Annotated in this window: 101 protein-coding genes (2 of these 101 running past the window's edge); 55 read left to right on the top strand and 46 right to left on the bottom strand. The window is 71.7% G+C overall.

Going from position 1 to position 114,330, the window contains the following annotated elements:
• The 3 genes from D1J63_RS13100 to D1J63_RS13090 all read right to left on the bottom strand — a co-directional run.
• Positions 1–105: the start of a PadR family transcriptional regulator gene (locus tag D1J63_RS13100; RefSeq protein WP_007444371.1), read on the bottom strand. The gene continues 420 nt to the left of window position 1, outside the view; only the first 105 of its 525 coding nucleotides appear in the window; the start codon lies at positions 103–105; the stop codon falls past the left edge of the window.
• A 264-nt stretch (positions 106–369) separates the two neighbouring features.
• Entirely contained in the window at positions 370–648 is a 279-nt protein-coding gene (locus D1J63_RS13095) for a hypothetical protein (RefSeq protein WP_125629014.1), read from the bottom strand.
• Positions 645–1,583 carry an SPFH domain-containing protein gene (locus D1J63_RS13090; RefSeq protein WP_125629013.1) on the bottom strand — a complete coding sequence of 313 codons (939 nt, stop codon included), beginning with the start codon at positions 1,581–1,583 and terminating at the stop codon, positions 645–647. Before D1J63_RS13090 ends, D1J63_RS13095 begins: the two co-directional genes overlap by 4 nt.
• A 259-nt stretch (positions 1,584–1,842) precedes the next feature.
• On the opposite strand from D1J63_RS13090, the gene D1J63_RS13085 reads away from it, so the two are divergent.
• Complete coding sequence (locus tag D1J63_RS13085; RefSeq protein ID WP_164712824.1) at positions 1,843–4,179, top strand: transglycosylase domain-containing protein; 2,337 nt, start codon at positions 1,843–1,845, stop codon at positions 4,177–4,179.
• An 84-nt stretch (positions 4,180–4,263) separates the two neighbouring features.
• On the opposite strand, the gene D1J63_RS13080 is transcribed toward D1J63_RS13085, so the two are convergent.
• The 5 genes from D1J63_RS13080 to D1J63_RS13060 form a co-directional block, all read right to left on the bottom strand.
• Positions 4,264–6,525, bottom strand: coding sequence for a SpoIIE family protein phosphatase (locus D1J63_RS13080; RefSeq protein ID WP_125629012.1), 2,262 nt, complete (start codon positions 6,523–6,525; stop codon positions 4,264–4,266).
• Between the two features lie 297 nt (positions 6,526–6,822).
• Complete coding sequence (locus D1J63_RS13075; protein ID WP_102932294.1) at positions 6,823–7,536, bottom strand: DUF402 domain-containing protein; 714 nt, start codon at positions 7,534–7,536, stop codon at positions 6,823–6,825.
• An 88-nt stretch (positions 7,537–7,624) separates the two neighbouring features.
• Entirely contained in the window at positions 7,625–9,010 is a 1,386-nt protein-coding gene (locus tag D1J63_RS13070; RefSeq protein WP_125629011.1) for a class II fumarate hydratase, read from the bottom strand.
• Positions 9,011–9,119: 109 nt separating this feature from the next.
• The gene (locus D1J63_RS13065) at positions 9,120–10,526 is read right to left on the bottom strand and encodes a M28 family peptidase (protein WP_125629010.1); all 1,407 of its coding nucleotides are present in this window, start codon (positions 10,524–10,526) and stop codon (positions 9,120–9,122) included.
• Positions 10,527–10,836: 310 nt separating this feature from the next.
• Positions 10,837–12,504: a fumarate hydratase gene (locus D1J63_RS13060; RefSeq protein WP_061442749.1), complete on the bottom strand. Its 1,668-nt coding sequence runs from the start codon at positions 12,502–12,504 to the stop codon at positions 10,837–10,839.
• A gap of 246 nt (positions 12,505–12,750) precedes the next feature.
• Between D1J63_RS13060 and D1J63_RS13055 the strand changes: the two genes are divergently transcribed.
• Positions 12,751–13,431, top strand: coding sequence for a DUF1707 domain-containing protein (locus D1J63_RS13055; protein ID WP_102932290.1), 681 nt, complete (start codon positions 12,751–12,753; stop codon positions 13,429–13,431).
• Between the two features lie 105 nt (positions 13,432–13,536).
• Positions 13,537–13,914, top strand: coding sequence for a WhiB family transcriptional regulator (locus tag D1J63_RS13050; protein WP_109033218.1), 378 nt, complete (start codon positions 13,537–13,539; stop codon positions 13,912–13,914).
• Positions 13,915–14,417: 503 nt separating this feature from the next.
• Here D1J63_RS13050 and glpX read toward each other — a convergent pair.
• A complete protein-coding gene (gene glpX, locus D1J63_RS13045; RefSeq protein ID WP_125629009.1) occupies positions 14,418–15,449 on the bottom strand; it encodes a class II fructose-bisphosphatase in 1,032 nt (343 codons plus the stop codon).
• 126 nt (positions 15,450–15,575) lie between these two features.
• Here glpX and D1J63_RS13040 point away from each other — a divergent pair, with 126 nt between their 5' ends.
• Positions 15,576–16,112, top strand: a complete 537-nt coding sequence (locus D1J63_RS13040; RefSeq protein ID WP_125629008.1) for a DUF4245 domain-containing protein — start codon at positions 15,576–15,578, stop codon at positions 16,110–16,112.
• Positions 16,113–16,210: 98 nt separating this feature from the next.
• On the opposite strand, the gene D1J63_RS13035 is transcribed toward D1J63_RS13040, so the two are convergent.
• The gene (locus D1J63_RS13035) at positions 16,211–16,801 is read right to left on the bottom strand and encodes a malonic semialdehyde reductase (protein ID WP_125629007.1); all 591 of its coding nucleotides are present in this window, start codon (positions 16,799–16,801) and stop codon (positions 16,211–16,213) included.
• 236 nt (positions 16,802–17,037) lie between these two features.
• Between D1J63_RS13035 and D1J63_RS13030 the strand changes: the two genes are divergently transcribed.
• On the top strand, positions 17,038–17,259 hold the full coding sequence (locus D1J63_RS13030) for a DUF4287 domain-containing protein (RefSeq protein ID WP_102932287.1): 222 nt from the start codon (positions 17,038–17,040) through the stop codon (positions 17,257–17,259).
• 59 nt (positions 17,260–17,318) lie between these two features.
• Here D1J63_RS13030 and D1J63_RS13025 read toward each other — a convergent pair whose 3' ends face one another.
• From D1J63_RS13025 to D1J63_RS13015, 3 genes are all read right to left on the bottom strand, one after another.
• Positions 17,319–17,573, bottom strand: a complete 255-nt coding sequence (locus D1J63_RS13025) for an exodeoxyribonuclease VII small subunit (RefSeq protein ID WP_102932286.1) — start codon at positions 17,571–17,573, stop codon at positions 17,319–17,321.
• Positions 17,574–17,582: 9 nt separating this feature from the next.
• Positions 17,583–18,791: an exodeoxyribonuclease VII large subunit gene (gene xseA / locus D1J63_RS13020; protein ID WP_125629006.1), complete on the bottom strand. Its 1,209-nt coding sequence runs from the start codon at positions 18,789–18,791 to the stop codon at positions 17,583–17,585.
• An 80-nt stretch (positions 18,792–18,871) separates the two neighbouring features.
• Entirely contained in the window at positions 18,872–20,278 is a 1,407-nt protein-coding gene (locus tag D1J63_RS13015) for an APC family permease (RefSeq protein WP_125629005.1), read from the bottom strand.
• Positions 20,279–20,382: 104 nt separating this feature from the next.
• Between D1J63_RS13015 and D1J63_RS13010 the strand changes: the two genes are divergently transcribed.
• Together D1J63_RS13010 and ppgK are read left to right on the top strand one after the other, a co-directional pair.
• Positions 20,383–21,408: a 4-hydroxy-3-methylbut-2-enyl diphosphate reductase gene (locus D1J63_RS13010; protein WP_102932284.1), complete on the top strand. Its 1,026-nt coding sequence runs from the start codon at positions 20,383–20,385 to the stop codon at positions 21,406–21,408.
• Between the two features lie 29 nt (positions 21,409–21,437).
• Positions 21,438–22,178, top strand: coding sequence for a polyphosphate--glucose phosphotransferase (gene ppgK / locus D1J63_RS13005; protein ID WP_102932283.1), 741 nt, complete (start codon positions 21,438–21,440; stop codon positions 22,176–22,178).
• Positions 22,179–22,214: 36 nt separating this feature from the next.
• Here the strand turns inward: ppgK and D1J63_RS13000 are convergent, their stop codons facing one another.
• Positions 22,215–22,817 carry a DUF6542 domain-containing protein gene (locus D1J63_RS13000; RefSeq protein WP_125629004.1) on the bottom strand — a complete coding sequence of 201 codons (603 nt, stop codon included), beginning with the start codon at positions 22,815–22,817 and terminating at the stop codon, positions 22,215–22,217.
• A gap of 194 nt (positions 22,818–23,011) precedes the next feature.
• Here D1J63_RS13000 and ychF point away from each other — a divergent pair, with 194 nt between their 5' ends.
• On the top strand, positions 23,012–24,100 hold the full coding sequence (gene ychF / locus D1J63_RS12995) for a redox-regulated ATPase YchF (RefSeq protein ID WP_125629003.1): 1,089 nt from the start codon (positions 23,012–23,014) through the stop codon (positions 24,098–24,100).
• A gap of 30 nt (positions 24,101–24,130) precedes the next feature.
• On the opposite strand, the gene D1J63_RS12990 is transcribed toward ychF, so the two are convergent.
• Complete coding sequence (locus D1J63_RS12990) at positions 24,131–26,959, bottom strand: LuxR family transcriptional regulator (protein WP_125629002.1); 2,829 nt, start codon at positions 26,957–26,959, stop codon at positions 24,131–24,133.
• A gap of 191 nt (positions 26,960–27,150) precedes the next feature.
• Between D1J63_RS12990 and D1J63_RS12985 the strand changes: the two genes are divergently transcribed.
• The 3 genes from D1J63_RS12985 to D1J63_RS12975 all read left to right on the top strand — a co-directional run bounded on the left by D1J63_RS12985 (position 27,151) and on the right by D1J63_RS12975 (position 30,469).
• Positions 27,151–28,071 (top strand): MBL fold metallo-hydrolase, encoded by a 921-nt coding sequence (locus tag D1J63_RS12985; RefSeq protein ID WP_125635428.1) that lies wholly within the window; start codon positions 27,151–27,153, stop codon positions 28,069–28,071.
• 107 nt (positions 28,072–28,178) lie between these two features.
• A complete protein-coding gene (locus D1J63_RS12980; RefSeq protein ID WP_125629001.1) occupies positions 28,179–29,729 on the top strand; it encodes a carboxylesterase family protein in 1,551 nt (516 codons plus the stop codon).
• A gap of 116 nt (positions 29,730–29,845) precedes the next feature.
• Entirely contained in the window at positions 29,846–30,469 is a 624-nt protein-coding gene (locus D1J63_RS12975; RefSeq protein ID WP_197925010.1) for a class I SAM-dependent methyltransferase, read from the top strand.
• Positions 30,470–30,662: 193 nt separating this feature from the next.
• On the opposite strand, the gene D1J63_RS12970 is transcribed toward D1J63_RS12975, so the two are convergent.
• Positions 30,663–31,958: a M14 family zinc carboxypeptidase gene (locus D1J63_RS12970; RefSeq protein WP_125628999.1), complete on the bottom strand. Its 1,296-nt coding sequence runs from the start codon at positions 31,956–31,958 to the stop codon at positions 30,663–30,665.
• A 282-nt stretch (positions 31,959–32,240) separates the two neighbouring features.
• Between D1J63_RS12970 and D1J63_RS12965 the strand changes: the two genes are divergently transcribed.
• Positions 32,241–33,545 carry a ThiF family adenylyltransferase gene (locus D1J63_RS12965; protein ID WP_241235554.1) on the top strand — a complete coding sequence of 435 codons (1,305 nt, stop codon included), beginning with the start codon at positions 32,241–32,243 and terminating at the stop codon, positions 33,543–33,545.
• Positions 33,542–34,792: a hypothetical protein gene (locus tag D1J63_RS12960; RefSeq protein ID WP_125628998.1), complete on the top strand. Its 1,251-nt coding sequence runs from the start codon at positions 33,542–33,544 to the stop codon at positions 34,790–34,792. The genes D1J63_RS12965 and D1J63_RS12960 overlap by 4 nt, the downstream gene beginning before the upstream one ends.
• Positions 34,793–34,822: 30 nt before the next feature.
• Here D1J63_RS12960 and D1J63_RS12955 read toward each other — a convergent pair whose 3' ends face one another.
• Both D1J63_RS12955 and D1J63_RS12950 read right to left on the bottom strand, forming a co-directional pair.
• Positions 34,823–35,311: a DUF664 domain-containing protein gene (locus D1J63_RS12955; protein WP_125628997.1), complete on the bottom strand. Its 489-nt coding sequence runs from the start codon at positions 35,309–35,311 to the stop codon at positions 34,823–34,825.
• Between the two features lie 31 nt (positions 35,312–35,342).
• Positions 35,343–35,969: a methyltransferase domain-containing protein gene (locus tag D1J63_RS12950; protein ID WP_125628996.1), complete on the bottom strand. Its 627-nt coding sequence runs from the start codon at positions 35,967–35,969 to the stop codon at positions 35,343–35,345.
• Between the two features lie 113 nt (positions 35,970–36,082).
• On the opposite strand from D1J63_RS12950, the gene D1J63_RS12945 reads away from it, so the two are divergent.
• Positions 36,083–36,670 (top strand): XRE family transcriptional regulator, encoded by a 588-nt coding sequence (locus tag D1J63_RS12945; protein ID WP_125628995.1) that lies wholly within the window; start codon positions 36,083–36,085, stop codon positions 36,668–36,670.
• Between the two features lie 8 nt (positions 36,671–36,678).
• Here the strand turns inward: D1J63_RS12945 and D1J63_RS12940 are convergent, their stop codons facing one another.
• On the bottom strand, positions 36,679–37,593 hold the full coding sequence (locus D1J63_RS12940; RefSeq protein ID WP_176153944.1) for a LysR substrate-binding domain-containing protein: 915 nt from the start codon (positions 37,591–37,593) through the stop codon (positions 36,679–36,681).
• Between the two features lie 91 nt (positions 37,594–37,684).
• Here D1J63_RS12940 and D1J63_RS12935 point away from each other — a divergent pair, with 91 nt between their 5' ends.
• Positions 37,685–38,515, top strand: a complete 831-nt coding sequence (locus D1J63_RS12935; protein WP_125628993.1) for an oxidoreductase — start codon at positions 37,685–37,687, stop codon at positions 38,513–38,515.
• A gap of 33 nt (positions 38,516–38,548) precedes the next feature.
• Here the strand turns inward: D1J63_RS12935 and D1J63_RS12930 are convergent, their stop codons facing one another.
• Positions 38,549–40,693 carry a PQQ-binding-like beta-propeller repeat protein gene (locus D1J63_RS12930; RefSeq protein ID WP_125628992.1) on the bottom strand — a complete coding sequence of 715 codons (2,145 nt, stop codon included), beginning with the start codon at positions 40,691–40,693 and terminating at the stop codon, positions 38,549–38,551.
• A 213-nt stretch (positions 40,694–40,906) separates the two neighbouring features.
• On the opposite strand from D1J63_RS12930, the gene D1J63_RS12925 reads away from it, so the two are divergent.
• From D1J63_RS12925 to D1J63_RS12890, 8 genes are all read left to right on the top strand, one after another.
• Positions 40,907–41,248 (top strand): YrdB family protein, encoded by a 342-nt coding sequence (locus tag D1J63_RS12925; RefSeq protein WP_125628991.1) that lies wholly within the window; start codon positions 40,907–40,909, stop codon positions 41,246–41,248.
• A gap of 229 nt (positions 41,249–41,477) precedes the next feature.
• Positions 41,478–42,512, top strand: coding sequence for a DUF4190 domain-containing protein (locus D1J63_RS12920; protein WP_241235553.1), 1,035 nt, complete (start codon positions 41,478–41,480; stop codon positions 42,510–42,512).
• Between the two features lie 147 nt (positions 42,513–42,659).
• Positions 42,660–43,412: a GntR family transcriptional regulator gene (locus D1J63_RS12915; protein ID WP_102930880.1), complete on the top strand. Its 753-nt coding sequence runs from the start codon at positions 42,660–42,662 to the stop codon at positions 43,410–43,412.
• Between the two features lie 402 nt (positions 43,413–43,814).
• On the top strand, positions 43,815–44,006 hold the full coding sequence (locus D1J63_RS12910; RefSeq protein ID WP_125628989.1) for an SPOR domain-containing protein: 192 nt from the start codon (positions 43,815–43,817) through the stop codon (positions 44,004–44,006).
• A 48-nt stretch (positions 44,007–44,054) separates the two neighbouring features.
• Entirely contained in the window at positions 44,055–44,489 is a 435-nt protein-coding gene (locus D1J63_RS12905) for a (deoxy)nucleoside triphosphate pyrophosphohydrolase (RefSeq protein WP_102930878.1), read from the top strand.
• Positions 44,490–44,549: 60 nt separating this feature from the next.
• Complete coding sequence (locus D1J63_RS12900) at positions 44,550–44,960, top strand: ATP-binding protein (RefSeq protein WP_180989098.1); 411 nt, start codon at positions 44,550–44,552, stop codon at positions 44,958–44,960.
• A 299-nt stretch (positions 44,961–45,259) separates the two neighbouring features.
• Positions 45,260–47,908 (top strand): SpoIIE family protein phosphatase, encoded by a 2,649-nt coding sequence (locus D1J63_RS12895; RefSeq protein WP_102930876.1) that lies wholly within the window; start codon positions 45,260–45,262, stop codon positions 47,906–47,908.
• A 242-nt stretch (positions 47,909–48,150) separates the two neighbouring features.
• The gene (locus D1J63_RS12890; RefSeq protein WP_241235552.1) at positions 48,151–49,320 is read left to right on the top strand and encodes a glycoside hydrolase family 18 protein; all 1,170 of its coding nucleotides are present in this window, start codon (positions 48,151–48,153) and stop codon (positions 49,318–49,320) included.
• Here the strand turns inward: D1J63_RS12890 and D1J63_RS12885 are convergent.
• The 4 genes from D1J63_RS12885 to D1J63_RS12870 are packed head-to-tail and all read right to left on the bottom strand — an operon-like array spanning position 49,317 to position 53,194.
• Positions 49,317–50,096, bottom strand: a complete 780-nt coding sequence (locus D1J63_RS12885; RefSeq protein WP_125628988.1) for a succinate dehydrogenase/fumarate reductase iron-sulfur subunit — start codon at positions 50,094–50,096, stop codon at positions 49,317–49,319. The genes D1J63_RS12890 and D1J63_RS12885 overlap by 4 nt on opposite strands.
• On the bottom strand, positions 50,093–52,042 hold the full coding sequence (locus D1J63_RS12880) for a fumarate reductase/succinate dehydrogenase flavoprotein subunit (RefSeq protein WP_102930874.1): 1,950 nt from the start codon (positions 52,040–52,042) through the stop codon (positions 50,093–50,095). The genes D1J63_RS12885 and D1J63_RS12880 overlap by 4 nt, the downstream gene beginning before the upstream one ends.
• Positions 52,042–52,875, bottom strand: a complete 834-nt coding sequence (locus D1J63_RS12875; protein ID WP_125628987.1) for a hypothetical protein — start codon at positions 52,873–52,875, stop codon at positions 52,042–52,044. The genes D1J63_RS12880 and D1J63_RS12875 overlap by 1 nt, the downstream gene beginning before the upstream one ends.
• Before the next feature lie 28 nt (positions 52,876–52,903).
• Positions 52,904–53,194: a hypothetical protein gene (locus tag D1J63_RS12870; RefSeq protein ID WP_061442720.1), complete on the bottom strand. Its 291-nt coding sequence runs from the start codon at positions 53,192–53,194 to the stop codon at positions 52,904–52,906.
• 327 nt (positions 53,195–53,521) lie between these two features.
• On the opposite strand from D1J63_RS12870, the gene D1J63_RS12860 reads away from it, so the two are divergent.
• On the top strand, positions 53,522–55,810 hold the full coding sequence (locus tag D1J63_RS12860; RefSeq protein WP_125628985.1) for an ABC transporter substrate-binding protein: 2,289 nt from the start codon (positions 53,522–53,524) through the stop codon (positions 55,808–55,810).
• A gap of 7 nt (positions 55,811–55,817) precedes the next feature.
• Here the strand turns inward: D1J63_RS12860 and D1J63_RS12855 are convergent, their stop codons facing one another.
• The gene (locus tag D1J63_RS12855; protein ID WP_125628984.1) at positions 55,818–57,446 is read right to left on the bottom strand and encodes an IS200/IS605 family element transposase accessory protein TnpB; all 1,629 of its coding nucleotides are present in this window, start codon (positions 57,444–57,446) and stop codon (positions 55,818–55,820) included.
• 314 nt (positions 57,447–57,760) lie between these two features.
• Here D1J63_RS12855 and typA point away from each other — a divergent pair, with 314 nt between their 5' ends.
• The 6 genes from typA (at position 57,761) to D1J63_RS12825 (ending at position 66,598) form a co-directional block, all read left to right on the top strand.
• A complete protein-coding gene (gene typA / locus D1J63_RS12850) occupies positions 57,761–59,677 on the top strand; it encodes a translational GTPase TypA (RefSeq protein WP_125628983.1) in 1,917 nt (638 codons plus the stop codon).
• 710 nt (positions 59,678–60,387) lie between these two features.
• A complete protein-coding gene (locus D1J63_RS12845; RefSeq protein ID WP_240798670.1) occupies positions 60,388–61,404 on the top strand; it encodes an ABC transporter permease in 1,017 nt (338 codons plus the stop codon).
• A 101-nt stretch (positions 61,405–61,505) separates the two neighbouring features.
• Positions 61,506–63,317 (top strand): ABC transporter substrate-binding protein, encoded by a 1,812-nt coding sequence (locus D1J63_RS12840; RefSeq protein ID WP_125628982.1) that lies wholly within the window; start codon positions 61,506–61,508, stop codon positions 63,315–63,317.
• A gap of 104 nt (positions 63,318–63,421) precedes the next feature.
• Entirely contained in the window at positions 63,422–64,399 is a 978-nt protein-coding gene (locus tag D1J63_RS12835) for an ABC transporter permease (protein WP_125628981.1), read from the top strand.
• Positions 64,400–64,408: 9 nt separating this feature from the next.
• A complete protein-coding gene (locus D1J63_RS12830; RefSeq protein ID WP_125628980.1) occupies positions 64,409–65,470 on the top strand; it encodes an ABC transporter ATP-binding protein in 1,062 nt (353 codons plus the stop codon).
• A gap of 12 nt (positions 65,471–65,482) precedes the next feature.
• Entirely contained in the window at positions 65,483–66,598 is a 1,116-nt protein-coding gene (locus tag D1J63_RS12825) for an oligopeptide/dipeptide ABC transporter ATP-binding protein (protein WP_125628979.1), read from the top strand.
• 140 nt (positions 66,599–66,738) lie between these two features.
• Here the strand turns inward: D1J63_RS12825 and D1J63_RS12820 are convergent, their stop codons facing one another.
• From D1J63_RS12820 to D1J63_RS12800, 5 genes are all read right to left on the bottom strand, one after another.
• Positions 66,739–67,779: a dipeptide ABC transporter ATP-binding protein gene (locus D1J63_RS12820; RefSeq protein ID WP_125628978.1), complete on the bottom strand. Its 1,041-nt coding sequence runs from the start codon at positions 67,777–67,779 to the stop codon at positions 66,739–66,741.
• Between the two features lie 26 nt (positions 67,780–67,805).
• Complete coding sequence (locus D1J63_RS12815; protein ID WP_102930863.1) at positions 67,806–68,843, bottom strand: ABC transporter ATP-binding protein; 1,038 nt, start codon at positions 68,841–68,843, stop codon at positions 67,806–67,808.
• A gap of 73 nt (positions 68,844–68,916) precedes the next feature.
• Entirely contained in the window at positions 68,917–69,897 is a 981-nt protein-coding gene (locus tag D1J63_RS12810) for an ABC transporter permease (RefSeq protein ID WP_125628977.1), read from the bottom strand.
• A 105-nt stretch (positions 69,898–70,002) separates the two neighbouring features.
• A complete protein-coding gene (locus D1J63_RS12805; RefSeq protein WP_125628976.1) occupies positions 70,003–71,766 on the bottom strand; it encodes an ABC transporter substrate-binding protein in 1,764 nt (587 codons plus the stop codon).
• A 78-nt stretch (positions 71,767–71,844) separates the two neighbouring features.
• Positions 71,845–72,873 carry an ABC transporter permease gene (locus tag D1J63_RS12800; RefSeq protein ID WP_232249590.1) on the bottom strand — a complete coding sequence of 343 codons (1,029 nt, stop codon included), beginning with the start codon at positions 72,871–72,873 and terminating at the stop codon, positions 71,845–71,847.
• Positions 72,874–73,387: 514 nt separating this feature from the next.
• Between D1J63_RS12800 and D1J63_RS12795 the strand changes: the two genes are divergently transcribed.
• Genes D1J63_RS12795 through D1J63_RS12775 form a run of 5 tightly spaced genes read left to right on the top strand, consistent with a single transcriptional unit; the run spans position 73,388 to position 79,035 of the window.
• Positions 73,388–75,022, top strand: a complete 1,635-nt coding sequence (locus D1J63_RS12795) for an ABC transporter substrate-binding protein (protein ID WP_125628975.1) — start codon at positions 73,388–73,390, stop codon at positions 75,020–75,022.
• 13 nt (positions 75,023–75,035) lie between these two features.
• Complete coding sequence (locus D1J63_RS12790; RefSeq protein WP_061442707.1) at positions 75,036–75,959, top strand: ABC transporter permease; 924 nt, start codon at positions 75,036–75,038, stop codon at positions 75,957–75,959.
• Positions 75,952–76,932 carry an ABC transporter permease gene (locus tag D1J63_RS12785; protein WP_164712822.1) on the top strand — a complete coding sequence of 327 codons (981 nt, stop codon included), beginning with the start codon at positions 75,952–75,954 and terminating at the stop codon, positions 76,930–76,932. The genes D1J63_RS12790 and D1J63_RS12785 overlap by 8 nt, the downstream gene beginning before the upstream one ends.
• An 8-nt stretch (positions 76,933–76,940) precedes the next feature.
• Positions 76,941–77,924, top strand: a complete 984-nt coding sequence (locus tag D1J63_RS12780; protein WP_125628974.1) for an ABC transporter ATP-binding protein — start codon at positions 76,941–76,943, stop codon at positions 77,922–77,924.
• Entirely contained in the window at positions 77,917–79,035 is a 1,119-nt protein-coding gene (locus tag D1J63_RS12775) for a dipeptide ABC transporter ATP-binding protein (protein ID WP_232249591.1), read from the top strand. Before D1J63_RS12780 ends, D1J63_RS12775 begins: the two co-directional genes overlap by 8 nt.
• 1 nt (position 79,036) lies before the next feature.
• On the opposite strand, the gene D1J63_RS12770 is transcribed toward D1J63_RS12775, so the two are convergent.
• Positions 79,037–81,160 carry a prolyl oligopeptidase family serine peptidase gene (locus D1J63_RS12770; RefSeq protein WP_125628973.1) on the bottom strand — a complete coding sequence of 708 codons (2,124 nt, stop codon included), beginning with the start codon at positions 81,158–81,160 and terminating at the stop codon, positions 79,037–79,039.
• A 187-nt stretch (positions 81,161–81,347) separates the two neighbouring features.
• On the opposite strand from D1J63_RS12770, the gene D1J63_RS12765 reads away from it, so the two are divergent.
• Positions 81,348–81,542: a hypothetical protein gene (locus D1J63_RS12765; RefSeq protein ID WP_030145837.1), complete on the top strand. Its 195-nt coding sequence runs from the start codon at positions 81,348–81,350 to the stop codon at positions 81,540–81,542.
• Here the strand turns inward: D1J63_RS12765 and D1J63_RS12760 are convergent.
• Complete coding sequence (locus D1J63_RS12760) at positions 81,532–81,738, bottom strand: DUF397 domain-containing protein (protein ID WP_125628972.1); 207 nt, start codon at positions 81,736–81,738, stop codon at positions 81,532–81,534. The genes D1J63_RS12765 and D1J63_RS12760 overlap by 11 nt on opposite strands.
• Entirely contained in the window at positions 81,735–82,598 is an 864-nt protein-coding gene (locus D1J63_RS12755; RefSeq protein ID WP_125628971.1) for a helix-turn-helix transcriptional regulator, read from the bottom strand. The genes D1J63_RS12760 and D1J63_RS12755 overlap by 4 nt, the downstream gene beginning before the upstream one ends.
• Before the next feature lie 150 nt (positions 82,599–82,748).
• On the opposite strand from D1J63_RS12755, the gene mshB reads away from it, so the two are divergent.
• The 3 genes from mshB (at position 82,749) to D1J63_RS12740 (ending at position 86,490) form a co-directional block, all read left to right on the top strand.
• Positions 82,749–83,636: an N-acetyl-1-D-myo-inositol-2-amino-2-deoxy-alpha-D-glucopyranoside deacetylase gene (mshB, locus tag D1J63_RS12750; RefSeq protein ID WP_125628970.1), complete on the top strand. Its 888-nt coding sequence runs from the start codon at positions 82,749–82,751 to the stop codon at positions 83,634–83,636.
• A complete protein-coding gene (locus tag D1J63_RS12745; protein ID WP_125628969.1) occupies positions 83,633–84,055 on the top strand; it encodes a DUF6113 family protein in 423 nt (140 codons plus the stop codon). Before mshB ends, D1J63_RS12745 begins: the two co-directional genes overlap by 4 nt.
• 155 nt (positions 84,056–84,210) lie before the next feature.
• On the top strand, positions 84,211–86,490 hold the full coding sequence (locus D1J63_RS12740) for a hypothetical protein (protein WP_125628968.1): 2,280 nt from the start codon (positions 84,211–84,213) through the stop codon (positions 86,488–86,490).
• Positions 86,491–86,675: 185 nt separating this feature from the next.
• Here D1J63_RS12740 and D1J63_RS12735 read toward each other — a convergent pair whose 3' ends face one another.
• On the bottom strand, positions 86,676–87,548 hold the full coding sequence (locus tag D1J63_RS12735) for a transglutaminase-like domain-containing protein (RefSeq protein WP_125628967.1): 873 nt from the start codon (positions 87,546–87,548) through the stop codon (positions 86,676–86,678).
• 66 nt (positions 87,549–87,614) lie between these two features.
• Positions 87,615–88,643, bottom strand: coding sequence for a GNAT family N-acetyltransferase (locus tag D1J63_RS12730; RefSeq protein ID WP_125628966.1), 1,029 nt, complete (start codon positions 88,641–88,643; stop codon positions 87,615–87,617).
• 140 nt (positions 88,644–88,783) lie between these two features.
• Between D1J63_RS12730 and fdxA the strand changes: the two genes are divergently transcribed.
• On the top strand, positions 88,784–89,104 hold the full coding sequence (fdxA, locus tag D1J63_RS12725; RefSeq protein ID WP_003973842.1) for a ferredoxin: 321 nt from the start codon (positions 88,784–88,786) through the stop codon (positions 89,102–89,104).
• A 122-nt stretch (positions 89,105–89,226) separates the two neighbouring features.
• The gene (locus tag D1J63_RS12720) at positions 89,227–90,324 is read left to right on the top strand and encodes a bifunctional succinyldiaminopimelate transaminase/glutamate-prephenate aminotransferase (RefSeq protein ID WP_125628965.1); all 1,098 of its coding nucleotides are present in this window, start codon (positions 89,227–89,229) and stop codon (positions 90,322–90,324) included.
• Positions 90,325–90,555: 231 nt separating this feature from the next.
• Here D1J63_RS12720 and D1J63_RS12715 read toward each other — a convergent pair whose 3' ends face one another.
• Complete coding sequence (locus tag D1J63_RS12715; RefSeq protein ID WP_102931443.1) at positions 90,556–90,987, bottom strand: ATP-binding protein; 432 nt, start codon at positions 90,985–90,987, stop codon at positions 90,556–90,558.
• A gap of 331 nt (positions 90,988–91,318) precedes the next feature.
• Complete coding sequence (locus D1J63_RS12710) at positions 91,319–92,299, bottom strand: heavy metal transporter (protein WP_125628964.1); 981 nt, start codon at positions 92,297–92,299, stop codon at positions 91,319–91,321.
• 83 nt (positions 92,300–92,382) lie between these two features.
• On the opposite strand from D1J63_RS12710, the gene dapE reads away from it, so the two are divergent.
• Both dapE and D1J63_RS12700 read left to right on the top strand, forming a co-directional pair.
• On the top strand, positions 92,383–93,462 hold the full coding sequence (gene dapE / locus D1J63_RS12705) for a succinyl-diaminopimelate desuccinylase (RefSeq protein ID WP_125628963.1): 1,080 nt from the start codon (positions 92,383–92,385) through the stop codon (positions 93,460–93,462).
• Between the two features lie 117 nt (positions 93,463–93,579).
• Positions 93,580–94,338 carry a TIGR00730 family Rossman fold protein gene (locus D1J63_RS12700; protein ID WP_102931440.1) on the top strand — a complete coding sequence of 253 codons (759 nt, stop codon included), beginning with the start codon at positions 93,580–93,582 and terminating at the stop codon, positions 94,336–94,338.
• Positions 94,339–94,378: 40 nt separating this feature from the next.
• Here D1J63_RS12700 and folP read toward each other — a convergent pair whose 3' ends face one another.
• The gene (gene folP / locus D1J63_RS12695; RefSeq protein ID WP_164713174.1) at positions 94,379–95,251 is read right to left on the bottom strand and encodes a dihydropteroate synthase; all 873 of its coding nucleotides are present in this window, start codon (positions 95,249–95,251) and stop codon (positions 94,379–94,381) included.
• Between the two features lie 191 nt (positions 95,252–95,442).
• Here folP and D1J63_RS12690 point away from each other — a divergent pair, with 191 nt between their 5' ends.
• Both D1J63_RS12690 and D1J63_RS12685 read left to right on the top strand, forming a co-directional pair.
• Positions 95,443–95,802 carry a DivIVA domain-containing protein gene (locus tag D1J63_RS12690; RefSeq protein WP_108989523.1) on the top strand — a complete coding sequence of 120 codons (360 nt, stop codon included), beginning with the start codon at positions 95,443–95,445 and terminating at the stop codon, positions 95,800–95,802.
• Positions 95,799–96,383 (top strand): DNA-3-methyladenine glycosylase I, encoded by a 585-nt coding sequence (locus D1J63_RS12685; RefSeq protein WP_125628961.1) that lies wholly within the window; start codon positions 95,799–95,801, stop codon positions 96,381–96,383. Before D1J63_RS12690 ends, D1J63_RS12685 begins: the two co-directional genes overlap by 4 nt.
• 571 nt (positions 96,384–96,954) lie before the next feature.
• Here the strand turns inward: D1J63_RS12685 and D1J63_RS12680 are convergent.
• Positions 96,955–97,758, bottom strand: a complete 804-nt coding sequence (locus D1J63_RS12680; protein ID WP_125628960.1) for an enoyl-CoA hydratase-related protein — start codon at positions 97,756–97,758, stop codon at positions 96,955–96,957.
• A 370-nt stretch (positions 97,759–98,128) separates the two neighbouring features.
• On the opposite strand from D1J63_RS12680, the gene D1J63_RS12675 reads away from it, so the two are divergent.
• On the top strand, positions 98,129–98,296 hold the full coding sequence (locus D1J63_RS12675) for a DUF3117 domain-containing protein (protein WP_003966491.1): 168 nt from the start codon (positions 98,129–98,131) through the stop codon (positions 98,294–98,296).
• Between the two features lie 117 nt (positions 98,297–98,413).
• On the opposite strand, the gene D1J63_RS12670 is transcribed toward D1J63_RS12675, so the two are convergent.
• On the bottom strand, positions 98,414–99,112 hold the full coding sequence (locus tag D1J63_RS12670) for an O-methyltransferase (protein WP_078884611.1): 699 nt from the start codon (positions 99,110–99,112) through the stop codon (positions 98,414–98,416).
• A gap of 261 nt (positions 99,113–99,373) precedes the next feature.
• On the opposite strand from D1J63_RS12670, the gene sigE reads away from it, so the two are divergent.
• From sigE to D1J63_RS12645, 5 genes are all read left to right on the top strand, one after another.
• Complete coding sequence (sigE, locus tag D1J63_RS12665; RefSeq protein WP_241235551.1) at positions 99,374–100,084, top strand: RNA polymerase sigma factor SigE; 711 nt, start codon at positions 99,374–99,376, stop codon at positions 100,082–100,084.
• On the top strand, positions 100,081–101,073 hold the full coding sequence (locus tag D1J63_RS12660) for a zf-HC2 domain-containing protein (RefSeq protein WP_125628958.1): 993 nt from the start codon (positions 100,081–100,083) through the stop codon (positions 101,071–101,073). Before sigE ends, D1J63_RS12660 begins: the two co-directional genes overlap by 4 nt.
• A gap of 94 nt (positions 101,074–101,167) precedes the next feature.
• On the top strand, positions 101,168–103,333 hold the full coding sequence (locus D1J63_RS12655; RefSeq protein ID WP_206436767.1) for a trypsin-like peptidase domain-containing protein: 2,166 nt from the start codon (positions 101,168–101,170) through the stop codon (positions 103,331–103,333).
• 147 nt (positions 103,334–103,480) lie between these two features.
• Positions 103,481–103,954, top strand: coding sequence for a sec-independent translocase (locus tag D1J63_RS12650; protein WP_125628957.1), 474 nt, complete (start codon positions 103,481–103,483; stop codon positions 103,952–103,954).
• 254 nt (positions 103,955–104,208) lie between these two features.
• Positions 104,209–104,880, top strand: a complete 672-nt coding sequence (locus tag D1J63_RS12645) for a hypothetical protein (protein WP_102931366.1) — start codon at positions 104,209–104,211, stop codon at positions 104,878–104,880.
• Positions 104,881–104,964: 84 nt separating this feature from the next.
• Here D1J63_RS12645 and D1J63_RS12640 read toward each other — a convergent pair whose 3' ends face one another.
• From D1J63_RS12640 to D1J63_RS12630, 3 genes are read right to left on the bottom strand one after another with little or no spacing between them, the layout of a single operon-like run.
• Entirely contained in the window at positions 104,965–106,098 is a 1,134-nt protein-coding gene (locus D1J63_RS12640) for an Mrp/NBP35 family ATP-binding protein (RefSeq protein WP_102931367.1), read from the bottom strand.
• Positions 106,099–106,142: 44 nt separating this feature from the next.
• A complete protein-coding gene (locus D1J63_RS12635) occupies positions 106,143–106,742 on the bottom strand; it encodes a DUF1003 domain-containing protein (protein ID WP_164712821.1) in 600 nt (199 codons plus the stop codon).
• On the bottom strand, positions 106,732–108,033 hold the full coding sequence (locus D1J63_RS12630) for a CBS domain-containing protein (RefSeq protein ID WP_102931368.1): 1,302 nt from the start codon (positions 108,031–108,033) through the stop codon (positions 106,732–106,734). The genes D1J63_RS12635 and D1J63_RS12630 overlap by 11 nt, the downstream gene beginning before the upstream one ends.
• Before the next feature lie 262 nt (positions 108,034–108,295).
• Between D1J63_RS12630 and D1J63_RS12625 the strand changes: the two genes are divergently transcribed.
• Positions 108,296–109,033, top strand: a complete 738-nt coding sequence (locus D1J63_RS12625) for a hypothetical protein (protein ID WP_164712820.1) — start codon at positions 108,296–108,298, stop codon at positions 109,031–109,033.
• A gap of 49 nt (positions 109,034–109,082) precedes the next feature.
• Here the strand turns inward: D1J63_RS12625 and D1J63_RS12620 are convergent, their stop codons facing one another.
• Together D1J63_RS12620 and D1J63_RS12615 are read right to left on the bottom strand one after the other, a co-directional pair.
• Positions 109,083–109,595 carry a hypothetical protein gene (locus D1J63_RS12620; RefSeq protein ID WP_125628955.1) on the bottom strand — a complete coding sequence of 171 codons (513 nt, stop codon included), beginning with the start codon at positions 109,593–109,595 and terminating at the stop codon, positions 109,083–109,085.
• Between the two features lie 40 nt (positions 109,596–109,635).
• Positions 109,636–110,751, bottom strand: coding sequence for a magnesium and cobalt transport protein CorA (locus tag D1J63_RS12615; protein ID WP_102931371.1), 1,116 nt, complete (start codon positions 110,749–110,751; stop codon positions 109,636–109,638).
• Positions 110,752–111,273: 522 nt separating this feature from the next.
• Between D1J63_RS12615 and D1J63_RS12610 the strand changes: the two genes are divergently transcribed.
• Entirely contained in the window at positions 111,274–111,870 is a 597-nt protein-coding gene (locus D1J63_RS12610) for a suppressor of fused domain protein (RefSeq protein WP_125628954.1), read from the top strand.
• Positions 111,871–111,923: 53 nt separating this feature from the next.
• Here the strand turns inward: D1J63_RS12610 and D1J63_RS12605 are convergent, their stop codons facing one another.
• On the bottom strand, positions 111,924–113,147 hold the full coding sequence (locus D1J63_RS12605; protein ID WP_125628953.1) for an MFS transporter: 1,224 nt from the start codon (positions 113,145–113,147) through the stop codon (positions 111,924–111,926).
• Between the two features lie 153 nt (positions 113,148–113,300).
• Here D1J63_RS12605 and D1J63_RS12600 point away from each other — a divergent pair, with 153 nt between their 5' ends.
• Positions 113,301–113,951, top strand: coding sequence for a DUF6758 family protein (locus D1J63_RS12600; protein WP_102931374.1), 651 nt, complete (start codon positions 113,301–113,303; stop codon positions 113,949–113,951).
• 303 nt (positions 113,952–114,254) lie between these two features.
• Positions 114,255–114,330, top strand: partial view of a PHP domain-containing protein gene (locus D1J63_RS12595; protein ID WP_102931375.1) — the beginning only. 782 nt of this gene lie beyond the right edge of the window; 76 of the gene's 858 nt are visible here — the first part of the coding sequence; its start codon is at positions 114,255–114,257; its stop codon lies off the right edge, out of view.

Below are 114,330 nucleotides of genomic sequence, written 5' to 3'. Positions count from 1 at the left end.
GAGCGGCCGGTCGTGACCGAACTTCTCGTCGAAGGCGCGCTTGAGGTCGTAGCCGTGGCGCGGCCCGGACTCCAGGAGCCCCAGGAGGGTGTGACCGATGGACATGCGGAGCACTCTACACACGGTGTATACGCCTCGTGTATACGCACGGTGCAGAGGTCGTGGCGGCGGGTACGGGCAGGGTGCGGGAGCGCAGGTCGGGGCCGATTGTCACGGTTCCGCTACGACGGAGGGCCGCGTCCGGCGCCGACGGTGTTCGGGCTCTGAGGGGGGCCACGTCCGGCGTCGACGGTGCTCCGTTACGCCGGAGGCCGGGCCCGGCACCGACGGTGTTCCGTTACGTCGCAGGCGGGGCCCCGAGTCGTACGGTCAGGACGGTGGCGTGGCCCCCGGGCCGCCGTTCTTCGGCGGGCGGCCCCGGCGCGGCAGCGGTCCGGTGTCGCCGGGCAGCCGACCGGCCTCCGCCAGCGCCCTGCGGAGCAGGAACTCGATCTGGGCGTTGGTCGAGCGCAGTTCGTCGCCCGCCCACCGGGCCAGCGCCTCGTACACCTGCGGGTCCAGCCGCAGCAGCACCTGCTTGCGCTGCTGCGGCCGACGCTTCGGAGCCTGGCCCCGGGGCGCCTCGGAGTCCTCGGACGGGGTCGTCACTGGTAGAGCGTCCCCGTGTTCAGGACCGGCTGGGCGGCGCGGTCCCCGCAGAGCACGACCATCAGGTTGGAGACCATCGCCGCCTTGCGTTCGTCGTCCAGCTCCACGATGTCCTGCTCGCTGATCCGGGCGAGCGCCGCCTCGACCATGCCGACCGCGCCGTCCACGATCTGCCGCCGCGCCGCGACCACCGCGCCGGCCTGCTGCCGCTGGAGCATCGCCGAGGCGATCTCCGGCGCGTACGCGAGGTGCGTGAAGCGGGACTCGATGATCTGCACCCCGGCCGCCTCCACGCGCGCGTGCAGCTCGACGGCGAGCTTCTCGGTGATCTCCTCGGCGTTGCCGCGCAGCGAGAGGCCGTCCTCGTCGTGGGCGTCGTAGGGGTACTCGATGGCGATGTGCCGCACGGCCGCCTCGGTCTGGGTGGAGACGAACTCGACGTAGTCGTCCACCTCGAAGGTGGCCTGCGCGGTGTCCTCCACCCGCCACACCACGACCGCCGCCAGCTCGATCGGGTTGCCGTAGGCGTCGTTGACCTTCAGGACGGCCGTCTCGTGGTTGCGCACACGCGTCGAGATCTTGGTGCGGGAGGTGAAGGGGTTGACCCAGCGCAGACCGTCCTGCCGGATCGTCCCCCGGTACCGCCCGAAGAGCTGGACCACGCGGGCCTCGCCCGGCGCCACCATGTTCAGCCCGCACATCGCGAGGAAGGCCGCCAGGGCGATCAGGATGCCCCCGACGATCAGCGCGGCCTTCCCGCCGGTCGAGTCGACCGCCGTGGCGGTCGCGATCAGACCGGCGCCGACGAGCAGTCCCACCAGCCCGAGCAGCAGCGCGAAGCCGCCGCCGATGCTGTGGGCCTGGATCTCGCGGACGCGTGGTGCCGGCATCTCGGGCACATCGGCGGTGACCTGCGGGGCATCGTGCGTGGACATGGGTGGTCCCCCGTTCTTTCGTTGTACTCGCTCTGCTTACTAAGTGATATCACTTTACCCGCGAATCACAACCCTGAACCCCTCTCGTACGTCGGTTCCTATGGAGCGGGTGCTGATTCTCACGTCCGTACAAGGCTGGATCGGTTGCCCTTTGTCATATCTCCCGGTGTTAGCTTTCTGAGCTGACCTGAGCGACGAACCTGTGTGACACGTGAGCGAGACGTGCCCACAGATGACCGAAGCGGAGCGGATCGGACCCATGGGGCGAGCGGAAGAGAGAAAAGCGCGACAGCGCGGTGGACGCCGCGCGGCGCCGAAACGCCGCCGTTCGTCGGGCGCGGCCAGGACCGCGGGCGGTGCCGCGGGCGGTAAGAGCCGCATACGCCGGCTGTTCACCTGGAAGAAGATCCTGGGTACCTTCTTCGGCCTCTGCCTGCTGGGCATGGGCGCCTTCATCGTGCTGTACATGATGATCGACATCCCCGAGGGCAACCCCGAGGCGGAGCTGCAGAGCAACGTCTACAAGTACAGCGACGGCAGCATCATGGCCCGCACCGGCGAGCGCAACCGCGAGATCGTCGACCTCGCCAAGATCCCCAAGGACGTCCAGCGCACCTTTGTCGCCGCCGAGAACAAGACCTTCTACAACGACGCCGGCGTCGACCTCAAGGGCACCGCGCGCGGCGTGCTCAACACCCTGTCCGGCAAGGGCGCGCAGGGCGGTTCGACGATCACCCAGCAGTACGTCAAGAACTACTACCTGACCCAGGAACAGACGGTTTCGCGCAAGCTCAAGGAGCTGGTCATCTCCTTGAAGCTGGACCGGGAGAAGTCCAAGGAATACATCCTGGCCGGCTACATCAACACCAGTTACTACGGCCGCGGCGCGTACGGTATCCAGGCCGCCGCCCAGGCCTACTACCGCGTCGACGCCGAGGACCTGACGGTGGAACAGGGCGCGTACCTCGCGGCCCTGCTCCAGGCGCCGAACCAGTACGACTGGGCGATCGCGAGCGAGACCGGCAAGAAGCTCGTCCAGGAGCGCTGGAACTACGTCCTGGACAACATGGTCGAGCAGAAGTGGCTGAACGCGGGCGAGCGGAAGGGCATGACGTTCCCGCAGCCCAAGGAGCCCAAGGCCGCCGCCGGGATGGACGGCCAGACCGGTTACCTGGTGGACGCGGCCAACTTCGCGCTCAAGGAGCAGCTCGTCGCCCAGGGCGCGGCCGAGGACATGGAGCAGGCCAAGGCCCTGGTGGACCTCGGCGGGTACACCGTCACCCTGAACATCGACAAGAAGAAGCAGGCCGCGCTGGAGAAGGCGGTCAAGGAGAAGCTCACCAGCAAGCTGGACCCCGACAAGCGCAAGGTCGACGCGGACGTCCAGGCGGGCGCCGTCTCCGTCGACCCGAAGACGGGCTCCGTCGTGGCGATGTACGGCGGCGTGAACTACCTGAAGCACTTCACCAACAACGCCACCCGCGACGACTACCAGCCCGCCTCGACCTTCAAGCCGGTGATCCTCGCCGCCGCCGTGGACCAGGACGCCGAGACCCAGGACGGCGTGCCGATCACGGCCAACACCCTCTACGACGGCGACAGCAAGCGCCCCGTGGTGGACGACGGCAAGGAGGTCGGCTTCGCCCCGCCCAACGAGAACGACGTCGACTACGGCGAGATCGATGTCCAGGAGGCGATGAACCAGTCGGTCAACTCCGTCTTCGCGCAGATGGGCGTCGACGTCGGCATGAGCGAGGTGATGAAGGTCGCCGCCGACCTCGGTATGAACACCGAGGGCGACGACCCGGTGCCCGCGCAGACCCTGGGCAGTATGGGCGCCAGCCCCCTGGAGATGGCCGGCGTCTACGCCACCCTGGACAACCACGGCAAGAAGGTCACCCCCGCGATCGTCAAGTCGGTCGAGCACAAGGACCGCAAGATCGAGATGCCCGACCCCATCGGTGACCGGGTCATCAGCCGGGAGGCCGCGGACACGGTCACCTCCGTCCTCACCGGCGTGGTCAACGACGGTACGGCCAAGACGTCCGTCCGGGAGAACCCGCTGCGCGACGGCCAGAAGGTGGCCGGCAAGACCGGTACGTCCGACAACAACAAGTCGGCCTGGTTCACCGGCTTCACACCCAACCTGGTCACCTCCGTCGGCCTCTTCGGCGAGGACTCGAAGACCCACGCCCAGGTCCCGATGTACAAGGCGGCCGGCGTCGACTACCGCGTCAACGGCGGTGGCCCCCCGGCGGAGATCTGGGCCGCGTACACCTTCGGTGTCATGGAGAAGGTCACCAAGTTCGACCTGGAGACCAAGCAGGGCGCCGCGGTGAAGCCCAGCAAGTCGCCGACGACCTCCCAGTCGCCGAGCGAATCGCCGTCCGAGGAGGAGACGACCCAGGCGCCGCCCCCGTCCGACGACCCGACGACCGAGGCGCCCCCGTCGGACGACCCGACGACCGAGGAGCCGCCCGAGTCCCCGACTCAGTCGCCGTCGAACAGCGCGTCCAGCGGTGAGACACCGCCGGACGGCGGCGGGTCCACCGAATCGGGGGACCCGGAGTTCCCCGGCGGGGACTGGGTGCCGTAGACCGGCGGAGGTCGCCAAGACGCGTGAAGGGGCGCCCGGTGCTCACCGGGCGCCCCTTCACGCGCGTGACTTCTCGACCGTGGGTCAGCCGCGGTTCAGCTCGAACCACACCACCTTGCCGGTGCTCAGCCGGGTCGCGCCCCAGCGGCGGGCGAGCCGGTTCACCAGGTACAGCCCGCGCCCGCCCTCGTCGGTCGCCCGCGCCTGCCGCAGCCGGGGCAGCTGCGGCACGTCGTCGCCGACCTCGCAGCGCAGCACGTCCGTGCGCAACAACCGCAGGGTGACCGGTTTCGAGGCGTACCGCACCGCGTTGGTCACCACCTCGCTGACGAGCAGCTCCACGGCGTCCGTCAGGTCCTCCATGCCCCAGCGGGCGAGCGCCCGACGGGCCAGGCGGCGGGCCTTGCCGGGGGCCGCGTCCTCCGGGTCCAGGAACCAGTACGACACGTCGCTGGGCGCGATGCCGTCGAAGCGGGCGGCGAGCAGCGCGATGTCGTCGTCCCGGTCGCCCGGGCCGAGCATGTCCAGCACCTCGTCGCACAGGGCTTCCAGGGGCGGCGGATGGTCGGGGCCGGTCAGCTGCGCGGTCGCCGCGAGGCGCTCCCGCAGCTGCTCTATGCCGGTCCACACGTCCCGCAGCCGGGACTCGACCAGCCCGTCGGTGTACAGGAGCAGGGTCGCGCCGGCCGGGGCGTCCAGCTCCACGGCCTCGAAGTCCACGCCGCCCACCCCGATCGGGGCGCCGGCCGGGACGCGCAGCACCTCGGCCTCGCCGCCCAGGTGCAGCAGGACGGGCGGCGGGTGGCCGGCGTTGGCGACGGTGATGCGGTGCGCGACCGGGTCGTACACGGCGTACAGGCAGGTCGCCATGCGGTCGGTGCCCAGGCGCTGGGCCTGCTCGTCCAGGTGGTGCAGCACCTCCTGCGGCGGCAGGTCGAGCCCGGCCAGGGTCTGTGCCGTGGTCCGCAGCTGGCCCATGATGGCCGCCGACGTCATGGAGTGGCCCATGACGTCCCCGACGACCAGCGCGACCCGGCTGCCGGGCAGCGGGATGGCGTCGTACCAGTCGCCGCCCACCCGCGCGGTCTCGGCCGCCGGGAGGTAGCGGGAGGCCAGCCGGACGCCGGTGCAGCGCGGCAGGTTCTCCGGGAGCATCGTGCGCTGCAGCTCGTCGGCGATGTACGCCTCGCGCCCGTACAGCACCGCCTTGTCGATGCCCAGCGCGCTGTGCGTGGCGAGTTGCGCGGCCACCAGCAGGTCGTCGGCCTCGAAGGCGATGCGCTCGGGGCCGCGCAGGAACAGTGCGGCGCCGATCACCCGGCGTCGGCCGCGCAACGGCGCGAGGATGGCCCGGCGGCCGTCGGGCAGGGCGAAGTCGCGCTCCTCCCCGAGCAGTTCCGGCAGCGCGGCGGAGGCGGAGGGGGTGTCCGTGAAGACCGGGCGCACCCCGCGCAGCACCTCGGCCAGCGCGCTGCCCGGCCGTACCTCGCACAGCTCCGCGCCGACCGTCTCCAGCTCCGAGGGCTCCGGCTGGGCCGCCGGCGTGAAGCCGCCCTCGGTGTCCCGCTCGGCCGGTATGCGGTCGGTGCGCCGCAGCCGCAGCACCAGGGGACCGGTGGGGCGCTCGTCGCCGACCGGCAGCGGCTCGCGCAGATAGACGAGGATGGCGTCCGCGAACGTGGGCACGGTGGCCCGGCACAGCCCCATCACGATCTCGTCGAGGTCCATGCCCCGGGCGATCCGCCGGGTCGCGGCGCCCACGAACCGCAGCCGGTCCCCGTCCCGCCGCATGGGTGTGGGCTGCCCGGGCGCGGTGGGCTGACCGGTTCGCCGGTCCGGCTCCGGCGCCCCGCCGCGCCGGCCCGCGGTGCCGGACGGCGACCGCACCGGACCGGCCTGCCGCCCGCCGTCCGAGGTCGCCTCACCCGAGCCCACGTCACCCGGGGGCACGTCACCCCGGGTCACGTGGCCCGAGTCCGTATCCCCCGAGGCCACGTCGCCCGAGGTCGCGGCGCATGCCGACGGCAGGTCGCCCGACCGCGCGCCGGCCGCCCTCCGCTCACCGTCGGGCTGCCCGCCGTCCGGCTGGACCGGGACACCCTCGGACCCGGGCCGCGGACGATGCCCGTCGGCCTCGGCAGCCTGCTCGGCGCCCGGCTGGGAGTGCTCGAAGGTCCCCGGGGCGTCCGCGCCCGCGCCGGGCGGCGTCTGCCCGGCGTGCCCCTGGGCCGGTAACGCCGACCCGGAGGGCCCCGGCGGTACGGGGGTACGCAGGAGCGCCCCGCGGGGGTCCGTGGGGTCGGCGCCCGTCGAGGGGCGGTCGAAGGATGTCGGGTGCTCCGTCACGCGTGTCGAATCCATCCGTCCGGGACTGCGCGCGGCGCGTGCAGTTCGTCCCGCAGAAATCCCGATACCCGCAAACCGGGCCCAAGGAACGGGATTCCCGCGTGGTCAGAGGCAGTTCCTGTGCCACCGGCGGACCGTCTGCGGCCCGTCGGCGTGTTGCCCTCGTACCCCTCGCTCACGTCCTGCCGCCCCTCGGTGACGATCGGTCAGGCCCAGCGCACACTGTGCCGGTTGCCGCTGCCGCGGTCATTGCGGAGGACGATCCTACGTTTGCCGCCGGGGGGCACATCAAGGGTCTCATGAGGACGCGTGCGCGGGCGTGCGATCCCAGTCCCCCGGCAGGGAAGGTACCGGCCACGCCGGATCGGGCCGCCAGTCCTCCCAGCCGTCGGCGAACGGGGACCCCCAGGCCCGGATCTCCGCGACCGCGGCCCGGCCCGCCCGGCGCACCCGCTCGGCCTGCGCCGGATCCATCAGCCGGTCCCGCTGGGCCTGCGCGAACTCGTCCTCGTCCCGCCAGTGCCAGGTGCGGTCCGGGTGGACGGAGATGTCCAGAAAGTGGTCCTCGGAGTCGACCCCGCCCTCCCAACGGGTCAGCGGCTCCTCCAGGTTCACGTACCAGTTCTTGAACCGCCAGCCAGGATCCCAGAACAGCCACACCGACCAGGCCTCGCCCGGCCGCGCCAGCTTCAGCACCCCCGTGCCGAACCACCGGTCGCGCTGCACGGTGCGCGGCTTGGTGTAGCGCGAGGACAGCGGTTCCAGGTGCACGGGCGTGCCGTCCGCGAGGACCGGTTTCACACACTCGGTGCCGGGTGCCAGCCACACGGCGAGCAGTTCGGCGTCGTCCCGTACGACGGTGACGGGGCGCGCGATGTGCACGTGCGGGCCGCCGTTCTCCCGGTACCGCCACAGGATGTGACTGCCGGGTGCCCAGTAGTCCGCCGGGCCCGCCGGGCCGTCCGTTCCCGGCCCCGTCGTCGCCGCGCTCACCGCTTCACCGTCTGCCATGGACAGATATTAGGTGCCATGGCCAATCGACGCGCCGAAGATCGCGAGAGCGCACGCCGGCGTGCGCCCCCCCGGTCGCCGGCCCTCCTCACGGACGGGTCATCCGCAGCACGTCGAGCGCCTCGTCCAGCTGCTCGCCGGTCAGGTCGCCGCGTTCGACGTACCCGCCCTCCAGCACCACCTGGCGGATCGTCTTCCGCTCCGCCAGCGCCTTCTTGGCGACCTTGGCGGCCTCCTCGTACCCGATGTACTTGTTGAGCGGGGTGACGACGGAGGGGGACGACTCGGCGTACTCGCGAGCCCGCTCCCGGTGCGCGACGATCCCGTCCACCGTCCGGTCGGCGAGCAGCCGGGAGACGTTGGCCAGCAGCCGCACCGACTCCAGCACGTTCTTGGCGATGACCGGCAGCATCACGTTCAGCTCGAAATTGCCGGCCGCGCCCGCCGCGGCGACCGTGGCGTCGTTGCCGGTGACCTGGGCGGCGACCATGAGGACCGCCTCGGGGATCACCGGGTTGACCTTGCCGGGCATGATGGACGAGCCCGGCTGGAGGTCGGGGAGCGCGATCTCGGCGAGCCCGGTGCGCGGCCCGGACGCCATCCAGCGCAGGTCGTTGGCGATCTTAGTCAGCCCGACGCCGATGGTCCGCAGCTGCCCGCTGGTCTCCACGATGCCGTCCCGGGCGCCCTGCGCCTCGAAGTGGTCGCGCGCCTCGGTCAGTGGCAGCCCCGTCGCGCGGGCCACCTCGGCGATGACGGCGGCGGAGAAGCCGGGCGGGGTGTTGATGCCGGTGCCGACCGCGGTACCGCCCAGCGGCAGCTCGGCGAGGCGGGGGAGCGACGCCTCCAGCCGCTCGATGCCGTACCGCACCTGCGCCGCGTACCCGCCGAACTCCTGGCCCAGCGTGACGGGCGTGGCGTCCATGAGGTGCGTACGCCCGGACTTCACCACGTCGGCGAACTCCTCCGCCTTGCGCTCCAGGGCGCCGGCGAGGTGGTCGAGGGCCGGGATCAGGTCGCGGGTGACGGCGGCGGTGGCGGCGATGTGGATCGAGGAGGGGAAGACGTCGTTGGACGACTGGGAGGCGTTGACGTGGTCGTTGGGGTGCACGTCCCGGCCGAGCCGCTCGGTGGCCAGGGTGGCGAGGACCTCGTTCGTGTTCATGTTGGACGAGGTGCCGGACCCGGTCTGGAACACGTCCACGGGGAAGTGCTCGTCCCACTTCCCCTCGGCGACCTCCGCGGCCGCCTCCCGGATCGCGCCGGCGACGTCCTCGTCGAGCACGCCCAGCTCGGCGTTGACCTTCGCCGCAGCGCCCTTGATCCGCGCGAGCGCCTCGATGTGCGCGCGCTCGATGCGCTGCCCGGAGACGGGGAAGTTCTCGACGGCACGCTGGGTCTGCGCGCGCCACTTGGCGTGGGCGGGGACGCGGACCTCGCCCATGGAGTCGTGCTCGATGCGGTAGTCGCTCATGACGGGTACAGCGTGCGGGGCGGGGTGGATGTTCCTGGACCGGGCCGAACGGGTGCCGGGTCACGCCGTGACCCGGCATCACGCCGTGACCCGGCACCCGCCCGGCGGGTCAGCCTTCCAGGAGGCTCACGTCGTCCAGGACGAAGCTGGTCTGCAGACTGCCGTCCTCGCTGCCGGTGAAGCTAAGGGCCACCTGCCGGCCGGCGTACGCGCCGAGGTCGACCGTGCGCTGCACATAGCCGCTCCGGGCGTCGGCGTTGGACAGCGTGGCGAGCGTGGTGCCGTCGGCCTTCACCCTGAAGGTGTCGTACGCCGTCGACCCCGACTCGTCGGTGTCGATGTGCAGCCAGTACGTCAGCCGGGTGCACCCGGCCGGCACGGTCACCGTCTGGCCGACCGACTCGGTGTGCGTGGAACCGTATCCGGCGAGCCACGAGAAGCGGGTCCCGGAGTGCGCCGCCTGGCCCGCGTGGGCGCCGATCGTGCCGGTGTCCCCGGTCCACGGCGAACTGCCGTTCTCGAAACCGCCGTTGACGACCTGGTCGGTGTCGCAGCCGCCGCCCCCGTCGTCGCCGGTGCCCACGGCACGCTGCCAGATGGTGTACGCGATGCCGTCCGACGCCCGGTCCAGGCCGGTGGTGTTGATGTTGTCGAGGCCGTCGCACGACCGGTGGTAGCACGGGTCGTACGAGGACCCGGCGGTGCCGCCCCACTTGGCGGCCTGCGCGGAGGTCTTGCGGGCACTGGCGCCCATCGCGTAACCCGAGGTCGGGATGCCGTACTGCTCGAAGGAGTAGTCGTCGCTGCGCCCGGCGCCCTCGGTGTTCTCCTCGGGCTGCAGGCCCAGCGAGTCCCAGTACGCCTTCATCGGCGCGGCGGCGGCCGAGGTGACGTGGTTGATGAAGTAGCCGCCGTTGGTGGAGGCGACCATGTCGAAGTTGTAGTACGCCGTGATGGCGGACCGCTGCGCCGGGGAGAGCGAGCGGACGTAGAAGTCGGAGCCGTTGAGGCCCTGTTCCTCGTCGGTCCACCAGGCGAAGCGGACCCGGCCCTTCATCGTCGGGTTCTGCTGCGCCAGCGTCAGGGCGTTCTCCAGGAGCGCGGCGGAGCCCGAGCCGTTGTCGTTCATGCCGGGGCCCGCCGAGACGCTGTCGAGGTGGGCGCCGAACATGGACACGTTGCCCGCGTCGCCGTGCGGCCACTCGGCGATCAGGTTGGGCCCGGCGCCGCTGCTGCAGCCGGAGGTGCACGGCTGCTCGGTGACGGTGTATCCGGCCGCCTGCAGCTTGCCCTTCACGTAGGCGACGGAGTCGCGGTATCCCTGGCCGGTCGAGCGGCGGGTGCCGCCGTTGCGTCCGGCTATGGAGTTCAGCTCGGTCAGGTGCGCCTTCACCTTCGTCACGTCGATGTCGGGTGACTGGGCGGTGGGCGCGGAGTCGGCGGCGACGGCGGGGAGTGTGCCGAGGCCCAGCACGACGGCGAGGGACAGGCTCGCCACGGCGAATCTTCGTTTCACCTTCGGTCCTCCAGAAGTGGCTGAGGGGTGGCCACGCAGCACATGTGCACATGGCGTGTACATGTCGGAGCGGCGAAAGACTCACAGCGGGAGGAGGGACAGTCAATGGAACGGACGCCCGGGAGGGCAGGTTGTCCGAAAACAGAACGCGCTGTTCGCTCTGCGGACGGCGGGCGAGGGCCGGAGCAGCCCGCGGAGGGTGGAGGGCGGAGGGCACGCGAAAGGCCGGCCCGGACGGATCCGGACCGGCCTGCTGCCGTGGCGCGTTACGTGTGACGCGTTACGTGTGGCGCGTGACGCGTGACGCGGGTTACGCGAGCCCCGGCCCCCGGACGGGGATCGTCGTGAAGGTCGGCGCGGGCGCCGGGTCCTGGAAGAAGTCGTTGCCCTTGTCGTCCACCACGATGAACGCCGGGAAGTCCTCGACCTCGATCTTCCAGACCGCCTCCATGCCGAGCTCCTCGTACTCGACGACCTCGACCTTCTTGATGCAGTCCTGCGCGAGCCGCGCCGCCGGACCGCCGATCGAGCCCAGGTAGAAGCCGCCGTGCGTGTCGCAGGCGTCGGTGACCTGCTTGCTCCGGTTGCCCTTGGCCAGCATCACCTTCGAGCCGCCCGCCGCCTGGAACTGCTCGACGTAGGAGTCCATGCGCCCGGCGGTGGTCGGACCGAAGGACCCGGAGGCGTACCCCTCGGGCGTCTTGGCCGGACCCGCGTAGTACACCGGGTGGTCCTTCAGGTACTGCGGCATCTCCTCGCCCGCGTCCAGCCGCTCCTTGATCTTGGCGTGCGCGATGTCGCGGGCCACGACCAGCGGGCCGGTCAGCGACAGCCGGGTCTTGACCGGGTGCTTCGTCAGCTCGGCCAGGATGTCGTCCATGGGCTGGTTGAGGTCGACCTTCACGACGTCGCCGTCGGCGTCGAGGTGCTCGTCCGTGGTCTCCGGCAGGAACCGCGCCGGGTCGGTCTCCAACTGCTCCAGGAAGACGCCCTCGGCGGTGATCTTCGCGACCGCCTGCCGGTCGGCGGAGCAGGACACGGCGATGGCGACCGGGCAGGACGCCCCGTGCCGGGGCAGGCGCACCACGCGCACGTCGTGGCAGAAGTACTTGCCGCCGAACTGCGCGCCGATGCCGATCTTCTGGGTCAGCTCGAAGACCTTCTCCTCCAGCTCCTTGTCCCGGAAGCCGTGCCCGAGCTCCGAGCCCTCGGCCGGGATCTCGTCCAGGTAGTGCGCGGAGGCGTACTTGGCGGTCTTCAGCGCGTACTCGGCGGACGTGCCGCCGACGACGATCGCCAGGTGGTACGGCGGGCAGGCGGCCGTGCCCAGCGAGCGGATCTTCTCCTCCAGGAACTTCATCATGGAGGACTCGTTCAGGACGGCCTTCGTCTCCTGGTAGAGGAAGGACTTGTTGGCCGAGCCGCCGCCCTTCGCCATGAACAGGAACTTGTAGGCGCCGCCGTCGGTGGCGTACAGCTCGATCTGGGCCGGGAGGTTGGAGCCGGTGTTCTTCTCCTCCCACATGGTGAGCGGAGCCATCTGGGAGTAGCGCAGGTTCAGGTTCTTGTAGGCGTCGTAGATGCCCCGGCTCAGGGCCTCCTCGTCGCCGCCCGCGGTGAGCACGTTCTGGCCGCGCTTGCCCATGACGATCGCCGTGCCGGTGTCCTGGCACATGGGCAGCACGCCCGCCGCCGCGATGTTCGCGTTCTTCAGCAGGTCCAGGGCGACGAACTTGTCGTTGCCGGACGCCTCCGGGTCGTCGATGATGCGGCGCAGCTGCGCCAGGTGGGCGGGGCGCAGGTAGTGCTGGATGTCGTGAATGGCCTCCTCGGCCAGCTTGCGCAGCGCCTCCGGCTCCACCTTGAGGAAGGTCCGCCCGTCGGCCTCGAAGGTGGAGACGCCCTCGGCGGTCACCAGCCGGTACGGAGTGGTGTCCTCACCCTGGGGGAGCAGATCGGTGTACGCGAACTCAGGCATCTCGCCCATTCCTCACTAGACATCACGCGCGGCTGGACTTCGCTGGATCTCCGGCGGATCCCTCGGCGCTTCTCCCAGCAACGACGGCTGGCCTCCATTGGCAGCGCCAACCAGCGTAAAACCTGCCCGGGACGCCAAGCCTGTGAGGTAAGGCTCAGTTGGCCGTTTCCGGGTGGTGACGGCAGGGTGCGACAAGGTTGTCCACAGGGCTGGTCGCGATCTATCGCGTTTCGGTACGCTACGGCCGTGGACCTTCAGAAGCACGCCCCCGCCGCACCGCGTACCTCCGAGCTGCGCGCCTCGGACGCCGACCGCGACCGCGTGGCCGACATGCTGCGCGAAGCCCTCGCCGAGGGGCGGCTCACCGCCGACGAGCACGCGGAGCGCGTCGAGGGCGTGCTGGCCGCCAAGACCGTCGGCGAGCTGGACGTCTTCGTGCGGGACCTGCCCGCCGCCCACCGCGGCCGGGACACCGCCGCCCCGGCCCCCCACCGCCCCACCGCCGGCGCCATCCCGGCCGAGCCCGACGAGAACGTGGTGGCGGTCTTCAGTAGCGCCGTCCGCAAGGGCCGCTGGCGGGCCAACCGCCGCGTCCACGCCTACGCGGTCTTCGGCAGCGTCGAGATAGACCTCAGCGAGGCGGTCTTCGAGTACCAGCAGGTCGTCATCAAGGCGTTCTCGGTCTTCGGCAGCGTCGACGTGCGCGTCCCGGAGAACGTCTCGGTGCGCGGCGCTGGCGGCAGCGTCCTCGGCAGCTTCGAGGTCCACACCCACGACTCCGACGAGGCCGAGGCCCCCGTGATCTACGTGGACGGCTGGTCCGTGCTCGGCAGCGTCGACGTGCGGCCCAAGCGGGGCAAGATCGTCGCGGACATCCTGGACCGGGTGCACCGCCGGGTCGAGAAGGGCTTGCGCAAGCACCTGTAGCGCGGCCCCGGCAGCGGTTGGGAACCCAGTGCATAGGCACGCGTACAACGGGTAAGCCTTGACGCATCGTCTCTCGCTAGCGAAGCCGTCGTCAGGAGTAGACCCGTGCTGCAACCGCCGCATTCGTCCCTGCAGGTAGCTGCCGTTCCGGCCCAGCGGGGGCCCGTGCGGGACAGGGACCAAGACGCTCCCTGGCACACCGAGGCGGTGTGCCGGCGCGACGAGGCCGGACTGTTCTTCGCCCCCTCCAAGGAACCGACCGCCGCCCGGCTCTCCCGGGAGGAGGCCGCCAAGCGCGTCTGCGCGCGCTGCCCGGTCATGGTCGAGTGCCGCGAGCACGCCCTCCTGCAACCCGAGCCCTACGGCGTCTGGGGCGGCCTCACCGCCGCCGAACGCCGCGTCGTCCTGGCCCGGCGCCGCCGCCGCGACGTGGAACTCAAGAACGCCGCCCGCACGACGGGCCGCATAGCCGCGGCCGGCTGAAGCCCCGGCCAAACGAAAGGGCACCCTCTCCGCACAGAGGGTGCCCTTTCAACCCGGAAAACGCTTCACGCCGGGCCCACGGCACTTCCTGCCCGAGCCCGACCGGCGGTCACTTCCCGCGCCGGGCATGGCAGCCCACCCAGGGGCGCGGGGCTGTGCCTGATCTGCGGCTCCGCCGCGCGGGCGCGACCGGGGGCCACTTTTCCGCGCCGGGCATGGCAGCCCAACCAGGGGCGCGGGGCTGTGCCTGATCTGCGGCTCCGCCGCGCGGGCGCGACCGGGGGCCACTTTTCCGCGCCGGGCATGGCAGCCCACCCAGGGGCGCGGGGCTGTGCCTGATCTGCGGCTCCGCCGCGCGGGCGCGACCAACGGACACGTCCCGGCGCCGGGGACTGCCTCCCACCCAAGGGGCGCGGGGAACTGCGCGACCAGCCACAACGGCGCCGCACCCGCCACCCGACAGGCACCCCCAACTCAATGGGCGCCCCGCGAAACCGACGGAGTCACTTCGCCCGGTCGAAATCAATCGCGCTGTACGCCCGCAGCTTGCTCAGCCGGTGCTCGGAGTCGATCCGCCGCACCGTCCCCGACTTGGACCGCATCACGATCGAGTCGGTCGTGGCCGTCTCCGACCGGTACCGCACCCCGCGCAGCAGCTCCCCGTCGGTGATGCCGGTGGCGACGAAGAAGACGTTGTCCCCGGAGACCAGGTCGTCGGTGGTCAGCACCCGGTCCAGGTCGTGCCCGGCGTCCACGGCCCGCTGCCGCTCCTCGTCGTCCTTGGGCCACAGCTTGCCCTGGATGGTCCCGCCCAGGCACTTCACGGCGCAGGCCGAGATGATGCCCTCCGGCGTGCCCCCGATGCCGAGCAGCAGGTCGATGCCGGTGCCCTCGCGCAGGGCCAGGATGGAGCCGGCCACGTCGCCGTCGGAGATCAGCTTGATCCGCGCGCCCGTCTCCCGGACCTCCTTGATGAGCCCCTTGTGCCGGGGCCGGTCGAGGATGACGACGGTGACGTCCTCGGGCGTGCGGCGCTTGGCCTTGGCGATCCGGCGGATGTTCACCGCCACGGGCGCGTTGATGTCGACGAAGTCGGCGGCCTCGGGGCCCGTGACCAGCTTGTCCATGTAGAAGACCGCGGACGGGTCGAACATCGACCCGCGCTCGGCGGCGGCCAGCACGGCGATCGCGTTGGTCATGCCGTTGGCGGTCAGCGTGGTGCCGTCGATCGGGTCGACGGCGATGTCGACCTCCGCCCCGGTGCCGTCGCCGACCCGCTCCCCGTTGAAGAGCATCGGCGCCTCGTCCTTCTCGCCCTCGCCGATGACGACGACGCCGTTCATCGAGACGGTGTGGACGAGGGTGCGCATGGCGCGCACCGCGGCACCGTCGGCGCCGTTCTTGTCACCGCGCCCTACCCAGCGGCCCGCGGCCATCGCCGCGGCCTCGGTGACCCGCACGAGTTCCATGGCGAGGTTGCGGTCGGGAGCCTCCGAGGGGACGTCCAGCTCGGAGGGCAGATGATGCTCGGTCATCGGAACGCACCTTTCTGATACGACGACGGCCGGATGAGGGTATGGCCACGACTCTATCGTCAGTCCGACAAAATGAGCAGGGGACCCCACGTATGAGCACATGGGGGACCTGCGACGATAGGACGCGTGGCAGGTACGAAAGGCAAGCAGAAGACGGCCCGGGACATGGTGCTCTCCCTGGGGGTCATCCTTCTCGCGGGACTGGTCATGTGGCTCTTCATCCCGCACGACGACGACGGCGGGCCGGACATCAAGCGGGTGGACTACACGGTCGAGCTGACCACCGCGCGCCGCGCCGCGCCGTATCCGGTGGCGGCGCCCGAGGGGCTGGCCAAGGAGTGGAAGCCGACCTCCGTGCGCTACCGCGGCGCCGAGGACAACGCCTGGCACCTGGGCTACCGCGCCCCCGACGGGGAGTACGTGGCGGTCGAGCAGTCGACGGGCGAGCCGGCCGAGTTCATCGAGGAGGCCAGCCAGGGCGGGCGGAAGACCGGGACCACCGAGGAGATCGGCGGTCGGACGTGGACCCGTTACACCGGCGGCCGGTACGAGGCACTGGTGCTTCAGGACACCGACGGCGTCAAGGGCGCGACGACGGTCGTGGCCGGCACCGGGTCGTTCGAGCAGCTGGGCCGGATGGCGGCGGCGCTGAAGCTGGCCTGACCCGGCGCCGTACCCGCGCGGTCTCCTCGCGGGAGCCCTCGCGCACACGACGAAGCCCCCGGTGGTGCGCACCGGGGGCTTCGTGATGCTCGTCGGTCTCAGACCGTGGTGACGACCTGGTCGTAGGCCAGGCGCGGAGAGCGCGGGAACCAGGCGTCCGGGCCGGGACGGCCGATGTTGACGACCATCAGCGGGGTGTGGTCGTCGTCCAGGAACTCCTTGCGCACGCCCTCGAAGTCGAGGCCCGTCATCGGGCCGGCGGCCAGCCCGGCGGCACGGACGCCGACGATGAAGTACGCGGCCTGCATGGCGGCGTTCAGGGCGGCGGCGCCCTCACGCACCGGGCGCTCGCTGAAGAACGCGTCCTTGGCCTGCGGGAAGTGCGGGAAGAGCTGCGGCAGCTCCTCGTGGAACTCGTTGTCCGCCGACAGGATCGCGACCAGCGGGGCGGCGGCCGTCTTGGGCTGGTTGCCCTCGGCCATGTGCTGCACCAGGCGCTCGCGGGCCTCGGGGGAGCGGACCAGCGTGATGCGCAGCGGCGACTGGTTGAAGGCGGTCGGGCCGTACTTGACCAGGTCGTAGATCGCCTGCACCTGCTCGTCGGTCACCGGCTCGTCGGTGAAGGTGTTCGCGGTGCGGGCCTCGCGGAACAGCAGGTCCTGGGCGGCGGGGTCAAGAACGAGAGACATACGTGATCTTCCTTGCGGGGTGCGTCGGCTCCGTGTGACGTGGGGGCCGGAGCCGTTGACGACGACGACACTACGGCAAAGAAGTTCAACCTTCAACCAAAGCGGGACTGCGGTGATCCGCTTCACAACATCACCCCCATAGTGGTGTGGATCACAATCGCCGAGCGATCGTTTTCCCGGCCGCCGACGGTCCTTTACGGCAGTGGACCGTCGCCGAACCCAGGGAGATCACCGACATGAGCAGCAGCACCGTGAAGGGCCCCGCCTCCTACTTCCCGTCCATCGAGAAGAAGTACGGCCGCCCGATCGCGGAGTGGAAGGACCTCATCCGGTCCTCGCCGCTCACCAAGCACATGGAACTGGTCACCTGGCTCAAGACCGAGCACGGACTGGGCCACGGGCACGCCAACGCGCTCGTCGCCCACACGCTCGCCGAGGACACGGCGCGGGAGGGCTAACGGAGGAGAGGCCGCGGAGGGCGAGTGACGAGGGCCCGGAAGAGGGCCGGAGAGTGCGGCTAGGAGGCCGCGTCCTCGTCCTCCGGGCCCGCCTCCTCCTCGGCCAGGGCCGCGTCCAGGCGGGCCCGGGCGCCGTCCAGCCGACGCCGGCAGACCTTCGCCAGCTCCTCGCCCCGCTCCCACAGGGCGAGGGACTCCTCCAGCGTCGTGCCGCCGGCCTCCAGCCGCCTGACGACCTCGATCAGCTCGTCCCGCGCCTGCTCGTACCCGAGCGCCTCGGACATCGCCGTCGGCTGCTCCACCTCGCTGGTCATCCACCCACCCTATGCGTCGACTCGTACGGAGAAATCGCCCTCGGACACGCGGGCGCGCAGCGTCTCGCCGGGCTCCACCTCGCCGGGGTCGCGGACCGCGTGGCCGTCGGCCCGCTGCAGTACGGCGTACCCGCGCTTGAGGGTCGCGGCGGGGGAGAGGGCCACCACGCGCGCGTGCGTGTGCGTCAGCTCGGAGTCGGCCCGGTCGAGGTGGTGGCGCAGGGCGCGGCGGCCCCGCTCCAGCAGGGCCGTCACCTGCTCGGCCCGCTCCTCGATCATCCGGTGCGGATCCTGTATCGACGGGCGGGCCAGCGCGTGCGCCAGCCCCCGCTCCTCACGGTCGACGAACGCCGCCACACACCGCCGGGCGCGGTCGCGCAGCAGCCGTACCCGCTCGTACTCCTCGCCGACGTCCGGCACCACCTTCTTGGCGGCGTCGGTCGGGGTGGAGGCGCGCAGGTCGGCGACCAGGTCGAGCAGCGGGCTGTCCGGCTCGTGGCCGATCGCCGAGACGACCGGCGTACGGCAGGCGGCGACCGCCCGCACCAGCTGCTCGTCGGAGAACGGCAGCAGATCCTCCACGCTGCCGCCGCCTCGCGCGACGACGATCACGTCCACGTCGTCCAGCGCGTCCAGCTCCTTCACCGCCTGCACCACCTGCGGCACCGCGTGCACGCCCTGCACCGGGACGTTGCGCACCTCGAAGCGGACGGCGGGCCAGCGGTGCCGGGCGTTCTCCAGGACGTCCCGCTCCGCGGCCGACGCCCGCCCGCACACCAGGCCGATCAACTGCGGCAGGAACGGCAGCGGCTTCTTGCGCTCCGGCGCGAACAGACCCTCACGCGCGAGCGCCTTCTTCAGCTGCTCCAGCCGGGCCAGCAGCTCCCCGACGCCCACCGGCTTGATCTCGGCCGCCCGCAGCGACAGCTGCCCGCGCGGCGCATACCACTCCGGCTTGGCCTGCACGACCACCCGCGCACCCTCGCCGACCACGTCCGCCACGGCGTCGAACACCTGCCGGTAGCAGGTGACGCTCACGGAGATGTCGTACGACGGGTCGCGCAGCGTCAGGAACACCACACCGGCGCCCGGCCGCCGCGACAGCTGCGTGATCTGCCCCTCGACCCACACCGCGCCGAGCCGGTCGATCCAGCCCCCGATCAGCCGGGACACCTCGCCCACGGGCAGCGGGCTTTCGGGAGTCGAGTTGGCAGCCATGCGCCCGAGCGTAACGGCCGGGTCCGACAATCAGGCCCTTCGTACCCGTCCCCGCCACCCGTCGCCCGGCGACTCCGGTGTCACACCCCCGCCGCCTCCGCGTCCCTGCGCCCCCTCCACTGCACCGCCAGCACCACCAGGCCCACCGCCAGCCAGATCGCCCCGACCACCTGCGCGGTCCCGGACGCCTCCACGATCACCGCGATCGTGATCGCCGCGCCCAGCACCGGCACCAGCAGATGCCGCCACCAGCTCACCGCACCGCCCCCGCCGCGCCGGATCACGAACCAGCCCACCACGCTCGCGTGCAGCAGCGTGAACGCGGTCAGCGCGCCGACGTCGACCACCGAGACGAGGTGGTCGAGACCGTCGTCCCGGCGCGCCGCCCACACCGCCGCCGCCATCGTGATCACGGCCGACACCAGCAGGGCCACCCGCGGCACCCCGGAGTCCGTCCGCGACAGCACCCCCGGCAGCCGCCGGTCGCGGCCCATCGCGAACAGCAGCCGCCCGGCCGCCGCCTGCCCGGCCAGCGCCGCGAACGCCGCGCCGATCGCCTTGCTCACCGCCACCAGGTCGTGCAGCCAGGTGCCCACCGACGCGTCCACGGCGTCGTAGAACGCCGAGCCCTGCCGCTCCGGCTCCGCCGCCAGCTGGGCCGACGACACCGGTTCGAGCAGCGCCACCAGGTATGTCTGCGCCACGAACAGCACACCGGCCAGCGCCAGGCAGAACAGCAGCGCCCGCGCGACCTTCGCCGAACCGCCGGTGACCTCCTCCGCGAAGGTGGCGATCGCGTCGAAGCCCAGGTACGACAGCACCGCCACCGACACCGCCCCGACCACCGCCGACAGCGCGAACGCCCCCTGCGTGCCGTCCCCGGACAGCGGCGACAGCCAGTCGCGCTCGGCCCCGTCCTGCGCCAGCACCACGATCGCGGTGACCACGAAGACGACCAGTACGACGATCTCCATGGCGAGCACCAGAAAGCCCACCCGGGCCGCCGTCCGCACGCCCCACAGGTTGAGCAGCGTCGTCACGACCACCGCGATCGCCGTCCACACCCACCGCGACACCTCGGGGACCAGCGCCTCCATCGCGATGCCGGAGAACAGGTACGCCACCGCCGGGATGAGGACGTAGTCCAGCATCGCCATCCACCCGGCGATGAACCCGGCCCCGTTTCCGAGCCCCGCGCGCGCGTAGGCGAACACCGAACCCGCCTGGGGGACCACCCGCACCATCTGCGCGTAGCTGAATGCGGTGAACGCCATCGCGATCGTGGCGACGACGTAGACGAGGGCCACCGCACCGTGCGACTTGGCGTCCAGCGTGCCGAACACACCGACCGGCGCCATGGGCGCGATGAACAGCAGTCCGTAGACGACCAGGTCCCTGAAGCCCAGACTGCGCCTCAGCTGGTGTTCCGCACCGGCCCCCGGGCCGGCCGTCGTGCCGTTGTGTCCAGTCTGTCCGTTCTGCGACATCGTTCCTCCGCCAGCGCCTCGGACTCCGTCTCCAAACGTTCCCGCCAGTCTCCCCGGCAACGCCGCGCCGCCGCGATCTTTGACCCGCCGAACGCGGCCTTACGATGGGTGCCATGACTGCTTCGCCTGGCCGCCGTGTCCTGCTCGCCGCCCCCCGTGGCTACTGCGCGGGTGTGGACCGCGCCGTGATCGCCGTCGAGAAAGCCCTGGAGCAGTACGGGGCTCCGGTGTACGTCCGGCACGAGATCGTCCACAACAAGTACGTCGTGCAGACCCTGGAGAAGAAGGGCGCGATCTTCGTCGAGCGGACGGAGGAGGTCCCCCCGGGGAACATCGTGATGTTCTCCGCGCACGGCGTGGCCCCCGTCGTCCACGAGGAGGCCGAGCGCGGGAAGCTCGCCACCATCGACGCCACCTGCCCGCTCGTCACCAAGGTCCACAAGGAAGCGGTCCGCTTCGCGAACGACGACTACGACATCCTGCTGATCGGCCACGAGGGCCACGAGGAGGTCATCGGCACCTCCGGCGAGGCCCCCGACCACATCCAGCTCGTCGACGGCCCCGAGGACGTGGCGAAGGTCGAGGTCCGCGACCCGTCGAAGGTCGTCTGGCTCTCCCAGACCACGCTCTCCGTCGACGAGACCATGGAGACCGTCGACGCGCTCAAGGACAAGTTCCCGCAGCTGATCTCCCCGCCGAGCGACGACATCTGCTACGCCACGCAGAACCGTCAGCTCGCGGTCAAGCAGATGGGTGCCGAGGCCGAGCTGGTGATCGTCGTCGGCTCCCGCAACTCCTCCAACTCCAAGCGTCTCGTCGAGGTCGCCAAGCAGGCCGGCTCCCGCGAGGCGTACCTGGTGGACTTCGCCGACGAGATCGACGAGGCCTGGCTGGAGGGCGTCACCACGGTCGGCGTCACCTCCGGCGCGTCCGTCCCGGACGTCCTGGTCGAGCAGGTCCTGGAGTGGCTCTCGCAGCGCGGCTTCGAGGACGTGGAGATCGTCAAGGCCGCCGAGGAGTCGATCACCTTCTCCCTGCCCAAGGAGCTCCGCCGCGACCTGCGCGAGGAGGCGGCGTCCCTGGTGGCGGAGCGGGGCGGCTCCGGTGCCGCGGGTACCGCGGGAGCGTGACTGTCAGTCGTCCGTCGTAACGTAGGGCCATGCAGATCTTCGGCGTGGACATCGGCGGATCCGGGATCAAGGGCGCCCCTGTGGACCTCGACAGGGGCGACCTCGCCCAGGAGCGCTGCAAGGTGCTGACCCCGCACCCGGCGACCCCGGACGGCGTGGCCGACGGAGTCCGGCAGGTCGTCGAGCACTTCGGCTGGACCGGGCGGGTCGGCCTCACCTTCCCCGGCGTCGTGACGGGCGGAGCGACGGTGCGCACCGCGGCCAACGTCGACAAGAGCTGGGTCGACACCGACGCCCGCGCCCTGTTCAGCGAGCGGCTGGGCGGGCTGGACGTGACGGTGGTCAACGACGCGGACGCGGCGGGCGTCGCCGAGATGCACTTCGGGGCCGGCCGCGGCCGCAAGGGCACGGTCGTCCTGCTCACCTTCGGCACCGGCATCGGCAGCGCGGTGTTCACCGACGGCGTCCTCGTCCCCAACACGGAGCTCGGCCATCTGGAGCTGGACGGTCACGACGCGGAGAAGCGCGCCTCCAGCAAGGTCAAGGACGACCACGACATGTCGTGGGAGCACTGGGCCCACCGCGTCCAGAAGTACCTCGCGCACGTCGAGATGCTCTTCTCGCCGGAGCTGTTCATCATCGGCGGCGGCGTCAGCCGCAAGTCCCACAAGTTCCTGCCCCGCATCGAGGGCATCCGGGCGGAGATGGTCCCCGCCCAGCTGCAGAACAACGCGGGGATCGTGGGCGCGGCGATGCACGCGGCGGGCTGAGCGCCGGCCCGGGTCGGCGGGCGAGCGCGGGGAGGCTCAGGCCGGGGGCCGGTTCCGGGCGGCGGCCCGTCGCCGCACCAGCCGGATCCGGCGGACGATGACGGCCGACCCGGCGATCAGCGTCCCGCCGTAGAGCCAGCCGGCCTCCGTGGCCAGGGCCGTCACGAGCCCCATCAGCCGCCCGCCGAGACCGTCCCCGCTCTCGGCCACGGGCACCAGCCCCACGGCGAAGGCGATCGGCACGACCACGGGCGCGGTCAGCAGGTCGCCCCGGCGCACCCAGAGCGCGGTGAGCAGGCTCACCGGCACGAACAACACGCCGTACATGGTCAGGGACGCCCCGAACAGCAGCTCGTCCAGGAACCCCAGCAAGGTCATCACGGCCGCGCAGAACAGACCGCTGCCCAGCCCCGTCAGCCGCGGATTGGGCATCCCGCGCACGGCACGCACCACCCGGGCCACCGGCGAACCGGGCGGTCCCGAAGCCGGCCGCGCCGGTGCCGGTCGCTGGCGCACCGGCCGCCCGACCCGCCCCGCCGCAGGCTGTGCGGCAGCGGCACCGCCCCGCCCCTGGGAGGGCAGCGGCGCCCGGTTTCGTCGCGGTCCGTACTGCGCAGGTCGCGTCCTGTATTGCTCCACTGGACCAACTTAGGTCGGTTTATGTGCCGAATAGCCCGACAGACACGCCGTCGGGTGTGCCTTGGCCAAGCGTTCGACTCCGCGCGGGTCCGGTACGGCACACCCCGTAGACTGGTGGATCGGCCCATGCCTGGCCTGCCCCACCGGCCCCATCCCACCCATCCCTCCGCATCTCACGTACGGGAAGTCGCAACGTGTCGCTCACGATCGGAATCGTCGGTCTGCCGAATGTCGGCAAGTCGACCCTGTTCAACGCCCTGACCAAGAACGACGTGCTCGCGGCCAACTACCCGTTCGCCACGATCGAGCCCAACGTCGGCGTCGTGGGCGTCCCGGACCCCCGGCTGGCGAAACTGGCCGAGATCTTCTCCTCCGAGAAGATCCTCCCGGCCACGGTCGACTTCGTCGACATCGCGGGCATCGTGCGCGGCGCGAGCGAGGGCGAGGGCCTGGGCAACAAGTTCCTGGCCAACATCCGCGAGTCCGACGCGATCTGCCAGGTCATCCGCGCCTTCAAGGACGAGAACGTCGTGCACGTCGACGGCAAGGTCTCGCCGAAGGACGACATCGAGACGATCAACACCGAGCTGATCCTCGCCGACCTCCAGACCATCGAGAAGGTCCTCCCGCGCCTCCAGAAGGAGTCCCGGATCAAGAAGGACATTCAGCCCAAGGTCAAGGCGGTCGAGGAGGCCAAGGAGATCCTGGAGAAGGGCGACACCCTCTTCTCCCAGGGCATCCTCCAGGGCACCGAGCGGGCGGAACTCCTCCACGACCTGCACCTCCTCACGACGAAGCCCTTCCTCTACGTCTTCAACGTCGACGAGGACGAGCTGACCGACGACGAGTTCAAGAACGAGCAGCGCGCCCTGGTCGCCCCCGCCGAGGCGATCTTCCTCAACGCCAAGCTGGAGGCCGACCTCGCCGAGCTGGACGAGGACGAGGCCCTCGAACTCCTCCAGTCCGTCGGCCAGGACGAGCCCGGCCTCGCCACCCTCGCCCACGTCGGCTTCCGCACCCTGGGCCTGCAGACCTACCTGACGGCCGGCCCCAAGGAATCGCGCGCCTGGACCATCAAGAAGGGCGCCACCGCCCCCGAGGCCGCCGGTGTCATCCACACCGACTTCCAGAAGGGCTTCATCAAGGCCGAGGTCATCTCCTTCGACGACCTGGTCGCCACGGGCTCGGTCACGGAGGCCCGCGCCAAGGGCAAGGCCCGCATGGAGGGCAAGGACTACGTCATGCAGGACGGGGACGTGGTGGAGTTCCGCTTCAACGTCTGAGCGCGGGCTCCGGGTCTTCCTCTGGCTCCCTCAAGTGGCTGGGTGCGGCGCGTGCCACTGCGCTGGTACGGGGTCCGGCAGGGTGTTGTCGACCACGTCGCGCAGTTGGGTGCGGGCGGTGATGCCGAGCTTGGGGAAGACGCGGTAGAGGTGGGAGCCGACCGTGCGGGGGGAGAGGTACAGCTTCTCCCCGATCTCGCGGTTCGTCAGGCCGCGGGCCGCGAGCCGGACGATCTGCTGCTGTTGCGGGGTGAGTCGGGTGAGCGCGCCGGGTGCGACGCTGTTCGCCTCGATGCCGGCGGCCCGGAGTTCCGCCTCCGCGCGTTCGATCCACGGGCGGGCGCCGAGCCGGCGGAACGTGTCGAGGGCTCCGGTCAGCAGCGGGCGGGCCTCCGCGATACGGCGTCGGCGGCGCAGCCACTCCCCGTAGTCCAGCCGGGTCTGTGCCCGCTCGAAGGGCCACTGCTCGCCCGCTTCGTCCGCCAGCGCCGCCCGGAAGTGCCGTTCCGCGTGCTCCGGTTCGGCGAGCAGGGCGCGGCTCCGTTCGACCAGCGCGGAGGCGCGCGCCGACAGGCCGGTGCCCGGGCGCCGTGCCGAGCGCTCCACCAGGACCGCGGCGGATTCGCGCCGGTCCCGGCGGACGGCCGCCGCGGCGAGTTCGGCCAGGACGGTCGGGGAGACGTGGTAGTGGACCGGGTCGCCGTCCTCGGTGAAGGCGGAGCGGAACCGCGCATACGCGGTGTCGTAGTCGCCCTCGGCCACCGCGGCCAGCCCCAGGGCGCGGTGGGCGAAGACCGCGACGGAGCGGCTCTCCAGGGGATCGACGAGGGCCAGTGCCCGCTCGGCGTTCCGGCGTGCCTCGGTCGGGTCACCGAGCAGCGCCAGCACGGTCGCGTCGAGGGCTCGTGCGCACGCCTCGGCGTGAGCCAGTCCGGCCTGTGAGGCCACCTCGGTGATCTCGGCGGCCACCGTGCGGGCCTCGGCCCAGCGGCCCTGCTCCAGATAGGCCCAGCCCGCGGCGCAGGCCAGACCGGCCGGCAGCGGACCGAGGGCCTGCCAGCGGCCGAACGCCTCGTCGAAGGTCCTGGTGGCCAGCGTGGTCCGGTCGAGGAGCCAGGCCGCGACGGCGAGGGCGGTCAGGGATCCGGCGTCGTCCCCGGCCGCGGCGATCAGCCGGGGCAGCGCCGGGGCCAGGGACGCTCCCGCGCCGGTGGGATCGGAGACGGCCAGGGTCCAGGCGCGCAGCGCACCACCCGCGGGAGAGTCCGGCACCTGGGAGAGCAGCGCCTCGATGCGCTGCCGCTGGGACTCCTCGCCCGAGTAGTAGCGGACCACCGCCGCCGCGGCGAGCGCGTCCAGCAGGTGGGGCGACCGGGCGTCCGCCGCCTCCCCGGCGATGCGCGACAGCAGCGCGAAGGCGGCCGTGTGGTGCGCACCCACCGTCATGAGCTGCCCCGTCGCCAGCGCGGCCCGGCTGAGCAGCGCCGGGTCGTCCGTGCGCTTGCGGACCTCGGCGGCCAGGTGTTCCACCCAGCCGAGCTGGCCGGTGAGGACGGCCGCGCCCGCGGCGTCGGCCAGCAGCCGTGCCTGGTCCGCGCGGCGCGGGCTGAGTTGCGCGGCACGCTCCAAGGCGGCGGCAGCGGCCGCGTGGCCGCCCCGGCGCCGGGCCCGGCCGGCGGTTTCCTGGAGGGCCGCCGACACCTGAGCGTCGGGCCGCACGGTCGCGGCGGCGAGGTGCCAGGCGCGCCGGTCGGGCTCCTGGCCCAGCAGCCGGGCCAGGGCCAGGTGCGCACGTCTGCGCTCCTCGAAGGGCGCGGCGTGGTAGACCGCCGAGCGGACGAGCGGGTGACGGAAGGCGACCCCGCCGCTGTCCCGTCGTACGAGACCGGCCCGTTCGGCGGGCGCCCACACCGTGTCGGCCGCCTCGGGCAGGCCCCGTGCGGCCGCCGGGGCGTCCGCCGCGTCGGCGGCGGCGAGCAGCAGCAGGGCGCGGCGGGTGGCGTCGGGCAGGTGCCGCAGGTGCCGCGCGAAGACCTCTTCCAGCCGGGCGGTGACGGGCAGGGGGCCCTCCCGTCCGGCGCCCTCCGGCTGTCCGCTCGCGGCGGCGCGGGCCAGCTCGACCAGGGCCAGCGGGTTGCCCGCCGCCTCCTGGAGGATCCGGGCCCGGGTGCGCCCGGTGGGCGGCCCCGGCTGCTCGTCGAGCAGCCGGTTCGCCGCGTCCCCGCTCAGAGGACCGATCGCCAGGCGCTGGTACCCCGTGTCGAACCCGGGCAGCGAGGCAGCGGCGCGCACGCCCATCAGCAGCGTCACGGGTTCGCTGTCCATGCGCCGGGCCACGAAGGAGAGCACGTCCAGTGACGCACGGTCGATCCACTGGGCGTCGTCGACCACCATCAGCAGCGGCGCCGGTTCCGCGAGATCCGACACCAGGGTCAGCACCGCCAGGCCGACGAGCAGGGCGTCGGGGGGCGCGGCACGGTCGGCCAGCCCCAGAGCGGCCCGGAGCGAGGAACGCTGCCGTGCGGGCAGCCCGTCCAGGTCTCCGAGGACCGGGCGGAGCAGCTGGTGCAGACCCGCGAAGGCGAGCTGCTGCTCGGACTCGCTGCCGACCGCTCGCAGCACCCGGTGTCCGGCCCCGCGCGTCCGCCGTACGGCGAGGTCGAGCAGGGTGCTCTTGCCGACCCCCGGTTCACCCTCGACGACCAGCACCGCGCTGCGGGTCCGGCCGGCGGCGACGCGGCGCATGAGGTCCGCGATCTCGGCTTCCCGGCCCAGCACGGTCGGACCGAGGTCCGCGGCCGGACTCCGGCCCGGTCGAGCGCTTCCACCGTTCGCCACAGCTGCTCCAGAAACTGGCATTTCTCCGACAGTAGCGGGACGGCGCGGCGGCTGTGGGGCGGGGGCGACGGGCCGCCCGGCCCCGATTCCGCAGGGCACGGGCCGGCCCAGTGCGTCGGCCCGGCGCAGCCAGGTGCAGTCACGTGACGCATACCGCCGCCCCGGCACCGCGACGCACCCTTGCGGAAGAACTGATCGAACTGGAGCGCACCATGGACACCATCACCCTGGGCGACGTCACCGTGACCCGGGTCCGGGAGTACTACGGTCCCGTCGACCTGACGCCCGAGGCGTTCGTCCCGGACAGTCCGGCTCAGGCGTGGGACACGCACCGTTCCTGGCTGGTGCCGGACTTCCTGGACGCCGAGACCCGCATCGTCAACACCGCGATCCAGACCTGGGTCCTGCGGAGCGAGGGCCGGACCATCCTGGTCGACACCGGCGTCGGCAACCACAAGGACCGGCCGTACGCGCCGGTGTGGAGCCGCCTGGACACCGACTTCCTGGGCAATCTCGCCCGCGCCGGGGTGCGCCCCGAGGACGTCGACATCGTGATCAACACCCATCTGCACGTCGACCACGTCGGCTGGAACACCTACCTCGACGGGCGGACCTGGGTACCGACCTTCCCCAACGCCACCTACCTGATGGCCAAGGCGGACTTCGACTACTGGAACCCGGCCAACGAGATCAAGACCCTGCTCGGGCGCGGCAACCAGAACGTCTTCGAGGACAGCGTCGCCCCCGTGCACGAGGCCGGTCTCACCCTGCTGTGGGAGGACAGCCACCGGATCGACGCGAACCTGCGCCTCGACCTCGCACCCGGGCACACCCCGGGCTCGTCGGTGCTGCGGCTGGAGTCCGGCTCCGACCGGGCCCTGTTCGTCGGCGACCTGATGCACAGCCCGCTCCAGATCCACGAACCCGACGCCAACAGCTGCTTCTGCGAGGACCCCGCCGAAGCCCGCGCCACCCGCCACAAGCTCCTGGGCGCGGCGGCCGACAGCAACGCCCTCGTCTTCCCCGCGCACCTCGGCGGCCACGGTGCCGCCGAAGTCGTGCGTGCGGGAAGCAGGTTCGCCATCAAGGGCTGGGCGCCCTTCGCCAAGTACACCGAGGCCGAGCAGGCGTGACGCCCGCGCAAGGCCGGGCAAGCCCGGGCAAGGCAAGGCGAGACGACCACGCGACACAGACCCGCGACCCGGACACGCGAGACGCACCAGTGAGAAAGACACGCGGCATGAATCAGCACCCCGGACCCGTCGTCACCACCGCGCAGGGCGCCGTCCGCGGCCTGCGCCAGGGCGACACCCGCACCTTCCTGAACATTCCGTACGCCGCCCCGCCCCGGGGCGCGGGCAGGTTCGCCCCGCCGCAGCCGCACGAGCCGTGGGACGGCGTACGGGACGCCACCGTCCCGGGGCCCAACGCCCCGCAGTCCGCGCGCAGGCTCGGCGACATCGACATGACCCCCTACTTCGGCGCCGGCTGGAGCCGCGGCGAGGACTACCTCACCGTCAACGTCTTCGCGCCCGCCGCCGGAGGTGACGCAGGTGACGCCCTGCCGGTCATGGTGTTCGTCCACGGCGGCGGTTTCGTCGCCGGGTCGACGCGGGCCGCCCTGTACGACGGCTCGGCGTTCGCCCGTGACGGTGTCGTCCTCGTCACCCTCAACTACCGGCTCGGGATCGCCGGGTTCCTCGACGTCCCCGGCGCGCCCGCCAACCGCGGTCTGCTCGACGTCGTCGCCGCGCTGCGCTGGGTCCGGGAGAACATCTCCGCCTTCGGCGGCGACCCGCGCAACGTCACCCTCTTCGGCCAGTCGGCCGGGGCGACCATCGTCGGCGGCGTCCTCGCCACCCCCGAGGCCGCCGGGCTGTTCCGCCGGGCGATCGTGCAGAGCGGCAGCGGTCTGGGCGCGTTCACGCCCGAGCAGGCCGCCCGTGTCACCCGCGCCGCGGCCGGGGTCCTCGGCATCGAGCCCCACGTGGACGCCTTCGGCGGCATCCCGGACGAGCGGCTCGTCGAGGCGGCCGCCGGCCTGACGGGCATCGACCTGCGGACCGCGACCCACCGCGACCCGCTGATCGGCCTCAGCCCCTTCAGTCTGGTCCTGGACACCCAGCCCGCCGTCTCCGTCGCCGCCGGTCGCGCCGCCGACGTCGACCTGCTCGTCGGCACCAACGCCGAGGAGGGCAACCTCTACCTGGTCCCGGTGGGCAGGTACGCCACCTCGACCGCCGCCGACGTCGACGAGGCCGCCGCACGCTCGCACCCCGATCCCGCGCGGCTCGTCGAGACCTACCGCGCGGCACGGCCCGGGGCGTCCTTCGCGGAACTGCGGTCCGCCATCATGGGCGACGCCCTGTTCGGCGCGGGCAGCCGCGCTCTGGCCGACGCCCATGCCGCCCACCCGCGGTCCGCCACCCACGCCTACCGGTTCGCCTGGCGCTCCCACGCCCTGGACGGAGAACTGGGCGCCACCCACGGGGTCGAACTGCCCTTCGTGTTCGACCTCGCGGACCGGCCGGAACTCCACGGCCCGGCCGCCCTGCTCGGCCCCGACGAGGCCCCCGCGGACCTCGCCGGCCGCGTCCACGAGACCTGGATCCGGTTCGCCCGGACCGGCGACCCCGGCTGGGACCCGTACGACACCGACCGCCGGGCCACGATGTGCATCGACGCCGAGTGGACGCGGGTCGACGACCCCCGCGGCCGGGAACGGCGGGCCTGGAGCACTGGGCGAGGGTCCGCCGCAGATCTCGCCGACGGACCGCCGAGGCGCCGATGACTCGGCCGAGCGTCAGCTGTGCTCAACGGCTCTACCGCCCTGGGGCGAAGAGCGCCCGGGGTAGCGGGCAAAAAGGGTTCGCCGGGCGGAGAACAAGGGCGCTAGCGTCCTCGGCTGTGGCTGCAGACAATCCCAAGGACGTGGTGCGACGCGGGTATGACGCGCTTTCGCTGCGTTATGACGAGGTGTACCAGTCCGATACGAAGTACCGGTCGTGGATCGCGACCCTGAACGCGCGCCTCGTGGACGGCAGCAGGGTGCTGGACCTGGGCTGTGGCAACGGAGTACCGGTCGTGCGTGACCTTGTGAGGGCAGGACACCACGTCACCGGCATCGACATCAGCGAGGTGCAGATCCGTCGGGCTCAGGAACTCGTGCCCGACGCCGACTTCATCACGGCCGACGCCACGGCGGTGGACTTCCCGGATGCCTCTTTTGACGCTGTGGTGTCCCTCTACGCCTTGATCCATATCCCGCTGGAGGAACAGCTTCCGCTGCTGGGGAGGATCGCGTCGTGGCTGCGGCCCGGTGGCTGGTTGCTCTGCAGCACGGGTCAGCACGAGTGGACCGGCGTGGACGAGGACTGGCTGGCCAGCGGCGTCGCCATGTGGTGGAGCCACGCGGATGCCGACACCAACCGCGCCTGGCTCACCCGGTCGGGCCTGACGGTTGAACAAGAGGAGATCGTCCCCGAGGGAGACAGCGGGCATGCGCTGTTCTGGGCACGACGTCCGCTGTGATGCGAGGGGACCGTGTTCCCCCCGGCGAGGAGGTGGCCGAGTGGCGTTCGCGCATCGTTTCGACGTAGTGCTCCAGTGCGCGGACGTGCAGGTCGTCCTTCGCCGTGAACGCGTTGCAGAGGCTGCCGCGCCGCAGGCACCCGTTGTGGATGCGGTCATCCACGACGAACTCCGAACGGGGCGCAGGACCGCCTCAGCGCCCCAGCGCGCACTCCGCTGCCGCCAGCACCGTGTGGGTCTGGAGTTCCACCTGGGCGTGCACGGGGACCGGGCGCAGGCGCAGGGAGTGTTCGAACTCCGTGCACCAGGTGGTGAAGAGGCCGTCGAGTTCGTGGTGGAGGGCCGCGGACGCCGGGTCGTCGGTCGCGTCCAGGAGGCGTAGCAGGAGGCCCGCCGCGCGCAGTGGCTGGCGGCGGGCGACGACCTCCAGGGCGCTGATTCCGGCCGTCGTCGGCGCGGGGGAGTCGGATGCCGATCGGGCCTGGTCGGCGAGAGGCTGCCAGGCGTCGGCGACCAGGTCGTACAGGTCGTCGGCCATCCACTCCAGTACGCGTCGGGGCGGGCTCTGCTCGGCCGGGGGCAGGAAGTCGCGGGCCTTGTCGAAGACGGCGGTCACCTGACGGCCGCCCTCGCGCACCAGCGCGGAGAGGTCGCGCAGGGCGCGGGCGGGGTCCGGGTGCGGGGTCCGGTCGTCGGCCGGGGCGGTGGCCCACAGGGGGACCTCGACGATCGCCGTGACGCCGCCGTACCGCTGGGGTGCGCACCAGGTGGACAGGGCGATGTTCTCGGACCCGGCCGCCAGGCGGGCGGTGCTGCCGGGTGGCGGCAGGACGTGGATGCCGGGGGCCGGGTTCTCCCAGTACAGGGCGTCGTACGTGCCGTGCTGGACCGGGATGCCCAGGGCCGAGGCGGAGGCCGCGTAGGGGGCGGCGAGGCCGGGGAGGCCGTCGGTCAGCTGGACCCAGGTGCCGCCAGCGTCGACGTTGTGCAGGGAGCACTGGAGGACCGGGCGGAGTTCGTCGATCACCGCGAACAGGGCGCGGCTCTCGGGCAGTCGCCGTCCCACGATCGGCGCCCACTCCGGCTGCTCCGCCGCGACCGGGCGGAAGGCGGCGCGGTAGTAGCGGGCCAGGGTGGGGTCGGGGCCGGCCGTGGCCGCCTCGATGCCCTCGCTGAGCGCGGCGCCGTCCGGGTCGAGGCACAGGACGATGTCCCAGGTGACGGTGTCGGGGTCGGTCGCCGGGGAACGCCGGTCACCGGCTGCGACCCGCTCCGCCAGCGCCAGCGCCGTCGCGCCGCCCACCGGTTCGTCCGGGTGCGGCCGGGCCACCACCAGGACGTGGCGCGGCCCGTGTCCCACCGACAGCATCGGCAGGGGCCGGCCCGCCCGGGACGTGCCGATACGGCGCAGGCGGCCGGCCCCGGGGAACCGGGAGACCAGCCGTCGCGCCGCCTCGGTGACTTCCGCGACCGTGGGGTAGCGGTGCATCGGGCGCGTCCGGTCAGGAGCCGCCGTTGCCGCCGCTGTCGCCGGTGGTCTCCTTCTTGTCCAGCGGACGGATCTCGATCTTGTTCGCCATGTCGTCTCCTTCCGGTGGTGACCATGGTGATGACCGTGGTGCCGTTGTGTCGTCGTGCCGTTGTGCCGTTGCGGTCGTCGTGCTGTGGCCTGCGGGACACGTTGTGCTCTTGTCAGCGTTCGCTCACCCGGTCACTGTTGTCAATGTCCGTTGTGACCCGCGTAGTTGGGGATGGCGAGGTTGGCGCGAAAATGACGGTGCACGCGATGCGGCTGCCCCGGATCAAGCCGGAGCACCGCGCCTACCGGACCGTGGACGGCCACGTGCGGATCGGCAGTGTCGTCCACGGCATCGGAGCCGAGGTGCGGGACGCCGACGGCTGGGTCTGGACCCTGGTGCAGGCCATGGACGGGACGCGGAGCGCCACGGACGTCGTCGCCGAGGTGTCCCGACGCCATCCGGAACTGCGGCTGCCGGCCCCGGACATCGCCCAGGCGATGACGGACCTCACCGACGCCGGATACGTCGAGGACGCCGGCGCCGAGCCGCCCCCCGAACTGTCCGAGCGGGAACGCGAGCGGTACAGCAGGGGCATGACCCTGCTGCGCTGGATGGACCTGCGGCCCAGGAGCAGCGCCTGGGAGCCGCAACTGCTGCTGCGCCGGGCGAGGGTCCTGCTGATCGGGGTCGGCGGCACCGGCTCGGCCGCCGCCCGGGACCTGGTGGCGTCCGGCGTGGGGCGGCTGCACTGCGTCGAACCGGACGTGGTCGAACTGTCCAACCTCAACCGGCAGACGCTCTTCCACGAGGACGACCTCGGCAAGCCGAAGCTCGACGCGGCGCTCACCGCCCTGCGCGCGCTGAACCCGGACACCGAGGTCACCGGCGAGCGGCGCGAGGTGCGCGGTCCGGCGGACCTCGAAGACCTGCTGACCGGCGCCGGCAGCCGAAGCCGAAGCAGCGGCACCAACAGCCGAAGCAGCGGCACCAACAGCAGAAGCAGCCCCGACAGCACGGCCCGCGCGCCCGGTTACGACGCACTGCTGCTCGCCGCCGACCGTCCCGCCGAGATCCGCAGGTGGGCCAACCAGGTCTGCCTGTCCACGGGCACGCCGTGGGCCGAAGCGGGCTATCGCGGGCCGCTGGTCAGCGTCGGCGTCTTCACGCCCGGCCGGGGCGCGTGCTGGCAGTGCCTGCGCGACGCCGAGGTCGAACGGCGCGACCTGCGGCTCGGCCCCGGCCAGGACGAGGACGTGGCCTCGCCCCGCATGCCGTGGAACCCGGCCAACGCCGTGACCGCCGGCCTGTCCGGCGGGCTGCTGGCGCACGCCGCCCTGATGCTGCTGTGCGGCGTCCCGCCCGTCGAACCCGGATGCCGGTTCGGCCTCAACCTCATGCTGCCGGGCGACCCGGTCCTGCAACGCGCACAGCGGCGCCCCGACTGCCCGGCCTGCCGCCGGACGGAGCCCGGCCCGGTACCGGAGCCCGTAGCGGACCCTGTACCTGACCCGCTACCGACGGCGCCTGCCGGCTCCGGCGACCGGGGCCCGTCGTGACGGACACCGCCGCCGACGACCCTCCCCGGATCGGGCCGACGACCCGCGTCGTCCTGCACGACCTGGCGGTACGACCCGACCGCGACGAGTGGATCGTGGGCCGCATGGCCACCCGCACCTTCGTCGCCCTCCCGGCGGCCGGGGCACGCGCGGTGGAACTCCTGCGCGAGGGGCGGAGCGTGACGCGCACCGAAGAGACGCTGCGTGCGGAGACCGGGGAGGAGTTCGACATCGCGGACTTCGTCGGGGACCTGACCGCGCTGGGGTTCGTGGCGCGGATCGGCGACCGTCCGGTCCCGGACGTCGAACCGCCCCGGGCGTCACTGCCGTGGCTGCGCCCCCGCCACGTCCGCCTCGCCCTGCACCCGGTGCTCCCGCTGCTCGTCGGAGCGCTGCTCGCGGCCGCCCTCGTGGTCCTGGTGCGCCGCCCCGACCTGGTGCCCGGCTACCGCGACCTGCTGTGGAGCCGCCACGGCAGCGTGGTGCTCCTGAGCGGGGCGGCGGCCGGCTGGGCGCTGCTGCTGGCCCACGAACTGGCGCACCTGGTCACCGCCCGGGCGGCGGGCGTGCCGGGGAAGATGCGGCTGGGCACCCGGCTGCAGTTCCTCGTCATGCAGACCGACATCAGCGGCATCGAACTCGCGCCCCGCCGCCACCGGCTGACGGCCTACCTGGCCGGTATCGCCCTCAACCTGTCCGTCGCGTCGTCGCTCGTCCTGGTCCTCGCCGCGACGGAGACCGGGACGACCGCCCACCGCCTGCTGGCCGCGGCCCTGCTCCTCGCCCTGCTGCCGCTGCCCTTCCAGTGCATGGTCTTCACCCGCACCGACCTGTACTTCGTCCTCCAGGACCTCACCGGCTGCCGGGACCTGTACGGCGACGGTCTGGCGTACGCGCGATACAGGTTCCGGCGCGCCGTGCGGCCGGTGCGCCGTGGCCCCCGTACCGAGGCGGCGCGGGACGACCCCAGCTCCCGGCTGCCCGCGCACGAGCGGCGGGCCGTCCGGATCTACAGCGTCGTCCTCGTGGTGGGTACGGCGGCCTGTCTGACGTTCATGGCCGCGGTCACCCTGCCCGTCGACCTCGCCCTGCTCGCCCGCGCCGTGCGCGGTCTGGGCCCGGAACACGGCCTGGCCGGCAACGCCGACGCGGTGACGGTGCTGGTGGTCCTCGGTGGCGTCAACGTCCTCTGGCTTGTCACCTGGTGGCGCAACCGCCGCTCACGCCGGGCCGCGAGAGCGGGCTGAAGGCCGGGCGGTACCACGGGAGGGCGCGGGTCACCGCCCCGTGGTGCCGTCTATCAGCTCGCGGAGGATGTCCGCGTGACCGGCGTGCCGACCGGTCTCCTCGATCATGTGGGTGAGGGCCCAGCGGACGCTCGGGGCGGGGCGGCCCGGACGGGGCCGGGGGAGCGGGGCGCCGAGGTCGGTGCAGGTGTCGAGGACGCGGTTCGCGTCGTCGACGGCCTCGCGGTAGCGGGCGACGACCTCGGCCACGCCGTCCTGGGGCGCGGCACGGAACGTCGCCGGCCAGCTCCGCACCTCCGCCCCGAGGAAGACGGCCCGTTCGACGTGGGTCAGGTGGGTGAGCAGCCCGAGCAGATGGGTGCCGGACGGCACCGCGGCCGTGCGGACCCGCGGCTCCGGAGCACCCTCGACCTTGCCGGCGACCGAGGTCCGCAGGTAGTCGAGGAACCCGCGCAGGGTCGCGGCCTCGTCGTTCCCGGTGCGGGGCGGCGGCGTGTCGCGGCGGTGGGTGGTGGACATGGTGACCTCCTGGTGGACGGGACGTGCGCCGTCAGCCGGCGCGCCGGACGAGCAGGACGTGGTCGACGACCTCGGCGGTACGACCGCCCGGGCCGGTCGCGGTCCGGTGGGCGGCCTCGGCCCGTTCCACCCGCCACGTCGCCGGGTCGAGGCCGAGGCCCGCCGCCACCTCCCGCGGGGCCGGGTACCGGACGTCGGGGTCCTGGTCCCACGACCACGGCGCGGTCGAGCCGTGGTCGACGACCAACAGCCGCCCGCCCGGGCGCAGCGCGTGCGCGGCCGCACGCAGGACCGCCGCCCGGTCCAGGTCGAACGGCGTGTGGAGGTAGTGCGCGCAGACCAGGTCGAACCGGCCCTCGGGGAACGACGCGCGCAGATCGAGCCGTACGGCGTCCACCCGGTCGCCGAGGCCGTGGGCGCGGGCGTTCCCCGCGAGCCGTTCGGCCGCCACGCCGGAGACGTCCACGGCCGTGACCCGCCAGCCCCGCCGGGCGAGCCACAGCGCGTCGCCGCCGCTGCCGGACCCCAGGTCCAGCGCGTCGCCGGGAGACAGGTCGCGAACCGCCTCGACGAGACGGACGTTCGGCCGCGGGGCGTCGGACGCCGGGCGGGCCGCGTACAAGCTGTCCCAGAACGTGACCGCGTCGGTGGCGCTCATCGGAACTCCTTCAGTCGGGCCCGGCCGGTGGGCCGGGAGCAACGGACGCGGCCAGTCTTGGCAGCAGCCGCCGGATCCGGCACGGCAACTTGCGGTTGTGGCAAGGTGGCCCGATGGACGCCGGAACGGACGAGGTGGACGACGTACTGGACGCGGTGGGCCCCCGCCTGCGCGCGCTGCGCCGCGAGCGCGGCATCACCCTCGCCCACCTCTCGGCGGCGACCGGAGTGTCGGAGAGCACCCTGTCCCGGCTGGAGAGCGGACGGCGCAGGGCGACCCTGGAGCTGCTGCTGCCGCTCGCCCGGATCTACGGCGTCCCCCTGGACGACCTCGTCGGCGCCCCGCGCACGGGCGACCCGCGCATCCACCTGAAGCCGGTCAGGCGCTTCGGGATGGTCTTCGTCCCGCTCTCCCGGCGGCCGGGCGGCACCCAGGCCTTCAAGATGATCATCCCGAGCCGTCCGGCACCCCTCGAACCGACCCCGCAGACCCACGAGGGCTCCGAGTGGCTGTACGTGCTCAGCGGCCGGCTGCGGTTGCTGGTCGGCGAGCGCGACCTCACGCTGACGCCCGGTGAGGCGGCCGAGTTCGACACGTCCCTGCCGCACTGGCTGGGCAGCGCCGACGGCGGCGCGGTGGAACTGCTCGTGCTGTTCGGTCTGCAAGGAGTGCGCGCACACGTGCGCGACCGCGGCGACTGAGGGCCCGTTCAGCCCCCGGCCGTCGCCCGGCGGCAGGCCTGCGCGTAGTCCCGGACCAGGGCCCGCCCCTCGTCCTCGCGGCGCCAGGCCAGCGCGTAACGGCTGGGCGTCAGGCCGCGGACCGGGCGGGTGGTGACGCCGCCCAGGGTGATCAGCGGGGCGTTGCCCGTGGCCACCAGGCAGATGCCGAGCCCGGCGACCAGCGCCTCGTACGTCTCCTCCGTGCCGGAGATCTCGGCGCCGACGCGCGCCGGCCCGGCACCGAGTGCGCGCCGTTCGTCCAGAGCCAGCCAGAAGTCGCGCAGGACGCCCGCCTCCGGCGGCAGGGCGAGGAACGGCTCGGCGACGAGGTCGGCGAAGTCGACCTCCGGGCGGGAGGCGAGGGGGTGGGTGTCGGGGAGGGCGACCAGGCGGGGTTCCTCGGCGACCACCGTCCAGTCGTAGCGGCCGGCGTCGGGCAGCGGCAGCCACACGTACGCGACGTCGGCCGTGCCGTCGGCCAGGCCCGCGGTCGAGTCCTCCCAGCCCATCTGCCGCAGCCGCACCACCGCCTCCGGGTGGGCCGCCGTGAAGCGTGAGCGGATCGCCGGCAGCAGACCGCCGCGCCCGGGGCTGGTGCTCATGCCGACGACCAGGGTGGCGCGCCGCACCGCCCGGGCGGCCTCCACCGCCGCCGCGCCCCCGGCCCAGTCGGCCAGCACCCGCCGGGCATGCGGCAGCAGCGCCGTGCCCGCCTCGGTGAGGGCCACGCCCTGGGGGTCGCGGCGGAACAGCTCGGCGCCCAACTGCCGCTCCAGCGCCCGGACCTGCTTGCTCAACGCGGGCTGTGACACGTACAGACGCTCGGCAGCCCGGGTGAAGTGCAGCTCCTCGGCCACCGTCACGAAGTAGCGCAGCTCCCGCACGTGTACGTCCGTCGTCATAACCACTGGCTATCACCGTGGGTCTTGGACCGGCAACCGGCTTGTGGACCAGGGTGGTTGGTGCCGGAACGACAACGACCGAGGAGTCGGCATGAACAAGGTGTGGCTGATCACCGGAGCGAGCAGCGGATTCGGGCGGGCGCTCGCCGAGGCGGCCCTGGCCGACGGTGACGTGGTCGTCGGCGCGGCACGGCGTCCCGAGGCGCTCGACGACCTCGTGGCCGCGCACCCCGACCAGATGGAGGCGCTGCGCCTGGACGTCGCCGACACGGCCGCCGCCGGGGACGCGGTACGGGACGTGGTGGGCCGGTACGGCAGGGTCGACGTGCTGGTCAACAACGCGGGCCGCACGCACGTCGGCGCCCTGGAGGAGACCGGCGAGGACGAACTGCGGGCACTGTTCGACGTGCACGTCTTCGGGCCGGCCGCGCTGACGCGCGCGGTGCTGCCGTCCATGCGGGAGCGGCGCTCGGGCGCGATCGTGCAGATGAGCAGCATGGGCGGGCAGATGTCCTTCGCGGGCTTCTCGGCGTACAGCGGCACGAAGTTCGCGCTGGAGGGCATGTCGGAGGGGCTCGCGGACGAGGTCCGGGACTTCGGCGTCAAGGTCCTGATCGTGGAGCCGGGCTCCTTCCGCACCGGCCTCTTCCAGGCCGGCAACGCCGGGATCAGCGCGGACAGCGGCGTGTACGCCAAGGTCGGCGAGACCCGCGGGATGATCGCCGGGGGCGACGGCAGCCAGCCCGGCGACCCGGCCAGGGCGGCGGCGGTCATCCGGGCCGCCCTCGCGGCCGAGCACACCCCGCTGCGGCTGCCGCTGGGCGACGACGGCGTCAGCGCGGTCCTCGGCCACCTCGACCAGGTCCGCGAGGACGTCGAGGCCTGGGAGAAGCTCACCCGGGCCACCGCGTTCGACGACTGAACCGCACCGGCCGGTCCGCCCCGCCCGCCTTGCCTACGCCTTGGACGGGAACGGGAACGCCACCAGGGTCCCGTCCACCTGGCTCCGTACGACCAGCCGCTCCCCCTGGACCACCGCCCCCGTCAGGTCGTTGAGCCCGGACGGCGCGCCGGACAGCGAGGCGTCCACCGTCAGACGGCCGCCCCGGACCGGGCCGCCGTCCTCGAGCGGGAAGGCGTAGAGCTGGTCGCCGGTGTCGTGGTCGGAGGCGACGGCCCGGACCGCGCCCCCGACCGTGCCGGGCAGCAGCACGACCTGGCCGGCGTCCCGGTGGAGCGCGTGCTGCCACCTCAACGCGCCGGATTCGAGGTCGAAAGCGGCGACGACGGTGTCGAAACCGACGTCCAACGAGCGGTCGTCGGTGGTGAACGCCTTGACGAACAGCCCGTCGGTCACCATGCCCTCCTGCGGACCCGAGCGCGCGCTCACCCCCTCCACCGCGTCGGTGCGCAGCGGCCTCCAGGCGTCGCCGACCCGGGAGAAGTAGAAGCGGTCCGCGTTGGTGTCGTCCCCGAGCGACACGACCAGCGGCTCGACGGAGAGCACGCTCAGGACGTCCTTCGGGGTCGGCGTCTCGGGGGCCTTCGGCGGGGACGGGCGGGCGGTGACCTTGCCCGAGCGCAGGTCGAAACGGCGCAGGGCCGTCGAGCCGCCGAGGCCGTCCCCGTACGAGGCGACGAGGCTGTTCCCGGCGACCTCCAGGCCGCGCAGGGAACGGGCCTCGCCGTCCTCGTCGGGCTGGTCGGCGCCGGTCCAGCGGACGTCCCCGGAACGGGCGTCGAGGACGACGGGGGCGGTCTGCGTGCCGCTCACCACGGAGTTCGCGGTCACGCGCACGGTGGCCGTGCCCATGCCCGCGCCGGATCCCTCGCCGAGGATCCCCTTCGACCACAGCTGCTTGCCGCGCCGCACGTCGACGGCGACGAGGAAGCCGCAGGCGCCCTGGTCACCGCGGCGCATCAGGACGGCGACGACGTGACCGACGGCGGCCGGGGTGACGGCGCAGGTCCGGAAGTCCCCCGACCGGTCCTCGACGTCCCACAGCTTCTTGCCGGTCGCCACGTCGTAGCCGGTCACCAGGGTCCCGGTGACGTGCACGACGACGTCCTCGTCGCCGCCCACCAGGTACTCCGGGGCGGTGCCCTCCGGCGCGGGCGCCCCCGTCGCCCACCGCGCCCTGCGCTCGCCGCCGACGCCGTACGCGGGTGCCTGCGGGCTCTCGGCGACGTCGGTGGTCGTCGAGTCGTCGCCGTCCAGCAGCCCGGCCTCCTTGACGGCGTACAGACCGCCGCCGCCGAGTACGGCGACCAGTACGAGGACCAGGACGAGGACGAGTCCGCCGCGTCCGGCGCGAGGCGCGGGAGGCGCCGGAGGCCCGTACGGGGCGGGCCCGTGGGGACCGCCGGGCGGAGACGTCGGCGGCCCGAAACCGGGCGCGGGGGCAGGCTGACCGAAACCCGGCTGACCCGGGCCGGGCTGACCGAAACCCGGCTGACCGGCCCCCGGCGATCCGCTGCCCTGCCGGGGCGCCGCCCCGCCCATGGCCCTGAAGCACCGCCCGAGCAGGGCGATCGCGCCCAGGGCGAGTACGGCGATCACCGCGCCGACCAGCCGGGGGAGCAGCCCGTCACCCTTCGCGATCATCAGCGACGCGACGCAGACGAACACGCCGTACAGCGCCTGCCCCATCCGGGCCCCGGCGGGCACCACCCGCAGCAGCTCGGGGACGGTGGAGGCGGCGGCGAGGCCCAGCGCGAAGGGCAGCAGCGCGCCCATCACCAGCGCCGCGAAACCGAAGGAGTTGTCGTACGCCCCCCAGGACGCGCCCATGTAGAGCAGCCAGCCCGCGCCGCCCAGGCCGAGCAGCACCAGCACACCGTTGACGTAGGCGGCCAGCGTCGCCGCGCGGCGGGCGCTCGGCAGATGGGCGACGGGGGACCGCTGGGCCGCCGGCATGAGGGAGCGCAGCCTGCGGCGCAGGACGAGCACCCGCCGGTAGCCCAGCACACCCGCGGTCAGCAGCACCGCGCCGACCAGCGCCGCGACGAACCCGGCGGGTCCCTGCGTGGCGCCGTAGTGCGCGCCGCCCGCGGTCAGCGGTGCGCCGAGCATCACGCCCAGCACCGACGGCTTCGACAAGCTCTGTATCCGGCGCACCAGTTGGGCGAGCTCGGCCTGTTGCGGCGTCGGCCCGCCGGACGGTCCGTGTGGCTGGAACCCGTGCACGACATCCCCCGTACCAGACGACTGTGGCGCGACAGTTTCCCACAGCGTTGTTCCGTCCATGACGAGTTCGTCTGGGACCTTGGTTCCCCTGCCCGACCGCTCCATGTGCCGTACCAGGAGGCCGTCTTGCTCTCGTCCCTGAAATCTCTCAACCTGCTGGTGATGTTCCTGCTGGAGCTCGCGGTGTACGCCGCGGTCGTGCTCTGGGGGATCGCCGTCGGCGACCGGTGGCCGGTCGAGGCGGCCCTGGCCGTGGGCGCGCCGGTGGTCATGATGACCGCGTGGGCCCTGTTCGGGTCGCCCCGCGCGGCACACCCGGCGCGCGGAAGCCGGCGGGTCGTGCTGGAGGTGCTGTGGTTCGGCGCCGGCGCCGCCGCGCTGGCCGCGTCCGGGAGACCCCGCTGGGCGGTCGCCTTCGGCGGTGTCTACCTGGTCAACGCGGCGCTCAGGCGGCTGTGGACGCAGTGACGTCACCCGGCACGACCGCACCCTGCTGGGCCGCGCCCGCGCACCACCCTCCCTTCCCGGCCGCGTTTACGATGCGCGAGGCCGCACCCGCCGCCGCACCACCCTCGTGAACAGGAGCAGGGCACCCGTGTCGATACCGCCTCCGCCGGGTCCGCAAGGGCCGTATCCCCAGGGCCCGTACGCTCAGGAGTGGGGTCACCCGCTCGGGCCGTACCCCCGGCAGGCCCCCGTGAACGGGCTCGCCGTCGCCGCGTTCGTGCTCGGCGTCCTGTGCTTCGTTCCGGCGGTCGGGCTCGTGCTGGGGCTGATCGCGCTGGCCGGCATCCGCAAGCGCGGCGAACGGGGCAAGGGGTTCGCGGTGGCCGGATGTGTGCTGTCCTCCGTCGGGCTGGCCCTGTGGGTGCTGACGCTCTCCACGGGCGCCGCCGCCGACTTCTGGGACGGCTTCAAGGACGCCGCACGCGGCGAGGGGACCGCCTACTCCCTCGAGAAGGGCCAGTGCTTCACCACACCGGGCGGCTCCCTCGAGGGGGTGACGTACGACGTCGACGTGGTGCCCTGCGAAGGCGCGCACGACGGCGAGGTGTTCGCCGTGTTCGACATGCCGGGCAGCGGCTCGTACCCCGGCGACCACGCGGTCACCGAGGCGGCCGACGCGCGGTGCTACGGCCTCGTGGACGGGTACGTCATGGACACCTGGGCCCTGCCCGCCGACGTCGACGTCTACTACCTGACGCCGACCGCGCGCAGCTGGCTGTCGGGCGACCGGGAGGTCAGCTGCCTGTTCGGCAGCACGGACGAAGGGGCGAGCCTGACGGGTTCGCTGCGCAACGACGGCACGACGCTCGACGCACACCAGCTCGCCTACCTGGAGGCGGCCCGCGTCCTGGACGCGGCCCTGGAGTCGACGCCGGAGAACGAGTACTTCGAGGACGACCCGATCGCGCAGCAGTCCTGGGCGGGCCGGGTGGAGAACGCGCTCACCGAGGAGATCGGGATGCTGGGCGCGCACTCCTGGCCGTCCGCGAGCGAGCGGCAGGTCACCGAGCTGGTCGCCGACCTGGAGGCGGCACGCGAGGAGTTCGCCGCGGCGGAGGTGACGCCCGAGGCGGACGCGTTCTACGAGCACCTCTACCAGGGCTACGCGCTCATCGACGGCGACACCACGGTCACCGCCCGCGAGTCCCTCGGCCTCGACTCCACGCCGCCGGAGTACGAGGAGAGCGGTGACGGCGGAGGAGAGAGCCCCGGCAAGGAGGTGTGACAGCGGCCATAGCGGGGAGAAAGTGCCTGCGTAAAGCCCTCGGGCGGCACAAGTCATCACTTCGAGTGATTCTCTGGCCTTTGCTTGCCCGGCCGAACCTACGGTTGCCACGCTGTTGCTGTCTGTACAACCTGATGGGAGCGGCCAGTGACATTCGGTGAGCAGCCGGCGTATCTGCGTGTCGCGGGTGATCTCCGCAAGAAGATCGCCGACGGCCTGCTGCCGCCCCATACCCGCCTCCCGTCCCAGGCGCGGATCCGCGAGGAGTACGGCGTCTCGGACACCGTCGCCCTGGAGGCCCGCAAGGTGCTGATGGCCGAGGGTCTCGTCGAGGGCCGCTCCGGCTCCGGCACCTATGTGCGCGAGCGGCCCGTCCCGAGACGCGTCGCCCGCTCCGGGTACCGGCCGGCCGGTGGCGCCACGCCCTTCCGGCAGGAGCAGGCCGACGCCGACGCGCGCGGCACCTGGGAGTCGCGCAGCGAGCAGGCCGAGGCGAGCGGCGCCGTGGCCGAGCGGCTCGGCATCGAGCCCGGCGACCGGGTGATGTGCACCCGGTACGTCTTCCGGGAGGCCGGGGAGGCCGTCATGCTCTCCACCTCCTGGGAGCCGCTGGACCTGACCGGGCGCACGCCGGTGATGCTGCCCGAGGAGGGGCCGCTCGGCGGCATGGGCGTCGTCGAGCGGATGGCCGCCATCGACGTCGTCGTGGACAACGTCACCGAGGAGGTCGGCGCCCGTCCCGGCCTCGCCGAGGAGCTGCTCGCCCTGGGCGGCGTACCGGGACACGTGGTGCTGGTCGTCCAGCGCACGTTCTACGCCTCGGGGCGCGCGGTGGAGACGGCCGACGTGGTCGTCCCGGCCGACCGGTACCGGGTGGCGTACCACCTGCCCGTCAGGTAGTTCCGCAAGTGGCGCACCGGCCCTGGGAGTTGTCCGGCCCCGCTGTGTGAGATGGCGCACGCCCGTCGTGCGCCTCCCACGCCCCTTTCCTCCGTACGCACACCTGCTCGCACATCCGTCGCTCCCGGGGTGCCCTTCGCGCGGCGCCGGAATCCGGTCGTTCCCGCAGGTCGTTCGCTCCGATTCCGGTATGCCTGTGACCGGAGGCATCGGTGTGCGGAGACGGCGCGTTCTGCACCGTGCGCCCCCTGCGTTCTGGCTGGTTGCGTACCTCTTTGTGCAAAGTCGTATTCGCTCCGTGAAGGTTGGGCGTAGGCTCGGGCATATGCGGATTGCGGTTTCCTTGGCGGGCGGGGCGCGGCGGGTGCCGTGGACGGCGGGAACGGGAGGCGGAGGGGCGCGATGAACGACAGCACGATCACTCTTCCCTGGCTGGTCTTCCGGCAGGACGACAACGGCAATCGCTACCGCGTGGGCCGGTACGCGACCCGGGCCGAGGCCCAGAAGATCGCGGACACCCTCGACGGTCGCGGACACAAACAGCTCTACTGGGTCGAGAGGCTCGGCGCGGCGGGCACGGGCGCGGCGGACTGATCCACCGGGGACCGACCCGGCGGCCGGACAGGCCGTAGGCTCCGGCGCATGACGGAACGGATCGTGGTGGGCGCCGCCCTGGTCGACGGCGGGCGCCTGCTCGCCGCCCGCCGCAGCGCGCCCGCAGAACTGGCCGGACGGTGGGAGCTGCCCGGCGGCAAGGTCGAGGCCGGCGAGACGCCCGAGGCGGCGCTCGTGCGCGAACTGCGCGAGGAACTCGGGGTGGCGGCCGAGGCCGGTGAGCGCGTCCCGGGGCAGTGGCCCCTCAGGGCGCCGTTCGTGCTCCAGGTGTGGACCGCCCGCCTGCTCCCCGGGTCCGCCGCCCCCGAACCCCTCGAGGACCACGACGCCCTGCGCTGGCTGACCCCCGCCCAGGTCTGGGACGTGCCGTGGCTGGAGCAGGACGTACCGGCCGTCGAGCGGGTGCTCGCACACCTGCGGTTCGAGACGAGGGGCGCGACGCGCGGTACCGGGCCCGGATAAAGGGTATGTGCCCATTAACCCCACGAAAAGGGACACCGGTGGGGGTTGTCGGCCGGGGAAGTGATCGGCGTGAGCGACAACGAGGGTGACTGCGCCGAGTGGGTCTTCCCCGCGGCGCCGGACGCGGTGCGGACCGCCCGCTCCCTGGTCCGGCACACCCTGCGCGAGTGGGAACTCGACAGCGTCGTGGACATCGCCGCCCTGCTCGTCAGCGAGCTGGTCACCAACGCCCTGCGGCACGCCACCGGACCCATCGGCGTTCGCGTCGTGCGCGGGCCCGCCGGGGCCGCCGGGATCCTGCTGGTGGAGGTGTCCGACCCGCTGCCCGACCCGCCCCGAGAGCGCGTCGCCCACCCCGACGACGAGGACGGCCGAGGGCTGCAACTGGTGGCTTCCGCCACGCGCCGCTGGGGCACCCGCCCCGGTGAGGCGGGCAAGACGGTGTGGTTCGAACTCGCCCTGCCGCACTGACGCGACAGCTTCGTGACACACCGTTGCCGACGCGTCGACTTCTGTCCGATATCGACCGAATCCTCCCATCGCCCGGACCCTCAACCGGTGCAGGCCAGTGGCAGTTGTGGAACTGCGTGATTCGATGCCGTGTCCGCTGGTTAGAAGACTGGAAGTGTTGTCACGGTCCGGACCGAAAACCATCGGGACCGTGCTGTGATCGTGAACACCGTGTCGTGCGGCGCCGTAGTGCTGGATACTGCGGGCAGCCGCCTCCGGTGACCGGTGCCGGACGCGGTGAGCTGGAGGGGACGGTTCGCGTGAGCGAGATACCAGCGAGGGCCGAGACGCCCACGGAGTCCACGGAGCCCGAGGGCCCGTCGTACCGGGCGCCACTCGGTGACGCGGTGTGGCAGAGCAGCCCGCCCGGCTCCATCTACGACTACATCAAGGTCGCCTCCTTCTCCATCGGCCCCGACGGGCTCGTCGACCAGTGGAGCCTGCGCGCGGAGCAACTGCTCGGCATCCGGGCGGAAGACGCCGTGGGCACCGACCCGATCGAGACCTTCATCGACCCCGACCTGCGCGAGCGCGGCCAGCGCAAGATGACCGAGATCCTCGACGGCCGGGAGTGGACCGGCGTGGTCCCCTTCCGGACGCCGGACGACTTCCGGGCGCCCGACGGCTTCCGGACGCCCGACGACGGCACCGGGCCCGGGCCGCGTGCGGGTGGACGGCGCGGCCAGCGCGGGCTGGCCGAGGTGTACGTCATGCCGACGCGCACCGAGGACGGGGAGAAGGCCGCCGTCTGCATCGTCGTCGACGTCCGCGTCCTGCGCAGCATCGAGACCGACCTCGCCGCCTCGCAGGCCATATTCGGCCAGTCTCCCTTCGGGTTCCTGCTGATCGACCCCGACCTGACGGTGCGCCGCGCCAACCAGCGGTTCGCCTCCATCTTCGGCGGCACCCCCGACGACCACCGCGGCAAGGGCGTCCACGACTATCTGCCGCGCGCCGAGGCCGACCGGGTCTCCGCGACCCTGCGCCGGGTCCTCGAGACCGGCGAGTCCATCACGGACATGCATGTCACGGGCTTCGTGCCGGGCTCGGAGGAACACCGCCACTGGTCCGTCAACCTCTACCGCGTGCACAGCGGTTCCGGCCGGCCCATCGGCGTGGCCTGGCTCGGCACCGACATCACCGCCCGTCGTCAGGCCGCCCGCGAGGCCGCCGCCGCCCGGCGCAACCTCGCCCTCCTCAACGAGGCCGGCGCCCGCATCGGCAACTCCCTCGACCTGGAGACCACCGCCCGCGAACTCCTCGACGTCGTCGTCCCCGGCTTCTGCGACCTGGCCACCGTCGACCTCTACCAGGGTCTGCTGGTCGGCGACGAGACCCCGCCCGGCCTCGCCGACGGCAGCGCGGAACTGCGCCGCGTCGCCTTCTCCAGCGCCGTGTCCGACGCCCCGTTCCTCGGCACGGGTGAGCGGGTCAAGCTCGGCGCCGTCCACCACTACCCGTTCAACTCGCCGTGCGCGGACGCCCTGCGCACCGCCCGGCCGCGCAGCGTCCCCGCCGAGGACGGCGGCCTCGTGCAGTCCACGCTCGCCGTGCCGATGGTCGCCCACGACACGGTCGTCGGACTCGTCCAGTTCGCCCGCACCAAGGGCAGCGAGCCGTTCGGCGACCGGGACCGTGACCTCGCCGTGGAACTGGCCGCGCGCGCCGCCGTCTGCATCGACAACGCCCGCCTGTACCGGCGCGAGCACGAACGCGCCCTGATACTGCAGCGCTCCCTGCTCCCGCCCGGCGACCCCGAGGCCTCCGGACTGGACATCGCCTGCCGCTACCTGCCCGGCAACGCGGCCACCGGCCGGGCCAGCGAGGTCGGCGGCGACTGGTTCGACGTGATCGAACTCCCCGGGCACCGCACCGCGCTGGTCGTCGGCGACGTGATGGGCCGCGGCCTGCGCGCCGCCGTCGCGATGGGCGAACTGCGCACCGCCGTACGCACCCTGGCCCAGCTCGACCTGGAACCGGCCGAGGTGCTCGGCCACCTGGACGAGATCGCCCGCGGCCTCGGCGCGCCGGGAGGCGTCCAGCAGGCCACCCGGGCCGCCCGCCGCCCCCGCGAGGCCGACCTCTCCGAGGTCTACCTGGCGACCTGCGTGTACGCCGTCTACGACTCGGTGACCCGGCGCTGCACCTTCGCCAACGCCGGCCACCTGCCGCCGGTCCTGGTCGAGCCCGGCGAGTCCGCGCTGATGCTGGACGTGCCGCCCGGCCTGCCGCTCGGCGTCGGCGGGGAGCCCTTCGAGGAGGTGGAGGTCGAACTGCCCGAGGGCGCCCTGCTCGCCCTCTACACCGACGGCCTGGTCGAGAGCCGCGACCACCCCCTCGACGAGGGCCTCCAGGCCTTCGTGGGCGCCCTCACCGACCCCACGCAGCCCCTGGAGGACGTCTGCGACCAGGTCCTCAACACCCTCGACAGCCACCACGGCGAGGACGACATCGCGCTGCTGATGGCCCGCGTCCAGGGCCTCCCCAGCGACAGCGTCGGCGACTGGACCCTGCCGCGCGAGCCGCGCAGCGTCGGCCGGGCCCGCGAGTACGCCCGCGCCCAACTGCTCGCCTGGGACATGGAGCCACTGGTCGACACGACGGAACTGCTCGTCAGCGAGCTGGTCACCAACGCGCTCCGCTACGGCGAGGGCGAGATCAGACTCCGTCTCCTCCTCGACCGGACCCTGGTCTGCGAGGTCTGGGACTCCGGCCTGGTCCAGCCGCGCCGGCGCCGGGCCCGCGACACCGACGAGGGTGGCCGGGGCCTGCAACTGGTCGGCCTGCTCAGCGCGGCCTGGGGCTCACGCCGTACGCCGCGCGGCAAGACGGTCTGGTTCGAGCTGCCCCTGCCGGGCGCCGACACCCAGCTCACCGACCCGGCGGAGGCCCTGCTGAGCCTGTTCTGACCCGGCCCGGAGTCGTACGGGTCCGGGTCCGCCGGGTGCGGCGCACATGCCCGTACCCGGCCAGCAGCAGGGCCGCCCCGGCCGTGACCAGGGGCGGCACCAGATCGGCGGAGATCATCCCCGCACACCCCCGACCGCAACCGGAACACCGGTTCGAGTCGTCCCCGCAGGCAACACGCTCGCAGCGTAGGCACGATTTCCGGCCACCGCGAGCCGGGGCCGGACCACAGGGAGGGGACACGGTGGAGGACACGGAACCGAGAAAACCCGAACCGGCAGCCGCCGACGGCGAGGACGGGCCACCGGGGCCACCCGCACCCGAAAGCGAAAGCAGCACGGGTGGTGCGGGTGGGAACAGGGATGCCGAAGGCGAAGCCGAGGCGTCCCGGCGAACGCGCCGCCGCACCGGCATCCGCATCCGCATCCGCCGAACGGTGCTCGCCATCGTCCTCGTCCTCCTCGTCCCCCTCCTCACCGCCGAGACCGCCCTCCGCATCAACTACATGGGCGACCCGGCCGACGGCACCCACACCCGCAACCGCGACGCGATGTGGCTCGGCCACGCCTGGGTCGACGGCCGCAAGAAGGACGCGGACCTCAAGGCGCTGGCCCGGGAACTGAAGACCACCGGAATCCGCGACCTGTACGTCCACACCGGCCCGATGGAACACGACGGCACCCTGCCGAAATCCCTCTACCCCAGGGCCCGCTGGCTGATCGACGGCGTGCACCGTGAGCTGCCCGGCGTCCGCGTCCAGGCCTTCCTCGGCGACGTCCTCGCCACCGAGAGCCCCGACGGCATGCGCCTGGAGAAGACCGAAACCCGCGCCGCCGTCGTCGACTCGGCCCGCCAGGTCCTGGACGTGGGCTACGACGGAGTCCATCTCGACCTGGAGCCGCTGCACTCCGGTGACCGGAACTACCTCTCCCTCCTGGACGACATCCGCGCCGTCACCCGCGCCCGCGACGCGCAGCTCTCCGTCGCCGCCCACCAGATCGACCCGCTGCCGGGCTTCCACTCCTTCTGGGGCACGGTCGCCGGACACCCCAAGTGGTGGTCGCAGAAGTTCTTCGGGCAGGTCGCCCGCCGCGTCGACCAGATCGCCGTCATGTCGTACGACACCATGCAGCCCCTGGAGAGCCTGTACGGCGGCTACGTCGCCCAGCAGACCTCGCTGGCCCTGGAGGTCACCCCGCCGACGACCCACCTCCTGATGGGCCTGCCCTTCTACCACGAGAACCGCTTCGGCCACTGGAACCACGCGGAGACCGTCGCCGCCGCCGTCCGCGGCGTCCGCCTCGGCCTGTCCCGCACGGACGCCGACCGGGAGCGGTTCGGCGTCGCGGCGTACATCGACTTCGCGGCGACGGAGGAGGACTGGACGTCGTACCGGGACGGCTGGGTGCGCTAAGCCCGGTCGGACCGGCGCCGGCCGATCTTCGACCCCAGCCACACCAGCGGGTCGTACTTGCGGTCGACGGCCCGTTCCTTCAGGGGGATCAGCGCGTTGTCCGTGATCCTGATCCCCTCGGGGCAGACCTCCGTGCAGCACTTGGTGATGTTGCAGTAGCCGAGGCCGTGGTCGTCCTGGGCGGTGCGCGAGCGGTCCAGGCCGGTGGCGCCGGCGGCGTCCAGCGGGTGCATGTCCAGCTCGGCGACGCGCATGAGGAAGCGCGGGCCCGCGAAGGCGGGCTTGTTCTCCTCGTGGTCCCGCACGACATGGCAGGTGTCCTGGCACAGGAAGCACTCGATGCACTTGCGGAACTCCTGCGAGCGGTCCACGTCCTCCTGCATCATCCGGTACTCGCCGGGGCCGAGATCGGCGGGCGGCACGAAGGCCGGGACCTCGCGGGCCTTGGTGTAGTTGAACCCGACGTCCGTCACCAGGTCCCGGATCACCGGGAACGCGCGCAGCGGGGTGACGGTGATCGTCTCCTCGCGGGTGAAGACGGACATGCGGGTCATGCACAGCAGCCGCGGCCGTCCGTTGATCTCCGCCGAGCACGAACCGCACTTGCCCGCCTTGCAGTTCCAGCGCACCGCGAGGTCGGGGGCCTGGGTGGCCTGGAGGCGGTGGATGATGTCGAGGACCACCTCGCCGTCGTTCACCTCGACCGTGAAGTCCTCGAGGCCGCCGCCCTCCACGTCGCCGCGCCACACCTTGAAGCGGGCCTCGTAGCCGCTCATTCGGACAGGCCCTCCAGTTCCTCGTCGGCGAGGTACTTCACCAGCTCCTCCTTGTCGAAGAGGGCGAGCAGGTCGGGCCGGATCGGCTCGGTGGTCTGCCGCTCCAGGGCGATCCGGCCGCGCTCCGGGTCCGTCGCCGCGAGTCCCCCCGACGGGTCGGCCAGCGAGCAGATCAGGTTGGCCGGGCGCCAGCGCCGGTCCATCGACGGATGGTCCTCGCGGGTGTGCCCGCCGCGCGACTCGGTGCGCTCCAGCGCGGCCCGCGCCACGCACTCGCTGACCAGCAGCATGTTGCGCAGGTCCAGGGCCAGGTGCCAGCCGGGGTTGAACTGCCGGTGCCCCTCCACGCCGGCCCGGCGGGCCCGGGTCCGCAGCTCCGCCAGCTTCTCCAGGGCCTGCTTCATCTCCGCCTCGCGGCGGATGATGCCGACCAGGTCGTTCATCGTCTGCTGGAGTTCCTGGTGCAGGGTGTACGGGTTCTCCGGTGGGCCGTCGGCGGGCTCGTGCGCCTCGGCGGAGAACGGCCGCAGCGCCTCCGCGGCGGCGGCGTCGACCTGCGCGTCGTCGACCCGTGCGCGGGCGCCCTCGTCCGTCTGCCCCGCCGCGTACTCGGCCGCGTACCGACCGGCCCGGCGGCCGAACACCAGCAGGTCGGAGAGCGAGTTGCCGCCCAGCCGGTTGGAGCCGTGCATCCCGCCCGCCACCTCACCGGCCGCGAACAGCCCCGGCACGCCGCGGGCGGCGGCGGTGTCGGAGTCGACGGCGATCCCGCCCATCACGTAGTGGCAGGTGGGCCCGACCTCCATCGCCTCCGCCGTGATGTCCACGTCCGCCAGCTCCTTGAACTGGTGGTACATGGAAGGCAGCCGGCGCCGGATCACGTCGGCGGACATCCGGGTCGACACGTCGAGGAAGACCCCGCCGTGCGGGGAGCCGCGGCCCTCCTTCACCTCGGCGTTGATCGCGCGGGCGACCTCGTCGCGGGGCAGCAGCTCGGGCGGGCGCCGGTTGTGGTCCGGATCGTCGTACCAGCGGTCGCCCTCCTCCTCCGACTCGGCGTACTTCTCCTTGAAGACGTCCGGTACGTAGTCGAACATGAACCGCTTGCCCTCGGAGTTGCGCAGCACCCCGCCGTCGCCGCGCACCGACTCGGTGACGAGGATGCCCTTGACCGAGGGCGGCCAGACCATGCCCGTCGGGTGGAACTGCACGAACTCCATGTTCAGCAGCGGCGCCCCGGCCAGCAGCGCCAGGGCGTGGCCGTCGCCCGTGTACTCCCACGAGTTCGACGTCACCTTGAACGACTTGCCGATGCCGCCGGTGGCGATCACCACCGAGGGCGCCTGGAGGACGAAGAAGCGGCCGGTCTCGCGCTCGTAGCCGAAGACCCCGGAGACCTTGCGGTCCTCCTTGAGCACGCGGGTGACCGTGCACTCCTGGAAGACCTTCAGCCGGGACTCGTGGTCCCCGGTCTCGCGGAAGTCCTCCTGCTGGAGCGAGACGATCTTCTGCTGGAGGGTGCGGATCAGCTCCAGGCCGGTGCGGTCGCCGACGTGGGCGAGGCGCGGGTACTCGTGGCCGCCGAAGTTGCGCTGCGAGATCCGGCCGTCCTTCGTACGGTCGAACAGCGCGCCCCAGGTCTCCAGCTCCCACACCCGCTGCGGGGCCTCCTGGGCGTGCAGCTCGGCCATCCGCCACTGGTTGAGGAACTTGCCGCCGCGCATGGTGTCGCGGAAGTGGACCTGCCAGTTGTCGCCGGAGTTGACGTTGCCCATGGAGGCGGCGATGCCGCCCTCGGCCATCACGGTGTGCGCCTTGCCGAACAGCGACTTGCAGATCACGGCCGTACGGGCGCCCCGCTCGCGGGCCTCGACGGCGGCGCGCAGTCCGGCGCCGCCCGCGCCCACCACGACGACGTCCCATTCCTGCCGGTCGACCACGGACATCAGAACAACCTCGGATCGTCGAAGACACCGGACGCGACGAGATACACGTAGAAGTCGGCGAGTGCCACGCTCACCAGTGACGCCCAGGCGAGCTGCATGTGCCGGGCGTTGAGCCGGCCGACCAGCTGCCACATCCGGTAGCGCACGGGGTGCCGGGAGAAGTGCTTCAGCTTGCCGCCGACGATGTGCCGGCAGGAGTGGCAGGAGACGGTGTACGCCCAGATCAACACGATGTTGGCCAGGAACACCAGGGTGCCGAGCCCCATGTGCCCCCACGCGTAGTGCTCGTCGCGGAAGGCGAGCACGGTGTCGTAGGTGAGGATGCCCGCGACCAGGAGCGCCGCGTAGAAGAAGTACCGGTGGACGTTCTGCAGGATCAGCGGGAAGCGGGTCTCGCCGGTGTACTTCCGGTGCGGCTCGGCCACCGCGCAGGCCGGCGGGGACGCCCAGAAGCCCCGGTAGTAGGCCTTGCGGTAGTAGTAGCAGGTCAGGCGGAAGCCGAGCGGGAAGATCAGGATGATGATCGCGGGGGAGATGCCCCACCAGGTGCCAAAGAGTTCCCAGTTGGGCCCCGAGCGCATCGGCTCACAGTTCTCCGCCAGACAGGGGGAGTAGAAGGGCGAGACGTAGGGGGCCGCGTAGTAGTCGGCGTTGGCGAAGGCCCGCCAGGTCGAGTAGACGACGAAGGCCAGCAGGCCCGCCGCGGTGGCGGCCGGTGCCAGCCACCAGCGGTCGGTGCGCAGGTGCGGGGCGCGGATGGCGGCGCGCGTCGGGGTGTGCACGCCGCCGCGCGTATGGGGGTCGGTCGCTGGGGGTTCCGTACCAGTGGCCACTGGGCGACTCCGGTCGGTCGGGTCGGGATCAGGGGGCGCGGCGGTCGCGGGCGCCGAGGCCCTCGTCGTCCGAGTCCGTCCACAGCGAGCCGTCGTACGGCGTGTCGGGGATCGGTACGAGGTCCGGACGCTTCGGCGCGTCCGGCGCGGCAGCCGCCGCCCGCAGCAGCGCGAGGCTCTCGCGCAGGTGGTCGGCGTCGGTGCGGACCCGGCGGACCTCCAGGCCGCCGCTGCCCAGCTGCTGCTCCAGCCGGGTCACCGTCCGGGCCAGTTCGTCGAGGCTGCGCTGCACGGATGACAGATCGTCGTGCACGGACAAGACGTGACCTCACTTCCGTCGGACACGGCAGACAGTCGCCGGGCCGTGACTCGGGGGCGACGCGCATGCGCCTGAGAGTGTCGCGCGTCACACCGGCCGCTGGGAAGGGATGTGCACCGATTGGCCGGGGCGCGTCGGTGCATCGCGGGCGGGGTTGAGCCGCACGGGTGAGCTTGCGCACCGTCGTCGCCGTGTCTCCCGGCGTCGCCGAACCGTTTCCCCTTCAGTGGCCGCATCCCCGTCCGGATACAAATGATCAACTTGAATACCGCACATACGGCAAATGCGGCACAACGCAGCAAACGCGGCCTTCCGGAGGTAGCAGAGATGTCCCACGTCGGCGTCGGACCGCGCGCGGTCATGCGTTCGGTCGCCTTCCTCACCGCGGGTGTCCTCGCGGTCCCCGCGCTGGCCGGCTGCACCTCCGAGGAATCGGCCGGCAAGCCGCTCGCCGCACAGGACGTCGGCGCCGCGACCCGCGCCTCCGTCTCCGACGGCGGCACCCTGCGCTGGGCCGTGGACTCCGTACCGGACACGCTGAACACCTTCCAGTCGGACGCCGACGCCACCACGACCCGCGTCGCCCAGGCCGTGCTGCCCTCGATGTACCGGATGGACGAGAACGGCAGCCCGGTGCGCAACCCCGACTACCTGGAGTCGGCCGAGGTCGTCGACACCGAGCCCAAGCAGGTCGTCGTCTACAAGCTGAACCAGCAGGCCGTATGGAGCGACGGACGGGAGATCGGCGCCGCGGACTTCGCCGCCCAGTGGCGCGCCCTGTCCGGCAAGGACAGCGCCTACTGGACCGCCCGCAACGCCGGCTACGACCGGATTGAGAAGATCGAGCGCGGCGCCGACGACCTCGAGGTCAAGGTCACCTTCAGCCGGCCCTACGCCGACTGGAAGGCCCTGTTCTCGCCGCTGTACCCGAAGGACGTCATGGGCACCCCCGACGCCTTCAACGACGGCGCGCGGCGGTCGCTCAAGGTCACCGCCGGGCCCTTCACGGTCAAGAAGGTCGACACCAAGGCCGACCAGGTCGTCCTCACCGGCAACCCGCGCTGGTGGGGCGCCCCGGCGAAGCTGGACAAGATCGTGCTGCGCGCCGTACCGCGCGACGAGCGCGTCTCGGAACTCGTCGCCGGCAAGCTCGACCTGGCGGAGATCGACCCGGAGACCGCCGACGAGGTCACCCTGGCCGCGGCGCCCCGGGACCCGGCCACCGGCACCCCGCTGATGGGCCCGCAGGGCTCCCCGGCCGCGGGCGCCCAGGGCAGGTCCGCAGCCGAGGCGCTGCGCTCCTGGGCCGTCGCCAACGGCTCCGACGAGGAGGCCGCCGAGGAGGAGATCCTCGCCCGCGAGGAGCGGCGCGAGGCCGAGGCGAAGGCCGCGCGCCGGCAGAAGGCGCTGAGCGGCTTCGAGGTCCGCAAGTCGCTGGAACCCGCCTACACCCAGCTCGCCCTCAACGGCTCCGGCGGCCCCCTCGCCGACGAGCGCGTCCGCAGGGCCGTGGCCCGCGCCCTGGACCGCGAGAAGCTGGCCGAGACGGTGCTGAAGCCGCTCGGCCTGCCCGCCGAGCCCGTCGGCAGCCACCTCGCCCTGTCCGGCCAGCCCGCCTACGCCGACGGCAGCGGCGCGCTGGGCGAGCAGAACGCCAAGGAGGCCCGGGCCCTGCTCGCGGACGCCGGGTGGGTGCGCGGGGGCCCGGTGAAGAAGGACGGCGAGAAGGCGGCCGGGGCCGAGAAGGACGAGAAGGACGAGAAGGGCGAGAACGGCGAGGACAAGGAGAAGAAGAAGTCCGAGGGCGACGACGACGGCACGTACATCGTCGGCGAGGACAACAAGAACGCGGGCGACAAGAACGCGGACAGCAAGAACGAGGACAGCAAGAACCCGGACGACAAGAGCGACGACGGCACCGACCGGGAGAGTGGCGAGAAGCACAGCAGCGGCAAGAACACCGCCCAGGGCGGCGCCCCCGGCGCCTACGCGCCCAAGGGCACCGCGGCCCCGGCCGGCTCGGTGGCGGCCCCGCTCGCCAAGGACGGCAAGGCACTCACCCTGCGCTTCGTACTCCCCTCGGGCCCCGGCTCCGAGACCCTGCGCACCGTGGCCGACCGCATCACGGACATGCTGAAGGACATCGGCATCGGCACCGAGATCACCAAGGTGCCGGACGAGAGCTACTTCAAGGACCACATCGCCGCCGGCGAGTACGACCTGGCGCTCTACTCCTGGCCCGCCTCCGCCTTCCCGGCCACCGACGCCCGCCCCATCTACGCCAAGCCCGTCCCGGCCGCCGACGGCTCCCTGAACGTCGCGCAGAACTACACCCGGGTCGGCACCGACCAGGTCGACCAGCTCTTCGACCGGGCCATGACCACCCTGGACCAGAAGGAGGCGCGGGACCTGCTGCGCAAGGCGGACTCGCGGATCTGGGCGGCCGCCGGCTCCATCCCGCTCTACCAGCGCCCCCAGCTGACGGTGGCCCGCAAGAACCTCGCCAACGCGGGAGCCTTCGGCTTCGAGACGCCGGTCTACGAGGACATGGGCTTCCTCGAGAAGGGCGCCCAGGGCTCCCGTCCCTCCGCCCCGTCGTCCTCTCCCTCCTCCTGAACCGTTCCTATTCTGTGAGCAGGAGTGAGTCTTGGACCCATTCCTGCTTACTGCGGACATCCCGAACGGTGTTGGGTGTCCTGGTTGCCCGCGTTCGCTCCGTGTCCGGTGGCACGGATCGTGTCCGTGGTCCGGGGATACGGGGGCGGGGTCCCTCACGTCCAGGAGTCTCCGGTTCGGCCTGGGCGGTCCGATGCCCGCATCCATCGCTCTGGTGGGTGCGGGGCGGTGCCGTCCGACGCCGGACCGGGTAGCCCTGGGCGCGTCGCCCGATCGCGATGCTCGCCGCATCGTGCCGGGTCGTCTTGCGGGTGCTGATGGTGAGGGGTTTCTGCCAGTGCTGGGCGCCCCAGCGGGAGGTGTAGGCGGGGTCGACGGCGATGATCGTGATGCCGGTCTGGTCGGCCATGGAGGTCAGGCGGGCGCGGAGTCGTCCTGTGGGTATGCCGGAGACCAACTGCCGGAACCGCCTCCTCGCGCCGTGCTTCTCGCGGGTCTTCTCGGCGGTGAAGTCCAGGTCCTCGACGGCGATGGCCTTCACCCCGGAGGCGGTGGCCCAGTGGAGGAGCCGGGTGAGCGCGTGGCGGACCTGGGCGTCGCGGTGGGTGGCGGGTCCGGTGAGGTCGTAGGAGAAGCGGCGCGGGTCTCCGACGGGGTTGCCGTGGGTGTCGAGGTGCCAGGCGGCGAGGTGGTCGGCGTTCATGTCGACCCCGATCACCCCCTCGGCCAGAGCCGCAGCCGTAGGGACGGTGCGGGTGACGGGCTTCTGCCAGGACGCGGTCACGTACCAGCGGCCCCGGGTGGTGTCGTAGTGGATGCGGTAGGCGACGGCCCGGTGCGCGGCGACGCGGTCGGCCCACTCCTGCCCCCGGTGCGCGAAGGTCACCCTGCCGGTGAGGACGTACCGGCCGTGCGCCGCGTTGGCCAGATGAGCCAGCGGGGCCGGGAGCCGGACGGACACCTCGCCGTCCGGGGCGATACGGATCGTCTCGTTCCCGAAGCGTTTCCCGGACTCCCCGTCCGCCTGCACAAACCACCGCTCGGCTTCCCACCGCTCACGCCACCGGGCCTCGGTGAGCCCGGCATCCGTCAGGTGATGCCGTGCGCGGGCCAGGCGTTTGCCGCCCCGGACCACGTGCACGGTCCCGGTCTCCCAGTCCGCGCGCGCCCGCTGCAGGCGGTCCTCCAGGACGTGCAGGCGCCGGGCCTTGGCATGCCACTCCCGCCGATTCCTGTACCCGCCCGGCGCGTGCTTCGACCCCTTCTGCCCGAGGGGCAACGACAGCCGGTGCCGCAGTGTCCGCGCCCCCGCTTCCAGGGACTGGATGTGGGCGTGGGCACAGCGGCGGGCCAGCGCCCACTGATCGTGCGACGCCTTGGTGATCGCACCCGCCCACCGCGCCGATGACACCGGCGTCAGCTCCCGCTTGCGCACCGCCCAGGCCCCGGCATCATGCCCCAGCCCGGCACGACAGCGTGCCTTCAGGTCACGGGACGCCAGCGTGCCCAGATGCGCGCCGACCTGCCGCAGCACCTCAACATCCACGTCGGTGAGCTGCTTGAGCCGGGTGCGCACCGTCGTCCCCGACGGCCCGCACACGACGAACGGCGCTGCGAGCTCCCGAAGACCAGCCACCTCGCACCCCCACTCAGCCGTTACGAACCGCCCACTCCAGTCAACGACGAGCACCCGCCGCAGGTCACGCATTCGGCAGGCGAACTCTCGTTCCCGCTCGGAGACAGGGCCTTCCCGCCCCACCGTGCTCACCCATTCATGCCAGAACACACTCATACGCGCTCAACGACCAGGGGTTCCCCACCCTCCCGGCAAGCCGCAGTCTCCGGAGCCCCGTACCATTGGGTGAGGCCGTGGCATGTACCGCCCGGCAGGCCCGCGTGACACGGACGTCCGCGAGGGCCGTCATCACACCCTCCGGGAGTACGCCTCATATGACCGCGTCCACCACGCGTCACGACATCCGCAACGTCGCCATCGTTGCCCACGTCGACCACGGCAAGACCACGATCGTCGACGGAATGCTCAAGCAGGCCGGTGCCTTCGCGGCGCACCAGCTCGACTCCGTCGACGACCGCATGATGGACTCGAACGACCTGGAGCGTGAGAAGGGCATCACGATCCTCGCCAAGAACACCGCGGTGAAGTACCACCCGAAGGACGGCGGGGACCCGATCACGATCAACATCATCGACACCCCCGGCCACGCCGACTTCGGCGGCGAGGTCGAGCGCGGTCTGTCGATGGTCGACGGTGTCGTGCTGCTCGTGGACGCCTCCGAGGGTCCGCTGCCGCAGACCCGCTTCGTGCTGCGCAAGGCGCTCGCCCAGCGGCTGCCGATCATCCTGTGCATCAACAAGACGGACCGTCCGGACGCCCGGATCGACGAGGTCGTCAACGAGACCTACGACCTCTTCCTCGACCTGGACGCCGACGAGGAGCAGATCGAGTTCCCGATCGTCTACGCCTGCGGCCGCGACGGCATCGCCTCGCTCACCAAGCCCGAGGACGGCACGGTCCCCGCCGACTCCACCAGCCTGGAGCCGTTCTTCTCGACGATCCTGGACTACATCCCGGCGCCGACCTACGACGCCGACGCCCCGCTCCAGGCGCACGTCACCAACCTGGACGCCGACAACTTCCTCGGCCGCATCGCGCTGCTGCGCGTGCACCAGGGCGAGCTGAAGAAGGGCCAGACCGTCGCCTGGATGAAGCGCGACGGCTCCGTGCAGAACGTGCGGATCTCCGAGCTGATGATGACCGAGGCGCTCACCCGCAAGCCCGCCGAGAAGGCCGGCCCCGGTGACATCTGCGCGGTCGCCGGCATCCCCGACATCATGATCGGCGAGACCCTGGCCGACCAGGAGAACCCGGTCCCGCTGCCGCTGATCACGGTGGACGAGCCCGCGATCTCCATGACCATCGGCACCAACACCTCGCCGCTGGTCGGCCGCGGCGCCACCGGCAAGGGCGCGGACAACAAGGCGGCCGTCAAGGACCGCAAGGTCACCGCCCGCCAGGTCAAGGACCGCCTGGACCGCGAACTCATCGGCAACGTCTCGCTCCGCGTCCTGGACACCGACCGCCCCGACGCCTGGGAGGTGCAGGGCCGCGGCGAGCTGGCGCTGGCCATCCTGGTCGAGACCATGCGCCGCGAGGGCTACGAGCTGACCGTCGGCAAGCCGCAGGTCGTCACGCGCGAGATCGACGGCAAGGTGCACGAGCCCGTCGAACGCATGACGATCGACGTGCCCGAGGAGCACATGGGCGCGGTCACGCAGCTCATGGGCGTCCGCAAGGGCCGGATGGACAACATGTCCAACCACGGCTCGGGCTGGGTCCGCATGGAGTTCGTGGTGCCCTCGCGCGGTCTGATCGGATTCCGGACGGAGTTCCTCACCCAGACCCGCGGCACCGGCATCGCCCACTCCATCCACGAGGGCCACGAGCCCTGGTTCGGCACCCTGACGACCCGCAACAACGGCTCGCTGGTCGCCGACCGCTCCGGCGCCGTCACCGCGTTCGCGATGACGAACCTCCAGGAGCGCGGCGTGCTCTTCACCGAGCCCGGCACCGAGGTGTACGAGGGCATGATCGTCGGCGAGAACTCCCGCGCCGACGACATGGACGTCAACATCACCAAGGAGAAGAAGCTCACCAACATGCGGTCGTCCACGGCCGACGTGACCGAGTCGATCGTCCCGCCGCGCAAGCTCTCGCTGGAGCAGTCGCTGGAGTTCTGCCGCGACGACGAGTGCGTCGAGGTGACCCCGGAGGCCGTTCGCATCCGCAAGGTGAACCTGGACGCCCGCGAGCGCGCCCGCGCCGCGAGCCGCGCCAAGCACGGCTGACCCGCCCGCCGTCCGGCGGCAGACAGCGGAGCCCGGGTGCCCCCATCATGGGGGTGCCCGGGCTTTTTTCAACCGGTTTTCCGAGCGCCGGAAGCCCCTCGACGACCCTCCGAGGGCCGCCCCGTGTCCGAAACGCGGAGATCGACGCCCGATACCCATGTAACACGTCCGTTTCGCGGTCTTCTCGTCCCGAACGGTTTGTCCAGATTTTGGAAGATCTACCCCTGAGCTGTGACTGAATTGAGATTTAAAGACGGTGGTCGGTTCTTCTGCTCATGGCAGATAGTTAGCCGCGTAACGCTCGGGTCAATGGGTCAAGCGCTGTGGGGACAGTGCCCGACTCACGAGCACCAGGGGGTGACTGAGCTTCCGTCAGGGGTGTCGGAAGCCAGATGAACGCCCCCTCCTGTCGGTGAACACGTGGAGTCATGAGGAGGAGTCCCATGCGCGGTGTAACGAACACCAGGTGGGTCACACGGTCCGTCGCCCGCAGCTGTGCACCGTCGGACGGCGACCGACTCTGAGGAGCGGGCCGGCCGCTGAAGTCCGGGCATCCGGCTACGCGCGTCCGGCTGCGGGTTTCCGGTGTCGTCCGGAACGTCCCGACGCTTCTTCATGATCCGTACCGCGATGGCGCACACCCTGCGCCGGTCGCCGGTTCGGCACACCCACACCTGTGAAATGGACGAATTGTGACAAGTCCAATCGACATTGAGGACGGCGGAACCGCGGCCGTCACCGATGATGCTCCCAAGCCCGCCAAGACGGGGGAGGAGCAGAGTCACGAAGGCCGGTCACCCGGGCAGTTGATGTGGCTCCGGTTCAAACGCGACCGGACCGGGGTCGTGTCGGCCTGCGTCGTGCTCCTCTACTTCGTCGTCGCCGCACTGGCCCCGCTCATCGCGAAGGTGTACGGGAAGAACCCGTACACGCTGTACTCCCGGGAGCCCGAATACCCCTTCCTCCTGGACGACTTCGCCATGCCCTCGGGCTCGTTCGGCGGGATGTCGGGCGACTTCTGGTTCGGCGTCGAACCCAAGCTGGGCCGCGACGTGTTCACCATGCTGCTGTACGGCATGCGCACCTCCCTGTACATGGCCGTGCTCGTCACCACGCTCTGCGTCGTCACCGGCGTGCTCATCGGGATGGTCAGCGGCTTCTTCGGCGGCCGGGTCGACTACTGGCTGGGACGCGTCACCGACTTCTTCCTGGCCTTCCCGCAGCAGCTGTTCTTCATCGCCTTCATGCCCGTCGTGACCGCGATGTTCGTCTCCCCGCAGGACGAGACCCCCACCTACCTCAGAGCCGTGGCCATCACCCTGGTGATGTGGTTCCTCGGCTGGATGGGGCTCGCCCGTCTGGTACGCGGGTCGGTACTGACCCTGCGGGAACGGGAGTTCGTGGAGGCGGCCAAGGTGTCCGGAGCCTCTCCCTGGCGCATCGTGCGCAAGGAGATCCTGCCGAACATCGTCACACCGATCCTGGTGCAGGCCACCTACATCCTCCCGAGCACCATCCTGTCCATCGCCTTCCTTTCGTACATCGGCGTGGGCTTCGTCGAACCGACCCCGGACTGGGGCCGCATGTTCGCCATCGGTGCCGACGTGTACGAGCAGGACCCGATGTTCATGTTCTTCCCGGGAGTGGCGCTGGTCGTCTTCGTCCTCTCCTTCAACCTTCTCGGCGACTCCGTCCGGGACGCATTCGACCCCAAGACCGGACGCTAACCGTCCATTGGTGGGTGGGGGAGCTGCCACCCCCGTGCCGGGCTTCCGGACCGTCAGGCAGCACTCGTGGACAACTATCGACAGGCAGGTGGATCGGCATCATGAAGCCCATCAGAACCCGCACCACGCGCACCACGCGCGCCATAGCCGTGGCCATCGTGGCCGGCGCGCTGGTGCTGACCGGCTGCTCCGGCGACAACAACGGCGGCGGCAAGGGCAAGAGCGACGCCAAGAACCAGAAGGACGCCGCCGAGCAGCAGGATCCCGTGTCCTACGGCGACGCCGCGGCGTCCAACGGTCCGGCCGAGGACGTCCCCGGGGCGAAGCCCGGCGGGTTCATCAACGTGTACATGCAGTCGGACATGACCCACCTGGACCCGGGCCAGATCTACGTCAGCGACGCCGGCCAGTTCGCCAACCTGATCCACCGCGGCCTGACGAACTACCAGGAGGACGAGAAGGGCAACCTGACCGTCGTCGGCGACATCGCCACCGACTCCGGCCAGTCCTCCGACGGCGGCAAGACCTGGACGTACAAGCTCAAGGACAACATCAAGGACGACCAGGGCAACGCCATCACCTCGGCGGACGTCCGGCACAGCATCGAGCGCCTGTACTCCAAGGTGATCTTCGACGGTCCGACCTACATCCAGTCCTGGCTCTCGGGCAACGACTACCGCAAGGCGCTGCCGGACGGCCCGTACAAGGGCAAGCACCTGCCGGACTCGGTGCTGGAGACGCCGGACGACAAGACGGTCGTCTTCCACTTCGACCAGCCGCGCCCGGACCTTCCGCAGGCCCTCGCCATGGCCGGTTACGCCGTCGTGCCCGAGAAGCGGGACACGAAGGAGAAGTACGACGACGCCCCCGCGTCCCTCGGCCCCTACAAGATCGCCGAGTACAAGCCCGGCAAGTCGATGAAGCTGGTCAAGAACGACCAGTGGGACCCGAAGACGGACTCGGTGCGTCACCAGTACGTCGACGGCTACAACTTCAGCTCCACCATCGACCAGGCCAGCCAGACCAAGCGGCTCATCGCCGACCAGGGCGAGGCCAAGAACGCCATCCAGTTCACGGACTCGGTCGACCCGGCCCAGATGTCGACGGTCATCAGCGACCCGGCGACGAAGAAACGTACCATCCAGGGCTACCAGGTCTACGTCTGGCAGCTCACCTTCAACCTGGACCGCCTGAAGGACAAGAAGGTCCGCGACGCGATCACCTACGCGATCCCGAACGAGTCCATGGTCCAGGCGGACGGCGGCCGTTACGGCGGCGAGGTGGCCGGCGGCCTGCTCGCGCCGACCCTGCCGAACTTCGACCCGAAGTACGACCCGTTCGGCAAGCTCAAGAAGCCCAACGGCGACCCGGAGAAGGCCAAGCAGCTGCTGAAGGAGGCGGGCGTCAAGGAGGGCACGAAGCTCACCTACGCCTACTCCAACACCCCGCGCGGCCAGGCCCAGATGGTCATCATCAAGGACGCCCTGGCGAAGATCGGCTTCGACGTCCAGGCCAAGGAGATCGACCGGGCCAGCTTCTACGAGCAGGTCGGCAAGCTGAAGAACCCGTACGACCTCTACATGACCGGCTGGGGCCAGGACTGGCCCAGCGCCTCCACGGTCATCACCCCGGTCTACGACGGTGAACTGGTCGCCGACGGCGGGTCCAACTACTCGCACATCAACGACGCCGAGGTCAACGCGCTGATCAAGAAGGCCCTGACGCAGGAGCCCGAGGAGGCGGCCAAGACCTGGGAGAAGGCCCACCACCGGATCGTGGAGGAGATCAACCCGGCGGCCCCGGTCTACTACTCCAAGCAGATCCAGCTCTACGGATCGAACATCGGCGGCGCCCGGTACAGCAACGAGTCGAGCTACATCGACATCAACGACCTGTACCTGAAGCAGCCGTAGCCCGCCGGCCCGGCTGACCGCGGGGGTGCGCGCCACGCAGGGCGCACCCCCTCGGGGGTCGTCTCCACCCGCCGCCGCGTTCCCGAAGAGAGCATCCACCTGCCATGCTTCAGTTCCTCGTTCGCAGGTTGATCGGCGCATGCGTGATCATCTTCCTGATCGGCGCCTTCACCTTCTTCCTGTTCTATACGATCCCCCAGGACTTCGCCGAGCTGTCCTGCGGCCGAAACTGCACCCCGCAGAACATCGAAGTGATCCGCGAGAACCTAGGCCTCGACAAGCCCATCACCTCCCAGTTCTGGGAGTTCATGGCGGGCATCGTGAACGGCCGGGACTTCAGCCAGGGGCACTGCTCCGCACCGTGCCTGGGGGTGTCCTTCGACACCGGAGAGTTCGTCTGGGACTCGATCCTGGACCGGTTCCCGCTCACGCTCTCCCTGACGCTCGGCGGACTGGTCATCTTCCTGTTCCTCGGCCTCGGCTCGGGTCTGCTGGCCGCCTGGAAGCGCGGCACCGTGGTGGACAAGGCCGTCAGCGGTGCCTCGATCGTCCTCAGCTCGTTCCAGATCTACTTCCTCGGCCCGATCGTCCTCGGCATCTTCGTCTACCAGTCGGGGATCTTGGACAACCCGAAGTACGAGCCGTTCACTGAGAACCCGATCGCCTGGATGGTCGGCATGATCATCCCCTGGTGCGTGATGGCCACCATCTTCACCGCCCAGTACACCCGTATGGCGCGCTCGACCATGATCGAACAGCTCCAGGAGGAGCACGTCCGCACCGCACGGGCCAAGGGCATGAAGCAGCGCTACGTCTTCTTCCGCTACGCCTGGCGCGGTTCGCTGATCCCGATCGTCACCATCCTCGGCGTGGACCTCAGCGCGCTGCTGTCCGGGGCGGTGGTCACGGAGTTCACCTTCGACCTGGCCGGCATCGGCCGGCTCGCGGTCGACTCGTCGCTGACCAAGGACCTGCCGGTGACGATGGGCGTCATGCTGTTCGGGGCCTTCTTCATCCTGATCCTGAACATCGTCGTGGACCTCGCCTACGCCTACATCGACCCGCGCGTGCGGCTCAGCTAGGAGAACTCCGTGAGCACTTCGACCAAGACCGAAGGCGCGCCGGCCCCCACCGGGCCGGAGTCCTTCTTCTCGGTCCGCGACCTCCGGGTGCGGTTCTCCACCGAGGACGGCATCGTCAAGGCGGTCGACGGCCTGTCCTTCGACGTCGAGCGCGGCCGGACCCTCGGCATCGTGGGGGAGTCGGGTTCCGGCAAGTCCGTCACCAACCTCACCGTGCTGGGCCTGCACAACCCCAAGACGACCACGGTCGACGGCGAGATCGTCCTCGACGGCAAGGAACTGGTCACGGCGACCGAGAAGGAGCTGGAGAAGCTCCGAGGCAACAAGGTCGCCATGATCTTCCAGGACCCCCTGACCGCGCTGTCGCCGTACTACACGGTGGGCCGGCAGATCGCCGAGCCGTACATGAAGCACACCGGTGCCTCCAAGAAGGAGGCGCGGGCCCGGGCGATCGAGATGCTGACCAAGGTCGGCATCCCGCAGCCCAAGAGCCGGGTGGACGACTACCCGCACCAGTTCTCCGGCGGTATGCGCCAACGCGCGATGATCGCCATGGCCCTGGTCTGCGACCCCGACCTCCTGATCGCCGACGAGCCGACCACCGCCCTGGACGTGACCGTCCAGGCGCAGATCCTGGACCTGCTCAAGGACCTCCAGCAGGAGTTCGGCTCGGCCATCGTCTTCATCACCCACGACCTCGGCGTCATCTCCGACATGGCCGACGACCTGCTCGTGATGTACGCGGGACGGGCCGTGGAGCGCGGCAGCGCCGCCGAGGTGCTGCGCAGCCCGCGGCACCCCTACACCTGGGGCCTGCTCAGCTCGATGCCGCGCCTGGGCGGCAGCCTCGACCAGCCGCTCAGCCCGATTCCGGGATCGCCGCCCAGCATGCTCAACCCGCCGTCCGGCTGCCCCTTCCACCCGCGCTGCGCGTTCACCGGTGAGGTGGGCGGCGACCGGTGCGCCACGCTGCGTCCCCCACTCGGCGAGGGACGCGCCGCGGCCTGCCATCTGACGGCGGAGCAGAAGCAGACCATCTTCATCGACAAGATCCAGCCCCGGCTGCGCTAGGGAGACCGAGACATGAGCGACGAACTCACCCTTCCCGCACAGCAGGGTCCCGCCTCCGCGTCGCCCGAGGTGCTGCTGAAGGTCCAGGGCCTGACCAAGCACTTCCCGGTCTACGGCGGCTTCCCGATCAAGCGCAAGGTCGGCGCCGTCCAGGCCGTGGACGACGTCGACCTGACCGTCGGCGCCGGCGAGAGCGTCGGCCTGGTGGGAGAGTCGGGCTGCGGCAAGTCCACCACGGGCCGGCTCATCACCCGGCTCCTGGAACCGACCGGCGGGAAGATCGAGTACGCGGGCCGGGACATCAGCCATGCCTCACGCAGGCAGTTGGCGCCGGTCCGGTCCGAGATCCAGATGATCTTCCAGGACCCGTACTCCTCGCTGAACCCCCGGCAGACCGTCGGCACGATCATCAAGTCGCCCATGGAGGTCAACGGGATCGACCCGAAGGGCGGCCGGGACAAGAAGGTCCGCGAACTGCTCGAACTCGTGGGTCTCAACCCCGAGCACTTCAACCGCTTCCCGCACGAGTTCTCCGGCGGCCAGCGCCAGCGCATCGGCGTGGCCCGCGCCCTGGCCCTCAACCCGAAGCTGATCGTGGCCGACGAGCCGGTCTCCGCGCTCGACGTGTCCATCCAGGCACAGGTCGTCAACCTGCTCCAGGAAGTGCAGCAGGAACTCGGCATCGCCTTCCTCTTCATCGCCCACGACCTGGCCGTCGTCCGGCACTTCTCGCAGCGCGTCGCCGTCATGTACCTCGGCAAGGTGGTCGAGGTCGGCGACCGGGTCTCCATCTACAGCAGGCCCCGGCACCCCTACACGCACGCCCTGCTGTCGGCGGTGCCCGAGGTGTCGACGATCGACGAGTCGGAGGACCGCGAGCGCATCCGCCTCGCCGGCGACGTCCCCTCGCCGATCATGCCGCCCTCCGGCTGCCGCTTCCGCACCCGCTGCTGGAAGGCGCAGGACAAGTGCGCGAACGAGGTGCCTCCCCTGGTCCGCCTCGAAGGCAACCACGAGGGCCACCTGACCGCCTGCCACTTCCCGGAGGAGCCGACGACCGCGGCCCGCGACGAGGACATCGTGCTGGACCCGGCGCTGACGGCGCTGGAGGACACGGGGAAGGACTGACAGCGCCGGGAACAGACCGAGGGCCCGCGCCTGGGGAGGCGCGGGCCCTCGGTTTCCCTGGAAGCGGACGAGTCCGGGCTCGGGTCAATGGGCCGTGGACGATCCCTTCCGGGGGCGGTGCCGACAGAAAAGGGGTGTTGTCAGGCTGCCGCCCCGGGGCTCTTGGTGAGACGGGGCGAGGGTACGTCATCCGTCTCGGGGTAGTGACACGCGGTCAGGTGCCCGGCCTTGTTGCCCTCCACCTGGACCAGCGGCGGAGCCTCCGACGCGCACTTCTCCGTCGCCTTCCAGCAGCGGGTGCGGAAGCGGCAGCCCGACGGCGGGTTGATCGGCGAGGGGACGTCGCCGACGAGCCGGATGCGCTCGCGGGGCGTCTCCTCCACCGTGGCCTCGGGCACGGCGGAGAGCAGGGCGCGCGTGTAGGGGTGACGCGGGTTGTCGTACAGGTCGTCGCGGTCGGCGATCTCCATGATCTTACCCAGGTACATGACCGCGACGCGCTGCGAGAAGTGCCGGACGACGGCCAGGTCGTGGGCGATGAAGACGAACGCGATGCCGAGTTCCCGCTGCACCTTCTGCAGCAGGTTGACGACCTGCGCCTGGATGGACACGTCGAGCGCGGAGACCGGCTCGTCGGCCACGATCAGCTTCGGGTTGAGGGCCAGGGCGCGGGCCACGCCGATGCGCTGGCGCTGGCCGCCGGAGAACTCGTGCGGGAAGCGGTTGAAGTGCTCGGGGTTGAGACCCACGATCTCCAGCAGCTCGCGCACGCGGTTCTCCCGGCCGCCGGCCGGGTTGATGTTGTTGATCTCCATCGGGCCGGAGATGATCTTGCCGACCGTCTGGCGCGGGTTGAGGGACGCGTACGGGTCCTGGAAGATCATCTGGATCTCGGACCGGATCGGCGCGAGCGCCCTGCGTCCCGCGTGCGTGATGTCCTGGCCCTTGTAGAGGACCTTGCCCCCGGTGGGCTCCAGCAGGCGCGTGATCAGCCGGCCGGTCGTCGACTTGCCGCACCCCGACTCGCCGACCAGGCCCAGGCTCTCGCCCGCGCCCACCGTGAAGTCCAGGCCGTCCACGGCCCGGACCGCACCGACCGTGCGGGAGATCGGGAAGCCGCCCTTGATCGGGAAGTGCTTGGTCAGGCCGCTGACGTCCAGGAGCGTTTCCGCGTTGCTCATGATGGTGAAGTCCTGTCTCTTGTACGTCAGTTGTGCCGGATTGCGGCGGATTCGGCGAACAGCTCCTTGCGCTGCTCCTTGGGCAGGTGGCAGGCGGACCCGCGGCCGTTCAGGACGGCGAGCACCGGCTGCTCCGAGGAGCACAGCCCGCCCTCGACCTTCTCGACGAAGGCGCACCGCGGGTGGAAGCGGCAACCGGTGGGCGGGTTGAGCAGCGAGGGCGGCGAGCCGGGGATCGGCTCCAGCGGCACGTCGACCGGTCCGTCCAGGCTCGGCATGGAGCTCATCAGGCCCAGCGTGTAGGGGTGCTGCGGGTCGCGCAGCACCTCCTCCTTCGTCCCGCGCTCCACGCACCGGCCGCCGTACATCACCAGGACGTCGTCCGCGATGTCGGCGATGACGCCGAGGTCGTGGGTGATGAAGACGATGGCGGTGCCGAACTCCTGCTGGAGGTCCTTGAGCAGGTCCATGATCTGCGCCTGGACCGTCACGTCGAGGGCCGTGGTCGGCTCGTCCGCGATGAGCAGCTCGGGGTCGCAGACCAGGGCCATGGCGATCATTGCGCGCTGGCGCATACCGCCGGAGAACTGGTGCGGGTAGTCGTCCACCCGGACCTCCGGCTGCGGGATGCCCACCCGGCGCAGCATCTCGATGGCCCGCGCCCGGGCCTCCTTCTTGGAGGCGCCGGTGTGCTTGCGGTACGTCTCGCCGATCTGCTTGCCGATGGTGTGGTACGGCGACAGCGAGGCCAGCGCGTCCTGGAAGATCATGGCCATCTTGTTGCCGCGCAACCGCTCCAGCTCCCGCTCGGTGGCGGTGAGCAGGTCCTTGTCGTCGAGGAGGATCTCGCCCTCGATCGAGGTGTGGTCCCGGTCGTGCAGGCCCAGGATCGTCAGGTTGGTGACCGACTTGCCGGAGCCCGATTCGCCGACGATGCCGAGCGTCTTGCCCTTGGCGAGGTCGAAGGAGAGCCCGTCGACGGCCTTGACGATGCCGTCCTCGGTGGAGAAGTGGACCTTCAGGTCCCTGACGGAGAGGAAGGGCTGCTGTTCGGTGCTCGTCACGGGGACGCTCCAGGAGGTGATGCGGGGGGTAGCCGGGTGGGGCGGTGGGAGGTGGCGACTACGGCGGCGGAGGTCAGGCGAGCCGGATCCGCGGGTCGATGAGGGCGTAGACCGCGTCGACGATGATGTTGAACATCACGATCGCGCCGGCCGCCAGCACGGTGACGCCGAGCAGCATGGGCAGGTCGCTCTTGAACACGGACTCGATCGCGAGCCGGCCGATGCCCTGGAGGCTGAAGGTCGTCTCGGTGATGATGGCGCCGCCGATCAGGACACCGAGGTCGACGCCGAAGATGGTGACGATGGGGCCCATCGCGCCGCGCCAGGCGAAGCGGAAGAAGACGTTGCGCTTCGACAGGCCCTTGGCCCGCGCGGTGCGCACGTAGTCCTCGCTGAGCTGCTCCACCATCTGGGAGCGCGTCATACGGGTGTAGTTGGCGGTGAAGATGATCGACAACGTCAGCCAGGGCAGCAGCAGGCCGGACACCCAGGCGACCGGGTCGTCGGTCAGCGGCGTGTACGACGGCTGGCTGAGGATGCCGAGCTCACCCACCAGGAAGAACATGGCGATGTAGCCGACGAAGTAGATCTGCAGCGAGGAGCCGAGCAGCGAGAGGGAGCTGGCGAACTTGTCCAGGAACTTGCCCTGCTTCGAGGCCGCGAGCATGCCGGTGCCGACGCCGATGATCAGGAAGAAGATGGCCGCGCCGAAGGCGAGCGACAGGGTCGTGGGCAGCCGGTCCATGATCGTGCCGAAGACGGGCTGACTGTTGGCGAACGAGTAGCCGAGGCACGGCGCCTCGCAGTTGCCGTAACCGGCGTAGTCGCGGCCCGCGAAGATACCGGAAAGCCAGTGCCAGTACTGCATGACGATCGACTCGTCGATGCCCAGGTTCTTCCGGATCTGCTCAAGGTTCTCCGGCGTGCAGTTCTTGCCGCAGGACATCATGGCGGGGTCGCGCGGTACGGCGTAGAAGAGCCAGAAGGTGATGGCGCTGATGATCAGCAGGATGACCAACGCACCGAAGACTCGGCGGACTAGGAAGCGGAACATGGGGCGTGACTTTCCGGACGGGGCGCCGTCGCCGGGGTGAGAGGGGGGTGGGCCTCAGGGGGGCGGCCATAAGGGTGGTGGCCGCCCCCCTGTGCGTCTGCGCGCTTACTTCTTGACGTAGAGCTTGCAGAGCGCGATGCAGGTGTTGCCGTAGTCGAACACGACGTTGCCGATCTTCGATCCGTACATCCAGTTGCGGATCGAGTGGTAGTCGGGCACGACGGCCGCGAGCTCCATGATCTGGCGGTCGATGGCGCCCCAGGCCTTGTTGGCCTCCTCCGCGTCCGCGATCTTGGACGCGGCGTTGATCGCCTTGTTCACGCTCGGGTCGTCCAGCTGGGCGTAGTTGCTGCGGCCGTTGCCGATGTTCTCGCCGCTCCAGCAGGGGTAGAAGACCGAGTAGCCGTTCGGCCAGTCCGGGCTCCAGCCGGCCGCGAACAGGTCGTAGCCGTTGTCGATCTTGCCGATCTGCGTGTAGAAGGTCGACTTGTCGAGCTGCTTGTTGACGACCTTGAAGCCCGCCGCCTCCAGCGCGTTCTTGATCGCGACGGCCTGCTTCAGCGCGTTGTCCGAGGTCTGGTACGCGATGACCAGCTTCTGGCCGACCTTGCCGGCCTCCTTCAGCAGCGCCTTGGCCTTCTCGGGGTCGCCGCCGGGCTTCTTGTCGACCCCGTACAGGTCGAACTCCTCGTGGCCGGGGGTCACCGGGCTGAGGATGGTGGTGGCCAGCTCGCTGGTGGAGGCGCCGCCGCGGATCGTCTGCAGCTGCTGGTGCGGCCAGGCCCAGTTGATGGCCTGACGGACCTTGACGTCCTTGATGCGGGTGGTGTTGATCGGCCAGTAGTAGGTGACCGTGTCCACCGCGGTGAGGACGCGCTTCTTCAGGTTCGGGTCGGTGAGCACCTTGGCGATGCGCTCCGGCGCGACCTCGTTGAAGATCGCCATGGCCTGCTGGTCCTCGCCCGAGTCGGCGATGAAGCGGTCGGTGGCGGCCAGCGGCTGGTAGCCGAACCGGAACTGGTACTCGTCCGGGTAGGCGTTGCGGATGGCGTCCGTCTTCGGGTCCCAGTGCTCGTTGCGCACGTACGTCAGGGACTTGCCGACGCTGCGCTCCTTGATCTTGTAGGGACCGCAGGAGAACGGGCGCTGGTCGTACTTCTGCTTGTTGTCCTTCGCCTTGGGCACGAGGGAGTAGCCGCGCATGGCCAGCGTGAAGTTGAAGTCGGCGCGAGCCTCGTTGAGGCGGAAGGTGATGGTCTTGCCGTCGATCTCGATGGAGTCGAGCTGCTTGCCGTCGTACGGGCCCTTGTACTTGTCGCCGCCGACGAGGAACTGCTGCACGTAGCGCGGGCCCTCGGTGACGAAGTCCGCGAAGAGGCGCTCGAAGGTGTGGCGGACGTCGTCCATGGAGAGGTCGGAGCCGTCCTCCCACTTCACGCCGTCCTTGATGGTGAACGACCAGGTCTTGCCGCCGTCCTTCATCGTGCCGGCGTCGGTGGCGACGTCGCCGACCAGGGTGCAGCCGCCCTTGTCGTCGAGCTTGTAGCCGGTCAGACCGCGCATGATCGGCACGGTGATGGCGCCCTCGGTGGAGACGTAGATCTGCGCCGGGTCCATGTGGTCCATGTCGAACTGGTCGAGCGAGTGGACGATCCCGCCCTTCACCGCGCCCTTGACCTCGGGCGCCGGACCGGTCGAGTCGGCCTTCGTGCCGACGAGGATCTCGACGGTCTTGGTGCCGCTGACCTTCGGGCCGTCGCTCTTGCCGCCGCCGCCCTTGTTGTCGCTGCCGCCACAGGCGGTCAGGACCGAGGAGGAGGCCGCGACGACACCGGTCGCTATGAGGAAGTTTCTGCGGGAGAAAGCCATGGTGAACCTACCAAGGGTGGTCATACGGGACGGAGATGGCCGGCCGGACTCCTGTGTACGGACCGGGGACAGAACGGATCAGCGCTTGGTCTTCGGGTCGAGCGCGTCGCGCACCGAGTCGCCGAGCAGGTTGAAGGCGAGGACGAAGATCACCATGGAAAGGCCCGGGAAGAGCATGAAGGTGAGGTCCTCGGTGTAGAACTGGGCGCCTCGCTGGATCATGACGCCCCAGTCCGGCGTCGGGTCGATCATGCCGACGCCGAGGAATGCCAGCCCCGCCTCGGCGGTGACGAACATCGGCAGCATCAGCGTGGTCTGGATGATGATCGGAGTCCAGAGGTTCGGCAGCAGCTCCTTGAAGACGATGCGCCAAGGAGACGCGCCCGTGACCTTCGCGGCCTCCACGAACTCCCGCTCGCGCAGCCCGAGCACCTGACCGCGCAGCAGTCGGGCGAGGGAGGCCCAGCCGAAGCCGGACAGCACGATGATCAGGGAGATGGCGCGCAGGGAGGTCGGGATGTTCTCGTCCGGCGCGACGAACAGGCCGTAGATGACCGGCATGAACGCGATGAAGAACAGCGTGGACGGGAACGACAGCAGGATGTCGATGAGCCGGCCGACGAAGTAGTCCGTCTTGCCGCCCAGGTAGCCCGCCGTGGTGCCGATGACGACGCCGAGGATGGCCGTGACCACCGTGGCGGCCAGCGCGAGGCCCAGCGAGGTCCGGATGCCGTAGAGCAGGAAGGTGAACACGTCCCGGCCGAGCTGCGGCTCGATGCCGAACCAGAACTCCGAGCTCATACCGCCGTTGGGGCCGGCCGGGTAGGAGAAGGCGTCGAGCAGCTCGGGTCGCTGGCTGGCGTACGTGGTGTACGGGTCCTTGCCGTACAGCTTGGCGATGAGGGGCGCCGCGAGCGCGATCACGAAGAAGAAGATCACGATGCACGCCGATATGACGCCCGTGCGGTCGCGCTTGAAGCGCTTCCAGGCCAGTCGGCCCGGCGAACGGCTCTCGCTGCCCTTGGGGGTGGCGGGCGTGGGTGACTTGTCGACGGTTTCGTCGGTCACCTCGAGCGGGGCGGCCGCTGATGGAGTTGGGGGGGTCATGGTGCTCCTGGCCCAGAGGAGGGTCTGATGACTCCGCAGGGCGTCCCCCTACGGGCTACGCCGGACTTTTTCAACGCAATTCGTTCAAGGTCAATAAAATCTGGCTTGAGTTGACTTTCTCTTTACCTTCTTTACTCGCCCTTGGTCGTTCCGTAGTTACGCGTGTAGCGCCTTGTGATCGATCCGTGCCTTACATCGGGCGAACTGGACTACTCGGGCAAGGCGTTCGTTATGCGGACGTGGGGTGGTCGGAATGCGTACACCGAAGGTTCGCAATCCAACGGTTTCGCATCGGATGGTGAAGATCCGTTGCGTCGTGCGTTCAAGATCCTTTACGGCGGGGGAGCGGGGTGGCCCTCGTCGGCGCCCCGGCCGCCGCACCGCGGGTGTGGGGTTCCTCCAAAGGGAGGTATGCGTGTGCGAGGTGCCCCTTTTGCCCTGATGCTGACCGGTAATGGATCAGCGGACGAGTCAGCGAACGAGCCGGACGAGTCAGGGCACGAGGAGGCACTCCATGCGCGGAGCCACGCACGCCAAATGGGCCGCTTGCGCGGCGGCGGTAGTCCTCGCGGCGACGGCCTGCGGCGGCGGGGGCGGGGACGGCGGCAGCGGCGGGGACGGCGGAGGGGTGCTCAGCTCCTCCTGGGGCGACCCCCAGAACCCGCTGGAGCCGGCCAACACCAACGAGGTGCAGGGCGGCAAGGTCCTCGACATGATCTTCCGGAATCTGAAGAAGTACGACCCCGACACCGGCGAGGCACAGAACATGCTCGCCGAGAAGATCGAGACCTCCGACTCGCAGAACTTCACCGTCACCGTCAAGGACGGCTGGACCTTCAGCAACGGCGAGAAAGTCACCGCCCAGTCCTTCGTGGACGCCTGGAACTACGGCGCGAGCCTGAAGAACAACCAGCGCAACGCCTACTTCTTCGCCTACATCGACGGCTACGACAAGGTGCACCCCGAGAGCGGCTCGCAGAGCGCCGACACGCTCTCCGGGCTGAAGGTGACCGGCCCGCGCACCTTCACCGTCAAGCTCAGCCAGAAGTTCTCCACGTTCCCCGACACCCTCGGCTACCCGGCCTTCGCACCCCTGCCCAAGGCGTTCTTCGACGACCACGACGCCTGGCTGAAGAAGCCGATCGGCAACGGCCCGTACCAGGTCGACAACTACACCCGCGGCTCGCAGATGTCCCTGCGCAAGTGGGACGACTACCCCGGCCCGGACAAGGCGCAGAACGGCGGCGTGGACCTCAAGGTCTACACCGACAACAACACCGCCTACACTGACCTGATCGCGGGCAACCTCGACCTCGTCGACGACGTGCCCGCCTCCCAGCTCAAGAACGTCAAGAACGACCTCGGCGACCGGTACATCAACACCCCCGCCGGCATCATCCAGACCCTCGCCTTCCCGTTCTACGACAACGACTGGAACAAGCCCGGCTCCGAGAAGGTCCGCAAGGGCCTGTCCATGGCCATCGATCGCAAGCAGATCACCGACACCATCTTCCAGCAGACCCGCACCCCGGCCACCGACTGGACCTCGCCGGTCCTCGGCAAGGACGGCGGCTACAAGCCGGGCCTGTGCGGCGACGCCTGCGAGTACAACCCCGAAGAGGCCAAGAAGCTGGTCAAGGAGGGCGGCGGACTCCCCGGCGGCCAGGTCAAGATCACGTACAACGCCGACACCGGCTCCCACAAGCAGTGGGTCGACGCGGTCTGCAACTCCATCAACAACGCCCTGGACAACGACCGCGCCTGTGCCGGCAACCCGGTCGGCACCTTCGCCGACTTCCGCAACCAGATCACCGACCAGAAGATGAGCGGCCCCTTCCGCGCCGGCTGGCAGATGGACTACCCGCTCATCCAGAACTTCCTCCAGCCGCTCTACTACACCAACGCCTCCTCCAACGACGGCAAGTGGTCCAACCAGAAGTTCGACGACCTGGTCGACAAGGCCAACGCCGAGACCGACACCGCCAAGGCCGTGGGCCTCTTCCAGCAGGCCGAGGAAGTCCTCAGGGACGAGATGGGGGCCATCCCGCTCTGGTACCAGAACGGCAGCGCCGGCTACTCCGACCGGCTCTCCGACGTCAAGCTCAACCCGTTCAGCGTCCCGGTCTACAACGAGATCAAGGTCGGCTGAGGGGGCGGGCGCGATGGGACGCTACGTCGTCCGGCGGCTGCTCCAGATGATCCCGGTCTTCATCGGGGCCACGCTGCTGATCTTCCTGATGGTCAACGTGATGGGCGACCCCATCGCGGGGCTGTGCGGCGACCGGGAGTGCGACCCGGCGACGGCCGCGCAGCTGCGGCACGAGTTCGGCCTCGACCAGCCCGTGTGGCAGCAGTACGCGACCTACATGGGCAACGTCTTCACCGGCGACTTCGGCACCGCCTTCAACGGCCAGCCGGTCACCGAGCTGATGGGCACGGCGTTCCCGGTCACCATCCGGCTGACCATCGTCGCGATCCTCTTCGAGATCATCGTCGGCATCGTCCTCGGCGTTGTCACCGGCCTGCGCCGCGGCCGGCCCGTCGACACCGGGGTGCTGCTCCTCACCCTCGTCGTCATCTCCGTCCCCACCTTCGTCACCGGCCTGCTGCTCCAGCTGCTGCTCGGCGTCAAGTGGGGCTGGATCGACCCGGCCGTCTCCTCCGAGGCGGCCTTCGGCGAGCTGATCGTCCCCGGCCTGGTCCTCGCCTCGGTCTCGCTGGCCTACGTCACCCGGCTGACCCGCACCTCCATCGCGGAGAACCGGCGCTCCGACTACGTCCGCACCGCCATCGCCAAGGGGCTGCCCCGCCACCGGGTCATCACCCGGCACCTGCTGCGCAACTCCCTCATCCCCGTCGTCACCTTCATCGGCACCGACATCGGCGCCCTGATGGGCGGCGCCATCGTCACCGAGCGGATCTTCAACATCCACGGCGTCGGCTACCAGCTCTACCAGGGCATCCTGCGCCAGAACACCCAGACCGTGGTCGGCTTCGTCACCGTCCTGGTCCTCGTCTTCCTCGTCGCCAACCTCGTCGTCGACCTCCTGTACGCCGTACTCGACCCGAGGATCCGCTATGCCTGATCAGGAGCCCTACGAGCCCGAACGCGCCGTCGCCGGCACCGGCATGGGCGGCACGATGGACCTCGGCGCCAGCGAGGCGATCACGCTGGAACAGCCGCCCGGACCGGACGGCGCCGACCCGAAGGAAAAGCCCCGCAGCCTGTGGTCCGACGCCTGGCACGACCTGCGCCGCAACCCCGTCTTCATCATCTCGGCCCTGGTGATCCTCTTCCTGATCGTCATCTCCCTCTGGCCGTCCCTCATCGCCTCCGGCAGCCCGCTCAAGTGCGACCTGGCCAAGGCCCAGGAGGGCTCCCAGCCCGGTCACCCGTTCGGCTTCAACGGCCAGGGCTGCGACGTCTACACCCGCACCGTCTACGGCGCCCGCACCTCGGTGGCGGTCGGCATCCTCGCCACCCTCGGCGTCGCCGTCCTCGGCAGCGTCCTCGGCGGCCTCGCCGGGTTCTTCGGCGGCGCCGGGGACGCGGTCCTGTCCCGCATCACCGACATCTTCTTCGCGATCCCGGTCGTCCTGGGCGGCCTGGTCCTGCTCTCCGTCATCACCAGCAACACCGTCTGGCCGGTCATCGGCTTCATCGTGCTGCTGGGCTGGCCGCAGATCTCCCGCATCGCCCGCGGCTCCGTCATCACCGCCAAGCAGAACGACTACGTCCAGGCGGCCCGCGCCCTGGGCGCCTCCAACTCCCGCCTCCTGCTGCGCCACATCGCGCCCAACGCCATCGCCCCCGTCATCGTCGTGGCGACCATCGCGCTCGGCACCTACATCTCCCTGGAGGCGACCCTGTCCTTCCTCGGCGTCGGCCTCAAGCCGCCCAGCGTCTCCTGGGGCATCGACATCTCCTCCGCCGCCCCCTACGTGCGCAACGCCCCGCACGCCCTGCTCTGGCCCTCCGGAGCCCTCGCCATCACCGTCCTCGCGTTCATCATGCTCGGCGACGCGGTGCGCGACGCCCTCGACCCGAAGCTGAGGTGAGCCGCCGCATGCTGCTCGAAGTGCGCGACCTGCACGTGGAGTTCCACACCCGCGACGGCGTCGCCAAGGCCGTCAACGGCGTCAGCTACGGCGTGGACGCGGGCGAGACCCTCGCGGTGCTCGGCGAGTCCGGCTCCGGCAAGTCCGTCACCGCCCAGACGATCATGGGCATCCTCGACATCCCGCCGGGCAGGGTCACCGCGGGGGAGATCCTCTTCGAGGGCCGGGACCTGCTGAAGCTGAAGGAGGAGGAACGCCGGAAGGTCCGCGGCGCCGAGATGGCGATGATCTTCCAGGACGCGCTGTCCTCGCTGAACCCCGTCCTGACCGTCGGCGCCCAGCTCGCCGAGATGTTCACCGTGCACCGCGGCATGTCCCGCAAGGACGCCCACGCCAAGGCCGTCGAGCTGATGGACCGGGTGCGCATCCCGGCCGCGAAGGAGCGGGTGAAGCAGTACCCGCACCAGTTCTCCGGCGGTATGCGCCAGCGCATCATGATCGCGATGGCGATGGCCCTGGAACCCAAGCTGATCATCGCCGACGAACCGACCACCGCGCTCGACGTCACCGTCCAGGCCCAGGTCATGGACCTGCTCGCGGAGCTCCAGCGCGAGCTGCACATGGGGCTCATCCTCATCACCCACGACCTCGGTGTGGTCGCCGACGTCGCGGACAAGATCGCGGTCATGTACGCGGGCCGCATCGTGGAGACGGCCCCGGTCCACGACATCTACAAGGCACCCGCCCACCCGTACACCCGCGGCCTCCTGGAATCCATCCCGCGCCTCGACCAGAAGGGCCAGGAGCTCTACGCCATCAAGGGCCTGCCGCCCAACCTCACCCGCATCCCGCCCGGCTGCGCCTTCCACCCCCGCTGCCCGATGGCCCAGGACGTCTGCCGCACCGACGTACCGCCCCTGTACGACGTGACGGAGTCCGACGCCGAGCGGGGCAGCGCCTGCCACTTCTGGAGGGAGTGCCTGCATGGCTGAGACCACCGAGCCGATCCTCGAAGTCCGCGGCCTGGTCAAGCACTATCCGCTGACCTCCGGCATCCTCTTCAAGAAGCAGGTCGGCGCGGTCAAGGCCGTCGACGGCGTGGACTTCGAACTGGCCCGCGGCGAGACCCTCGGCATCGTCGGCGAGTCCGGCTGCGGCAAGTCCACGGTCGCCAAGATGCTGGTCAACCTGGAGAAGCCGACGGCCGGCGAGATCCGCTACAAGGGCGAGGACATCACCCGCCTGTCGGGCAGGGCCCTGAAGTCCGTACGCCGGAACATCCAGATGGTCTTCCAGGACCCCTACACCTCCCTCAACCCCCGCATGACGGTCGGCGACATCATCGGCGAGGCCTACGACATCCACCCCGAGGTGGCCCCCAAGGGCGACCGGCGGAAGCGGGTCCAGGACCTGCTGGACGTGGTCGGCCTGAACCCGGAGTACATCAACCGCTACCCCCACCAGTTCTCCGGCGGCCAGCGCCAGCGCATCGGCATCGCCCGGGGTCTGGCGCTGCGCCCCGAGATCATCGTCGCCGACGAGCCGGTCTCGGCCCTCGACGTGTCCGTGCAGGCCCAGGTGATCAACCTGATGGGCCGCCTCCAGGACGAGTTCGACCTCTCCTACATCTTCATCGCCCACGACCTGTCGATCGTCCGGCACATCTCGGACCGGGTCGGCGTGATGTACCTGGGCCGCATCGTGGAGACGGGCCGGGACGCGGAGATCTACGACCATCCGACCCACCCGTACACCCAGGCGCTGCTGTCCGCCGTCCCGGTGCCCGACCCGGAGGCCCGGGAGCACCGGGAGCGGATCATCCTGACCGGCGACGTGCCGTCCCCGACCAACATTCCCTCCGGCTGCCGCTTCCGCACCCGCTGCTGGAAGGCGCGGGAGCGGTGCGCGCTGGAGGTGCCGGCGCTGGCCGTCCCCGCCGAGTTCCGGGGCGTCTCCGGACCCGCGGCCCACGACTCGGCGTGCCACTTCGCGGAGGAGAAGCGGGTGGTGCCGCCGGAGGAGCCCGGGACGGCCGAACCGCCCGGGCCGCCCGGAGACCGGGGCCCGGGCGGTTCGCACCGGGAGGACGCCGAGGGCGCGTGACCTACGCCGGTGCGGGCAACGACCGCGTGAGGAAGTCCACCTGGAGCAGCAGCAGGTTCTCGGCGACGGACTCCTGCGGGGTCATGTGCGTGACGCCGGACAGCGGCAGCACCTCGTGCGGCCGCCCGGCGGCCAGCAGCGCGGAGGACAGGCGCAGCGAGTGGGCGACCACCACGTTGTCGTCCGCCAGCCCGTGGATGACCATCATGGGCCGGTGCGGCTCGACGGCGTCGACCAGCCCGGCGTCGTCGATCACCGAGTTGCGGCGGTAGACGTCCGGCTGCTCGCCGGGGTCGCCGAGGTACCGCTCCTCGTAGTGGGTGTCGTAGAGCCTGAGGTCGGTGACCGGGGCGCCGACCACGGCGGCGTGGAAGACGTCCGGCCGGCGCAGCACCGCGAGCGCCGCCAGGTAGCCGCCGAAGGACCACCCCCGGATGGCGACCCGGTTCAGGTCCAGCGGGAAGTCGGCGGCGAGGGCCTGGAGGGCGTCCACCTGGTCCTGGAGCACGACGGCGGCCACGTCGTCCTTGACGGCCTTCTCCCAGGCGGGGGAGCGCCCCGGAGTGCCCCGCCCGTCGGCGACGACCACGGCGAACCCCTGGTCGGCGAACCACTGGGAGGTGAGGTGGGCGTTGTGCGCGGCGACGACGCGCTGGCCGTGCGGTCCACCGTAGGGGTCGAGGAGGACGGGGAGGGGGGCGTCACCGTGGTAGTCCGTTGGCATAAGCACGGCGCACGGGACACGCCGTGCGCCCCCCTGAGTGAGGGTCACGCGCGGGGACAAACCGGGGTCTTCCGCATACGAGGCGACGGTCGCCGCCGGCTTCCCGTCCCGCAGCACCTGGACCCGCGCCCCGGGCCGGTCGAGGGTGGCGGACACGAGGACGGTCACGCCCCCCGCGCGCACCGCCGAGTGCACGCCGGGCTCCTGCGACAGGCGCTCCACACCGAGTTCGTTCACCCGGTACACGTGCACCTCGCCGATCTCGTCCTCGGCCGCCTCCTCGCCCGCCGAGGCCGAGACCAGCACGTCGTCGGCGCCGACGTCCAGCACCGCCCGCAGGTGCAACTGGGCTCCGGTGAGCGGACGTTCACCGACCGCCAGCACCCGGGCACCGCCCTCGTCGGCGATCCGCACCAGCTGCCCCGAGGGGCTCCAGCAGGGCGCACCGGGGAAGAGTTCCAGCCAAGTTGGATCTTCATCGGCGTGCACCATCCGGGTCGTGCCGGACTCGGTGTCCACCGCCAGGTAGAGCTGGCTGCGCTGGTCGCGCGCCTGTACGAGAAGCAGTGGCGCACCCGCCGCTGACCAGTGCACTCGCGCCAGATACGGATACCGGGCCCGGTCCCAGAGAACCTCCGTGCGCCCCCCGTCGAGATCGACGACGAACAGCCGTACGTCCGCGTTCGGGGTGCCCGCCGCCGGATAGGGCACGTGGTGTGGATCACGTTCGGGGTGGGCCGGGTCGGAGATCCACCAGCGTTGCACCGGCGTGTCGTCCACGCGCGCCACCAGCAGCCGGTCCGACTCCGGGCTCCACCAGAAGCCCCGGCTGCGGGCCATCTCCTCGGCCGCGACGAACTCGGCGAGCCCGTACGTGACGCCCTCGCCGTCCGCCTCGGCCAGCGCCCTGTCACCGTCCCCCTCGGCGCCCACGACGCGCAGGGCGCCTCCGGCGACGTAGGCGATGTGCCGGCCGTCGGGGGAGGGGCGGGGGTCGATCACCGGCCCGGGGACGGACAGTTCGCGGGCGGTGCCGACCCGCAGCTCGGCCGCGAAAAGCCGCCCCGACAGCGCGAATGAGGCCAGCTCGACCGCCGCGTCGGTGGCGTAGCCGACGATCCCGGCACCGCCCTCGCGGCTGCGCTCACGCCGGGCCCGTTCCTCGGGCGACAGGCGCTCCTGGGCGCCGCCGAGCAGGGCGCGCGGGTCGGCGGCGACGCGCTCCCCGCCCTTCTCGATGTCGAGGATCCACAGTGCGTTGGCCCGGTCCGTACCGGTGCCGGAGCGCAGGAAGGCGACCCGTGAACCATCGGGTGCCACGGTGAACGAACGCGGCGCGCCGAGCGTGAACCGCTGGGTGCGGGCGTGCCGTTTGGGGAAGGAGTCGGACTCGGTCGTCATGCCATGACCATATTGGCCATGCGCCCCCTTGTGCGGCCGTGCGCCGAGAGATGCGCGCGCACGGATAGTTATGATCACTAGCGCATAGTGGGTATCAACCAGGTGCCCGCTGCGTGGATTTATCTGCCCCGAGCTCCGACTGCGACCGACCCCCCCATGTCCCTGGGCCCATTGGAGGTGAGCCGCCGTGGCACTCTCGATTTCGGCGGTTGTGCTGCTGGCGATCATCGTCTTCCTGCTCGTCAAGAAGTCAGGCTTGAAGGCGGGGCATGCGGTGGTGTGCATGCTCCTCGGCTTCTACCTGGCCTCCTCGACGATCGCACCCACGATCAGCGAGCTGACGACCAACATCGCGGGGATGATCGGAAGCATCAACTTCTGACCGTGCCGGCCACGAAGCGGACCCAGGCCTCCGGCGCCAGCGCGAGCCGGGGGCCGGCGTCCGGCCGGTTCTTCGAGTCGCGGACGTGAACGGTGTCGGGGTCGAGGGCGACCTCTACGCAGGAGTCCGTTTCCGCACCGCTGCTGTAGCTGCTCTTGGACCACACCAGTCCTGTGGACGAGGACGTGCGGATCATGTCTCCCCCAGCAGTTGCTCGATGAAGGCAGCCGACTCACGCGGGGTGAGGGCCTGCGCCCGGATGATGCCATACCGCAGTTCGAGGATACGGACCTGCCTGAGGTCGGTCACCGGGCGGCCGTTGGCGACGCCAGGGGAGCGGCCGACCGCTGTGCCGTCCTCGAACTTCAGGACCTCGATGCCGCCGTCCACCCCGGCGTGCTCCTCGCGGTCCATCGGCATGACCTGGATCTCGACGTTCGGCAACTGCCCGAGCATCAGCAGGTGTTCCAGCTGCCGCCGTACCACCTCGGTTCCCCCGAGCCGCCGCCGGAGCGTCCACTCGTCCTGCACGAAACCGAGTTCGGGCGCCGGGTCGCGCTCGAAGACGGCTTTGCGAGCTGTACGCGCGGCCACGCCCCGCTCGATCTCGTCCTCCGGGTAACGAGGCCGCCGCATGCGGAACAGCGCTCGGGCGTACTCGGGCGTCTGCAGGAGGCCGTGCACGTTCACCGGGTCGTAGAGCTGCAGCTCCACCGCCCGCGCCTCCATCTGCGCGAGATCCCGCACCTTCTTCGGATACCGGACCTTCTTCACGTCCTCCTTCATCGCCGCGACGATCCCGCCGGCGGCCAGCACCTCGTCCGCCCTGTCCAGGTACTCGGGGCGCGGGATCCGCCTGCCGCCTTCGACCTTGTACACGAGGTCCTCCCCGTACCCGATCGCCACCGCGAAGTCCGGAGCCCGCATCCCCGCCGCCTCCCGGCGCAGCCGGAGCTGCCGCCCCACCGTGGCGATCACGGCCAGGGCCCAGTCGTCGTCCGGGTCCACCTCCCACCCCGGCTCGTCGACCTGGTCCGTCCCGGCGTCCACCGACATGTCGCACCCCTCCTCGCTCCCGCGTCGCACGGCCGTGCCCTACCCGGAACAACGCCGACGACAGCGCCGACGGCACTGGACAAGGCCCGGACAGTTCCGTACGGCCCGTGCGGGCGTGAGCACGGGGTCCGGGCCTCATAGGGTGGGGGCATGACGGATCTCCCCGGCCGGCGTCTGCTGCTGGTGCACGCGCACCCGGACGACGAGTCGATCAACAACGGCGTCACCATGGCCCGGTATGCGGCCGAGGGCGCGCACGTGACGCTGGTGACCTGCACCCTCGGTGAGCGGGGCGAGGTCATTCCGCCCGGGCTCGCCCATCTGTCCGGCGCCGCCCTGGGCGGTCACCGCAGGGGCGAGCTGGCGGACGCGATGCGCGCGCTCGGCGTCGACGACTTCCGGCTGCTCGGTGGGCCGGGGCGGTTCGCCGACTCCGGGATGATGGGGCTGTCCGACAACGACGACCCCGGCTGCCTGTGGCAGGCCGACGTCGACGCGGCCGCCACCCTGCTCGTGGACGTCATCCGCGAGGTGCGCCCCCAGGTGCTCGTCACCTACGACCCGAACGGCGGCTACGGCCACCCCGACCACATCCAGGCCCACCGCATCGCCATGCGCGCGGTGGAACTGGCGGCCGAGGCCGGGTGCCCCGTCGCCAAGGTCTACTGGAACCGCGTGCCGCGCTCCCACATCGAGGACGCCTTCGCCCGGCTCCGGGACGAGCTGCCCGGACTGCCGTTCGACAAGGCGGCCGAGGTCGAGGACGTACCGGGCGTCGTCGACGACGCGCTGGTCACCACCGAGATCCGCGGCGACGGCACCCCGTACGCCGCCGCCAAGGCCGCCGCGATGCGCGCGCACGCCACCCAGGTCACGGTCGCCGAACCGTACTTCGTCCTCTCCAACGACCTGGCCCAGCCCCTCCTCACCACCGAGTACTACGAACTGGTGCGCGGCGAGCGGGGCGCCGGCGACGGACGCGAGAGCGACCTGTTCGCCGGGGTCACCGCGACCCCGGAGCACGGGGTGGCCCCGTGAGCGGCCGCAACGAGCCCGCGGGCTCCGCACTCGCCCAGCCGCTGCGCCCGCCCTCGGCCGGCCGGGCCCTCCTGTACGTGGTGCTCTTCGTGCTCGGGGCCGTCATCGGCGCCGCGGGCGCGCTGTTGCAGCCGGCCTGGTTCCCGGGCGGGCTGCTGCTCGCCCTGGCCGCCGAGGCGGGACTGTGCCTCGGGGCGGGCCGCGCCGTGGGGCGCCGGGGCGGGGCCGTCGCACCCGCCCTCGGCTGGGCGCTCGCCGCGGTGCTGCTCACCGCCAGCCGGCCGGAGGGCGACTTCCTCTTCGCCGCCGGTGCCGGGTCCTACCTCTTCCTGCTCGGCGGGATCGCCGTCGCTGTGATCTGCGCCACCCTCGCGCCGGTGCGGCAACCGGACGGCGACTCCACCCGACTTCGCAAGTGACGTACCGCTTCGCCGTGCCGCGGGCGTGCGGGTCCCGTGTGGGTTTCCCCGGCGGTCACGGGATACGCGTGAGAAGTGGCCAGTATGGTGGTGCGCGCCGCCGAGCCGCCCGCTGATGGCGTGACGGGCGGCGGAGCCAATCGGGAGAACCTGCCTTGAGTCGTGAAACTGACAGTTCGTCCTCCGGGCCGCACGGGCGCGGCGGAGCCGCATACCCCTCGGGCACCCCGCCCTACGGGACACCCACGGCTTCCGACGCCGGTGCGGACGCGGGCCGTTCGGCCACGCGGCCGGAGGAGCGCAAGACCGAGACGACGCTGACGACCCGGATCCGGATCAACATCCCCGGGTCGCGGCCCATCCCGCCGGTCGTCGTGCGCAAGCCCGTCACGGACGGCGAGGACGCCGCGGCCGACGGCGCGGAGGCCACCACGACGGGTGAGCGGCCCGCGCCGGCGTCGAGCGCCGCCGCGCCCGCGGGCGGCGCCCCCGAGGCCCCCGCCGAGCCCGCTCAGTCCGCCCAGCCCGCCGAGGAGAAGCCGACCAGCGACTGGTTCGCGCCCCGCAAGTCGGGTCAGGGCAAGGGCACTCCAGGTGGCGGTTCCACCAACGGGGCCGGTCTGCCGGGCGGTTCGCCGGCGCCCGCCGCGGGTCCGGGAGCCACCGGTGCGCCGGGCACCCGGGGCACGGGTCCCGCGGGTGCTTCCGGTGCCGGTGCGCGACCGGGCGGCGGGAGTGGCCGTCCCGGTGGCGTCGTCGGCTCCATGAGCGCACCCGGCGCCGCCCGCTCCGGTGCGACCGGCGGGCCCGTGGCGCCCGGCCACGGCGGCGGCACCGGTTCCTTCGACGTGACCGAGGCGCTGGCGGCCGGCCCGCTGGGCGGCATCGGCAACGGCAACGGCTCCCGGCCGGGCGCCGGGGGCGAACCGGGCCGCGACGACCGGCCGGACTTCGCGGGGGAGCGCGGCACCGACCAGGGCCCCGGCGCTTCCGGCGGGCAGCACAACGGCCTGAACGGACAGTCCCCGTACGGCGTCGGACCCCAGGGCCCCGCCGGTCCGACGAGCGGCCCGGCCACCGGCGACAGCCGGCTGACGCCGCCCCCGGCCGGCGATCTCGGCGGCCCCGGGGCTCCGGGCGGGCAGCGCGAGGCCGCCCCGAACGGCCTGCGCGGCCCGGGGAGCCTCGGTGGTCCCGGCGGCCCGGGTGGCCCCGGCAGGCCGGCGGGTCCCGACGCGACCCGCCCCGGCCCCGGCGGCGGGCTCAGCGACGACACCGCGATCCTCACCCCGCAGCGGCCGGCTCCCCCCGGCATGGGCAACCCGGACAACGTCTCCGGCAACACCGTCACCAGCGGTATCCCCGTCGTACCGGGCGGGCGCGACGAGCCGTTCCGGGCCGCGCCCGGCGACGGACCGCTCCCGCACACGCCGCCCAAGCTGCCCGAGCCGGTCTCCGCGCCCCCGGCGAGCTCCGCCAAGCCCGCCAAGAAGAAGGGGCGCAAGAAGCTCCCGCTGCTCGTCGGCGGCCTGGTCGTGGTCGCCGGTGTCACCTACGGCGCCGGCCTGCTCATGAACCGCTCCGACGTGCCCAAGGGCACCACCGTGCTCGGCGTCGACATCGGCGGCGGCACCCGCGACGACGCCGTGGAGAAGCTGGACAAGGCCCTCGGCGCCCGCGCGGCCAAGCCGCTCAAGCTCACCGTGGGCGGCGACACCGTCTCCCTCAAGCCCGACCAGGCGGGTCTCCAGCTCGACACACAGGCCACGGCCAGCAACGCGGCGACGAGCGACTACAACCCGATGTCCGTGATCGGTTCCCTCTTCGGCCAGAAGCGGGTCGTCGAGCCGGTCATGCCCGTCGACGAGGAGAAGCTGCACGCCGCCCTGGAGGACGCCGCCGGCGGGGCCGGTTCGGTGACCGAGGGCACGATCAAGTTCGAGTCCGGCAAGGCCGTCCCCGTGTACGGCAAGGCCGGCAAGGGCATAGACGTCGCCAAGTCGACCGAGGCCGTGCAGGCGGCTTACCGCACCCAGGTGGAGACGGGCACCGCCACCGGGGTGAACGTGCCGACGACCACCAAGCAGCCCACGGTCTCCAAGGCCGAGGTCGACCGGATGATGAAGGAGTTCGCCGAGCCGGCGATGTCGGCCCGCGTGACCGTGCAGACGGACCCGGCCCACTCGATTCCGCTCAGCCCCGAGAAGTCGCTGTGGAAGTTCCTGAGGGTCACGGCCGTCGACGGCAAACTGGTCGACAAGCCCGACCTGAACGCCCTCAAGGAGCTCTACGGCCAGACCTTCGACGGCGTGCTCATCACCCGCGCCAACGGTGACAAGACGCCCGTCACCCCGCAGGACGTCTACGGCGCCATGCGCCAGGCCCTGAAGAGCAAGACAGACCGGGTGGCGGTCATCGACACCAACCCGAGCTGACACGAGCCACGACTGCGACAGGGGCTCCCGGCACCCGCGGGGCGCCCCTGCCGCACACCTGCGGGCAATCGTGCCGCTGGGGCGATGGGGGTCCCCCCGCTCGAGCGAAGCCGAGAGTGGGGGAGGGTGGGCGCAGGCGGCGCCCTGTCAGCGCGGGCAAGCGCCCCCACCCGGCGCCCCCACGGTCAGTTCAGCATCGCCCGAGCCGCCCGCGCCTCCCCCCGCACCTCCTCCGCGACCGCCTCGTCCACCGCCGACACCACCTCGGCGTACGCCTCCAACTCCCCGGCCCCCGCCAGGAACTCCCCCCGCTGCACCAGCAACCGCGCCCGCTCGTACCGCAACCGGGCCGCATGCGCCGGCAACAGCAGCGCCAGGTCGATCGCCCACAGTCCCACCGCCGACTGCTCCGGCCGCCCCGCCGCCCACGCCCGGATGTTGTTCAGCACCCGGGACACCACCTCCAACGGCGCGGCGGGTTCCAGCATCGAAGGCCGCAACTCCGCCCCCGTCGCCCCGGCGACCAGCACCTCCGCGTCCTTCCCGCCGAGCAGCCGCCCTCCGTCGAACGGGTCGACGAGCACCCGTTCCCCGGCCGCCGCGTCCTCGGCCCCGAGCCCGACCACGAAGTGCCCCGGCAGCGCGACCCCGTACACCGGTGCCCCCGCCCGCCGGGCCACCTCCAGCCACACCACCGACAGCAGGATCGGCAGCCCGCGCCGCCGCCGCAGCACCTCGTGCAGCAACGACGACTCCAGCCGCTGGTAGTCCGCTGCGACCCCGTGGAAGCCGTACCGCTCGCCGAGCAGGTCCCGCAGCGCCTCGGCCCAGGCCCGCGGCGTACCCGGCCGGAACGGCAGCTCACCGGCCAGCCGGTCCAGCTCCACCTGCGCGGCGTCCAGTCCCGCCTCGTCCAGCGCCCCGTCCGCCTCCGCGCCCACCAGCAGGCACAGCGTGGCCAGGTCGGGCCGCTCGGACCGCGCCTCCTCGGCGAACCGCCGCCGCACTTCGGCCGAACGTTCCGGCGACGGGGGCCGGAGGGGATGAGGATGAGGCATGGCCGGCTCGTGCCCTTTCACAGTGCTGTCGAGACGAGGTGGGGCGAGGTGGGGAGGGATGGTCGGCTACCGGTCCGTCGCGGTGTCCCCGGGCTCCCGGTAGTGGTGGTAGGCGTGGTGCGCGGCGAAGCCCATCCCGGCGTACAGCGCCCTGGCCCCGGCGTTGTCCGTCTCCACCTGGAGCCACGCCGCCGACGCGCCCTCGTCGAGCGCCCGCCGGGCCAGCGCGGCCATCACGGCGGTCGCCAGCCCCCGGCGCCGCCGCGCGGGGTCGACCTCGACGGCCGCGAAGGACGCCCAGCGCCCGTCCACGACACACCGTCCGATCGCCGCCGGGACACCCGGGCCGTCCGCGTCCGCGTCCGCACCGGGCACCGTGGCGAACCACACCGACGGCCCCCCGCCCAGTACCCGCAGGGCCACCTCGCTCACACCCCTGCGCCGGTACCGGGCCAGCCACGCCTCGTCCGCCTGGCGGGAGAGGACCACACCGGCGCCCTCGGACAGGTCGGCGACCGGTGCGAGCCCGCCGGTCCACACCTCCGCCGTCACCTCCCGCACCCAGCCCCGCCGCTCCAGCTCCGCGCACAGCTGCTCCTGCGTGCCGGCGGCGCCGGTGGCGGTCTGCACGTACGCGGGCAGCCCGCGCTCGCCGTACCAGCGTCGTACGGCCGTCAGCGCCTCGTCGAGCGGCAGTCCCGGGTCGCCGAGCGGCAGCACGGAGTTGGCCCGCCGGGTGAAGCCGCCGGCCGCCCGCAGCTCCCACGCGCCGAGCCGCTCGCTCTCCACCGGGGGCCAGGCCCGCGCGGCGACCCGCGCCAGCTCCTCGTAGGACGCGGCGGGCCCGCGCCGACGGGCGGGCGCGGCCGGCACGACCTTCCCGGCGACCAGGTCGGACTCGGCGACACGGACGCTCTCGCCACTCTTTCGTGTGATCAGCAGCACACCATCGGTCCATGATGTGAGAACACCGACCGTGTCGGTGAACCTCTCACCTGCGACACCAGTGTCGCTCAAGCGCCGTACGGAGACTCGTTTGCCCACGTCAGCAGCGGTGATACGGACCTCAAGTCGCCCTGCGGCAGAGATTTCCACGGGTCTGTCCACCCCTCCTGTTCGGATCATGCCCAGGAACGGAGATACTAGGGGCGGGCATCGACGACGCCGCGCTCCCGCGCGCCAGGCGGCGGAGCCTACGGAGGCCCGCCAGCGCCCTATCGAGGAGGAACGACAGCGTGACCTACGTCATCGCGCAGCCTTGTGTCGACGTGAAGGACAAGGCGTGCATCGAGGAGTGCCCGGTCGACTGCATCTACGAGGGCCAGCGGTCCTTGTACATCCACCCGGACGAATGCGTCGACTGTGGTGCCTGTGAGCCGGTCTGCCCGGTCGAGGCGATCTTCTACGAAGACGACACTCCCGAGGAGTGGAAGGACTACTACAAGGCGAACGTCGAGTTCTTCGACGAGCTGGGCTCGCCCGGCGGCGCCAGCAAGCTGGGGCTGATCGAGCGCGACCACCCGTTCGTCGCCGCGCTGCCGCCGCAGAACCAGTAGGAGCGGCCCGCACACGCGCCGCCTCGGTCCCGTACGGCCCGCTCACCCCGATCGGCGCCGCACGGGACCGAGGCGTTTGCCGCAGCACCGGGCGCCGACGAGCAGAGGGAGAGCAACCCACCGTGTCCGCAGTCTCCGACCGACTTCCCACCTTCCCCTGGGACCAGCTGGAGCCGTACAAGAAGACGGCGACGGCCCACCCCGGCGGCATCGTCGACCTCTCGGTCGGCACCCCGGTCGACCCGGTGCCCGAGCTGATCCAGAAGGCCCTGGTCGACGCGGCGGACTCCCCGGGCTACCCGACCGTCTGGGGCACCCCGGCCCTGCGCGACGCGATCACCGGCTGGGTCGAGCGCCGGCTCGGCGCCCGCGACGTCACCCACCGCCACGTGCTCCCCATCGTCGGCTCCAAGGAACTGGTCGCCTGGCTCCCGACCCAGCTGGGCCTCGGCCCCGGCGACCGGGTGGCCTTCCCGCGCCTGGCCTACCCGACGTACGAGGTCGGCGCCCGCCTGGCCCGCACCGAGTACGAGGCGTACGAGGACCCGACCGAGCTGGACCCGGCGGGCCTGAAGCTCCTCTGGCTCAACTCCCCGTCCAACCCGACCGGCAAGGTCCTCTCCAAGGCCGACCTGACCCGGATCGTGGCCTGGGCCCGCGAGCACGGCGTCCTCGTCGTCTCCGACGAGTGCTACCTGGAGCTGGGCTGGGAGGCGGACCCGGTCTCGGTCCTCCACCCGGACGTCAACGGCGGCTCGTACGACGGCCTGGTCGCCGTCCACTCCCTCTCCAAGCGCTCCAACCTCGCCGGCTACCGCGCGGCCTTCCTCGCCGGCGACCCGGCCGTCCTGGGCCCGCTCCTGGAGATCCGCAAGCACGGCGGCATGATGACCTCGGCGCCGACCCAGGCGGCCGTGGTGGCGGCCCTCGGCGACGACGAGCACGTCCGCGTCCAGCGTGAGCGCTACGCGGCCCGCCGCACCGTCCTGCGCGAGGCCCTGCTCGGCCACGGCTTCCGCATCGAGCACAGCGAGGCCAGCCTCTACCTCTGGGCCACCCGCGACGAGTCCTGCTGGACCACGGTCGCCCACCTGGCCGACCGAGGCATCCTGGTGGCCCCGGGCGCCTTCTACGGCCCGGCAGGCGAGAACTTCGTCCGCGTAGCCCTGACGGCCACAGACGAACGCATCCAATCAGCAGCATCCCGCCTGAAGGCGTAAGTCCCCGCCCCGGCTGTGGTCACTCGCCCCGCCCCGCCCGCCCTGGCCGTGGGCAGTCGTTCCGCCCCGCCCGCCCCGGCTGTGGGCAGTCGTTCCGCAGGGCGGAACGGGTGGGCACAGCCCCCGACGCCGGACCACGGCCAAGACACGCCCACCGCACCGACGTAGGCAAGCAAAACGCCGGGGCCTGGGAACCCCAGACCCCGGCGCCGCGCCGCTCAAGCCCGGCGCTCAGCCGACCGGCAGACCCTGAACCGGCAGCCCGCCCTTACCCAGCGCGTCCGTCGGCAGCCCACCCTGCGTCGCGGTCGACGCCGTGTCACCCACGATGTCCCCGGCGGCACCCGCCGCACCCCCCGCGGCGTCCTGCGCGGCCGGCGTGGCCTTCTTGACGGCCGATCCACCGGTCTTGCCCGCGGCCGGCACGGCCTTCTTGACGGCCTTGCCGCCGGTGTCGCCCGCGGTCTCGGTGACGTTCTGCGCCGCGGAGGCGGCGGTGTTGCCGACGTTCGCCCCGTCCAGGGCGGTCAGCCCCCCGAGGTTCGGGGTGGCCGGCAGTTCGGGAGCCGCGCTGGCGGAGCCGGCCGCACCGACCCCGGCAGCCGCTCCCGCAGCGACGAGCAGCGCGGCACGGGCGATCCGGCGGGTCAGGGGGAGGGACATGATGCTCCTTCGACGGAAGTCAACGATGGGAAATCCGACCGTGCCCGGAAGCGATCGGAGAGTGATCGACCGGGCTCGGACGCAGTGACTACCGCTCGAGAGCCACGAAGGTTGCGGCGGCCCAACGTAAAGAGTTGGTAATGCGTCGCATTATCAGGTGCACAGAAAAACGGGCAAAAGGGCGCCGGTCGGAAAGTCTGCTGAATCCTTACGGCCCTTGATTTTCCTGGGCCCCGACGCGTTCGGGGGTGAGGGCGCGCAAACCCGTGACCCGCGTCGACCTCACGCCGGCGCGGGTCACTCGCGAAGGTGACGGTTTCGTACGGGCGCGCTACCAGCCGGACGTGATCCGCACCGGCCCGGCCGCCCGCTCCGCGCCCTTGGTGCCCTCACCGCCCGCCGGTGACCACTTGCTGTCGGTGTTGCCCGCGGTCCACTCCCGGCCCGCGTAGGTGACCCGCTGGATGTGCAGCGAGGAGGCGTTGGCCACCGCCCAGTGCGCCACCTGCCAGCCGCGCCGCTCGGTCTCCCGCTGTCCGCCCGCACCGGCGCCGCCGGTCACGGGCACCGTCACGGTCCGCTCGTCGGAGGCGCCCGCGGAACGGGCGGCGCCCGTGTCGGCGCCGCTGCCGTCGGACACCTCCGCGCCGGCCGGTTCGAGCACGGCGTGCCCGAACTCCCGCACCAGTGCCGCGCGTACCGCGTCCGGCCCCTTCCGAGGAGTCGAGCCGGGGCGCCCGTCGCAGGTCAGCGTCGCCGCGGACCGTCCGGTGAGCGCGGCGGCGAGCAGCTCGGCGTCCGGTTCGTGCTTGGCGTACGCGTCCGGGAAGCCGCTGCGCTGCACGCGCTGCGCGGCGACGGTCAACGGCAGCTCCTGATAGTCCGGCACCTTGACCAGGTGGTCGTAGAACTCGCCCGCCGCGTACGCGGGGTCCATGATCTCCTCCGGCGTGCCCCAGCCCCACGAGGGCCGCTGCTGGAACAGGCCGAGCGAGTCCTTGTCGCCGTAGTCCAGGTTGCGCAGCGTCGACTCCTGCAACGCGGTCGCCAGAGCGATCGTCACGGCCCGCTCCGGCAGCCCCCGCGCGGTGCCCACGGCGGTGATCGTCGCCGCGTTCACGGCCTGCTCCGGCGTGAACTCGTAGGTCGTACGGCCGTCCTTGCCGGAGGCGACCTTGCAGCCCGGAGCGCCCGCGCCTCCGGTGACGTACTGCACCGCCAGATAACCGGCGACCGCGAGGAGAGCCACGGAGGCGGCGCCCGAACGGGCGAGGCGGCCACGGCGTTTGCGGGGTGGGGACGGCTGAAGCACGCGTACAAGGTACTGGAGGGTAGGGTCCGGTGTCCCCCGGGTACGGACACTGCCCGAAAGGGCAGGGCGCTAGGGTCGGGGCCATGGCCGATACCCCGCTTGACCTCACGCTGGACGCCGCGGAGCTTACCGCGCGGCTCGTCGACTTCCCGTCCGAGAGCGGCACCGAGGAGCCGCTGGCGGACGCGATCGAGAGCGCCCTGCGGGCCCTGCCCCACCTGTCGGTCGAGCGGTACGGCAACAACGTCGTGGCCCGTACGGAGCTGGGCCGCGCGGAGCGCGTGATCCTGGCCGGCCACATCGACACCGTGCCGATCGCCGGCAACGTACCCTCCCGGCTGGACGAGGACGGGGTGCTGTGGGGCTGCGGGACCTGCGACATGAAGGCGGGCGTCGCGGTCCAGCTGCGCATCGCGGCCACCGTCCCCGCCCCCAACCGCGACCTGACCTTCGTCTTCTACGACAACGAGGAGGTCGCCGCCGAGCTGAACGGCCTGAAGCACGTCGCCGAGGCGCACCCCGAGTGGCTGGAGGGCGACTTCGCGGTGCTCCTCGAACCCTCCGACGGCCAGGTGGAGGGCGGCTGCCAGGGCACCCTGCGGGTGCTGCTGAAGACGGCGGGGGAGCGGGCGCACTCGGCGCGCTCCTGGATGGGCTCCAACGCCATCCACGCCGCCGCCCCGATCCTCGCGCGCCTGGCGGAGTACGAGCCCCGGTACCCGGTGATCGACGGTCTGGAGTACCGCGAGGGCCTCAACGCGGTCGGCATCACCGGCGGGGTGGCGGGCAACGTCATCCCCGACGAGTGCGTGGTCACCGTCAACTTCCGCTACGCCCCCGACCGCAGTCCGGAGGACGCCCTCGCCCACGTGCGCGAGGTCTTCGCGGACTGCGGGGTGACGGAGTTCGTGGTCGACGACCACAGCGGCGCGGCCCTGCCCGGCCTGTCCCACCCGGCCGCGGCGGCCTTCATCGAGGCGGTGGGCGGCACCCCGCAGCCCAAGTACGGCTGGACGGACGTCTCCCGTTTCTCGGCGCTCGGCGTGCCCGCGGTCAACTACGGCCCCGGCAACCCGCACTTGGCGCACAAGCGCGACGAGCGGGTCGAGGTGGCGAAGATCCTCGCGGGCGAGGAGCGGCTGCGCTCCTGGCTGACGGCATGATCCACGGCGGTCGCGACGGGTTTACGTCGCAGCGTGGCGGACATGCTGAGGTCCCTCGCACGTAACCCGCGTAGATCTACGCTGAGGTGGAAGAACCTGCAACTGGAGGGAGCGCGCATGGCTACTGGCAACCCCGAGGGCAAGAAGCGGCCACCGGAGGAGCAGCGCATGGGCCCCGTCCTCCGGCGGCGGGACCAGGTGCAGGAGAGCACCACGGACCAGCGCCTGCTGGACGAGCGTGCCCCGACGGACTGGGTCCACACCGACCCCTGGCGGGTGCTGCGCATCCAGTCGGAGTTCATCGAGGGCTTCGGCACCCTGGCCGAACTGCCGCCCGCCATCAGCGTCTTCGGCTCCGCCCGGACGCCGGTGGACTCACCGGAGTACGAGGCGGGCGTGCGGCTGGGCCGCGGCCTGGTGGAGGCCGGCTTCGCCGTCATCACCGGCGGTGGGCCGGGCGCCATGGAGGCGGCCAACAAGGGCGCCCTGGACGCGAAGGGCATCTCGGTCGGCCTGGGCATCGAACTGCCCTTCGAGCAGGGGCTCAACCCCTACGTCGACATCGGCCTGAACTTCCGCTACTTCTTCGTCCGCAAGATGATGTTCGTGAAGTACGCGCAGGGCTTCGTCGTCCTGCCCGGCGGCCTCGGCACCCTGGACGAGCTGTTCGAGGCACTCACCCTGGTGCAGACCCAGAAGGTGACCCGCTTCCCCATCGTCCTGTTCGGCTCCGAGTACTGGGGCGGTCTGGTCGACTGGCTCCGGGGCACCCTGGTCGCCCAGGGCAAGGCCGCCGAGAAGGACCTCCTCCTCTTCCACGTCACGGACGACGTGGACGAGGCGGTGGCCCTGGTCTCCAAGGAGGCGGGCCGCTAGGGGGCCCGCCACGGGCGGGGGCGTGGACGAGGGCGAGGTCCTACGCCAGCCCCCGCCGGGCCACCGCGGGCTCCCGGTGCCCGGCGATCGTCGCCACCATGTCCAGGACCTGCCGGGTCTCCGCCACCTCGTGCACCCGGTACACCCGCGCCCCCAGCCACGCCGACACCGCCGTCGTCGCGAGCGTGCCGATCACCCGCTCCTTCACGGGCCGGTCCAGCGTCTCCCCGACGAAGTCCTTGTTCGACAGGGACACCAGCACCGGCCACCCCGTCTCCACCATCTCCCCGAGCTGCCGCGTCGCCTCCAAGCTGTGCCGGGTGTTCTTCCCGAAGTCGTGCCCGGGGTCGATCAGCACCGACTCCCGCGGCACCCCGAGCCCGACCGCCCGCTCGGCCAGCCCCAGCGTCACCCGCAGGATGTCGGCCACGACGTCGTCGTACGTCACCCGGTGCGGCCGTGTCCGCGGCTCCGCGCCGCCCGCGTGCGTGCACACCAGCCCCACGCCGTACCGGGCCGCGACCTCCGCGAGCTTCGGGTCGACGCCGCCCCACGCGTCGTTCAGCAGGTCCGCCCCGGCCTCGCAGACGGCCTCGCCGACCTCGTGCCGCCAGGTGTCCACGCTGATCACGACGTCCGGGAAGCGCCGCCGCACCTCCGCGACGAAGCCCACCGTCCGCCGCGCCTCCTCCGCGGCCGACACCTCGTCCCCGGGGCCGGCCTTCACCCCGCCGACGTCGATGATCGCGGCGCCCTCGGCCACCGCGTGCTCCACGCGCGCGAGGGCGGGCTCGTCGCGGAAGGTCGCCCCCTGGTCGTAGAAGGAGTCGGGGGTCCGGTTCACGATCGCCATGATCACCGGCTCGTGCGCCGTGAACTCACGCCTGCCCAGCCTGAGCGTCCCCTGTGACATCTTCTCGTCCATACCCGTTCTCTCGTCCCGCTCTCGACCTCGGGTGCGCGGTCCTTCGACGGCCGCGGCCCCGACTGTCAGACTCGCATGGCACGATCGGACCCGACACAACCGACTCCGATCCAACCGACTCCGCCGACTCGACCGACTGCGACTCGGCGCGGACTCCGACCCGACCATGGGGGCCAGCGATGGTCATGTTCCTGTTCCTCGTCATCGCGCTGGCCGTCGTCGTGGCCGCGGTGACGCTCGCCGTGGTGGGCGGCGGCGACAGCGGGCCGCTGCCCGAGGCCGCGCCCGAGCGGGTACGGGACGCGCTGCCCCCGGACCGCCCGGTGGGCCGCGGCGACGTGGAGCGGCTGCGCTTCCCGCTCGTCGTCCGCGGCTACCGCATGGCGGACGTCGACGACGCCCTCGGCCGCCTCGGCGCCGAGCTGGCCGAGCGGGACGCCCGGATCGCCGACCTGGAGTCCGCGCTGGCGGGCGCCCGGGCCGCGGCCGCCCACCGCCACGTCGTCATGGACAAGCCGGCCCCGGAGGACCAGCAGTGAGCGCCGGGGAGGCCGTCGCGGGCCCGGACGGCGCTCTGCGCTGCCCCTGGGCGCTGTCCACCGAGGACTATGTCACGTACCACGACGAGGAGTGGGGCCGCCCGGTCCACGGCGACGACGCCCTGTACGAGCGGCTCAGCCTGGAGGCCTTCCAGTCCGGCCTGTCCTGGATCACCATCCTGCGCCGCCGTCCCGGCTTCCGCAGCGCCTTCGCCGGCTTCGAGATCGCCAAGGTCGCCGCCTTCACCGACGCCGACCGCGAGCGCCTGCTCGCCGACGCCGGCATCATCCGCAACCGCGCCAAGATCGACGCGACCCTCGCCAACGCGCGCGTGCTGGCCGGCTGGGCCGCCGGGGACCTGGACGAGCTGATCTGGTCGCACGCCCCGGACCCGGCCGGTCGACCGGCCCCGAAGACCCTCGCCGACGTCCCGGCCGTCACCCCGGAATCGACGGCCCTGTCCAAGGCCCTGAAGAAACGGGGCCTGCGCTTCGTCGGCCCGACGACGGCGTACGCCCTGATGCAGGCATGCGGCCTGGTCGACGACCACCTGGCGAGATGCGTGGCCCGCCACACCTGAACCACCGGTCCCCACAACCGGCGGCCCACCTCCGACGGCCGCCGCCCGGCCCGGTCGCCCGCTTCCGGCCCGTACGCCGGCTACCCGCCCAGGCCTGGGGCGGTAGGCCGACACCGACGGGCGTGCCCCGCCCGGTCGCCTGCCTGCCTGGCCCGGGCGCCCGCCTCCGGCCGTATCCCGCCAGCGTCTGCCGCCCGGCCCGGTCGCCCGCCTCTGGACCCGTACGCCCGCTATCCGCCCAGGCCCTCGGCCGTGCGCCGTACCGGCGCGACTGCCCCGCCCGGTCGCTCGCTTCCGCCCCGTACGCCCGCTATCCGTCCAGGACTGGGGCGGTAGGCCCGCACCGGCGGGCGTGCCTCGCCCGGCCGCCCGCCTCCGGCGGTGCACCGGCGGCTGCCTGTCCGGTCCGGGCGCCCGCCTCCGGCCCCGTGCGCCCGCTATCCGCCCAGGCCCTCGGCCGTGCGTTCGTACCGGCGTGACTGCCCCGCGCGGTCGTTCGCCCTCGGCTGTCGCGCGGCCCGGGCGAGGCGGCGCGGGCGTCGTCAGCAGGTGACGTCGGCCCCCCCCGGGCCTACCGGCCCAGGTACTTCGGCTTTGTCTTCTCCACGAATGCCCGCACCGCGATCGCGTGGTCCTCCGAGGACCCCGCCCGCGACTGGAGCTCGTCCTCCTTGTCGAGCGTCTCGGAGAGGGAGTGCGTCAGCCCGTACGCCACCGCCTCCTTCATCGCCGCGTACGCCACCGTCGGACCCTCGGCCAGCGCCCGCGCCGTCTTCTCGGCCTCGGCGCGCAGGTCGGCGGCGGGGACGACCCGGCCGGCGATGCCCAGCTCGTAGGCCTCCTGCGCCTTGATGCTGCGTGGGAAGAGCAGCAGGTCGGCGGCGCGCCCGGGGCCGACGACGCGCGGCAGCGTCCAGGAGATGCCGGAGTCCGCGGTGAGCGCCACGCCCGCGAAGGACGTGTTGAACGACGCCGTGTCCGCGACGATCCGGTAGTCCGCCGCGAGGGCGAAACCGAGGCCCGCCCCTGCCGCCACGCCGTTCACCGCCGCGACCACCGGCTTCTCGGCCCCGGCGAGCGCCCGCACGATCGGGTTGTAGTGCTCGCCCACCGTGCTCATCGTCTGGCCAGAGCCGGTCTCCCGGTCGGCGGCCAGCAGCCCGATGTGCTCCTTGAGGTCCTGGCCGACGCAGAACGCCCGATCGCCGGCCGCGGTCAGCAGCACCGCCCGTACGGCGTCGTCCGCCGCCGCGGAGCGCACCGCCTCCCGGAGCGCGACCTTGGTCTCGATGTTCAGCGCGTTCATCGCCTCGGGGCGGTTCAGCGTGATCGTCGCGAGCCCGTCGCTCACCTCGTAGAGCACGGTGTCGGCCATGGAGATCCCCTCCGCGTAGTGGCATGCAGTGGTCTGTGTCTGGCGTGTGTCCGGACTCAGCATGACGGAGATCACCGGGAACGGATCGCCCGGGCGATGTGACCTGCGTCAAAGAATTCCGGTCCGTATCCATTCGGCGGAAGTGGGCGAGGGCGCGCAGTATCGCAGTCACATCGCCGAATTGAGTGGTTTTGCTCGCGCGCGTTGCCCAAGCGATGCCGACCGATGTTGGTCATCGGGTCCTGGGATGCGGGATAATGGCTGGGAAGCAATGTGTTCGATGCCGGTGTCGCGCGTCCAGGCCGGATTGCGCGTGCCCTCAGGGGCCGTCGGCGGTGACGGTGAGCTGGTATCAGGAAGGGGAACGAGCATGGCGGCCATGAAGCCGCGGACGGGCGACGGCCCGCTCGAGGTGACCAAGGAGGGGCGGGGCATCGTCATGCGCGTTCCGCTCGAAGGCGGCGGGCGGCTCGTCGTCGAGCTGACCCCCGATGAGGCCGACGCGCTCGGCGACGCCCTCAAGAAGGTCGTCGGCTGACGCGCGAGCGACCATACCCGTTCAGTCGCCCCGGTACCGCACCTGGTGCCGGGGTGATTGTTTTGTGACGGCATTCCCCGGGGGCCCCGGGCATTCCCCGGCCCTCCGCGCAATTCCTCAGCGCTTCACGGCGCACAGCAGCCCGTCGCCCACCGGCAGCAGGGACGGCACCAGTTCCTGGCTCTCCCGCACCGCGCGCAGCAGTTCCCGCACCCGCAGCACCTCGGTGGGCTGCGGCCCCGAGTCGATCGTGCGGCCGGCGCCGAAGACGCCCTCGAAGGCGACGAGACCCCCGGGACGCAGCAGGCGCAACGATTCAGCGAGGTAGTCCAGGTATTCCAGGCGGTCGCCGTCACAGAAGACGAGGTCGTAGCCGGCGTCCGCGAGCCGGGGCAGCACGTCCAGGGCGCGGCCGGGGATGAACCGGGCCCGGTTGCTGGCGAAGCCCGCGGCCCGGAAGGCCTGGCGGGCGAACTGCTGGTGTTCCGGCTCCGGGTCCACCGTGGTCAGTACGCCGTCCGGCCGCATGCCGTGCAGCAGATGGATCCCGGAGACACCGCAGCCGGTGCCGATCTCGGCGACCGCCTTGGCGTCCACGGCGGCGGCGAGCAACCCCAGGGCGGAGCCCGTGCCCGGGGTCACCGAGCGCAGGCCCGCCTCGCGGGCCCGGTCGCGTGCCCAGAGCAGCGCGTCGTCCTCGGCGACATAGGCGTCGGCGAACGCCCAGCTCGTCTGCCGGTTGCCGGTAATGACCCTCTCCTGTCCCCGTCGTTGCCTCGGCGTGACTGTATCCGTTGGCGTCGGGAACCCGCAGATGGGACCAGTCGTTTAAAGGGGGAAGCAGGAGACGGGCGAGGAGACGACCGAGCGGCCGGGGCCGCGAGGGGGGAGGGGGCGGCGATGGACCGGAGCGCCGGGCACGCGGCGACGCGGCCGGACGAGCCGTACCGGCCCAGATCAAATTCTCGTAAAACCGCTTATCCGGAGCTAACGGGCGAGGTGGCTATGGTAGGGGCTCCACTGGACACCACCAGAGCCGACAGGGGAGGTGCGGCCGCACCCGCGGATCGGGGCGGAGTGCTGAGGCGCTTCCTCGGATCGGCAGGCAGGCCGAAATCCGTGAACGACACCGCTGCTGACCACCGCCACGCCGACGGTCCCATGGGACACGGCCAGACCGCGACCTTCGCAGGCGACGCGGACGGGCCTGCGTGGACTCCGCCCTCCTGGGAGGAGATCGTCAGCACCCACAGCGGCCGGGTCTACCGCCTCGCCTACCGCCTCACGGGCAACCAGCACGACGCCGAGGACCTCACCCAGGAGGTCTTCGTCCGCGTCTTCCGGTCCCTGTCGACCTACACGCCGGGCACCTTCGAGGGCTGGCTGCACCGCATCACCACCAATCTCTTCCTCGACATGGTCCGCCGCAAGCAGCGCATCCGCTTCGACGCGCTCGGCGACGACGCGGCCGAGCGGTTGCCCAGCAGGGAGCCCACCCCGCAGCAGCTTTTCCACGACGCCCACTTCGACGCGGACGTCCAGCAGGCCCTGGACACCCTCGCGCCCGAGTTCCGTGCCGCCGTCGTCCTGTGCGACATCGAGGGGCTGTCGTACGAGGAGATCGCCGCGACCCTCGGCGTCAAGCTCGGCACGGTCCGCTCGCGCATCCACCGCGGCCGTTCCCAGCTCCGCAAGGCGCTCGCGCACCGTTCGCCGAAGGCGCGCGCCGACCGTCGCTCGTTCGCGACCGGCGTCCCGGCACTGGGAGGAGGGGGCACGAGCGCGTGAGTGGATCACGGCCTCAGTCCGAGGGACACCTCGCAGAGCAGCATCTGGGAGACCGACTCTCCGCCCTGGTGGACGGAGAGCTCGGTCATGACGCGCGTGAGCGCGTGCTGGCGCACGTGGCGACCTGCCCGAAGTGCAAGGCGGAGGTCGACGCGCAGCGCCGGTTGAAGAACGTGTTCGCCGAAGCGGCCCCGCCGGCCCCGTCCGAGAGCTTCCTGGCCCGCCTCCAGGGGCTTCCCGGTGGCGGTGACACGGACGGCGGCGGCTCGCCGTTCGCCGGGCTCCCCGGTGGCTTCGGCGCCTCCGCGAACGCCGGCGTCTTCGGCACGCGGCGGGGCGAGCGCTTCGAGTTCGACTACGTCCCCGCCGGGTCGCACGCCCCCGTCCTGCCCGCCTCCTCCCAGGGGCGGGGCGGCTTCCGGATCCACGACGTGGGCAGGCAGGAGTCCGAGCGCTCGGCCTCGCGCGGTCTGCGGTTCGCCTTCGCCGCCGCCGGGGCGGTGTCGCTGGCCGCGATCGCACTCGGCGGCGTCACCCTCGGCACCCCGGACACCACCACCGAGGCCCGCGGCTCGGGCAGCGGCAGCAACGTGACGCCGATGCGCACCCCGGGCTCGGCGGCGGCCACCGGCTCCGAGAGCCAGCGCCGCCGCACGGGCGGCCCCCTGCTCGGGCAGGGCCAGCGGGCCCTGGGCGACACCCCCGTCGCGCCCACCAAGGCCGCCGCGCCGCTGCTGCCCGGGATGCCGGCCCCCGCCGGAGGCGACGCACGGCAGCAGGCGGTGCGGGCACTGACCACTCCGGTGACCGCCGGCGCCGCCGCCATGTCCCCGCTGATACGTCCGCTGGAGGCGGTTCCGCCGCTCTCCCTGAGTTCGTGGTCGGCGGCCGACGAGGTCAGGCCGCCGAGCCTGCTCGCCGCACCCGACCCCGTGCCCTCCCCCTACCCGGCGGCTTCCCCCGCCGCGTCCTACCCTGCGGTTCGCTGAAGGGATCTGCGCGCCGGTCCGCGAACCTGATTGAATCCGGGGTGGCGCCAGAGCCCTTGGAGCCGACGATCTGCGGCCAGCTGCGGGGGAGAACATGAACGAGGGGAAGCCCACGAAGGCGAAGTGGTGGAGTCGTCCCCGCGCGTCCGAGGACGCACCCGACGGCGACTTCGAACTGGAACGCCCCCGCCCGGCCGGCCCCGAGGGAACGGCCGCGGGGGCGGCCCCCGACGACCGGGACGCCGAGGCCGGCGACTTCGAGCTGGAACGCCCGATGCCGCCCCGCGCGACCGACGCGGGGGACTACGAGCTGGACCGGCCCCGGCCCGACCGGAACGAACCGGTGGACGCCCCGCCGCGTCAGCGCGCTCACCGCGACCACGATGCCGGCACCGGCACGGCTGCGGAGGCGGACCCGCATCGGCCGGGCGGCCCCGTCGCCGATCAGTCGGTGGACGCCGGCGGGCACCGGCAGACGGACGCCGACGCGCAGCCGCCCGCACACGCCGCTCGGGCCCGGCAGCAGGACCCTGATGCCGGACCCGCGGTGGACACGGGCTCGCAGGCATCCCCGGAGAGCGGCCCCGCGCCGGCCGCCGAGCGTCCCAAGCCGCTGCACGAACCCGACCCGTACAGCACCCCGCCGTACGGTGAGCCGGGCCCCTGGGCCCCCGCTCCGCCGGTCCAGCACCCGGCGGCCACACCGGCGCACGGCACGGTCACGGCGGCCCCGCACACCGCTGCCCCGCACACACCGGCCGTACCCGCGCCGGCCGCACCGGTACCGGCCGTACCCCCGTCGGCCGCGCCCGCACCCGCGCCGTCTCCGCCGCCGGGCGCGGTGCCCGACCCGGCGTTCGCGGAGACCCCGCCGCCCGTGTCCCACTCGGGGCACCCGGCGGCGCCTGCTCCGGCGTACGACACGGCGTCCCACGCCGGAGCCCCGTCCACCGCGACGCCGCCCAACACCACGCCCGCCACCCCGACGCCCCCGGACCCGGCGCCGGTGGCCGACCCCTGGCCGGGGCAGGCGACCGCGGCGCCCGGGGCCGAACCCGGCGCCGACCCGTGGGGGCGTTACGACCCCTGGGCCGCCGCCGCGGCCCGGCACCACGAAGCGGCCGACCGGGCGCCGAAGCGGCAAGGCCGGCGGGAGGCGAGGACGCTGGTCGGCGGGGCGCTGCTCATCGCCCTGATCTCCGGCGGCCTCGGCGGCGCCGTGGGCGCCTACCTGGAACGCAACGGCGGCATGGGCACGGTCGAGCTGCCCCAGGCCGCGCCCGAGGCGGCGGAGCGGGCTCCGGACAGCGTCGCGGGCATCGCCGCGCGGGCCCTGCCCAGCGTGGTGACCCTGCACGTGAGCGGCAGCGAGGCGGCCGGCACCGGCACCGGGTTCGTCCTGGACGACCGCGGCCACATCCTCACCAACAACCACGTCGTGGAGCCCGCCGGCTCCGGCGGCGAGATAACCGTGACCTTCAACAGCGGCGACACCGCCGAGGCCACGGTCGTCGGCCGGGACAGCGGGTACGACCTCGCCGTGGTGAAGGTCAAGGGCGTCAGCGGCCTCACCCCGATGCCCCTCGGCAACTCCGACAACGTACGGGTCGGCGACCCCGTCGTCGCCATCGGCGCCCCCTTCGACCTGGCCGGCACGGTCACCTCCGGCATCATCAGCGCGAAGGAACGGCCCATCACCGCCGGCGGCGAGGAGGGCGACGGCAGCGACGTCTCCTACGTCGACGCACTGCAGACCGACGCGCCCATCAACCCCGGCAACTCCGGCGGCCCCCTCCTGGACGGCCGGGGCCGGGCCATCGGCATCAACTCCGCCATCCGCTCCGCCGACAGCGGCAGCGCCGAGTCGGACGGCGGCCAGGCCGGTTCCATAGGCCTCGGCTTCGCCATCCCCATCAACCAGGGCAAGCGCGTCGCCGAGGAACTGATCAACACCGGCAAGGCCACCCACCCGGTCATCGGCATCACCCTCGACATGGGCTACGCCGGTGACGGCGCCCGCGTCGGCGCCAAGGGCAGCGAAGGGGGAGCGGCCGTCACCCCGGGCGGTCCCGGCGCCAAGGCCGGCATCAAGCCGGGGGACGTCATCACCGCGGTCGACGGACAGCGCGTGCACTCCGGCGAGGAACTCATCGTCAAGACCCGTGCCCACCGCCCGGGCGACCGCCTGGAACTGACCCTGGAGCGCGACGGCGAGGAGACGAAGGTCTCACTGGTGCTCGGCTCCGCCGACGGCGACTGACCGTCGCACAGGTCCCGACAAGGCGCCAGGAAGGCAAACAATTCGGAAAGCGGTCACGTACACCCGCTCGGGGCCCACGGGACGGTACCGGTCGGACGGGGTCGGCGGGTACCGTGGTGGCGGCCCGGACATTCCAAGGAGCTTCAGGTGTTCAATGACATAGGCGCACTAGAGCTGGTGACGCTCGTCGTCCTCGCCGTGCTCGTCTTCGGTCCGGACAAGCTCCCCAAGGTCATCCAGGACGTGACGCGCACCATCCGGAAGATCCGGGAGTTCTCGGACAGCGCCAAGCAGGACATCCGCCAGGAGCTGGGCCCCGAGTTCAAGGACTTCGAGTTCGAGGACCTGAACCCCAAGACGTTCATCCGCAAGCAGCTGGACAACGACGAGCTGGGGCTCAAGGAGATCCGCAACGGCTTCGACCTGAAGAAGGAGATGGCCGAGGTCGCGGACGCGGTCCACAGCCGTGACACGGAGGCCTCGTCCTCCGGCTCGTCGTCCTCCGGCTCCTCCGGTTCCGGCAGCGGCCGTATCGACATGTCGAAGAAGCCCGAGTCCCCCGCGAAGCTCGAGAAGCCCGCCGTGGACGACCGCCCGCCCTTCGACGCGGACGCCACCTGATCCACCCCTCCACGTCCCGCCGTCCGCGCAGCCGGCCTCCGCGTCCGGCCCGCACACCGCGAACGTGACGTGTCTCATACTCCGGACGGGGCGCACAGGCCCTGAAGGCGACGCCCGCGCGGCCTACGCGCCGGGCGATTCCCCGGCTGCCGCCAGTGGTGTGGCTATGCTGCCCGAGTTGTTGTGCGGACCGGACGAGTACGCCCGAAGGGGGGCGGGCACGGTCCGACGAGAGCGAGGAGGCGTCCGGGCACATGGAGACGACGAGTCGGGCAGTCGCGCAGACGCCGGCCGCGGAGGGCGGACCACAGTCCCCCGCGGGCCGGCAGACGGTCGACGGCTACCTGCGTGCGCCCTTCCCGTGGTACGGCCTCGACGAGGCCTTCACGGGACCGCGCCGGCTGATGCAGATCGGTACGGCGGCCGACGGGGCGGTGGAGCACGGTTCGATCGGGCACGGCGACGAGCCGTCGGTGCGCAACGAGCACGTGGCGGGCGACGAGCAGGACGCCAAGGAGAAGTTCGCGGTCGTCGTGACCGTGGCGGCCAACCCCGACCGGCGCAGCGCCGACGGCACCGGCCTGCTGGAGGCCACCTCGGTGTCCACGGCGGCGTGGCTGGCCGGCGTGGGGCTGCTGTCGTTCACCTGGCCCGGCCAGATGGACCACTCGCTGCGCGACGACTGGCTGGAGCAGCAGACCGAGACCGCGTGGGTCCTCGCGGACGACCTCGACGGCGAGGACTGGACGACGCTCTCCCTCCCGGTGGACGGCGTGCCGACGCCCTTCCACTACCGGGAGTCCGAGTTCGGCTGGGTACTGGCCGGCTCCACCGACCAGGGCGTCCACCTCGGCGCGTACGGGCGGGGCATGAGCGCCTACGGGCTGGCCTTCGCCGTCGTCAAGGACATCGCCGCGTACGCCTGACCGGGGCCCGCCCCGCAGCCGTACGTACGACGAGGGGCGCCGTCCCGGCGGACAGCGCCCCGTTCCCGTCTCGCGTACGGAAGGTCAGAACTTGTTCTTCGGCGTGATCCCCAGCGACAGCCCTGACAGGCCCCGCTGACGGCCGCCGAGCTTGCCCGCGATCGAGCGCAGGGCCGCGCCCGCCGGGGAGTCCGGGTCGGACAGGACGACGGGCTTGCCCTCGTCGCCGCCCTCGCGCAGCCGGACGTCGATCGGGATGGCGCCGAGGACCGGCACCGACGCACCGGTCGTGCGGGTCAGGCCGTCGGCGACCGTCTGACCGCCGCCGGTGCCGAAGACGTCGACCATCTCGCCGCAGTGCGGGCAGGGCAGCCCCGACATGTTCTCCACGACGCCGACGATCTTCTGGTGGGTCTGCACCGCGATGGCACCGGCCCGCTCCGCCACCTCGGCGGCGGCCTGCTGAGGCGTCGTCACGACCAGGATCTCGGCGTTCGGCACGAGCTGCGCCACCGAGATCGCGATGTCGCCGGTGCCGGGCGGCAGGTCGAGCAGCAGGACGTCCAGGTCGCCCCAGTACACGTCCGCCAGGAACTGCTGGAGCGCGCGGTGCAGCATCGGGCCGCGCCAGACCACCGGCGCGTTGCCCGGGGTGAACATGCCGATCGAGATGACCTTCACGCCGTTGGCCGAAGGCGGCATGATCATGTTCTCGACCTGGGTGGGACGCCCGTCGGCGCCCAGCATGCGCGGCACGGAGTGGCCGTAGATGTCGGCGTCCACGACACCGACCTTCAGGCCGTCGGCCGCCATCGAGGCCGCCAGGTTCACCGTCACCGAGGACTTGCCGACGCCGCCCTTGCCGGACGCCACCGCGTACACCCGGGTCAGGCTGCCGGGCTTGGCGAAGGGCACCTCGCGCTCGGTCTGACCGCCGCGCAGGGCGGTGGCCAGCTCCTTGCGCTGCTCGTCGCTCATCACGTCCAGCTCGACGTCGACGCGGGTGACGCCCTCGACCCGCGACACCGCGTCGCTCACGCGCTGCGTGATGGTGTCCCGCATGGGACAGCCGGAGACCGTCAGGTACACGGCGACCGCGACCGCTCCGTCCGCGCCGATCTCCACCGACTTGACCATCCCCAGCTCGGTGATGGGCCGGTTGATCTCGGGGTCGTTCACCGTCGCCAGTGCTTCGCGCACCGCGTCTTCCGTAGCCATAGACACGATGGTACGGCGCCGCCCACCGGGCGCGGAAAGCCCCGTCAGCGGTCGTGTACGTCACGCCCCGCGGACCGTTCTGCCGGGAATACCCCGCGTTCCGGGTGGTGGCCGTTCTGCCGCTCCTCCAGGTCCTTGACCAGGTCCTGGAGCTCCGAGCGGATCCAGTCCCGCGTGGCGACCTCACCGAGCCCGATGCGCAGGGCGGCGATCTCCCGGGTCAGGTACTCGGTGTCGGCGATCGACCGCTCGTTCTGCTTGCGGTCCTGCTCCAGATTGACCCGGTCCCGGTCGTCCTGCCGGTTCTGCGCGAGCAGGATCAGCGGGGCCGCGTAGGAGGCCTGCAACGACAGCATCAGCGTCAGGAAGATGAACGGGTACTCGTCGAAGCGCAGCCCACTCGGCGCGGAAACGTTCCACACCACCCACAGGATGATGACGACCGTCATCCAGACGATGAACCGCCCGGTGCCCAGGAAGCGCGCGACGCGCTCCGACAGCCGGCCGAAGGACTCCGGGTCCCACTCGGGCAGCAGCCTGCGGCGCGGCGGGCGGGGCTGGTCGAGGCGGGTCCGGGCCCTTGAGGACGCCGTCGCCCCCGACGCGGCGCGCTCCCGGGTCGTCGTCTCGCGCTCAGGCACCACCGGCGCCCACCTCCCCCGTCGCCCCGGCCGAGTCGTCCAGGTGGTACTCGGTCTCCCGCCAGTCGTCGGGCAGCATGTGGTCCAGTACGTCGTCCACGGTGACCGCGCCCAGTAGCGCCCCCGAGTCGTCGACCACGGGCGCCGCGACCATGTCGTACGCCGCGAAGAACCCGGCGACCACGGGCAGCGCGGCGTCCGGCTCCAGGGGTTGCAGGTCGTCGTCGAGGATCGAGCCGACCAGCGTGTACGGGGGGTCCCGCAGCAGGCGCTGGAAGTGGACCGTGCCGAGGTACTTGCCGGTCGGGGTCTCCTCGGGCGGGCGGCAGACGTAGACCTGGGCGGCGTGCGCCGGGGACAGGTCGGGGTTGCGGATGCGGGCCAGGGCGTCGGCGACGGTCGCGTCGGGCCGCAGCACGATCGGCTCGGTCGTCATCAGACCGCCGGCCGTGTGCTCCTCGTACGCCATCAGGCGCCGCATGTCGGCCGCGTCGTCGGGCTGCATCAGGCTCAGCAGCCGTTCCTTGTCCGCCTCGGGCAGCTCGCCGAGGAGGTCGGCGGCGTCGTCCGGGTCCATCGCCTCCAGGACGTCCGCGGCGCGCTCCTCCTTGAGCTTGCCGAGGATCTCGATCTGGTCGTCCTCCGGCAGTTCCTCCAGCACGTCGGCCAGTCGGTCGTCGTCGAGGGCGGCGGCGACCTCGGCGCGGCGCTTGGCGGACAGGTGGTGCAGGACGTTGGCGAGGTCGGCGGGGCGCAGCTGCTCGAAGGTGGCCAGCAGGTTCTCGGCGCCCTGCCCCTGCTCCTCGACGGAGAAGCCGGTGACACCGGACCACTCCACGGTGAGGGTCTCGCCCTTGTTGCGCCGGAAGGCACCGCCCTTCCTGCCCTTGCGGACGAAGACCTTGTCGATCTCCCAGTCCCGGCGGGCGGGCAGCTGCTGCACCGACAGGTCCAGCACCGTGACCTCCTCACCCGTCTCGGTGAGCGTGACCCGCCGGTCGAGCAGCTCACCGAAGACGAGGCGCTCGGTGGGGCGCTGTTCGAAACGCCGGACGTTGAGGACGCCGGTGGTGATGACCTGGCCGGACTCGATGCCGGTGACCCGGGTCATGGGGAGGAAGATCCGGCGGCGGGTGGTGAGTTCGACGACCAGCCCGAGGACGCGCGGGGGTTTGCGGCCGACGCGGAGCATGACGACCAGATCGCGCACGCGTCCCACCTGGTCACCGGCCGGGTCGAAGACGGCGATGCCGGAGAGGTGGGAGACGAAGATCCGGGGGGCGCCCGCTGCCATGGCCGCGGCTCCTTTCCTCACGCTTCGCGAAGTCGAGCGGGAGTGCGTGAAAGCTGATTCGTACGGTGTCTCTTTTCCGAATTGCCCGCTCGGACGCGCTTCAGGCTAGCCCGTCCCGATCGGCCACGCCCTGGCGGCCGGTCCGGACGGACTGGCTCCGTTCGCCCCGCACGGCCCCGGTACGCTGCGGCCCAGGTTCCGTCGGCTCGCCGCCGATGCCCGTCGGACTCGTGTCAGCCCTGTCAGAAAGGCAGTTCCACCTGTGTCTGTGACTCCCCGGCGCCGAATCCGCAGGGCTGCCTGGCTGGGCGCGGTGTGCGCCCTGGCCGTGACGGGAGCCGGACTGACGGGATGCGGCAGCGAGGATCCCGACGCGGGCACCAACGGCCTCGGGAAGCTCCCGGCGGACAAGATCCACGCGAAGGCCACCACGGCCGCCGAGGCCGCCGAGACCGTACGGCTGCACGGCACCGTGGACGCCGGCGGCAGCAGGTACACCCTGGACATGCGGCTGAAGGCCGACGGCGGCACCGGGTCGGTCGCCGCCGAGGGGACGACGTTCGGACTGCTGCGCGTCGGCGAGCAGCTCTTCCTCAAGGCCGACGCCAAGTTCTGGAGCCACGACGACGGCGACGCCAAGGCGGCCGACAAGCTGGCCGGCAAGTACGTGAAGGTGCCGCAGAGCGACCCCGTGTACAAGAAGTTCAGCGGCTTCACGGACAAGGACGTCCTCCTCGACGGTCTGCTGACCCTGCACGGCACGGTGAAGACGGACGGCCGCCACGAGCAGGCGGGCGTGCGCACCATCCGGATCACTGGCGACGACGGCGCGGGCGGCTCGCTGGACGTGTCGCTGGAGGGCAAGCCCTACCCGCTGCGGCTGGTGCGGGCGGGCAGCGCGGGCACGATCGGCTTCTCGGACTGGAACCAGGACTTCGCGCTGGAGCAGCCGGCGAAGGACGACACCCTGGACTACGGCAAGCAGCTGCCGTCCTCCTGAGGGGATCCTGGTGCCGAGGGACCCCTCCTGCTGAGGGACCCGGGTGCCGTCAGCGCCGCTTGCGGCGCTTGAGCAGCAGCCGCGGCAGCCCCGCCGGCACCGGCAACCGGGTCGTCGCCGGGCTCGGCAGCGGTGCCTCGGCCAGCGACGCGTCGGGCAGCGGCGCCGTGGACCCGGTCGGCTCCAGGCGCAGCACCCGGCACTCGCGGGCCCAACGATCGGTCATCGCCTCGCCGTCCGGGGCGTTCAGCCGCTTGCCCTTGAGGTCGCCGACCGCCGCCTGCCACGCCTCGGAACCGGACGGCAGCTCGACGACGCGCGCGGCCCAGGAGACCAGCCGGCCGCCCTTGTCCTTGCTGCGCACGGTCACCTCGGCCGCGGCCCCGTCGGCGAGCCCCGGCAGCGGCTGCTCGCCCGGCCCGTCGCCGACGACGCAGGCCGCGCCCTCGTGCCAGACGTGCCACAGCGCCCGTGCGGGCACCCCGGGGCCCTTGACCCAGATGAGGCCGGACTTCTTCGTGGCCTCCTCGACGAGGGCCTTCTCGAGCAGCTCGCTTGTCATGCGGTCAGCCTATCCAGGGGCTCGCGGCCCGCGGCCGGGCTCAGAGCCAGCCGTTGCGCTTGAGCGTGCGGTGGATGCCGAGACAGATGCCGACCGTGATCGACAGGACCAGCGGGTAGCCGAACTTCCAGTGGGTCTCCGGCATGTAGTCGAAGTTCATGCCGTAGACCCCGCACACCATCGTCGGCACGGCGATGATCGCGGCCCAGGAGGTGATCTTGCGCATGTCCTCGTTCTGCGCGACGGACGCCTGGGCGAGGTTGGCCTGGAGGATGGAGTTCAGCAGTTCGTCGAAGCCGATGACCTGCTCCTGGACCCGTGCCACGTGGTCGGCGACGTCCCGGAAGTACTTCTGGATCTCCGGGTCGACCAGTCGCATCGGCCGCTCGCTGAGCAGCTGCATGGGGCGTAGCAGCGGCGCCACCGCCCGCTTGAACTCCAGCACCTCGCGCTTGAGTTGGTAGATCCGGCCGGCGTCCGTGCCGCGCGGGGTGCCCTTGCGGCCCGGCGAGAACACCTCGGTCTCGACCTCGTCGATGTCGTCCTGCACCGCGTCGGCGACCGCGATGTAGCCGTCGACGACGTGGTCGGCGATGGCGTGCAGCACCGCCGAGGGGCCCTTGAGCAGCAGCTCGGGGTCCTCCTGGAGCCGGCACCGCAGGGCGCGCAGCGAGCCCTGGCCGCCGTGCCGGACGGTGATGAAGAAGTCCCGGCCGGTGAAGCACATGACCTCGCCGGTCTCGACGACCTCGCTGTTGGCGGTGAGCTGGTCGTGGTCGACGTAGTGGACGGTCTTGAAGACCGTGAACAGGGAGTCGTCGTAGCGCTCCAGCTTGGGCCGCTGGTGGGCCTGGACGGCGTCCTCCACGGCCAGCGGGTGCAGCCCGAACTCCCGGGCGATGCCGGCGAACTCGGCCTCGGTGGGCTCGTGCAGGCCGATCCACACGAAGCCCCCGTCGCGGCGCACCTGGCGCATCGCCGTGTGCGGGGTCAGCGGCACGTCGGTCTCGACGCGGGTGCCGTCGCGGTAGACGGCGCAGTCGACGACGGCGGAGGCGGTCGCCGGGTCACGGGTGGTGTCGTAGACGCCGCCGTCCTTGCGCAGGGAGACGCGGGACGGGCGGACCGCGGCGCGCAGGTCACGGATCATCGACATGGCAGGCTCCTTCGCGGTGGGCAGCGAAGGAGGCCGGTGACGGTTGGAACCGCCCGGAATGAGGACGTCCTGACCACGCGTGTTCGGCGCGTCCACAAAGCGGGGGGCACCGCACCGTCGCGGTGGCCGGCTTCGCTGCTGATTCAGCGGCTGATCCGGACCGACGGCGGACCGACGGCCGGGTCAGGCAAAACGAGACGAAGTGCTCTTCCGTCTGAGGGCGCGCGTACGAAAGGCGGCGACGGGAAGAAAACCGGCGAGGCTGCGTCAGCGGCCGGAAGAGCGGGTGGTACTGCACGGTCGACTTCGGTCCATGCCAGCCCCACCTCCTCCGGCCGGTCCCTCGTGAGGGACGATCCATTCCCCTTGTTTAGAGGGGTTCCCCGTAGGGGAGATTCCACAGCGTCGGGGACTTGATCGCGACGCGCTGCGTGCTGCCCCGAACCGCTGGCCCAGAGTATCAGTCGCCCGACGTGTCAAGGCGCCGCTTTGCCTCTTTGCGACGAGTTCTATGCTCGCCGCATGGCTGATGTTCTTCCTCTGGTCGAGGCCCGGTTGCACAGCGCGCTGGGCGAGCCGGACGCGCGCGCGGCGGTCACCTTCCTCGGCACCGACCGCATCGAGGTGCTGCGCTTCCCCGCCGTCGGCCAGGAGGGCGACGTCGTCCGCTACGCCACCCTCGGCATGTCGGCCCAGCCCATGGCGGACCCCACGGCGGTGCTCGCCGACCCGGTCAAGGGCCCCCGCGCCGAGCTGGTGCTCTCCGTGCGGGCCGGGGTGGCCGACACCGACAAGGTGCTGCGCCCGCTCGCCGTACTGGCCGCGTCCCCGCAGGTCGAGGGCGTGATCGTGGCGCCGGGCGCCTCGCTGGACGTCGGTGAGCCGCTGTGGCCCGGGGCCCCGTTCACCTCGGTCCTGGTCGCCGAGCCGGGTGGCCTGGTCGAGGACCTGGAGCTGGACGCCCCGCTCGACCCCGTGCGGTTCCTGCCGCTGCTGCCGATGACGCCGAACGAGGCCGCCTGGAAGCGCGTGCACGGCGCGCCGGCCCTCCAGGAGCGCTGGCTGAACCACGGAACGGACCTGCGCGATCCGTCGCGCAGGTCCGTTCCCCTGGACTGATCCGGCCGGGTGACGCAACTCACGGGTTCCGTCTCGTGAGTTGGAGAAGACGGTCAGTCGGCGAAGACCGCGACCGAGTCCTCGGTGGCGTGCACCGGCTCCAGCTCCTCCGCCTCGTGGGTGAGCGCGCGGCGCCGTACGACCACCACGACCGCGCCCAGCACGGCAGTCACCGCCGCCACCACGAACGGGATGTGGACGTCGGTCCACTCCTCGATCTTCGGCGCGAAGTAGGGCGCGGCGGCCGCGGCGAACCAGCGCACGAAGTTGTAGCCGGCGCTCGCCACCGGACGCGGCGCGTCCGAGACCCCGAGGGCCAGCTCGGTGTAGACGGTGTTGTTCACGCCGATGAAGGCGCCGGACAGGATCGTGCAGACGACGGCCGCGGTGTGGTTGCCGTATCCGAGGACGAGCACGTCGGCCGCGAGCAGCACCAGCGAGCCGCCGAGCACCTTGAGCGAACCGAAGCGCTTCTGCATGCGCGGCGCCACCAGCACCGAGAAGACGGCGAGCAGCACACCCCAGGCGAAGAACACGGCACCGGACTTGTACGGCGTCATGTTCAGCACGAAGGGGGTGAAGGCCAGCACGGTGAAGAACGTGTAGTTGTAGAAGAACGCCGAGACCGCCGCGGAGGCGAGGCCGCCGTGGCCCAGGGCCCGGATCGGGTCGAGCAGCGAGGTCTTGCGGGCCGGCTTCGGCTGCTCCTTCAGGAACACCGAGATGCACAGGAAGCCGATCGCCATCAGGAAGGCCGTGCCGAAGAACGGGTAGCGCCAGCTGGCGTCGCCGAGCAGCGCTCCGAGCAGCGGACCGCAGGCCATGCCGAGGCCGAGGGCGGACTCGTAGAGCAGGATCGCGGCGGCGCTGCCGCCGGCCGCCGCGCCGACGATCACCGCCAGGGCGGTCGAGACGAACAGGGCGTTGCCCAGTCCCCAGCCGGCCCGGTAGCCGACGAGCTGGCCGACGGTGTCGGAGGTGCCGGCGAGGCCCGCGAAGACCACGACGAAGGCGAGGCCCAGCAGCAGGGTCTTGCGGCCGCCGATGCGGCTGGAGACGAAGCCGGTGACCAGCATGGCCAGGGCCGTGATGAGGAAGTACGAGGTGAACAGGAGCGAGACCTGCCCGGCGCTCGCGTCCAGGCCCTTGGCGATGGACGGGAGGATCGGGTCCACGAGGCCGATGCCCATGAAGGCCACGACCGACGCTCCCGCGGTCGCCCACACGGCCTTGGGCTGCCGCAGGATGCCGCCCGCACCCGCGTCGAAGGGATCCATTGCTTGCTCTCCAATACCGACGAGATGGGTGCCAAAATGGTTGGCGTATACACATAGTAAGTTAGCTGAGCTAATTAATGCAACATGCACCTAGTTCTGCGGACGGGTGATCGTCCTTGACGTGGGCGGACGAGGGTAGGACCGTGGGGCTCTATGAGGGGCGAACCCAGTTGCCCGAAGTGTGGTGGCCGGGTCAGGGCTCCCGGCCTCTTCGCCGATTCCTGGCAGTGCGACCTGCACGGCACGGTGCACCCGGTCCAGCCCGTACTCCCGCCCAGCGTCGAGGCGCTCGGCGTCGTGGTGCACCGCACTCAGGTCCCGGTCTGGATGCCCTGGCCGCTGCCGGTCGGCTGGCTGTTCACCGGCGTGGCCTGTGCGGGCGACGACCGCAGCGGGGGCAGGGCGACCGCCGTGGCCTGTTCCGGACCCGGCCCGCTGGGCGGCATCGGTGAGCTGATCCTGGTCGCCGAGGAACTCGGCGTCGGCCTCGGCGCGCGGTACGCGGGCCTGGACGCCCCGGACCCCGGCCCGTACATGGAGGTGGAGAAGCCGCCCCAGGCCAAGGTCCTGGCCGCGGGCCGGCCCACCCCCCTGTGGCACGTCTCCGGCGGTCCCGTCGACCGCGCCGTCTTCGCCGGGGAGGCCCTCGGGATGTGGCTGTGGGCCGTCGTGTGGCCCGAGCGGTCGGGGCTGCTGATGTACGAGGAGCTGGTGCTGACCGACCTGCGGGACGCGGGCGCCGAGGTGGACCTGGTGCCGTGCGGGGCGTTGTCGCCACGGCTGATCGAGCCGACGGTGCCGTAGCGCTGCCGCGGTGCGGTAGGCCTTCCGTCGTGCCGTAGGGCTTCCGTCGTGCCGTAGCGCTGCCGTCTGCCGTAGGGCTGCCGTCGTGCCGTAGCGCTGCCGCGGTGCCCTGGGGCTGCGGTGGTGCTGCGGGCGCTTCCGTGGTGCCGTAGCGCTTCCGTGAGGGCGGTGGGAGTGCGGGCGGGCGGGGGCGAGCAGGGTGCGTAGGGGGCGCAGGGGCCCTGCGGGTGTGACGGTGGGGGGTCGAGTTCCGGTTATCCTTGAGCGTCCCCTTCCGTCCCGTCACCGCTTGGAGTCAGCGTCGTGCGCATCGATCTGCACACCCACTCCACCGCGTCCGACGGCACGGACACCCCGGCCCAGCTGGTGCGCAAGGCCG

Source organism: Streptomyces sp. KPB2 (assembly GCF_003950055.1).
GTDB lineage: Bacteria > Actinomycetota > Actinomycetes > Streptomycetales > Streptomycetaceae > Streptomyces > Streptomyces salinarius.
This window is presented reverse-complemented; position numbering and strand designations above follow the sequence as displayed.

Bases quoted from the DNA above. Each gene is read 5' to 3' on its own strand.
- D1J63_RS13090 (WP_125629013.1), bottom strand. From the start codon at position 1,583: ATGTCCACGCACGATGCCCCGCAGGTCACCGCCGATGTGCCCGAGATG.
- D1J63_RS13085 (WP_164712824.1), top strand. From the start codon at position 1,843: ATGGGGCGAGCGGAAGAGAGAAAAGCGCGACAGCGCGGTGGACGCCGC.
- D1J63_RS13075 (WP_102932294.1), bottom strand. From the start codon at position 7,536: ATGGCAGACGGTGAAGCGGTGAGCGCGGCGACGACGGGGCCGGGAACG.
- D1J63_RS13070 (WP_125629011.1), bottom strand. From the start codon at position 9,010: ATGAGCGACTACCGCATCGAGCACGACTCCATGGGCGAGGTCCGCGTC.
- D1J63_RS13060 (WP_061442749.1), bottom strand. From the start codon at position 12,504: ATGCCTGAGTTCGCGTACACCGATCTGCTCCCCCAGGGTGAGGACACC.
- glpX (WP_125629009.1), bottom strand. From the start codon at position 15,449: ATGACCGAGCATCATCTGCCCTCCGAGCTGGACGTCCCCTCGGAGGCT.
- D1J63_RS13035 (WP_125629007.1), bottom strand. From the start codon at position 16,801: ATGTCTCTCGTTCTTGACCCCGCCGCCCAGGACCTGCTGTTCCGCGAG.
- D1J63_RS13030 (WP_102932287.1), top strand. From the start codon at position 17,038: ATGAGCAGCAGCACCGTGAAGGGCCCCGCCTCCTACTTCCCGTCCATC.
- D1J63_RS13025 (WP_102932286.1), bottom strand. From the start codon at position 17,573: ATGACCAGCGAGGTGGAGCAGCCGACGGCGATGTCCGAGGCGCTCGGG.
- xseA (WP_125629006.1), bottom strand. From the start codon at position 18,791: ATGGCTGCCAACTCGACTCCCGAAAGCCCGCTGCCCGTGGGCGAGGTG.
- D1J63_RS13015 (WP_125629005.1), bottom strand. From the start codon at position 20,278: ATGTCGCAGAACGGACAGACTGGACACAACGGCACGACGGCCGGCCCG.
- D1J63_RS13010 (WP_102932284.1), top strand. From the start codon at position 20,383: ATGGGTGCCATGACTGCTTCGCCTGGCCGCCGTGTCCTGCTCGCCGCC.
- ppgK (WP_102932283.1), top strand. From the start codon at position 21,438: ATGCAGATCTTCGGCGTGGACATCGGCGGATCCGGGATCAAGGGCGCC.
- D1J63_RS12990 (WP_125629002.1), bottom strand. From the start codon at position 26,959: ATGCCAGTTTCTGGAGCAGCTGTGGCGAACGGTGGAAGCGCTCGACCG.
- D1J63_RS12985 (WP_125635428.1), top strand. From the start codon at position 27,151: ATGGACACCATCACCCTGGGCGACGTCACCGTGACCCGGGTCCGGGAG.
- D1J63_RS12980 (WP_125629001.1), top strand. From the start codon at position 28,179: ATGAATCAGCACCCCGGACCCGTCGTCACCACCGCGCAGGGCGCCGTC.
- D1J63_RS12970 (WP_125628999.1), bottom strand. From the start codon at position 31,958: ATGCACCGCTACCCCACGGTCGCGGAAGTCACCGAGGCGGCGCGACGG.
- D1J63_RS12965 (WP_241235554.1), top strand. From the start codon at position 32,241: ATGACGGTGCACGCGATGCGGCTGCCCCGGATCAAGCCGGAGCACCGC.
- D1J63_RS12955 (WP_125628997.1), bottom strand. From the start codon at position 35,311: ATGTCCACCACCCACCGCCGCGACACGCCGCCGCCCCGCACCGGGAAC.
- D1J63_RS12950 (WP_125628996.1), bottom strand. From the start codon at position 35,969: ATGAGCGCCACCGACGCGGTCACGTTCTGGGACAGCTTGTACGCGGCC.
- D1J63_RS12945 (WP_125628995.1), top strand. From the start codon at position 36,083: ATGGACGCCGGAACGGACGAGGTGGACGACGTACTGGACGCGGTGGGC.
- D1J63_RS12940 (WP_176153944.1), bottom strand. From the start codon at position 37,593: ATGACGACGGACGTACACGTGCGGGAGCTGCGCTACTTCGTGACGGTG.
- D1J63_RS12935 (WP_125628993.1), top strand. From the start codon at position 37,685: ATGAACAAGGTGTGGCTGATCACCGGAGCGAGCAGCGGATTCGGGCGG.
- D1J63_RS12910 (WP_125628989.1), top strand. From the start codon at position 43,815: ATGAACGACAGCACGATCACTCTTCCCTGGCTGGTCTTCCGGCAGGAC.
- D1J63_RS12905 (WP_102930878.1), top strand. From the start codon at position 44,055: ATGACGGAACGGATCGTGGTGGGCGCCGCCCTGGTCGACGGCGGGCGC.
- D1J63_RS12885 (WP_125628988.1), bottom strand. From the start codon at position 50,096: ATGAGCGGCTACGAGGCCCGCTTCAAGGTGTGGCGCGGCGACGTGGAG.
- D1J63_RS12880 (WP_102930874.1), bottom strand. From the start codon at position 52,042: ATGTCCGTGGTCGACCGGCAGGAATGGGACGTCGTCGTGGTGGGCGCG.
- D1J63_RS12860 (WP_125628985.1), top strand. From the start codon at position 53,522: ATGTCCCACGTCGGCGTCGGACCGCGCGCGGTCATGCGTTCGGTCGCC.
- typA (WP_125628983.1), top strand. From the start codon at position 57,761: ATGACCGCGTCCACCACGCGTCACGACATCCGCAACGTCGCCATCGTT.
- D1J63_RS12840 (WP_125628982.1), top strand. From the start codon at position 61,506: ATGAAGCCCATCAGAACCCGCACCACGCGCACCACGCGCGCCATAGCC.
- D1J63_RS12835 (WP_125628981.1), top strand. From the start codon at position 63,422: ATGCTTCAGTTCCTCGTTCGCAGGTTGATCGGCGCATGCGTGATCATC.
- D1J63_RS12825 (WP_125628979.1), top strand. From the start codon at position 65,483: ATGAGCGACGAACTCACCCTTCCCGCACAGCAGGGTCCCGCCTCCGCG.
- D1J63_RS12820 (WP_125628978.1), bottom strand. From the start codon at position 67,779: ATGAGCAACGCGGAAACGCTCCTGGACGTCAGCGGCCTGACCAAGCAC.
- D1J63_RS12810 (WP_125628977.1), bottom strand. From the start codon at position 69,897: ATGTTCCGCTTCCTAGTCCGCCGAGTCTTCGGTGCGTTGGTCATCCTG.
- D1J63_RS12805 (WP_125628976.1), bottom strand. From the start codon at position 71,766: ATGGCTTTCTCCCGCAGAAACTTCCTCATAGCGACCGGTGTCGTCGCG.
- D1J63_RS12800 (WP_232249590.1), bottom strand. From the start codon at position 72,873: ATGACCCCCCCAACTCCATCAGCGGCCGCCCCGCTCGAGGTGACCGAC.
- D1J63_RS12795 (WP_125628975.1), top strand. From the start codon at position 73,388: ATGCGCGGAGCCACGCACGCCAAATGGGCCGCTTGCGCGGCGGCGGTA.
- D1J63_RS12790 (WP_061442707.1), top strand. From the start codon at position 75,036: ATGGGACGCTACGTCGTCCGGCGGCTGCTCCAGATGATCCCGGTCTTC.
- D1J63_RS12785 (WP_164712822.1), top strand. From the start codon at position 75,952: ATGCCTGATCAGGAGCCCTACGAGCCCGAACGCGCCGTCGCCGGCACC.
- D1J63_RS12780 (WP_125628974.1), top strand. From the start codon at position 76,941: ATGCTGCTCGAAGTGCGCGACCTGCACGTGGAGTTCCACACCCGCGAC.
- D1J63_RS12775 (WP_232249591.1), top strand. From the start codon at position 77,917: ATGGCTGAGACCACCGAGCCGATCCTCGAAGTCCGCGGCCTGGTCAAG.
- D1J63_RS12770 (WP_125628973.1), bottom strand. From the start codon at position 81,160: ATGACGACCGAGTCCGACTCCTTCCCCAAACGGCACGCCCGCACCCAG.
- D1J63_RS12760 (WP_125628972.1), bottom strand. From the start codon at position 81,738: ATGATCCGCACGTCCTCGTCCACAGGACTGGTGTGGTCCAAGAGCAGC.
- D1J63_RS12755 (WP_125628971.1), bottom strand. From the start codon at position 82,598: ATGTCGGTGGACGCCGGGACGGACCAGGTCGACGAGCCGGGGTGGGAG.
- mshB (WP_125628970.1), top strand. From the start codon at position 82,749: ATGACGGATCTCCCCGGCCGGCGTCTGCTGCTGGTGCACGCGCACCCG.
- D1J63_RS12735 (WP_125628967.1), bottom strand. From the start codon at position 87,548: ATGCCTCATCCTCATCCCCTCCGGCCCCCGTCGCCGGAACGTTCGGCC.
- D1J63_RS12715 (WP_102931443.1), bottom strand. From the start codon at position 90,987: ATGTCCCTCCCCCTGACCCGCCGGATCGCCCGTGCCGCGCTGCTCGTC.
- dapE (WP_125628963.1), top strand. From the start codon at position 92,383: ATGGCCGATACCCCGCTTGACCTCACGCTGGACGCCGCGGAGCTTACC.
- D1J63_RS12700 (WP_102931440.1), top strand. From the start codon at position 93,580: ATGGCTACTGGCAACCCCGAGGGCAAGAAGCGGCCACCGGAGGAGCAG.
- folP (WP_164713174.1), bottom strand. From the start codon at position 95,251: ATGTCACAGGGGACGCTCAGGCTGGGCAGGCGTGAGTTCACGGCGCAC.
- D1J63_RS12690 (WP_108989523.1), top strand. From the start codon at position 95,443: ATGGTCATGTTCCTGTTCCTCGTCATCGCGCTGGCCGTCGTCGTGGCC.
- D1J63_RS12680 (WP_125628960.1), bottom strand. From the start codon at position 97,758: ATGGCCGACACCGTGCTCTACGAGGTGAGCGACGGGCTCGCGACGATC.
- D1J63_RS12675 (WP_003966491.1), top strand. From the start codon at position 98,129: ATGGCGGCCATGAAGCCGCGGACGGGCGACGGCCCGCTCGAGGTGACC.
- D1J63_RS12655 (WP_206436767.1), top strand. From the start codon at position 101,168: ATGAACGAGGGGAAGCCCACGAAGGCGAAGTGGTGGAGTCGTCCCCGC.
- D1J63_RS12645 (WP_102931366.1), top strand. From the start codon at position 104,209: ATGGAGACGACGAGTCGGGCAGTCGCGCAGACGCCGGCCGCGGAGGGC.
- D1J63_RS12640 (WP_102931367.1), bottom strand. From the start codon at position 106,098: ATGGCTACGGAAGACGCGGTGCGCGAAGCACTGGCGACGGTGAACGAC.
- D1J63_RS12630 (WP_102931368.1), bottom strand. From the start codon at position 108,033: ATGGCAGCGGGCGCCCCCCGGATCTTCGTCTCCCACCTCTCCGGCATC.
- D1J63_RS12620 (WP_125628955.1), bottom strand. From the start codon at position 109,595: ATGACAAGCGAGCTGCTCGAGAAGGCCCTCGTCGAGGAGGCCACGAAG.
- D1J63_RS12615 (WP_102931371.1), bottom strand. From the start codon at position 110,751: ATGTCGATGATCCGTGACCTGCGCGCCGCGGTCCGCCCGTCCCGCGTC.
- D1J63_RS12610 (WP_125628954.1), top strand. From the start codon at position 111,274: ATGGCTGATGTTCTTCCTCTGGTCGAGGCCCGGTTGCACAGCGCGCTG.
- D1J63_RS12605 (WP_125628953.1), bottom strand. From the start codon at position 113,147: ATGGATCCCTTCGACGCGGGTGCGGGCGGCATCCTGCGGCAGCCCAAG.
- D1J63_RS12600 (WP_102931374.1), top strand. From the start codon at position 113,301: ATGAGGGGCGAACCCAGTTGCCCGAAGTGTGGTGGCCGGGTCAGGGCT.